A 115,343-nucleotide genomic window follows, 5' to 3' on the forward strand; every position below is an offset into this window, starting at 1 on the left:
CAGCTCCTGATGCCTTTTATTAAGATGACCGACCTCATTAAGCAGAGCAATTCGATCGAAAGTGTTGGAAATAATATCGAACAGATGCACGATTCGCATATATTCCGTGCTGCGCGTGATCGTCTTCTCATAGGAGGTGCCGAATGAAAGCAGGCTCCAATTGTTTTGAGTCAAGCGATATGGGATGACGTATATAACCTCGTTGTCTTCATTACTATTCTGTGATGAAAAAATAGGAGGATTATGCTGCAGCGCTTCGTAAAGCTTGGCATTCAACTCCTTAAGCTCATTTTGACCCGTTGTGAAGTTATAATACTCGCTAATGCTGAGCTTAGGCTCTTTAGCTGAATTATAGCCTTGCTGCACCATAATCGCTCCCCAATGAAAGTAGTTCTCCAGAAGCAGCGACAGGTCGCGAACATGTTTGAATTGATAGCTTAGTATGTAGCGATTGAATTCATAGTTTACATTATTTTCAGTACGCAATGCATTAATATGATTGGCGTACTCTATTATATCCGATTGCTCTCGCGGCAGCTCGTCTTCGTTGTAGCCGCAGCCGCATGATTGGCGCATAATCATATGGCATGGCAGCACATCCATTTCGAATTTGGAATCCGTTTTCATTCTTGCTGTCAACCGCTCGACAGCCCTTCGCAGCAGCTGCTCCAGATTTTGCTCGATGCTCGTTATCGGAACTATGGAATGACGCGCTGTGCTGGAATTGTCAAAGCCAATCAACGCCAAGTGCTGCGGCACGCTGTAGCCGTTCTCCAGCAGCTTGTCAACGATGCCGAACGCGCACATATCCGTGCTGACCAGCGCGGCAGTGATCGGAAAACCATCTGCAATTAGTTGACTTGCAACCTGCTTGCCGCCAAATACAGTCATATCTCCATTATCGTAAATGAAGTTTGGCTGCACCGTCAGGTCCAGGTCCCGCATAGCAGACAGATAGCCTTTATAGCGATAATACATATCCTCCATTGTAATGCTGCCGACATAACCAATATTGCGATGCCCGTGCTGATAAAGATGCATAACTGCCTCGTAGGCAGCCCGTTCATTGTCAACGACAACCATCCCGCCATTCATGTTAAGCTTGCGAATATCTTTGGCAACGGTAACGACCGGTTTTTTGTAGCGGTCCTCAAGCTGCTTTAGAAAATGATCTTCTACGGCATGATTAATAATGAGCCAGCCATCTACTTGATTCATAGCGATTGGCACATCATAGTATTTGCCGCCTGTGCGAATAATAATGAGGTTAACTTTAAGCTGTCTGGCTACCTTGTGAATACTTTGTATTACATCTGTATAGTAATTCCCGCCTAGAAAAGGAGTTAAGACGCCGATTGTACGTTGACGATGCATACAAATTCCTCCTCTTTCCCCCCATAATATTCTAATTAATTGTAAAAATTATAGCATAATCTATTGCGGTATTATACAAAGAATGTGAAATTACTCATAAGACAACAAAAACCTATCGCAACTGTATCGCGATAGGTTTTTAGTCATAAATTTCTGCTAGTGAGGATCATTTATGCTCAAGTTTTGATTAGAGCATAGATAGCTGCAAATTATTATTTGCAATATTTATCAAACGCATTGGTCAAATCTGCGGCGATTTCAACTGCAGAACGGTTCTCAATGCTATGACGCTCGATAAAGTGAACAAGCTCTCCATCCTTCATTAACGCAATTGAAGGCGAAGATGGCGGATACGGAGCGAAATACTCACGCGCTTTCGCAGTCGCTTCTTTATCTTGACCGGCAAATACGGTAAATAGATGATCTGGCACAACCTCATGCTGCAAAGCTTGGGCAACGCCTGGACGGCACTGGCCAGCAGCACAGCCGCAAACCGAGTTAATAACAACTAGTGCTGTACCCTTTGCATTTGGAAGATTTTCCTCCACTTCCTCAGGTGTACGCAATTCTGTAATGCCAAGGCTGGTCAATTCATCGCGCATTGGCTGAATCATATCCAGCATATATCTTTCAAATGACATGGACATCCATAACACTCCCTTTATTGTTGATTGTACCTATTATAACGTTCCTATAGGAAACAGTGCAACAGAGGAGATTGGCTAAGAGCTAAGCAATTGCTGTTCAAGCGGAAAGACGATCTGGAATACTGTTCCCTTTCCGCGATTGTCCAGCACATTAATTTTCCCGTTATGGCGCTGTACAATGTTTGCGCATAAAGGCAGCCCCAAGCCTGTCCCCATGCTTTTCGAGGAATAGAACGGTTCGAAAATTTTATGCTTCAGCTCATCAGGTATGCCTGAGCCTGTATCGGATATCGATAATATAATGTGCGAATGTACATATGTAGTTGAGATCGACAGCTGTCCTCCCTGCTGCATAGCCTCCATCCCGTTGCGTGAAATGTTGAGCAGCAGCTGCTTCATTTCGCTCTCATTAATTTGGAAGGTAGGAAGGTCATTGCTCAGCTCCACCTCCAACGTTTGACCACGCAAATTGGCATCAGCCTGCAGCAGCGGCAGCAGCTTTTGAATAACTTGATTCAAGGAATACGAAAGCTGTTGCTCCTTTTTGTTTTGTGCCAACGCCAAAAAATCGGTAATAATTTTATTGGTGCGATCCAGCTCTTCGATTATAATTCTGAAATATTCAGCCTGCATCGTGTCCGAACGCTCCTGCAGCAGTTGGACATAGCCTCTTACAACAGCCATCGGATTGCGAATTTCATGGGTAATGCTGGCCGCCATTTCACCAACGATGCTTAGCCTGTCCATTCGGTCAAGCTCCCTGCGCAGTGTCTGCAGCTCCGTTACGTCCTGTACAAAAAGGGCGACTGCTTGCAAATTATGATCCAGCTCAGGCTCCGTATCAGCGTAAATCGGAATCGCGGAGTACATCAGGTCCTTATCGCCATTTTGCAAGGTTGTGTTTATCGACTGACTCGTCAAAAAGGCCTGCTCAATAAGCTTGGACACGACCGGATAGGAGGTGTCAGTCAAAATTTCCTCAAGCTTCTGCTTTTGCTTCTGCCTTTGCATCAAATGAGGCTTCAGACTTTCATATTTTAAATAAGCCTGTTGATTGGCATAAATAATTTGCTCCTTGCTGTTAATATTGAACACCGCGAATGGTGCGTAATGAATAACCTTCAGCCATGACTGCAATTCATCGCGCGACTGCTTCATGCTTTCATATTGCCGATTGATCTGCAGTGCTTGCTCATGCTTCAATAAATTCCCAAAGGACAGCAAGGAAAGCGCGAAGTATAGCATGATGTAGAAGCAGGTGCCCAGCAGTCCAATTTCCGCGAAAATAGCAGGAACGAGACTGGAAAATTGAAATGAATACAAAATAAGCAGCAGCGAGGATAGCGAAAGCATAACCATGACATAGCCGAGCCTGTAGCGAGCCTCCAGCTTATGATAGCGCTCATAGCTGATCAGAAAAACGATCACAATTAGCAGTAAATATGTAAAATACTGCACGTAGCCTTCCGATGTTGTAAATGTCAGCAGCTCTGAGCATAGCAGCACTACAGGAATGATGACGCCCCATACCCTGCCAGCATAATAAATCGCATAGGCGAACGGCAGCGTTGCGGCCATGTACTGCAAATAGGTCGCATCTGATATGTGCTGTGTCAGTATATAAATGATAAGCAGCGCTAGCATCCCCAACAGCGTTTTTCTAGCCTTAATGTTTCCGCTTACGGGCAAGTAAAAATGGAGATACACTCCCGGAAGCGCCGCAAGCAGCAAATAGAGCACGAATTTGTAATACACAGAAAGCCTCCTCGGCAAATGTAATTTGCGTGATTTCGATGTTCTGGCTGACTGTTTCATGCTGTTATATAATAGATGTGGCTGTGGCTGTGGCTGTCGTGTCATTCACTAAAAAATATGCTAATATCTAGTATACATAAATACAAGTTACTTCGGTTATATTATCGCTTTCCCTTAATTGTAAGTGCAAACTAAATTAATCGACATTTCGACAGCAATACATAAATCTATGTAAAGAGGTATGTGATGAATTACGACATTATTATTATCGGAGCTGGGTCTGCAGGACTGATGGCTGCCGTTTCCGCTGGTCAACATAGTTCTAATGTACTACTAATTGATAAAGGTGACAAGCTTGGACGCAAACTTGGCATCTCAGGTGGTGGTCGCTGCAATGTTACGAATGCTAAAGAGATCGACGAATTGATTAAAAATATACCGGGAAACGGAAAATTTCTCTATAGCTCTCTAGCAACCTTTAGCAATTACGATATTATGAATTTTTTTGAATCGCTTGGCATTGCACTAAAGGAAGAAGACAACGGCCGCATGTTCCCCGTCTCCAATAAAGCGAAATCGGTCGTTGATGCTTTGGTAGGGAAGGTCCGCGCATTAGGCGTTCATATTAAAGTAAACAGTCCGGTAGCGAAGGTGCTTTACGAAAATGGAAAAGTGGCGGGTGTGCAATTGAAAAGCGGAGAAGTATACCGCTGCCGCAAAGTAATCGTTGCCGTAGGCGGAAAATCTGTGCCGCACACAGGCTCTACTGGCGATGGTTATCCTTGGGCTGAGGAAGCGGGACATACGATTGTGGAGCTATTCCCGACGGAGGTGCCGCTTATTTCACGCGAGCATTTTATTGCTGACAAGGAATTGCAGGGCCTGTCGCTGCGGGACGTAGAGCTTAGTGTATGGAGCCTCAAGGGCAAAAAGCTGATAACACATCGCGGCGACATGCTCTTTACGCATTTCGGCATATCTGGTCCAATTGTGCTGCGCTGCAGTCAATTTGTCGTAAAGGAGCTAAAGAAAAGTACCGGTACGCCCATTACGCTAACCGCTGATTTGAAGCCGGATTTAACACAGCAGCAGGTGTATGATGAAACCTTCCTTCTATGCCAGCAGGAGCCAAAAAAGCAGGTACGCAACGTGTTAAAGGGCTATTTGCCGGAGCGTATGCTGCCGCTTCTGATGCGCAAAGCAAAGCTGCCCGAGGAGCTCACCTTCGATCATATCCCGAAGGACCTATGGCTGGAGCTGGCAAAGCTGATCAAAGCATTTCCGATACGAATTCATGCTTCGCAGTCGATTGAGGAAGCATTTGTAACAGGCGGGGGCGTTAATTTGAAGGAAATTGATCCGAAAACTATGGAATCCAAGCTGATGAGCGGGCTTTATTTCTGCGGAGAAATTTTGGATATCCATGGCTATACGGGCGGGTATAACATTACAGCAGCGTTTTCAACTGGCTATAATGCCGGAAAGGACGCTGCGGAGAGCCTGCAGTACGACTGGTAGGCTGCGCAGCTTTAGAGGATGTTCAAAAAAGCTCGACTTTGACGACGATGAGTTAGCGTCCAAGCTTCTCAGTCCTGAAGCCGAGCTTTTTTAGCTCTTACTATAATGCAATTGGTTATTGTCTATTCTCTCGCCGAAAAGGATGAAACCTCGCCGATGCCCGGCAACTCTTCCTCTTCTGCTACCCAGTCCTCATTGACAAGATGGGCGGGAATTCTTACATCATCAAGACCATAGGCTGTCGAAGCGAGCAGCTCATCCTTCATTGCCGCTTGCTCTACTAATGTTCCTCCATGCACCTGAACGATTTCCAGTGCCGAGGTCAGATCCTCACCCACCACATGTATGTGCAAACGAGTTGGCGTGTGCAATGCAGGATCATAGCCAAGCTCCTGCAATAGCGAAAAGGCTTGATTCGCGCTTTCTGCATTAACAAAATCAAATAAAATAGCCAAAGGCTCGGTCATAAAAACAGCTCCTTACTGTTCACGAAGTTGAGTTGCTGCTGTCAGCATTTCAACTTAGTATGTGAACAATAAGGAGCTTTATATACATCCGCTTAGCCGCGGAATGCCGTTAATTGATCGTTCATTGTTTTAGTTTGCGCATATACCTGCTGATAAACACGGAATAATGAAGCATACGTTTCAACAGCTTGTGGATTCGGCTCATAGCTGTCTGCATGCTTCACGAACTGATCGGCGCATGCTTCCAGGCTTTCAAACCAGCCGCAGCCGTATGCCGCCAGCATTGCTGCGCCCAGGCCCGGTCCTTGCTCATTTTCTAAGGATACAACCGTTGCGTTGAAAATATCTGCCTGCATTTGCAGCCACGCCGGGTTTTGCGCTCCGCCGCCAATCGATACAACCTTGTCTACCGTTTTGCCAGCTTGACGGAACATATCGACCGACTCGTTAAGACTGAACGTAATCCCTTCCATAACAGCGCGTGCAAAATGAATGCGCTCATGCGTGCCGTCTACCCCAATAAAGCTTGCGCGAATATTAGGATCAGCATGCGGCGTCCGCTCACCGACAAGATATGGAGTGAACAGCAAACCATTCGAGCCTGGCTTTACTTGCTCTACGCCAGCCAGCATTTCGTCGTAAGATTCATTGGGCGCGAATGTTTTCTTGAACCAGCTAAGCGAATAGCCGGCAGCAAGCGTAACGCCCATCGCATAAAACGCATTTTCCTTACCGTGGTTGAAGAAATGCACCTTGCCGCCAAAGTCCTTCTCTTTGTCATTTTCATACGATAGAATGACGCCTGAAGTTCCGATGCTGCTTAGTGTAAGTCCTTCTGACAAAATTCCGGCACCAATCGCGCCGCATGCATTATCTGCTCCGCCAGCAAATACCTTAGTGCCTGCTGACAAGCCTGTCGCCGCTGCAATTTCTGGCAATAATGTGCCAACAAGCCCATGCGACTCAACTAACGGCGGGCAGAAGCTGTCAGCCAGTTGGAATGCCTCAAGCACCTCTTTGCTCCACACCTTGCCTGCTACATCAAGCATTAATGTGCCTGCCGCATCAGAATAATCCATATGCAGCTGGCCAGTTAGACGATAGCGAACATAATCTTTAGGCAGCAGGAAAATCGCAGCCTGGTCGAAAAGCTCCTTCTCATGCTGGCGTACCCATAAAATTTTTGGCAGCGTAAAGCCTTCCAGTGCTGGATTGCGAGTTACCGAAAGCAGCTTGTCTCCCAGCACCTTTTCGATTTCGCGGCACTGCTCAGTCGTACGCGTATCATTCCAAAGAATGGCTGGACGTACAACCTCGCCTTTATCGTTCAACAGTACCAGGCCATGCATTTGGCCTGAAAAGCTTATCCCTTCAATCGCGGCTGCGTCGATGCCTGCAGCCGAAGCAACCTCCTTCATCGCCTCAAGCGTTGCAGTTACCCAATCCTCTGGACGCTGCTCGCTCCAGCTTGGACGATCATGAAACAACGGATAGCTGCGCGTCGCTTCAGCTGCAATTACACCGCTACGGTCCATCAGCAATGTTTTGACTGCGCTCGTTCCGAGGTCGACACCGATAACATAGCTCATTTAACTGATTCCTCCTCCAAATTTGCCAGCAGCTAATGATTTTGCAATCATCGTAGCCAGCATGCGATCTTGCTCTGTACGTTCAAATACAGCTCGCCACAAGGACGAGCTGTATTTGCATTGCATGTTAAGCTGTATTCAACTATTTTTTCGTTGATTAAACGCTGAAAATAACTTCGCTTAGACGTAGACGTAGGTTCTCGATACGACCGGATTTGTTGCGTGCTACCGGGTTAGTTAGCGCGTAAGCTTCAAGATCTTTCAATGTTGCTTTACCAGCAACAACGTCAGCACCAAGACCTTCTTTGAAGGTTGCATATTTTTCTTCGATCACGCTGTCGAATACTTTCTCTTCGATCAATTTCGCAGCGGCTTTAAGACCCCATGCAAAGCTGTCCATACCAGCGATATGGCCTAGAGCAAGATCGCTCATTTCGAAGGAAGTACGACGTACTTTCGCGTCAAAGTTAACGCCGCCACGGCCAAGGCCGCCAGCTTTAAGCACTTCATACATCGTAAGTGTTGTAGCGTAAAGGTCAGTTGGGAATTCATCAGTATCCCAGCCAAGCAGCATGTTGCCTTGGTTAGCATCAAGAGAACCAAGCATGCCGTTAATTGCAGCAACGCGAATTTCATGCTCGAATGTATGACCAGCAAGAGTTGCATGGTTTGCTTCAAGATTCAATTTGAAGTGATTTTCCAAGCCGTATGTTTTCAAGAAAGAAATTGTAGTTGCAGCATCAAAGTCATACTGATGGCTTGTTGGCTCTTTTGGTTTTGGCTCGATCAGGAATTGCGCATCGAAGCCGATTTCTTTCGCATAATCTACTGCCATATGATAGAAGCGAGCAAGGTTGTCTTGTTCAAGCTTCATATCTGTGTTGATTAGAGACTCGTAGCCCTCGCGGCCGCCCCAGAATACATAGTTTTCGCCGCCAAGCTCCTTACCGATTTCCAAGCCTTTTTTAACTTGAGCCGCTGCATAAGCATAAGCGTCGATGTTTGCAGCAGTCGCTGCGCCATGTACATAGCGAGGGTTAGTAAAGTTGTTCGCAGTGTTCCATAGCAGTTTTTTGCCTGTAGATTTTTGATAATCTTTTAGCATTGCCACGATAACATCAAGGTTTTTGTAGAATTCTTGCAGTGTCGCACCTTCTGGCGCAATATCAACATCATGGAAGCAATAGTATGGGATATTCATTTTTTCCATGAATTCAAAGTTAGCTTCAACGCGAGCTTTGGAGCGATCCAAGCCGTCGTATTTGTCCCAAGAACGAACCATAGTGCCAGCACCAAACGGATCCGTACCGTTAGCGTTAAATGTATGCCAGTAAGCTACTGCAAAGCGAAGATGCTCCTCCATCGTTTTGCCAAACACGACTTCAGAAGGGTTGTAATGCTTAAATGCATAAGGGTTTTTCGATGCTTTGCCTTCAAATTGAATTTTTTCAAAATCAGTAAAATACGTCATGAGAATGAATCCTCCTCAAAATTATCATTTATAATGCCCAACAGGATAATTGAATTTCATTGCAAGCTTGAAATCGCTTTATCCTTTGATCTTGATACAAGAATACCACACTTCCACTTAGTTTGTCTATTAAACAAAGTAAGATTTTTTTGAAATACAATTTACCTCTTTCGCCAAAACTTAATTTGCTTATTAAACAAAGTTGAATTTATGCTATAATGGTCTCATTATCTATGACGTGGACGGAGGAAAATCATTGAAAGCTAAATCAACAGGAGATCTTGCTTTAGTCAAAAAAATGAATTCCTATATTGTGTTGAACAGCATACGGAAGCATTCCCCTGTTTCTCGCGCACAAATTTCCGAGCTTACAGGGTTAAATAAAGCGACTGTCTCAAGCTTGGTCAATGAGCTGATCGAGAGCAATCTGGTGCTTGAAATAGGTCCTGGGGCATCAAGCGGCGGTCGCAAGCCTGTACTTCTGCTCTTTAATGAAAAAGCAGGGTATGCGGTTGGTATTGATTTGGGGGTCAATTATATACGCGGCGTGCTTGTCGACTTGAACGGCAATATTGTAAGCGAACGGTATGAAAGACTAAAGCAGCAGCGGCGTGAGCTGGCTTTCGATACGTTAACTGCCAATATTGATCAGTTAATCGCACAAGCTCCTGAAAGCACGTACGGCATCGTTGGCATAGGTGTTGGCGCACCAGGTATAGTTGACCAATCCGGTACCATTTTGTTCGCCCCCAATATGAAATGGCGTGAAGTCCCGCTGCAGCAAATGCTGCATGAACGTTATCAGCTGCCAATCATTATCGATAATGAAGCGAACGCCGGTGCCCAAGGCGAGCAAAAATACGGCGCTGGAAAAGGGATACGCAACCTTATTTATTTGAGTGTTGGCTACGGAATTGGCTCGGGTATGATTTTGGATAAGGAGCTTTACAAAGGTACCTCCGGCTTTTCAGGAGAGCTCGGGCATCTATCAATCGCATTTGATGGCAAGGAATGTACTTGCGGCAATTTGGGATGCTGGGAGCTGTATGCGTCAGAAAAAGCATTGCTGGAGGAAGCAGAAACGCTTGGCTTTGACGGGCTGGATGAGCTAATTGCCGCTGCTGAGCAAGGAAATGACGAGGTTCATAAACTGTTTCAAAAAATCGGGCATTTTCTAGGAATCGGTATTGCCAATATTATTAACACCTTGAATCCTGATTGTGTTATGATCGGCAATCGCATGAGCCGTGCAGCGAAATGGATTTTACCATCGCTTGAGCAAACCGCGCGCAAACGCGCACTTTCCTTCCATAGTGAGGATTTGCAAATTCGATTTGCCGAGCTGCAAGAGCATTCAGCTGTGCGTGGTGCCGCTTACTACGCGATCGACCGCTTCTTTGAGCAGTTCAAAGCAATCTAAAGAGCTCCGTTTCATAACGGGATTAAAGCCCGAAGAATAGGCTGCATGGGCAGTATTCTTTCGGGCTTTTGCTTTCTAAACGAAGGTTTTACTGTCCTACCGAGCGCTATTTCCAGCGCTGTACATTGGAGAAATGAGCGGCTTTGCCGATGATTTCAATTTCAACAACCTCCTGCTTGCTAACCCCGTTGGAATATGTGACCGCAAACGTAATCGTGTGCTTGCCCTTTGCAAGTTCGCTAAAGCTTTCCTGCCACATGCTGCCAGTCCAGCGCTTGTTGCGTTCATATTGTAATTTGACGCTTGTCTTTGTCGTATGAAGAGTTGCTGTCACACTTAACGCGTAGGTCTCATTGGTGCTCTCTGTTGCTGTTAATGTAGTATCGGCAGTCAAAACAAACCGTTCTCCGCTATAAAATTGATGAGCATGCCAATACTTGTCGCTGTTTGGCAGCAAGTCGGCGTTAAACGCTTGACGATAGCTTTCCCAAAGCTCAGTGTGACTAACTTGACCGGCAATTCCAAGAGGGGCAACCGTCAGTGTCTGGGCGAATTGAACAGGTGCTGCTTTTCCATCATCAACCGTTTGCTTAATAGTATATGCTCCTGGCTGTAGTGCCTGGATCGTAAACGCGGCACTGCTGTATTCGCTGCGCCCCAGCTTATAGCTGGAGCTGGCGCTTGGGTAGCTGATCTTCTGCCCATTTGGCGCAGTTACTTCATAGCGTACAGTTAAACTATCAAAGTCTGGATCATCTACTTTATGATGGACTCGAAGCGTATCGCCTTCGTACAGTGCAGCTGGCAAATAGGTGAAGCCGGGCAGCGGCGGCCGGTTGAGCTGCACATAGAAGTATTTGTCCGCAGCGTAATCACTCCAGTCATAGCCATCAAACACACGAACACTTACGCGATACTTTGGCCCTTCGGCAAGCCAGCCGCTTGGTATCGTAAAGGCTTGATTAGCACTTGTCGTAATCGCCGTTGTCCGCAGCACGCTTCCATTCTCCGCTTTCAGCTGCAGCTGAAACTGCACCTGCTGATCTCCGTCTGCATCTGTCATTCTCCAGCGAATGGTAGGTGTTAAGCTGTTATACTCGGTAGCTGTCGCTGCAGTAGTTCCGCTTGGATCAAGCACTTCTGCTTTTGGTGCACGATTTACAATATAGATTTTCTTCGTGATCGAGTCCGAAGCTCCATCATTGTCAGTTACCGTATGTTGAATATCGTACGTACCGATCGAGCTGAATGAACGCGTAAATTCTGCATCGGTGCTTAGCGTTAACGGCGTGCTTCCCTCGCGCATAAGCTCAAAACGATAGCCTTCTATCCAACCATCATAATCCGTTCCCAAGCTTTTAAATGCGATATCACTGCCACGATAGGTTGTAATCGGGGTTCGGGTAAAGTCAGCCACTGGACGTTTATTTAAAACGTTGAAGCTTACGGAGACGGATTCACTTACTGCCCCAAGCTGATCCTCAGCCCAATGCTCCATCAAGTGCGGTCCTTTCTCATCAAAGGTAATGTTGGTTAAGCTTTTCTGGTAGAACATCCGTATCTTGCCGCTTGGAGCTGTTAACCGCCAATACGATTTTAAGCTGCTCTTGTCCTCGCTATCCCGATCATCATCGTTGGACGTAAAGCTATACGTCTCATCGATGTAAGCAAATGGCGGCGAGCTCGTAATTTCGGCGGTTGGCGCATGGTTAATGACATTGAACGCTTTTGAAAGCTTGCTTGATGCTCCGAGTGAATCGCTGGCCTGCAAAGTAACATACCACTCCCCTATTGCCGCCTTGCCTAGCCCGTAATTTTTAATCGTAAACTGAGGATGTTTACTTGTACCTAAATTGTAGGTCTTATCTTTATACTGCAGTGACCATTTGTAGCTAACGGCATCGCCGTCCGGATCTGGCTCGACTGTTGTGTTCACCAGCTTATTTAAACTGTCTCGATCCGTCTCGACCAGATCATCAAAATTCGCAAGTGGCGGATAGTTTACAACCTCCAGCCATTCGGTGTGCCATTCAGATACTTCCCCATGCGCATCTGTTACCCGCAAACTAATTTCATAGCTGCCGAGCGGCTTGCTGGCCGCTGCCTGAAGCTGGGCTTTGGTCGGCTGCTGCTCCTTGCTCCAAATGACTTGTCCATCCTTTTTAGCAATCCATTCTCGCTTCACGATAGCATCCCCATCCGGATCATAGGAGAGGTCGGTTATCGTAGCATTCGCGCGATGGGACACCGTTGTCGGCTCGATTTTGAATAAAGCGACTGGAGGTTGATTCAATGGATTAGTGGTTACAAACTGGATATGTTCATTACTCCAGGCCCCATCCATATCTTTTACACGCAGGGCAATGAAATAGTCGGTATTGTTCGCTAATTGCGTGAGCTGACCTGCTGTCCAGTCAGAATCATCAAGCTTCTTCCATTTCCATTCCCATTCAACAATGCCGCGGTTAATGCGAGAGTATCGATCAAGGTCATAGGAATAGTCGGTTATTGCAACTGTTCTATTTGGTCGAACAACTGCACTAAACTTAGCGACTGGCGCTCGATGCACATATAGCTGCAATAGCGAAAGCGAGTCTTGGCTCCATTTCCAATACTCACTAAAGGCAGGATTAGAAATAGGTTCATCCTGTGCTTGCATCGTCATTTCATACAAGCCAACCTTCGTGAATCGAGTAGTAGGCGCTTCTAAATATTGGCCGATTCCATCCATCAAACCGTTATGATTTTCGTATATGGTAGGATCCTGTGTCGTTTTAAACCGCTCATTCCGCTTCCGATCGGTTTCATAATCGTCATAGTATAAGTTGACATTGATCTCTGCGCTGTATTCATTCGTTGCAGGATCATGCTGAAGCACTAGAACATCTTTCACTCGTTTCGGATTTTTCAAAGCAGTGTCAATCATGTATTGCTTTATATCAGCATAGTAGGAGCTGTAGCTGGTTCCAGAATAGAACTTTCCTCTATTTTCATTAAGCTTAATAATGGATTCCGCTATGCTGCGATTTGAGCTGCTGCCGATTTGCATGTAGTGTGCGTAATTTGAGGATAAGGTTGCAACTGCACCTTCGAGAAAGGCTTGATCTGTTAACTCATTCATCGTGGCTGTATGGAGGAATAAGACGTACTGATTCTTATTTGGATTCCAGGTAATACTGTTGTACAATTCCTGCAGCTTACTGCTCGATGTACCATAAATATAATGCGGTTTAACGATAATATTTTCTGTTCTAAGCTGCTGAATCAGGCTCGTGACAGATGCTTCGATTGCTGTCTTAGCTTGTCCGCTTTGCGCAGCTAAAACATGGAGATCTATCTCTTTGCGGTCCGTAATATACGCGCCGATTTGATTCAATGACTGACCAAGCTGCGAAATATTATAATGCATTGAATTCTGGCTTAACGCGGATTGAATTTTTGAAGTAATAGTTGTATTGTGCTGGTTGCCAATTGAGATGTAATTGACTTGTTGTCTAGACAGCACGTTTACTGTCTTGGCAAGATTTTTGCTTGATCTTAAATGAAGGATATCCGTTTCATCAAGACGTATATAATACTTTTCAGCATCGGAACGGTACGGAACTTCGTCGATAATATTTGTAATATATCTCGTTTTTGAAATATACCAGGACGGATATCGGGCTGCTGCAAATGCACTGCCGATTTGCAGCTTGTTTTTTACTTTACTGTTTAGATCTACAATATAATGAGTGATGCTTCCGCTCTCATATACACTATATACAAGATTTTCTCCTAGATGAGTTACAGGCTGATTAATTTCGACACCAATTAAATCAATTAGCGGCGCTGCTGTAGTTTTGTCTGTGTAATCTTCGTAATACATCCAGCCATTTGTTGTCGTATCTTTATACATGAATTGTTTTCCGTCCAGAAAATAACCGAAGGCATATCCTGCATAGTTATCTCTGTTATTATCGGAAAATACTCTTGTTTTTGCGGTTTTTGGATTATAAATGACGGATTCGTAATGAGCAACACTGCTATCTGAATATACTCTCGTTGATCTTGGTACAAATATTTCCCCTGTTTCTTTTGAATAGGATGCGCCGGTAAAATTCGATCCAAGATTTCCTCCTGCTCCCCCGAATGGATAGTAGGAGGGATTAGCATCTTTCATGTAGGTATCGTATGGATTTTTGAAAAGGATCATATCAACCGTGTTAAATCTTGTTTTTAAGATTGATCCGTCCAAATACACTTGCGAGAATTGATCTCTACTATATAAGGATGACCAAATATAGCTTTTTCCCCATTGAATGCTGTTTGGTTTTTGCTGCAAAATGTTAGTAATAATTTCATTGGGGTCCACATATGCCGTAACATAACTGTCATTAGCTGAGCGATAGCCTTGCAGGATAAGCTTACCATCTATATTGATTAACGGTTGGCTGACGTTATATTGATTCGTAATTTCCCAGCCATGCTGGTTTATCAAAGCGGTTGGAATTGGACTTTGATCGGTAGCATATACGCGGTTTCCTGAAATGACCAGTCCTGAGTGAGGGTCGTAAATCGTATGTAATGTGAAGTGATGGAAGGGGGTTTCATACAGCTTTTTACTGGTATTTGTTGCAAGATCGTAGGCGTACAGGGTTCGTGCATATGGATCACTATGATCATTTCCTGCAAAATAGTATAGTTGTGTTGCTCCTTCGTTCGATTTCTCGACATGCAGCTTAAAATCATAGCCCGCTTCCTGAAGCTTAGGCCGCAGTTGGGCATTCACTAAGCTGTTCACTTCAGCGATAGAAAGCTTGGTTGTACCTACATCAACGATCACATCTACCTTCTTCTTTTCCTTTAGTTCAAAATTAACAGTAGGTGCGAAATTTAATACTTCTCCTGCATAATCTGTTTTATAAGCTGTCATTGTAAGAGGATCAAGCGTTATTAAGTAAAAAATGATGAAGAGCACTAACAATGACTTTAATTTTTGCTTCATCGTAAGCTCCTTTCCTATATGACTACCATGTCCGTCCTTTCCTGCGGTCATCAGCCGTAACAAATGCTTCTATCGTCGGTTGTCCAAATTCCTCCTGCACTTCTAAATAGAATGCATATTTGCCCACTTTATTGGTCTGATACTGAACGGTCGTATTGTTGCCCGTATTGATCACAACCTTCGCTTCATTGAACACGCCATCATTGTTGGCATCATAGACGACATACCAGGTCCGTTTTACTATCGGGTCCCCATCTATCGAGTAGGAATGATCATGCAGCTCGAACGTAGCCAGATTGTTATTGTTAGGATCACGATATACTTTTTGCTGAAATGTAAAGTCTACTACAGGCGGTTCGTCAGGCTTAATCGTAATGGTACGCTGCACCGTGCTTTTATAGCCTGCCGTATTTTCTACCGATAACGTAATGAGGTAATCACCAGCCTGCTTAAACAGCACATCAAATTGTTTTTTACCTTTCAAGCTTCCGCTATATTTAATAGCGGTTGTCGGAATATTGGCACTTACTGGCTCAATCGTCCAGGTTGTTTTCTCTGCTACGACCGGATACTTCGCTGGTGAATTAGACGCTTCCTTAAACGTCACCTTGCGATTTTCTTTCAGCGTGCCACTTTGCTCGATTGCAGCCTCGATAGTCGGCTCTACTACAACCAGTGAATGGTATGTGCCATGCTGCAGCCCATCATTATCTTTTACATAGAGCAAAACTTGCTGCAGACCGAGCTTGTCATACCAGGCCGTAACCGCTGAATAAGTCGGATCAAATTTGTTTTGCTGGATGTCTGGATCTTTGGCATTTGGCAAGCTCCACTTATACTCAGCGATTGTTCCGTCTGGATCATAGGAATCGTAACCGTCAAAGGTCGTATAATCACCTAGCTTGACCTCAGATAAACCGTTAATAACTGCGACTGGCGGCTGCTTTGCTGGCCCCTGCGTTGGAGCTGGCGTTGGTATGGGGGCTTCTTTGTACACGTAGGTCGAAGCTTGCAGCAAGCCACTGTTTAACTCGCATTTGTAATAGGAGCTGGCTTTACATTCTGCTTTGATGCGGCCGGCGAACTGCTGAGTCAGGTCCTTGATGCTGGAGCTGCTTAAACGTGATTTGCTAATCGTGTATTTGTACGTTTTCTTCACCGTTGCTTTACCGTTAGCAACGATTTTATCGCCTTTCCCATCGGAAATCATCGTACCATCCTCTAATCTTAAATAAAGTAAATAATGAGAAAGTACGTTCGGATTTTCGATATTGACAACCTTACCTTCAAGAATTAGATTTACAACAATATCATTACCCTTGAATTGTACACTCGTCGGATCTGCGGTTAACGTACCAACAAGCGAAGGCTGACCGAATGGAACATAGTCATACGAAACATTACCCCAATATTTATATGCCGTTATAGGAATAGTATCTGCTGTAATGGTGTACTCATAGAAAGCTGGGTACATCCAGCAAGCTGCATGTCCTGTAAGGAACTTTGGATCATTCGGCTTAATTGGGGAATCAGTCATTCGCTTAATAAAATTACTTTGAAAGTTGTACATTACACCAATGGTCGGCTTTTTAGGATCGTATTGTTTTGGAAAAACAGCTTTACCATTTGCTGAGGTATCAACTGGTTTTACAGAGTGTTTTTCTATTCTCAATGAATTTGGTTTAATTAAGCTACGATCTATCTGTTCTTTTCCTAGAACATTTTGAGTCTCTTTATCAAGCGCAAAGAAATACGTATTGTTAAGATTTAGCGTCGGGCTAGTATAGGTCATCACACTACGAATAATATCAGTAGGCAGCTCAGTTGGGATTTTGGATCGATTTGGATTTACGTAATCGATCAAGTCTACACCGAAATCTGGAACTGTTCGCGTATTTACTTGCCACTTGATACCGTCACTGTATCTACAAACTGCATTACCTGGATTGGACTGAAATGGCTCACTATAACCATTTGAAAACCCCTCAACTGTATAAGACTTTTGTGCTTCCTTTTTACCTTCTATTTCAAGCATAAGCTGACGTTTACCGTTACGCTCAACTACTTCTTTTTTCAAAACCTTCATACCTTCTTCTACTTTCACCGATGCAAGATCAACCTCAGATGCATCTTGTGCGAGATCAATATAAAATGTCGCTTTCGGCTTAGTAATATGCTGATCAGTTACTTGTAGTGCTTTAGAGTCCTGCTTCTTTCCTGAACTTGAAATTACTGTATTAGGAAATAAACTGATTAGCAATACAATAATTAGAATATAGTGAACGGTTCTTCTCATTAATTCACCTTTTCAGCAATTAAAACTGGATTATTGATTGTCCCATGTTTTGAACTTATAACGATAAAATCTATCGGAGAATCATCTTTTTTCAAAAGAGCAACATAACCTGTAACTGATTCGCTTGGTTCTAATGACCATGTGTAAAGATAATCGTCATTATTTGAAAATCCATATGATAAGGTTTTTCCCATAGCGGTTAACGCTCCAATCTTGAGTTGTAGATCAGAATAATCTCTAGCAATAGATTTATTGGTCTTATTTGTAATCGTGACCTTCATAAAAAGAATGTGATTGGCCAAATCATACTCATCAAATTTATATTTTTGTTGCAAAGCCTTCCCCTCAACAGAATTCGCCTTATATAAAAACGCATCATGATAAGTAAATTCTAATCCACCAGCTGCGATTGAAATAGGCAGTGCTTTAACTTCTTTCAACCCATAATCTGCAAAGTTATGATTCACGACTTCTTTGTCACCTGTAATGAAATTCACTGTATTACTTGCACTATCAAAGCTAATTTTCACGCCCAGCCCCTGCCCAATAAAGCGAGCTGGAATGAACACACGCCCCTGCTTCATTTCCGCTACAGTATCCATAGTGACCGATTTTCCATTAACCGTGATTACTTTTTTGCCAACCGTAACAGATACCGTGTTGCTCCCTCTTGAAAGTGTAGCTGTTTGCTTAGCGTTATCCCACTTGATGTTTTTACTTTCTACGCCAAGTGCGTTTGCAATTAAGCGCAATGAGCCCATTGTGCGGTTGTCCTTGTTAATATAAGGCTGTGGCTCGCCTGCTGGCGTTACAAACAGCCTGCCGTCCACCTTAAACGTCGGAACCTTGCTGGCTGCCGTTACACTGCCCGCCAAACTAATAACCATCATCATACTCAGAATCATTGCTATCATTTTTTTCATTGTTATTCACTCTCCATTACTTTTTATGTATTGGTGCTTCAAATGCGTAAGCATAAACTGCTCACCCGACAACAAAAAAAGCACCTCCTCGTCGGGAAGTGCTTCTTCGTTATGTATACTATAGCATACTGACCCAATTATTTCTATATCTTTATTTTACTTCTTATTTTAATGCTCATCTGTCAAAAAAAGCTCGACTCACTCAAACTTGCCATCTAAAGCTATAGCAATCAACAGTGTAAAATGCAATAGCCCTTTATAGTCATTTGGCCTGCCATCAGACATGCTATAATGGTCATAATGCTTTCATTTGAAAGGAGTACCCAATGTCTAACGCAAGCTGTCGTATTTTAATTATAGATGATCATGAGCATGCGCGCGAAGGAATTCGCACCATTATTGGACAGGATCCTCATTTTATTATTGTAGCGGAAGGGGCTTCTGGCGAGGAGGCGATTTCGCTAACCGAACTGTATATGCCGGATCTTATTTTAATGGACATCCAAATGCCTGGAATGGGCGGACTCGAAGCAACCAAGCAGCTTAAAAACAGCTTTCCATATATTAAAATTATTATGGTGACCGTATCCGACGATATTACACATCTGTTCGAGGCGATCAAGCATGGCGCACAGGGCTATTTGCTTAAAAATTTGCAGCCGAGCGCATGGCATGATTATTTGCATGCAGTAGCACTGGATGAAGCGCCAGTTACAAAGGAGCTCGCATTTCGCATGCTCAAGGAATTTGCTGCCAATCGCGCTTCAGAAGCAAACAAGCATCCGCTTACAGCACGTGAGCAGGATATTTTGCGCCTTGTCGCCAAAGGCTATGTCAACCGTGAAATTGCAGCGCAGCTCGATATTTCAGAGCACACTGTGAAAAACCATCTAAAAAACATTTTGCAAAAGCTGCATTTAAGCAATCGTGTCCAGTTAACCCGCTACGCCTACGAACAAGGCTGGGTACATGACAAGTAGGAGGAAACGATGTCTTACAAACTAAACAAATGGCTCATTTTAATTATTCCTACCGTTACAATTGGCTTATGGGAATACATTCGTCATGAATTTTTGCTTTCCTACATTTCGATGGAGCTGGGAAATTTACTGTCGCCGATCATCGTATTTATCGTGACCATCGTTTTTCTTACCAAGCTTTTTTCCAATATGGAACGCAATCAGCAGGAGTTGACGGAAGCAAAAGCGATGCAGGACGTGCTGCTGGAACGCGAGCATATCGCAGCTGAATTGCATGATGGCATTGCTCAATCGTTATTTTTGCTAAATGTTCAGCTGGAGCAAGCGTATCGCGAGCAATCCGAAGAGCACTATACAAAACTAAAAGCACAAATTCATCATACCAATGCCTACGTCCGCGAAGCGATTACGAGCCTGCGCTCGCCAATTAAAGTGCAAAGCCTGCAGCTAAAGGAGCAGCTTGCCCAATTTCTAAATGAGCTGGAAATGAGAATGGACGTTACCATTCAGCTGAATTGGAAGCTTAACGACGAGCTGCTTACGTTAAAGGAACGAATCGACCTGCTGCTGTCAATTCGCGAAGGCTTGTACAACATCAAGAAGCATGCCAAGGCAGACCACATCTGGATTGATGCCTTTCCGACTGAAAAAGGCTGGTATTGCTGCGTTCGCGATAACGGTGTTGGTTTTCTGGAAGAAGACCTTTCACGCAGCGAGCAATTCGGCTTGTCGATGGTGCATGAACGTGCAGAGCGCTGGGATTGGAGCTTTGAAATTGAACGAAGAAACGAGCAAACGTATTTCCGCATCACGAAAAACAAGGCATAAGCGAATTAACCATCGCCTATGCCTTGCTTGTTGCTTTAACATCGTTGCTGCCGCTATGACATTCCTAGCAGCTAATTCCCTGCTCCCGGGGCAACAATTGCCGTATGCTGCAAAATTTCCTCAATCGACGTATATGCGCCGTAATGAATATGCTGGATAGTGCCTTCGCCATCTACTAGCACCGTTGCCGGGTAGCCTTTAATGCCCAGAGCCTGCTTCCAGGCAAGCTGCTCGTCGCGCAAGATGTGCATCGTCAGGTCATAGCGCTCAATCATCGGCTCAATCCGTTCAAGACCTTCCTTCATATTGATCGCAACAAAGTCGACATCCGGCGCAAAGGCTTGGGCTTCATTAAGCAGCGGCAGCTCATTAATACAAGGCTTGCACCAGCTTGCCCATAAATTAATAAGCATAGGCGAGCCGTCAGCAGGCTGTAGCACCGTGCTTTCGCCTGTCAGCTCAAGCAGCTCGATGGCCGGCATAGCATCTCCTGCTCGCACTATATCAAGCTGTTTTCCGGTTGAAGCATTCTCAACGTAAATGAATGTGGCTGCGAGTATAATTGCAGCAGCGAACAGCAGCTGCGTCCAGTGCCGCCTATTGAAAAATGATTTACGCTCGTACACGCTCCATCGCTCCCTCCTCGCCCCAAAAGATTGCCTCATAAGCTCTTTGCAGACCTTGCTCACCGTATTGCAGCCGAATTTGCTCGTAGCTGGAAGATAGCTTAACCTCCCCTTGGTCCAGCATAACGATGTAGTCGGCTGCAGCCTCGGCAACCTGAAGCTGATGCGTAGAAAACAGCACAATTGCTCCTCCCCTCGCCGCTTCATCAATAATTGCAACAAACCGTTTCATCCAGTACGGATCTAGTCCATTAGTCGGCTCATCGAGCAGCAGCAGCGACGGCTTGCTTAGCAGCGCTTGAGCCAGCAGCAGCCTTTGACGCATCCCCTTGGAAAATTGATGAACCTTTTTCTTGCCTGTTTCGTGCAAGCCGACCAGCTCTAATAGCTCTCGTACTCGATTAACAGGCTGCTGCTTAAGCTCAGCCCAAAATTTTAATGACTCATAGGCTGTAAAGCTGCCTGTAAATTGATAATCGTCAGGCATGTAGCCCAGCTCTGCCAAATATTGATCGCGCTGTTCATGCAATGCTGTGCCGTGCAAAACGATGCTGCCGCTGGACGGCCTGCTTAAGTCGGCAATCATGCGAATAATGCTGCTTTTGCCTGCACCATTACCGCCGCAAAGCGCCACAATTTGCCCGGCAGCTATGCTTAAAGATAGCGGAGCAACCAGCTGCTTGTTGCCAATCACTTTGGATATATGGTCCAGCTCCAGCGTTAAACTGCTCATTGCTAGCGCCGCATCATTGTGCATATTATCCACGCTGACTCCCCCTTTTCCATCTCCAGCCAGCCAACGACAAAAAGCCAAGCGTATAGCCTAATATCAACAGAACGAAAGCGAAATGGCCAGATGGATGCCTGATCCAGGTTATCCACTGATAGTATTCGGGTCCGACGATCGTTCCTCCGCCAAGCGTCGTAATGATATACACTCTAATCCACTCGGCCGGATTAACAAACGTCAGCACAGTCAGCAGCGGCTTGATCCATAAATAAGGAAGCTGTCCAAGCAGAGCGATCATAATTGGCGACCAGCCGATAATGAAGAAAAACCAAATGCCAATTACATAAGTAAGCGCCTGCCAGCGCGTTGCGGCCAGTGAGCCGACAAGCATCGCAATCGCTAAAAACGTCATAATCAGAAGCAGCGCGAACAGAAACAACAGGCTGTACGTTGAGGCTGCAAAACCGCCTGTGCTTAAGCTGCTAATGATCCCGGTTACCCCGTAGCCGATTGTTACAATTATACAGAGCACAATAAGCAAGCCTGCATATTTGCCGCCCAGCCAGCTCGATACGGGCAAGCGATACGTATAAAGCAAAGCCGCACTGCCATCCTCTTTTTCCCCGGTCAGTGAAAATGAACCCAGCATAAGCGTAATTAAAGGCAGCAAATAAAGCGTTAAATTCATAAGCAAGCCTGTTATGCCGGAATACCCCGAGGCATAGCCCTGCTGATTAATAAGCAGCAGACTGAGCATGAATACGATAAATAATGTCAGAAAAGAGTAGGACCAAGGATTTCGAAAGCCCAGCTTAAGCTCTCGCTTCATGATCGTCGTAAAATGATTCATTGTATTCTCCTTTAAGCGCGTGAACATCCTCTATAAATGCGTGTTCAACAAGCTCTCGCTTTCAACCACTCTTACGCAGCATGCCCTTCCGCACCTGACTCGCCTGCTCCATGCCCGTCTGCGCCGTGCTCATCTGTACCGTGTTCGTCTGTTCCATGCGCATCTGTTCCATGCTCATTATTACTATGTCCGCCCATGCCGTGCTCATCTGCACCATGCCCTTCTGTGCCGTGCTCATCTGCACCATGCCCTTCTGTGCCATGTTCATCTGCACCATGTGCTTCTTCGCCAGCAGCATCATGGCTGTGCGAGTGACCCTCGCCATGCTCATGCGAGCCCATCATTTCCATATTCACTGCCCAGCTGTGCGAAGCTAGTCCCTCGGATGTCAATATCGAGCCGACTCCATGCTCCGCAATATAGCTTTCCGCATCTTCTTCCTTCTCAAAGGAAAGTATGCCATAGGCCATAGGTGTTTGAATCGAAGCATCATACACATAGTAGGCTTTGTCGTATTTGATCCACTCCAGGCTGTTGTAGTCGCGCACATAGGTGGCAGCTATTTGCTCACTGCCATTTTCCTCGCGCCATTGATTGAGACAGCCCAAATCATCGAACTTTAACGAGCGGCCTTCCTTCGTAATAATTTGCGTCGCATAAGCATCATCTTTAATCGCCATATTGCATATTTCGCAGCGATCGACTTCTTCATTAATCGCGACCGGCGGATATTGCTCCTTTCCGCAGCCTGCGATAATCAGCATCACCGCAATCATTGCAGCGCCAATCCATTTCCATTGCTTCATTGCTCATATCTCCTCACTTTTACGATAATGTAAATCCCAGCCGCGCCAAGCACAGACCAGACCAGCAGCATTCCCCATTGAATCCCCTGCCCAGACGCACCTGCAGCGCTGGATTGCTGATGCATGCTCGGCATTCGATCAGCGATCCACTGCTCGCGATCCGCAGCATAAAGCTGCTCAATAAAGGCTATGCCCGGCGTCCCAAACAAAAGCTGAAAGCTCGGCCTGCGCTCGATAAGCGATAAAAAAAACGGAGCGCTCTCGTATACCAGCTCGCTATAGCCATCCCCGTTCGTATCAAGCCCCTGCAGCGTATCCCAATAGTTTTTTTGAATGACAGGCTCGGTGCTGCCATCATCCCAAATATTTGTAACGTTGCCGACAAAATCATTATGCTCGAGCTTAAGTCCATCCGCTCTTTGCATTTGCAGCGCTACAAAGTTGTGCAGCAGCTCATTATGATGCACGGAAACAGCTTCACTGCGCTCCACACTAATTCCGATTCGATTTTGCCAAATTTGATTGCTGTACACCTCGGCTTCGACCACATCATAAATGAGAATAGCAGCAGCATTCGCATTCGCTTGATGCTGCTCCAAAACATTGTGATGCAGCTTCACCTGATCTGATGTCATAATCATTAGCCCCGTCACATTGCCCGTACTGCGGTTTTCCGCAATTTCAACCTGCGCGGCATACATCATATGATAGGCATAGCGTGAATCGCTCACCTGATTGCCTTGCAGCGTTAGCCGCTCACTATTTTCTGCATAAACGCCATCGTACATGGCTGCGATTTCATTTTGCTCGACAACAATATCGCTGCTGTTGTACAAATAAATGCCGTTGCCTCTGCTGCTCTGCTTCAAATATGACTCGCCATTCCACGCCAACACGTTGGAGAGCAGCTTGCTTTGCTTCATATCGCGCCATTCAATCGCGGTCGCCTTTGTTTGAATATGCAGGCTTTCAAGCACCACGCCACTGCGCCCTTCACCCGTTATAACTGCAGCCGCAGGCTCCTCGCGATCATCAGCTATCGTGATGCTGCTCAGCCTGATGTCGTCGCTTTGCAGGACAATAGCTTGCTCCTCCTCGACAATATGAACAATGCTTTCTCCAGCCTTACCAGTAATCGTGATCGGCTTGTCAATCTGCAGCGGCCCGGAATATTGACCTACCTCCAGCACCAGCTCGCCATTTGGCGGCGTAGTATCTATTAACGGCTGTATAGGCGTATAGCTGACAGATTTTTTAAACAGCTTCGATTCCGGCGGTGTCGCATAGCCTCTGCTCTTTTTTGCTGCCGCCTCCACTGCTTGACTGCTGACAAACAGCAAGCAAAGAACGAGCACAAGCTGCAGCAGCCAGGGCATTGCAGCATTTTTTGTCCGCAAATTATTTCACCTCTACTGTAAAGCTGCTCATAATATGGTAGTTGTCTGCATTAAAGTGATACGTAACGAGATTTTCACCACTAGTTTCAAAAATCGCTTCGATCTCGTAGGCAAGGCTGCCATCAATCATCTTTTCCTTCGCATCATATAGCCTTGTAGCTCTGTCATTGTTGCGCAGCTCAATCCGCATCCCGTCCTTTGGCTCTATCTCATCCAGCAAAAGCACTCTCACTACCGCGCTTTCTCCCGCTACCGGCTCATTAGGAATCGTTTCTAGCTTTGCATTCACCTCAGGCGGAATATCCAGCTCAAAAGGCTGGCTGGCAGCCTCCTTGCCGCAGCCGCTGATGAGCACCAGTACAAAAAGCATTGCTGACAACATGCTAATTGCCTTTTTAACCACAGCTTCACCACTTTCTATTTGCTAGCTTTCAGTATAGTGGCGAATTTATAAGCTGCCATGACTACAACGGGCTATATTGGCGAGGAAGTTGTGGAAGAAATTTGACAAAATTAACGCCATGCAATCAAAAAAAGACCGGGCCTCGAGCCGCCCGTTTAAGGCAACTCACCCAGTCTGTATGCTTTATATGGAGCGACAAACGATCAATTTATCGCTCACGATCTTTAGGAAGGATAAAGGATAGCAATCCAATTAACGGCAGCAGGCTCGTTGCTACCATAACAAATTCCATAGACTTATAATCTGCAATGCTGCCTAGCACGACAGCGCCAACTGCTCCCATGCCAAATGCGAAGCCAGTCACCAGTCCAGAAGCTGTACCGACCTTTCCCGGCATAATTTCCTGCGCATATACAACACTGACCGAAAAGCCGGATTGCAAAATCAAGCCAAGCAAGGACATAACAGGATAAACCCAAAACAATGATAAATGCGGCAAAAGCAAGGCAAGTGGGATCGAGCCGACCAATGATAAAATCATCATCGTTCTTCTGCCAATGCGATCAGCCAGCATTCCGCCAAAAAATGTTCCTACGACGCCAAACACCATGAACAAATAAAGCGGAATTTGCGCCTGCTGAATCGTCAAGCCATAGGCTTCTCTTGCGTAAAACTGATAATAGTTTCCGATAGCCGCGCTATACCAGGAGCGTGCAAACACAATCGTCAACAAAATACCGATCCCGATATAAACCACTTTAGTTGGAATGCTCGGTGCTTTCGTGGAAATCGCCTTTTTCTTGAGAGGCACTGCTCCCTGCAGCGCTAGCTGCTTCGTATACCACGGCACAACATACAGCAAAATACCGATGGCTGCAGCTGCGAGCAGCGTTCCCCATATCGCTCCGCGCTGTCCAAGCGGTACAAAAATAAAAATCGTCATAAGCGGCGCCAATGACGAGCCAAAGTTTCCGCCTACCTGATAAATAGACTGTGCCAAGCCACGTTTATTGCCAGCCGCCAAGTAAACGACTCTCGAGCCCTCGGGATGAAATACAGCTGAACCGAGCCCAATTCCGATTACACATAGCAGAACAATCCAAAAATGAGGGGCAAATGCAAGCCCCGCAATACCGAGCATGCTGCATGTCATGCCGACAATTAGCAACCATGGCATCGGCTTGCGATCCGACCATGATCCGACAACCGGCTGCATAACGGATGAGGTCATATTTAATGTAAAGGCAATCCAGCCAATTTGCGCATAGCTTAAGCCTAATGATGACTGGAAGATTGGAAACAGAGCAGAAACAACAACCTGCATCGAATCATTCAGCATATGTACGGCACTAACTGCAAACAAAATCGAATAAACGGTTAAGCTTTTTATTGTAGAATTAGCCGTTGTTTTTACGGCTGCATGTCCTTCCTTCATTAACATCGGTCCCGCTCTCCAATATATTTTAGCACTAAAGGAAATATACGAAATGATCATATCACACTCCAAGTTGGACGTAAAATGATTTTTTTAGAACTCTTCTCAAGCAATCGCGTTTATGTTATAATGTAAACGCTAACATTTCACTTGTTCATATATCTAAAAGGGGGTATTCGAATGTTGAGTGTTGCACTAAATGAACGTACGATGTACGAGGATTTCGATCTTGAGAAGGAAATTCTATATTTCAAAGTTGGTGCAGAAGGTCTGGTTAGTCTGCATGCGCATCACTTCAGCAGAAAAGTTCAGTTATCTCCCACAGATCTCAAAGCATTAATGAAAAGAAAGGGCTACTACGCAATCAGTTCTTCTTGCTATATTAACCTTTCTCGCATTAGAGCTATTATCTCTGGCGTTGTTTACTTCGATAGTGATCGCAACAGTTCAAAAATGCTTACCGTAAGCAAGCGTACAGAGCAAAAGCTGAAGCAGTTGCTGGCGCTTTAACAGCGTATAAGATACTGAAACCGCTAGTCTTAGGGATTAGCGGTTGTTTGTTTTTTCTAATGCTGATATTCTAGAGGAAGTTCAAAATGCCGACTTTGATGACGATGTAACTTCTTTGTAGCTTAGTCGACGGCGAATCTCGAACGTTAGCGAAAATTCCGGTGCTCACGTAGTCATTACCTACGCTGCGCTCCTCATTTTCTACTAGCGTCCAAGCTTCTTGGTCCTGAAAGCCGACTTTTTGAACTCGTATTGAATGGGAAGTTCAAAATGCCGACTTTGATGACGATGTAACTTCTTTGTAACTTAGTCGGCGTCCAGCAGTAAAGATGATATGTTTGAGGAGGAAGATGAATGACAACGCAAGGCAAAGCATATGAAGCACAATTTCATGATGAAGCAGCGGTTTGGCTGCAATGGGGAAGCTATGAGGCTGCCATTCTTCCAGGAGTCGGCGCTAATCTGATCGCATTCCGCGACCTTGAGCGCAAGCTTACTATTTTAAGAGAGCCGGCAGCAGAGGATATGAACAGCTTCCGTGCTAATCCAGGGGTTCACGGCATCCCGGTATTATTCCCGCCTAACCGCTACGAGGACGGCAAATTCACCTTTAATGGCGTAAGCTATCAATTTCCTGTCAACGAAGCGAAAACTGGCAACCATTTGCACGGCTTTTTTCATACCGCTCGCTGGAATGTTGATGAATATAGCGTAACCGCTTCCGAAAGCTATGCGGTACTGAGCATTTCCATTACACCGAATCACGAAATCTATCAGTATTTGCCTCATCAATTTACAATCAGACTTCGTTATTCCTTAAGCGACCAAGGCTTGCTGCAGCATGTAACCGTACATAATAACGGCGAAACTGCTATGCCATGCATGATTGCTTTTCATACTGCAATCAACGCTCCATTTGCTGAAGGCAGTACGGCTGACGACTATACGTACACGTTAACGATTAAAGAGCGCTGGGAGCTTAACGAGCGCATGCTGCCAACAGGCAACTATCAGCCGCTTACAGAAGAAGAGCAAAAAATGAACACAACGGGCTTGAATCCGTTCTGGAGCTCGATGGATAATCATTATACAAGCAGCACGAAAAATGGCCGCAACATGATGGAGCTGACCGATCACCGTCTTGGCCTAAAGCTTGTCTATGATGTAGGCACACAGTACAAGCAGTGGATGATCTGGAACAATGGCGGACAACCAGGCTTTTTCTGTCCTGAGCCGCAATTAAACCTCGTCAATGCGCCCAACAGCAAGCTGCCAGCTGAGCAGATCGGCCTCGTTACACTTGAGCCAGGCCATATTTGGGAAGAAACAAGCCGCCTTTACCTTGTAAAGGGCTAGGACGTGGCTGAAAACCCGCTTAGATATATTTGATCAAAAAAACGAGCAGGACTTTGCCGCCACCTTCCGGTATGGAAGAGCGCGACAAGCCTGCTCGTTTTTAGCTTCGTTTGTGGTACAGCCGCAGCTGCTGCTGGCACGACCAGCTGCTATCTGCTTAACGATGCATTTCCTTATATTCCTTCGGCGTGTAGCCTGTTTCTTTCTTGAATAGCTTTTGAAAATATACTGGATCACTATAGCCCACTGAGGCAGCAATTTCATAGTTTTTCATATGCGGACAATCGCTTAAAAACTGCTTCGCTTTTTGAATCCGTATATTAATGAGATAGTCGGTAATCGTTTGTCCAGTCATTTGCTTGAACAAGCGGCTTACATAGTGGGCGCTCATGCCAACCTGCTGGGCAATTTGCTCCAGCTCCAGCTGCCGATCGTACTGCTCCTGCAGCATGGCTTTAATCGTATCGACTGCATGATGGCCGCAGCCTTCCAGTTCCGTCTCTTCCAGCTCGGTACTAGCCAGCGTATTGTGCTTAGCCTGTTTTTGTACGCGTTGCAGCACCTCGGCCAATTGCTGCTTGTCGATTGGCTTGAGCAGGTAGTCGCTCGCACCGCAACGCAATGCTTTGCGCGCATATTCAAATTCACTGAAGCCGCTAAATATAATTTTGGCAAATGCCCGTTCCTTTGCCGCCTCAATCAGCATCAAGCCATCCATAATCGGCATTTTAATATCGGTAATCACCAGATCAAGCTCGGCATCATTAAGCTTATGAATATGGTTTAGTGCATCCAAGCCGTTGCTGTAAGAGCCGATGACCTCAATATTCATGTCCATTTTGCCTAATATTTTCTCAAGCCCAGCGCGAATCATCACTTCATCGTCTGCAATGATCACCTTCATCGTTAAAGCCCCTTTAGCTTTAGGACGTTTCTGAGAACTTCTCAGCCACGCTCTAGTTTATTTAACTGCCCCGCTTGTCACTCCTGCAAAAATATAGCGCTGTAAAAAGATATACATAATGGCTGTCGGGATCATAATGATCAATATCGCAGCGGATACTAGCTGCCAATCTCCGCTGTTGTTGCCAAAGAAGCGCATCAGCGAGGTTGAGACCACGACATGCTGCGCTCGCGGCAAATACAAATACGGCACGAAGAAATCGTTGTAAATGTTGATCGTTTTCAAAATAACGATTGTAAAGGTCGCCGGTGTCAGCAGTGGGAAAATAATCGAGCGGAAAATACGAATTAATGACGCTCCCTCAATCATCGCGCTTTCATCCAGCTCGTACGGGATGTTTTTAATAAACTGCAAATAAATATAAATTTGAATAATGTCCGCCCCAATGTACAGCAGCACAGGCCCCATCAAGTTATTCGTTAAGCCAAGAGACATAATCGTCTTATAGTTAACAACCTGAGTTGTAATTTGCGGAATAATGGTGGCGAACATAAACAGGCCCACCAAAAAGCTTTGAAAACGAAACTGAAAACGAGAAATCGCATAGCAAAAGGCAGAGCCTAGCAAAATATTAAAAAACAAGGTAACTACGATTATCGTTATTGTATTACTAAATGCAAGCGGAATACTAGCTTGTTTAAATGCTTTGACGAAGTTTTCAAAGTAAAACCAGCTGTCAGGCAGCGAAATCGCTGAAGATGCATGAAATTTCTCCTTCGTTTTAAATGCGTTGACCACAATAATATAAGGCGGAAACAAGATGACTAGGCACGAAAATAAAAGAATCGCATATTTTATCCCCATCTGAAGTTTGGCAGCTGCCTTCATGCTAATCATCTCCTTTCGTCAAAATGTAGCGCTGAATCGACAATACGATGACAACAATTAATAGCAGCACAACGCTCATCGCTGAAGCGAGACCATAGTTGTTGAACTGGAAGGCTGTTTCGATAATTTTCATAACAAATGTTTCACTTGCCCCTGCAGGGCCGCCTTTCGTAAGCACAAACGGCAGATCGAATACTTCCAATGCCCCTGTAACCGTCAAAAACAGGTTGAGCTCAATAATTTTATAAATATTAGGCAGTGTAATCCGTGTAAACTGCTGCCAGCTGCTCGCTCCATCAATCGAGGCCGCTTCATATAAATCGCTAGGAATCGATTGTAGCGCTCCTAAATAAATGACCATATTAAAGCCCATAAATCGCCATAGCCCTACAGAAGCCAGTGTATAGTTGACATAATCCTTATTGCCTAGCCAGCTCGTTTGAGCAAGCTGATCAAAGCCAAGCGAGCCTAGCAAATAATTCAGTGAACCGTTCGTCGTATCATATACATATCCAAATAAGTACGCTACCGCGACGCCGTTCAAAATATATGGTAAAAACAGCAGCAGGCGAAAACCGTTTCTCCCTCTTAGCTTCGTATTAAGCAGCACTGCAAAAAACAAGGCCACAATATTTTGAACGATCCCGATTGCGAAATAAGCAAAATTATGCCTGAAGACGCCAAACAATTCAGGATTAGAAAACACTTCTGCATAATTGGCAAAGCCAACCCATTCCTTATGAGCGCTTACCCCATTCCATTTCATAAAACTTAGCCGAAACAGCTCCAATGCTGGATAATAGGCGAAGGTAAATAAAAGCAGCAAAGGTATTGCAATGAAGCTGACGAGTATAACTTTTTTTTGGGTGGGGAAGGGTAGTTTACTAAACACCTATCATCACTCCTTTAGAGAGGTAGTTTAAAAAGCACGACTTTGATGACGTTGTGACTTCTCTGTAGCTTATTCGACGGCGAATATGTCACGCTACCGAAGGCTCCGGTGCTCACGTAGCTTGTGCCTACGCTGCGCTCCTCGCCTTCTAGTATCGTGCCATCTTCTTGGTCCTGAAAGCCGAGCTTTTTAAACTTTTATTTGATGTATGGTTTAAAAAGCTTAACTTTGATGACGATGGAACTTCTCTGTAGCGTATTCGACGGCGAAGCTTGATCGCTTTTTTTAGATGTAAATGTGCTTGCGATGAACTGTTGTTCACCTGCAAGCACATGTGATGCTTCACTTAGTCTTAGGCCGTTATTGTGCTGCGCCTAGTTCTTTTCTTGCTTTAGCCCAGTCGCTGTTTACTTTATCCAGCACTGACGCTGGGTCGTCTGATAGTACAAATTGCTGGACCGTTGCGGCTTGATCTAGCCGGGCCTGATTTTGAATGTCTGTAGCTATGTCCGAAGGCTGCGCTGGCTCAAAAAACTCGACATTAAAGCTGTTGAATTCAGCAAGTTGCGCCAGCTTCGGCTCGCGATCCTTTAATGTTGGAATAAAGCCAGCGAATTCATCGTATCCCGACTCCTCGATAATCCATTTAATAAACGCTTTGGCAGCAGGAACATTGCCGTTTTTGTTAACCGCATAGAAGAAATCCGGGTTCAACGGAGCTTTTGCTTGACCGCTGTTGTCTGCCGGGAATGGGAAAAATCCGACGTTGTCTGGGTCTGCTCCATTTTCAATAACCTGGTTAATGACCCAGTTGCCTAGCAAGTACATGCCGAAATTTCCGTTAGCGATATCTTTTTTCGATTGCTCCCAGTTCGTTGAATTTACATCCGGCTCCAAGTAGCCTTTCTGGTACAGCTCGCGGATAATGCCCCATGATTTGCCGTATTCGTTGTCCATTGTGTACGGTGTATCAGTATCGGCGCGCTTGTTTTGATGGTCGCTTGCCGCGGCTATAATTGTTGGAATATCGTACACCCATACATCCAACGGCCATTTATCCTTAAAGTTTGAGGCTAACGGTACGATGCCGCTTTGCTTCAGCTTTTCGCAGGCCGCTAAAAACTCATCATACGTTTTAGGCACTTCGGTAATGCCAGCCTTGGCAAATGCTTCTTTGTTGTATACGATTCCAACTGTCGAACCGCCAGAAGAAATTCCGTAAATTTGCCCTTCATGTGCTCGCATTTCTTCAAAGTAAATATCCCCTGAAAATTCAATGTCGTTTAGCGGTGCAAAGTATTCTGGAAATTCTGCATTCGACAGTGTTGGCAAAAACACAACATCCGGGAAATCTCCTGAGCTCATGCGAACCTTGAGCGTTGCATCATAATCCTGAATCGCTTCAAATTCAATATTGACCCCAGGATATTTTTCTTCAAAGCGCTGCTTGTACTCATCATAGACGTTGCCAATCATATCTGTCCGGTTTGTTAGAAAAACAAGATCGCCCGTTACTTCCCCCGTTTCATTCGAGCTCTCATTGGAGCCTTGTGAGTTTCCACTGCAAGCTGAAAAAACTGTTAGCATAATAATCAAACTAAACAATAACAAAATATTCTTTTTCATCGAAATCCCCCATTTCATTTTTGTAATCGCTAACAATGTTAAGCTTACTGTAAAAGATCACAGCATGAAATGGTTTGAAATGCTTTTTATTGTCTTGTATTGACATGAGAAATTCCGATCACTTCCAATATAAATATACTCCTTCTCCATTTTTTCGCGAGTTGAATATGCTTTGGCAACAGCTCGCCTTGCGAATCAGGGGCATTTTGAAATATTCCCCTATTTCTTGTAGAAACCGATAATTTTTAAAGCAAATTGCGAAAAACTCTTGCCAAAACCGTGCAACTTAATGTTTACTTGTTATAGATTATATTCAATATTTTATCTAACAAAACTAACAAAATGGAGGGCGGATTATGAAGCAATCACTGCCATATATCGCAGGAATGACCTGGGGCTGGACTGGTGTACGCGGCACATGGCGCGATGAAAAAGCGAAGCAATCGATGCTGCTTATGAAGGAACGGCTAGCCGTCAACTGGACAGCTATAACCTTTGCTGCGCTGCAGGAGCATCCGCAAGCAACTGTCATTTCGTACAAGGATGAACCTACAGTAACGGATGAAGAAATTATTGACGCTGTACAGCATGCACAAAGCATGGGGCTAAACGTCATCCTGAAGCCTGTTGTGAACTGCGCAAACGGCACATGGCGTGCCCATATTAATTTTTTTGACATTGACGTTCCTTGTGAGCCTAAATGGAGCGAATGGTTTGCCAGCTATACCGAGTTTATCGTGCACTATGCAAAGCTTGCGCAAAAGCTGGAGGTCGATATGCTTTGCATTGGCTGTGAAATGGTGCAAGCCGATCGCCGCGAGCAGCAATGGCGTGCGTTAATTGAGGAAGTGCGAAAGCACTACCATGGACTCATTACATATAACTGCGATAAATACCAGGAGGGTCAAGTGAAGTGGTGGGATGCCGTAGACGTAATTTCCTCAAGCGGCTACTATCCGATTGATCAGTGGGAAGCCCAACTGGACCGCATTGAGGAGGTAGTCAAGCAGCATAGCAACAAGCCTTTCTTCTTTATGGAAGCTGGCTGTCCAAGCCGTGAAGGCTCGCCGCAGCTGCCGAATGACTGGGGGCTGCAGGGCGCGCCAAGCGAGCACAGCCAGCAGGCTTACTATGAAGCGATGTTTAACGCATGCGACAAACGCCCTTGGGTCGAAGGCTTTATGCTGTGGGATTGGCCGGCTCATTTGTATGATGAGCAAAATGCCAGCGCCAACGATGACTACTGCATGTTTGGCAAGGCGGCTGAGCGCACCGTCTTTGACTACTATAGCCGCAAAACAAAGGAGGCTGAACAATGAGCAAGCATTTGGACGCAACACAATGGATTGAAGAGCTGGAAGCCGAGCTCAGGGACAATATATTGGAGTTTTGGTTGAAGCACAGTTTGGATACACAGCAAGGCGGCTTTTATGGCGAAGTGACCCGTGATTTTGCTGTCGTTCCAGATGCAGCGAAAAGCCTCGTACTCAATACACGCTTGCTTTGGACCTTCTCTGCTGCCTATCGCACCTATCGCAAGGAAGCCTATCTTGCTGCCGCCGAGCGGGCGTATCATTATCTTAATGAACACTTTGTCGATCGCAATTACGGCGGCATGTACTGGATGCTGAACGCTGACGGCTCGCCGCTTGAGCGCAAAAAGCAAATTTACGGGCAAGCCTTTGCAATCTATGCCTACGCTGAATACTATCGTACAACAGGCCATGAGCAGGCACGGCAGAATGCTATCACCATCTTCCAGCATATTGAGCGCTATGGACATGACAAGCATTATGGCGGCTATATTGAAGCATTATCTGAGCAATGGCAGGAAACAGATGATCTCAGTCTTAGCGGCAAGGATTTGAATGAGAAAAAATCGATGAATACTCATTTGCATGTTATGGAGGCCTATACGAATCTGTATCGGATATGGAAGTCGGATGAGCTGGAAAAGCAGCTTGCAGAGCTGATTAATATAACAATCAGCCACATTATCGACCGCGATACCGGACATTTCAAGCTGTTTTTTGATGAAGCGTGGAACAGTCAATCCGATCATATTTCGTATGGTCATGATATCGAAGGAAGCTGGCTGCTCGTGGAGGCAGCTGAAGTGCTGGGCCATGAAGCGTTGCTGGCAGAAGCGAAGGCAGTTGCTATAAAAATGGCGGATGCCGTATTGGCGAACGGCTTTGATGCTGACGGCGGCTTGCTTAACGAAGCTCAAGGCTCCATCATCATAGATGATCATAAGGACTGGTGGCCGCAAGCAGAAGCAGTTGTCGGCTTTTATCATGCATACCAGCTGACGGGGCAGCAGCAATACCGAGAGGCTGCAGAGCGCTCCTGGCACTTTATCCAGCACTATATCGTTGACAAGCAATTTGGCGAATGGCATTGGAGCGTGCGTCGCGATGGCACACCTAGCGATCATGTTCAAAAGATCAGTGCTTGGAAATGCCCTTATCATAACGGTCGGGCATGTCTGGAAATGATTGAGCGTCTTAAGCATAATGAACTGAAGGGATGATTTGAATGACAATATTTGAACAGCGCAAAGCCTATCTTACCGAGCAATATGAACAGCTCATTCAGCGTCGCAACACTGTAATTGAGGGCGGAAACGGTATTTATGACCGCTATCAGCACCCGATTTTGACAGCCGACCATGCGCCGCTGCATTGGCGGTACGATTTTAATCCGCAAACCAATCCTTATTTTATGGAGCGGCTTGGCGTCCACTGTGTATTTAATCCCGGGGCAATATACTTGAACGGCAAGTACTACCTTGTCGCGCGTGTTGAAGGCAATGACCGCAAATCATTTTTCGCGATTGCCGAAAGCGACAACGGCATCGACGGCTTCCGGTTTTGGGATGCGCCTGTCGTCCTGCCTGAAACGAGCGATCCTGATACAAATGTATACGATATGCGCCTGGTACAGCATGAGGATGGCTGGATTTACGGCTTGTTTTGCACGGAACGCAAGGACCCTGACGCTGCTCCAGGCGATCTTTCCAGTGCAATTGCGCAGTGCGGCATAGCGCGGACTAAAGACATGAAAAGCTGGGAACGGCTTGCCGATTTGAAAACCCGCTCCAACCAGCAGCGCAATGTTGTGCTTCATCCTGAATTTGTCGATGGCAGGTACGCCTTCTATACGCGTCCACAGGATGGCTTTATCGACACAGGCTCAGGAGGCGGAATTGGCTGGGGCTTATCTCACTCCATCGAGCAAGCTTGCATTGAGGAAGAGATTATCATTGACGAGCGTCATTATCATACGATTAAGGAAGTTAAGAACGGTCAAGGACCTGCGCCGCTTAAAACAGACAAGGGCTGGCTCCATATCGCTCATGGCGTGCGCAACACCGCTGCCGGCTTGCGCTATGTCCTGTACGCATTCGTGACCAGTCTGGAAGATCCAAGCAAGGTCATCTATGCGCCGGGCGGACATCTGCTTGCTCCGCAAGGCGAGGAGCGTGTTGGTGATGTGTCCAATGTCGTGTTCTGCAACGGTGCAGTCGTCAATGAGCAAGGAAAGGTGTTTATCTATTATGCATCGTCCGACACTCGCTGCCATGTCGCTACCTCTACAGTCGAGCAGCTGCTAGATTACGCAATGCATACGCCGCCTGACGGCCTACGCTCCTATGCCAGTGTGCAGCAGCGCCTGACCTTGATCAATGCAAACTTAACATTTGCTGAGCGCTAAGTCGGCGCTCTGGAGCAAAGCATCCTCAAGTCGCTTTTTAAAGCCTAATGCTTCCTCTTTTTACTTTTGGGGTTGCATTAGGCTTTTAACGGCTACTCTCTTGCATTTATCGGATTGCTTTGCTCCTCCGCTGCTGCGTTTTGTTTTAGTGTGTTCTTCGTAGCTAGAACAGCCTAATGCTCTTTCAGCGCTGTTTGCTTGTGGCGGTGGCAGCCTGGAACGCTGTTGATTCGCGAAATAGTACTTCACTTTTAACGAGCAGCTTAACGATCGGCTCCTCGGGATGCTGCAAGCGGTTTAACAGCCGCTCCACAGCCTTTTTGCCCAGCATTTCTTTTGGCACATGGACGGTTGTGAGCGCCAGCTCGCCCATATAGGAGTCCTCAATGTTATCGAAGCCTGTGACCGACAGCTGCTGAGGAACGGCGATCCCCTGTTCCTTTAGCACATCCAGCAGGCTTAAGGCGATTGTGTCATTGCCGCATACCATTGCGTTCGGCAGCTGCGGCAGTCCTTGCAGCCATTTGCGGATTTGATCGTGAAAATGAAAGCGATCGTAGCCCTCCAGATTGAGCAGGCTGCGATAAAGCGATGCATTGCCAAAAGCAGCGCTCATTTCACTGCCAGCACGAAATTGATGCTCCTCCATCGCCGCACGGTAGCCAAGAAAGCGGTCATTAAAGCTGCGCGAGAAGTGAATATTACCAACAAACGCAATATCCCGCTGCCCGGAGCTAATCAACTGCTTTGTCAAGCGATAGGTTGCTTCATAATTATCGACAAATATGCTGTCAAGCGGAATTAAATCATCCTCATGGTCAACCAGTACCATTGTAATGCCAAGACGATGAATATCGAGCAGCATTGACGACGAAATTTCGCCTACACCAATCATGCCCAATATCCCCTCTGGATTGATGAACCCGGTTAAATGGTCCGCATTCTGCTCGGAAAGAATAATCATCCCGATCCCGCGTTTTTCCAGCTCAGCTGAAATTCCGTCAATAATTCTTCCCCAATACAGCGATTCCTTCGTTTGGAAGCGCACATTCGGCATAAGCACTAAAATAGACTGCTTGGCTGCTGAGCCACGCTGAAGCTTACGCGCTGCCTTTAATGGCTTATTGGCGGGGCGCTGTGTAAAATAGCCAAGCTGAGCGGCCGCTTCTATAACTCGTTCCTTCGTCGACTCGCTCACCCCTCCTTTGCCAGACAATGCCTTTGATACAACAAATTTGGATACGCCCAAATAATTGGCGATTTGCTGCATCGTTACTTTCTTTGCCATATCCTTTTCTCCACCTCAGTACTGTAATATGTTTCTCGCTTTCGCCCAACGCTCATTATATTCGTCAAATGCGTCCTGCAAATCCGGTGCCGCTATCCATTCCTGCAAATATAAGCCTGACCACAGCGTAATTTGTGCGGTATCAGCAATTTCCAGCAGCGCGTCGCTAGGAATTTGACGCTCGACCGGAATGCTGCCGTAAGAGAGGAACTGCTTATATTGCGGTAGCGTCGGCTGCTTCGTCGTATCAATCGGCAAAAAGCCCGAATCGTCCACAAAACCGGAATCATGCACAAAATAGCGAATCCATTCCAGCGCAAGCTCCTTATGCTCGCTATATTTGCTGATCGCAATAAACCAATCCGGATTAAGCGGCGAATAGATTGGCTGCTCGTTGCGATATGGAAACGGAAAAAAGCCTATCGTATCGGGATCAGCTCCCAGTGAAGTGAGCTGATTAATGATCCAGTTGCCGAGAAAGAGCATTCCCGCACGCCCTTCTACAAATTCAATTTTGGATGCTTCCCATTGGTTGGAAATAAGCGCACGCTCCACATAGCTTTGCTCAATGAGCGTTTTCACAATCGTTATCGCATGTCCCCACTCATTATCCACCTGCCAGGGATCGTCCTGCTCGACCAGGCTGTTCAAATAGCCCGGATCACCATTCATTACACTAACAAGCTCCTCTCCCCAATTCATAAGCGGCCATTGCGCGCCGTAATTCAAATAAATCGGAGTTATGCCTGCCTGCTTCAGCTTGCGGCAAGCCTCGTAAAATTCATCAAGCGTTGTCGGTATGCTTTCGATGCCCGCCTGCTCAAACGCCTTTTTATTATAAATGATCCCTGTAGCAGAAGAGCCGGTCGTAATGCCGTACCGCTTGCCATTGTAGGATTTGTAATCTGCAAAGCGGATATTTTCAAACAAGCTGTCCGGCAAAGGCTCAAAGTAATCTGCCAAATCCTCATTTTTCATATGATTGGGAATTAAAAGCACATCTCCATAATCCTGTGTTGCCAAGCGGGCAGATATGTCAGATACATAATTGGTTAAGCCTTCAAAGCTTAATTCTACTCCTGGATGCATTTGCTCAAAGGCTGAAGCGTATTTTTCAAAGCCGCCGTTTTCAATGAGATCAACACGATTGCTTAAAATATGAAGCTGGATCGGCTTTGCTGCCTCCTGCTGCTGCTCTTCATTGACTGGAGCCTGCTGCTCCTGCCGCTGCTGTATGCAAGAGCTTAAAATCGCAGCTGAGCATACTAAAATCATTAGCATCGATATGAGCCTAGCCACTTCGCATCGCTCTCCTTTCGACAGGAAGCAAAATTTCAACCTCTGTTCCTTCCTCTGGAACACTGCTTACAGACAGACCATACTGCGGACCATATTGCAGCTTAATGCGTTCATTGACGTTTTTCAGACCAATTCCACCCGATTTCGCCCCTTCACCTTCAGGACCCGGTGCAACGCCAAATCGCCGCGGATTGCCAAGTCCTTCATTAAGCTGTGCCAGTCTATCCGGCTCAATGCCAATGCCGTTGTCCGCTATACGGATAGCAACGACATGCTGAGAGACAACAGTGCGAATCGAAATGAACATGCGGCTTTTGCGCTCGTCGAGCCCGTGGTATATTGCATTTTCTACAACCGGCTGCAGCATCAGCTTAATGACAGGCCTGTTCAGCAGCTCCTGCTCCACCTCGCACTGCAGCACAAAACGATCCGGATAGCGATAATTCAACAGCTCCACATAATGCTGCACATGCTGCAGCTCGTCCCTTAACACCGTGTACCCATCCAACTCGCTAATGCTGTAGCGCAGCAGCTTGCCGAGCGTCGCAATCATATCGGCTGTTGAGCTGTCATCGTTCACCTCGGCACTCATCCGAATGCTTTCCAGCGTATTATACATAAAATGCGGATTGATCTGATTTTGCAGCGCCTGCAGCTCGGCTTTGTTCTTTTTCGTCTCCATCTCATAAATATCCTGGATCAGCTGCTCCAGGCGCACCGTCATCCGATTGAACTGACTGCCAAGCAAGCCTACCTCATCACGATACTTGACAGGAAATTTCACTTGGAAATTCCCCTCCTGCACCCGCTTCATCAAGCTTGCCATCCGCCGCAGCGGCTTCGTAATCGCATAGGACAGCACGATCGCAACCGCCACTGAAAGGATTACCGCAATGATTGTCGTAATCCAGATAACGCTGCGGACCGCAACCGTTTCACTTGTCAGCTCGCTCACGGGAATTGAAGTAATAACCTTCCAGCCTGTACGCTCGGAGGTGGAATAGATGTTCAGCCACTGCTCACCAGCCTCAGTGTGAAAAAAGCTGCCCCGCCACTGTTTGGCCTGCTTTACAGTCTCATCTGTAATCAAATTGCTGGCAACCAGCTGCTTGCGGCTGTCATAGATGACATTGCCAGCCTGGTCGACGATGAGCGATTTACCCTTAGTTACTTGATCAAGCTCGGCAATCTGATCGTCAATAACACTAATATTTGCATCTATCGCAATTAAGCCAATCGGCTGCAAGCTGCGATCCATAATTTTTCGCACAACTGTAAATGCGTATTTTTCCGATTGCAAATTGCTAATATATTTCTCAGTAGGCAGCAGCGCTGCTTCTCCCTTTGAATGCTCAAGCTTATCCAGCCAATACGCATAGCTTGCATCCAGATGGCTTCTAATGCCGCCAGATGCGATCGAGTAGTAGCTGTTGCCGTATTTATCGAATAAATATACAGCATTGGCGCCGCGCTTAATTGAATTAATAAAGCCAAGCTCGCCTTCAATGCCGCGCTGAATCGACAGCAGCTGCGGAAAATGATCAGGCATAACCGGCTCTAAGCTGTCATGCTGCCGCTCCGCATAATATTCGTTAGAGCGAATCAAATTTTGCTTCAAGTCGTCGATATAAGCAGGAATTGAGGATATGCTCATCATATCCTCAATATAATCATCGACGCGAACCATCATACTATCCTGCATTTTCATCGAATAGGCAATCGTTTTTTGCTCAATCGACTGCGTGTATTTGACAGAGGAGTAATACCCCATCAGCACTAGCGGAATCGACACAAGCATGATAAAGGACAACAGCAGCTTGCGATTCATTTTCATGTCCCCGAAGCGCCATTTGACGATCATACCTGCTCCTCCTTCTGCGGTTTTCCCGGCTGGGCATTTTCAGACGTGCCCTAGGGCGTGTATGCAAACCCGCTTAGGGGCATCTTACACCGCCTTTTCGCTCCCTGCTGCGTTGCCTTTCCTTGACGTACACCCGGTACGCCTTCGAAAAAGCGCCTTGCATGGAACGAAAATTCGGCATAATCTGCTCCCTTCTGAGTTTGCATACACGCCCTAGATAGCAGGCATAACATTGCCGCCGTTAACCGGGATATAGGCGCCAGTTATAAAGCTTGACAGATCGGAAGCAAGGAAGGCAACGACATTGGCGATTTCCTGGTCCGTTCCTCTACGCTTTAGCGGCACAGACGCGCTGTAGCCTTCATTAACCTCTGATCCCGCTTCACGATCGCGATCGCTAATCGTCCAGCCTGGCGCTACCTGGTTAACTGTAATCCCGAATTCTCCTACTTCCTTTGCCAGCACGCGATATACACCATCCATCCCGCGCTTGCCTGCAACATAGGCAGACTGGGTTGGCGCATTCTGCATAGAGCACTCCGTATTAATTCCGATAAATCTTCCTTCGCCTCGTGCTTTCATCGCAGGAATAAATGATTTTGCCAAATATACGCTCTGCATTACACATGAATCAAACTGACCCTGAAAATCAGCTGGCGCCTGCTCCAGCACCGAGGTCCATTGATATTGAATCACGGCGTTGGCAACCACAATATGTACTTCGCCAAGCTGCTGCCCAATGCGCTCTTGCATCTGTTCAATTTGCTCCTGCTTCGTAATATCAGCTTGCACCGTCATCGCCTTTACTTGATACTGCTCCTCAAGCTCTTGCTTAAGCTGAGCCGCTTTTGCTTCATTGGCATTATAATGAATGACAATATTCGCTCCGCATTGTGCCAGCGTTCTTGCCATTACTCTGCCCAAATCACCTGTCGCCCCTGTAATAAGTGCTGTTTTTCCTGTTAATTTAAGTTCCATTATTGTACCTCTTTTATTAGATTTGTTAGTAATAATGCTACCACATTCACTAACATTTAGCATGCTATTTTTTAATCCCTTTATATAAAAAGCTGTCTCATCAGCAGGCACTTATTCCTACGTGACAAGACAGCTTGATGTCGTGCTATACTTCAATATTTAACATAAAAATAACTGCAGTAACCGTTATAATGCTAATCAGTGTTGAAACAAATACAGATTGCGAGGCAAACTCCTTCTCATTGTCAAATTCGACAGCCAGCAGCACACTGCTTAATGAGGTTGGAACGGCTGATGATACGATCAGAGCCGCCGCGGTCAATCCTTCAATGCCCATTAGCTTGACAATTACCCATGCCAGCAATGGACCAGCTACCAGCCGCAGCAGGCCTGAAATGCTAACGTCTATCGCAAGCGAGCGTGAAACCTTCCATTCCATCTGGCCGAGCTGCACCCCCAACGTCAGCAGCGCCATGCCAATAAAGGCATCGGACACGTAATCGAGCGGCGTTTGGATCGGTCCGGGAATAGGCACCTCAAAGCCTCTTAACAAAAAGGCGAGCGGTATGACATAAATGACAGGCATGCCGATAATCGTCTTCCACACCTGCTTCATATTGGCTTTATGCGAATTTACGCTGTAAATTCCATATGTGTTAGGAACTAGTGATTGCATCATCATAATCAAAATTTGAATGCCTAGCGTTTCCTTATTGCCTGCAAATGCAAGCTGATTAAGCGGGATGCCGTAGTTGGCGCTGTTGTAGAACAGCACGCTGTTGCGCATCGCGCTTTTCATCGTAGGAGAATAGCCTCTCAAGCGGACTACAATTTCAACTACGATATATTGCAAAACCATAAACAAAACAAAAAACAGCAGCACCTTGCCAATCATTTCGGGGGCGATTGCCGTTTCATAAAGCAGCGCAAAAATAACAGCCGGTGAGAGCAAATAAAAATTCAGCTTGGATAATGTCTTGATATCAAGGTGAAATACTTTCTCCAATATAATGCCGATGGCAATCATAATTGACATCGGCATTACATTAGTCAGCAAAATATGCAGAAATATACTCATTTTAGCATAGCCTACTTCACTTCATAGGACATAATCAGCTGATCGAGCGGCTTGCGCGGTGTTGGCTTGTTCGTGCTATGGAACGATTCGTCAAGCTGGTCAAGACTGCCCGGCTTGCCGATTGCAATAACAATTTGCGGCTGGAACTGCTGTGGCATGCTCAGCTTTTCCTTAGCCGCTGCGCCGTCAAAGCCTCCCATTGCACGGGTTGCCAAGCCCATCAAATGAGCTTGAAGCGCCATAGCCTGCCATGCAGCGCCTGTGTCAAAGGCATGCTTGCCATGTTCCTTACCCTCCGCATTCAGCGTATCCGAAGCCAGTAGAATGTAGGCAGAAGCATTTTTGCTCCAAACTTGATTGCGCGGCACAATAAAGGAAAGAAACAGCTCCTTCTGCTCTGCTGTTGAAGCAAGATAAAAACGCCAAGGCTGAACGTTATTAGCGGATGGAGCATACTGCCCTGCCTCCAAAATGCGATACAGCTCTTCCTCGGATAATGTATACGGCTCAAAAGCTCGTGTAGACCAACGATTAACAAACATAGGATCAACGCCATACTGAGGCTTACGAGCCTCCAGCACATCAGCGTTATAATTAGCAGCTTGGTTCATACTCATAGTAGTAGTTTCCTCCCTTTTTTATCTGTAAAAAATTAGCGCTACGGAGCAAAGCATCCTCAGCGCTCCGGTGCAATGCATCCTCCAGTCGCTTTTTAAATCGTAATGCCCTTATTTAAATTTTTAAAGGTTGCATTACGATGTTAAAGGCAACACACTTCGTTTTTCGGATGCTTTGCTCCTCCGCTGTAGCTTTTTTTAGTACTTTCAAGATTCGACGTCGAATAATCTCCAACGCAATCACATCGTCATCAAAGTCGGCTTTTTGAAGCTTCCTCTTCCAATAGAGGTTCAAAAAGTCGGCTTTCAGGACCAAGAAGATGGCACGATACTAGAAGGCGAGGAGCGCAGCGTAGGCACTTGCTACGTGAGCACCGCAGCCTTCGGTAGCGTGACATATTCGACGTCGAATACGCTACAACGCACTACCTCGTCATCAAAGTCATGCTTTTGAACTTTCCTCTTCCAATAAGGGGTTCAAAAGCTTGGCTTTCAGGACCAAGAAGCTTGGACGATAGTAGAAAACGAGGAGCGCAGCGTAGAGCAATTGCTACGTGAGCACCGCAGTTTTCGCTAGCGTTCAAGATTCGCCGTCGAATCCGCTACAACGCAACTACATCGTCATCAAAGTCATGCTTTTGAACTTTCCTCTAAATATATCACTTAAATAAGTGTATCATCAATACACCCACAAACGCCAACCCCATTCCTGCAAGCTCCGTTTTCGCAAACGGAACTTTGACGACGAAGCGGGTATAAAGCAGGATGACTACGACATTCATTGCGATAATAGCGGAAACAAGACCAGTTACGCCCATGCCGAAAGCCTGTACGCTTAATATCATGCCAATCGCATTGCTTGTGCCGACGGCAAGGCCGATGCCCCAGGTGCGGCGTTTGCCAATTTTGCTCTGCGTCCCTTTGTTTCTGCGGCTGTCAATCATCCAAAGCAGTGTAAAGCAAAGCGCGCCAGTGACAAACATGGTGGTCAAGGTCGGAAACATGCTCGCGCCTTCCATCGTCGACCATTTCGTTGTTAAATCATTGCCGGCAAAAAACAGCATTGTCAGCAAGCCCCATTGCGCACCCTGCAAATTTTTCCACGATAAATCATTGGAATAACGAATCACTAAAATGCCGCATACGAGAACGATAAATGCAATAAACTGCATAAAGTGAAGCTTTTCACCCCATATCAAGTAGGCAACCAGTACGACGACAACCGGCGGCAGCGCAGTCAAAATCGCGATAATCGACGCTTTCCCTACCGCAAAGCCTTGATACATGCAGGCGCTCGCTGCAAAGGAAAACAAGCCCATTTGAATCCCTATAAGCGAGGCTGTGTTCCATTCCGCCCCGCTCCATAGCGCCGCGATCCCGTTAATGATCGCGCCAGAGGCAAATACACCACACAGCATCAGGTTGCGATTTAGACCAAGCGTGCTTGTCCAATGATAAAGACTGCCTCTAATCCCAAATGCGAGTGCAGCAAATAATGCAAAAAGTAACCACATGTCGTATTCCTTTCCAAGTCTTAACCTTTTCTAGCACATCTTGATCTATTCTAGCGCTAGCTTCACAATCTTTCAATGAAAGATTGTATTTCCTTCTAGTGACCGATACAATCAAACTATGTTATTGAGGATGTGAAACGTACTTGTGGCATGAAAGGAGCATTACAAATGAAAAAGTTTAACTTGAATGAGCAGCTGATGCTCGGGGTTTGCTACTACCCGGAGCAGTGGCCAGAGGAAATGTGGGAAGATGATATGATCCGAATGAGAGAGACGGGCATCTCGCTTATTCGTGTAGGAGAATTTGCCTGGTCGATATTCGAGCCGTCTGAAGGAAACTATCAATTTAAAGATTTTGATTATATGCTTCGACTTGCCCACAAGCATGGCCTAAAGGTTATTATCGGCACACCAACTGCAACGCCTCCAGCTTGGCTGACTGAGAAGTACCCTGAGGTGCTGAATGCAACCATTGAAGGCCACAGCCTGCATCACGGCTTGCGCCGCCATACGAACTATACGAGCACTACCTATCATCGCCTTAGCGCGGCGATTACCGAGCAATTGGTGATGCATTACAAGGACAATCCTGCTGTTGTCGGCTGGCAGCTGGATAATGAATTCAACTGCGAAATTAGCGAGTTTTACAGTGAAGCCGATCACAAAGCATTTCGCCGATGGGTACAGCAGCGCTACGGCACGCTTGAGAAGCTTAATGACGCTTGGGGAACAACATTCTGGAGCCAAACCTATTCAAGCTGGGAGCAAATTTATTTGCCGCGATTAGTGCCTGGCGGCCGGCAGCCAAATCCGCATTTGGCACTGGATGAGAAGCGGTTCATTTCCGACAGCGTTATTGCCTTTGCCAAAATTCAAGCCGATATCATTGCTGAGCATGCGCCGCATCATTTTATTACAACGAACGGGCTGTTCGGACATCTTGACAGCCATCGTCTGACGAAGGAGCTGCTGGACTTTTTCAGCTATGATTCTTATCCACAGTTTTCTACGATTTTCTCAGATCCAGCCGAGGAGCGTCCGCTTGCCGATCGTTCCTGGAGCCAAACACTTAGCACGGTGCGCTCGATTTCCCGGCAATTTTGCATTATGGAGCAGCAAGCAGGGGCTGGCGGCTGGGTGAACAAAATGGATATGCCATCACCTCGCCCGGGCCAGATGCGCTTATGGAGCTATCAATCGATTGCGCATGGCGCTAATTTGGTTGTCTATTTTCGCTGGCGTACAGCAACGTTTGGACAAGAAATTTATTGGCATGGCCTGAACGATTACAGCAATTTGCCGAATCGCAGACTTGCTGAAGCAGCCAAGGTCGGTGAAGAAATTCAGCAAATTAGCGAGGCGCTATGCTCTACCACCTATCAAGCGGAGGTCGCCATCTTGCGCGATTATCACAATGAATGGGACGGCGAATACGATGTATCACATGGGCCATTCGGCTGGAAAAGCGGCAAGGAGTGGTACAAGGCGCTGACCCGCAGCCATATTCCAAGCGATATTGTATATATCAATGAGGAGACGACGCTTGCCGAGCTGCAGCGCTATAAGCTGCTAGTTTATCCGCATCCCGCAATTATGAGCAAATCAACTGCACAGCTGCTTGAAGCCTATGTTGTTAGCGGCGGGCATATCGTATTTGGCTGCCGCTCAGGCTATAAGGATCAGCGCGGGCATTGCTATATGCTGCCTTTTCCAGGTATGCTGAGCACGCTTACCGGCGTTACGCTGGAGGAATATACCGTTATTAAGGGCACTAGAGCGGCAACAACGGCAACAACGATTGACCAGCAAACAACCTTGCAAACCGTCAGCTTTAATGAAATTATTGCGCCTTTCTCATCAACGGTTGATGTTATTGCTACCTATGATCAGGAATATTACGAAGGCAAGCATGCCTTGACGCGCAACCGCTTCGGCAAAGGCAGCGCCTGGTATTACGGCTCCGTATTTACGGAACAGGTGGCTCAATTTATTTTGCAGCAGTTTGAGGAAATTAGCTCGCCTGCACCATGGCTGGAGCTGCCTGAGGAGATAGAGCTTGCTGTGCGCGGCAATGAAGCGCAGCAGTATTATTTCATATTGAATTACAGCGATGCACCAGCAACGATCAACGTGCTGGAGCCTGCCTGCGATTTGCTGACAAGTGCCAAGCTGCACGGTCAACATCAGCTGGCAGCTTATGATGTTCTCATTTTATACAAGCAATAAAGCTGGAGGTGCGCGATCATGTTTACACTTGCAGAAAAACAGCATTTGTTAAAGCTGCTTAAGCAGAAGAAGCGCTGGGGCTGGCTGAACAAGCAAAAAGCTGAAGAGATGGACGCGATCCTGATTGAAAAACTCGAGCAAATGATTCGCAATGAGCTCGTAAATCAAAAGCATCTTTAGCAGCAAATCGAAACACTGGAGGAGTTATGAACGGTAAAACACATTTAGCAATCGGAGCGGTAATCGGCGGCGTCTATGGCCTCGTACATGCTGCAGATAGCGGGCTTGACACCTTGCTAAGCTTTGTTGCTGTCGGCAGCTTCTCAGCTTTGGCAGCGGATCTGGACGGACCGAGCCTGTTAACCCGCAAACTATCAAAGCTTAGCCGAATGCTGCATTCCGGCTGCATCATCGTCGGACTGGCCGCTTTGCTCATTATCGGCGGCCTATGGCTTACACAGGAGCAATTTCGACCACCATGGCTGCTGGCAGCTGTTGCAGGGTCACTTCTTATTACGCTGCTCGGCCTGTTAGTATCACGCGGCTCTTGGCGCAATGCGATGGTCAGTGTTACAGGAGGACTGCTGGCAGCCTACGGCTACATAGAAAGCTGGCACTGGCTAATCGGGCTTGGCGTGTTTACGATTATCGCGCCATGGCTAAGCCATCGTGGACTGACACATACAATATGGGTTGTTCCTTTATGGGGCTGGATCGGCTTCAGCCTGGAGGCACAGCTGGGAATTGCCGGCATTGGCATAGCGGCGATGCTTACTTATTTGTCTCATATTATCGCTGATATGTTCACACCTGCAGGAGTAAAGCTGCTTTATCCGCTTAGCAAAAAGAAATTTCGCTTAAAGCTGTAATCTTGACATCGTTCCGCTCTTAAATTGGTAATAAAAGAGGGTGCCTCAAAGTTATCTATTACAACTTTGAGGCACCCTCTTGCTCTATTTGAAATGATATAGCATTATGTTTTGCTTTGCTTACATTGTGCTCAATGTTTCAGTCAGCACTGGAACAATTTGAGACTTGCGGGATACTACCCCTTTAAGCAACGCTGTATTGTTGTCCAGCTTCACGTTGTAAGCTTTCTCAACAGCTTCAGCTTTGCTGCCCAATGCTAGCGCGATTGAATCATTGTTCAAAATGTCCGTTGTAACAAGCACGAACAAATCAAGACCTTTAGCTGCAATAATGTTATTTAACGCAGCTTCAAGCTCTGTTTGGCGAGAAAGCACATCATTCGTATCAACCGCGTTTACTTGGGCGATTTCAACTTTGTAATTGCCCATAGAAAATTCTTTAGAGTCAAGAGAAATCAATTGCTCAATCGTTTTGTCGCTCAGGTCTGCTCCAGCTTTTAGCATTTCAAGACCGTACACCTGTGGATCAACGCCAGCAATTGCCGCAAGCTCATTAGCTGCAGCTACATCCTGCTCAGTGCAGGTTGGCGATTTGAACAGCAAGGAATCCGAAATGATTGCAGAAAGCATCAAGCCTGCGATTTGCTTCGTAACTTCAACGCCGTTTTCCTTGTACAGCTTGTTAAGAATCGTCGCCGTACAGCCAACAGGCTCAGCACGGAAATAAAGCGGAGCGCTTGTTTCAAAGTTAGCAATGCGATGGTGGTCAATGACTTCAACAACACGCACTTGCTCAATATCATCAGCGCTTTGCTGGCGCTCATTATGGTCAACAAGAATAACTTCGCTAGCTTCATTTGCAACTGTAGTCACAAGGCGTGGAGCTTGTGCGCCGAAATATTCCAAAGCATATGCTGTTTCGCCGTTCACTTCGCCAAGTCGCACTGCTTCTACATCTGCACCAAGCTTCGTTTTTAGATCAGCATAAACGATTGCAGACGTAATCGTATCCGTATCAGGATTTTTGTGTCCGAAAATCAAAGTTTTTGCCATTGTTTCTTAACTCCTATTCATTTTAATAATGGTATGTTCTGACTTAAAAATCATTCCTCACTTATTATACTGCTTTAGCCTGATAATTCCTAGTCCTATACTATGATTAATTCCTAGAAATTTGATGCAGGCCCAGCCATCAGTCCATTAACCACGATAAAATGCTTCGATTGCACTAGCGATCGCTTGCTTGTCGCCTGCAATCCGTGTTTGACGCTGCTCCTTGTTGAACAATGCCTGAATAGGCTCCGGATATTGCTGCTCAATGCCGCACAGCTCGATCGCTTCATTAAACTTCGCTGGATGAGCGGTAGCGAGTGAAATTGTAATTTCACCTTTTTCTGCACATTGCTGAGCTGCTGCAACACCGCAAGCGCTATGAGGATCAAGCAAATAGTTCGTCTCCGTTTTCACTCTGGAAATGGTGGACAAGCACTCTGCACCAAGCACGCCATGAGCGGCAAACTCGGACTGAACAGCTGCCAATGCTTCACTGGAAATCGAGATTTCGCCTTCAACCTTGAATTGCTCCATCAGCTTGGCAATCAGCTCAGGATCCTCGCCAAGCACATAATAGAGGTAGCGTTCAAAGTTGCTCGCAACCTGAATATCCATCGAAGGAGAATAGGTCATGCGGAAATCGCCAGGCATATAGACGCCTTCCTTAATGAATCGCTCCAAAATATTGTTTTCATTTGTCGCCAAAATCAGCTTGCCAATCGGCAGCCCCATACGCTTGGCCATATAACCAGCGAAAATGTCGCCAAAATTGCCTGTCGGCACGCTAAAGTTGACCTTATCTGCTCCAATATTGCCCGCAACCTGGAAATAAGCGTAGAAGTAATAAACAATTTGCGCCATAATCCGAATAAAGTTAATCGAATTGATCGCTGCCAAATCATTGGCCGATTTAAAATCAAGATTCGCAAACAGCTCTTTAATAATGCGCTGGCAGTCATCAAAGTTTCCGTCCACCGACAAATTGAGCACATTGTCATCCTGTACCGTTGTCATTTGCAGCTCCTGCACCTTGCTGACCTTGCCATGTGGATGAAGAATGCAAATTTTAATGCCATCCTTGCCGCGCACGCCTTCAATAGCCGAAGCGCCTGTGTCGCCTGAGGTTGCGCCTAAAATGTTAATGCGCACGCCCTTTTTCTTGGCAACATAAGAATACAGCTGCCCCATAAACTGCAAAGCGACATCTTTAAAAGCAAATGTAGGCCCGTGGAACAGCTCCAGCAAATAAAGCTCATCCGACAGCTTTGTTATTGGCGTTACCTCAGGATGGCGGAATGTGCTGTAGCTGTCTGCAATGAGCTGCTTCAGATCCTCCTGCGGAATTTCATCATTCGTAAAGTAAGTAAAGATTTCATATACAAGCTCTGTATAGCCAAGCTTGCTCCATGTCTGCAATGTTTCTATTGGAATTTGTGGAATTTGTTTCGGGATCAGCAATCCACCATCATTTGCAAGTCCCATCATAAAAGCATCAATAAAGCCAATGCTGCCAACCTTGCCTCTTGTACTAATGTACTCCATTATTTTTCCTCCTGCTTTCACTGCACTTTCGTACACGTCTAATACTAGCATTTTACCATCGTTTGCTTGAAAAATGAATGTTCATTTTCATTGTTCACAAATGCTGGTCTGCAACTATATACTAACTGCTTGCGTTTGAAGCTACATAGCTATCATTATTTTAACACAACAGGTGAACCGAAATGGTATTTAGCAGCTTAATCTTTCTTATCATATTTCTGCCAGTCCTGCTGCTGCTTTATTATAGCTGCCCGACGCGCTGGCGCAACGTTGTTTTGCTTTGCGGCTCGCTTGTTTTTTACGCCTGGGGCGAGCCTGTATATATCGCACTGCTGCTGCTATCGACTACAGCTGATTATTTTTTCGGGCGAGCGCTGGGCAAGCGACAAAGCAATGAGCGGCATCGCAAATGGCTGGTAGCCGGCTCAGTGTTGATTAATTTAGCCGTACTCGGCTTTTTCAAATACGCTGATTTTATAATCGAGAACCTGAACGCCTTGCTCGGCAGTTCAATCGAAGCGTTGGAGCTGCCTCTGCCGATCGGGATCTCCTTCTATACCTTTCAGTCGATTTCTTATATCGTCGACGTATATCGCAAAAAGGTCGAGCCGCAGCAAAGCTGGCTTAGCTTTGCTGTATACATTTCGCTGTTTCCTCAGCTAGTAGCCGGGCCGATTGTCCAGTATGGAACAATTGCAGCTCAGCTTGGCAAACGGATGTTCAGCGAAGTGCAATTTGCCGAAGGAATTGCTCGCTTTATTCGCGGCTTGGCGAAAAAAGTGCTGCTCGCCAACAATATCGGCCTGCTATGGGAGCAAATCAGTAGTCAGCAAACGGATCAGCTGGCAATCGCAATGGCATGGCTGGGCATTATCGCCTTTGCGTTTCAAATTTATTTTGACTTTAGCGGCTATTCCGATATGGCCATCGGCCTCGGCCTTATGTTCGGCTTTCGCTTCAACGAAAACTTCAACCTGCCGTATCGAGCAGCCAGCATTACTGAATTTTGGCGGCGCTGGCATATTTCGCTCGGCAGCTGGTTTAAAGAATATGTCTATATCCCGCTTGGCGGAAATCGCCAGGGGCTATTGAAACAGCTGCGCAATATTTTGATCGTTTGGACGCTAACCGGAATTTGGCATGGAGCGAGCTGGAATTTTGTGCTATGGGGCTTGTACTTTGCTTTAATTTTAACGCTGGAAAAGCTGTTTATGCTCAAGCTTTTAGCGCGCTGTCCGCGCATCCTGCAGCACAGCTATGCGATTTTGCTCATTTTATTGGGCTGGGTCATTTTTGTGTTCGAGGATTTGCAGCAGATGAGCGGCTATTTCACAGCAATGCTCGGCTTGCAACACCATGCTGTCTGGCTGGATGAAGCAACACTTTATCAGCTGTCCAATTATATCGTGCTGCTGGCAATCTTGGTCGTATGTGCTGTCGCACCTCGCTTCTCCGTGCTTGAGCGGTTCAAGATCAGCATGACTGGAGCATTAGTAAGCTGGGGCGTTCATATGGCGCTGCTGCTGCTTTGCATCGCATATTTGGTTGACGCAAGCTTCAATCCGTTTCTATATTTCCGTTTCTAATGAAGGTAAGGTGAACGTACAGCATGATCAACAAAAAAACAGCCAAGCTTTATAAGTTCGGCTTTACAGGCATAATTGGGCTGCTGCTAGTGCTGCTGCTGGCCATGCCGAAAGCCAGCTTTTCTTATTTTGAAAATCGGCAGCTGCAAAGCAAGCTCGAGCTAAGCTGGCAAAGCTTGCTTGACAAAAGCTTTGCAGAGAACGCCGAGAACTATGTAGCTGACCAGTTCCCGTGGCGCGAGCATTGGTTTGGACTTAAAGCATTTGCCGAGCAGGCTCGCTTCATGACTGTGAATAACGGAATATATTTGGGGAAGGAGCATTTTCTGTTTGAAGCAATGAAGGAGCCGAGCTGGGGAGAAGTCGAGCAATATGTGGACAGCATCAATCAACTTATTGGCAAATTTCCGGCTGTGCACAGTACGCTGCTGCTGGCCCCGACCTCAGTTGAGCTCTATCCTCAGCTGCTGCCTAAATATGCCGACTCCTATTCACAGCGTGAAGCGGCTGAACGCATTGCCGCTCAGCTTGCAGCCCAGATCGCATTTGTTAACGGCATCGATGCGCTGCAGCCATACACAAGCGAGCATAAGCTGCTCTATTATCGCAATGATCATCATTGGAGCAGCTACGGCGCCTATCTCGCTTATGCAGCTTATATGGAGAAGCTCGGAATAGCGCCGCTGTCGCTTGATGAATTTGAAATAAGCGTTGTATCTTCGAGCTATCGCGGCAGCTACCATACAAAAGGTCAATTTATTGGAACAGAGGCTGATGTCATTGAGCGCTACGACAGCGGCTATGTGCAATCGCATGTATACATCGCAGATCATAATTCAACGATGGACAGCTTGTACGATGATTCGCGGTTAACGCAAAAGGATCAGTACAACTATTTTCTTGGCGGTGTCCATGCGCTAATGACAATAACGAATGAGCTTACTGACAAAGGAAAAGAGGCCGGACATCAGTTTGAAATTGATTCGATGCTCGTAGTGAAGGATTCCTATGCGCATGCATTCATTCCATTTTTAAGCCAACATGTACGGGAAATTCACGTAGTTGATCCACGTTATTATAACGGCTCGCTGGAGCAATATATGAAGGAGCATCCTGTGCAGGAGCTCCTGCTGCTGTACAATATTCCTACATTTGTTGAAGAGCGCAGCCTGCTTGGATTGAAACGATAAGCTTTGTCATGCATGAGCTAAACGCTTAAGCATTCCTGCGGAATGAGGGCGCTTTTAGCTCATGTATGAGCTCCGCTGGAGGATTTGGTAACGAAGTCGCAAGGCAAACGCACTTCAAACTGTGTTCGGATCAAATCACTCCGCACTGCTATCGAGCCTTTATGCTGCTCTACTATGTTTTTTGCTATAAACAATCCGAGACCTGAGCTTTCGCTTCGCTGAGTGCGTGCTCTATCGCCAGTAAAGAACATATCGAAGATAAGGGATTGAATTTCCTTCGGGATTGGGTCGCCGTAGTTAATAATTTCAATCACGACTTCTCCAGCCTCACGATATCCGTTTATATCAACAAATTTCCCATCGCTTCCATAACGGCAGGCATTAATTAAAATGTTAGTAAATACGCGTGCCAGCAGATCTCCATCTCCACGAATAACCAGTTGCGGAGCCATATTCATCCTTACCGCAAGATTGCTTTTTTCAAAAGCAGGATACATTTCTTCGTTCAACTGGACAAGCAGTTCGCTTACATCAATCATTTTTTCGTCTATCGTGATCTTGCCGTAGTTCATTCGAGTAATTTCGAACAGCTCATCGACCAGCTTTTCTAAATGCTGTGACTTGGTAAAGGCTATTGCCGCATAATGTTTGATCTGTTCGGTAGTTAACTGCTCATCCTGCAAAATAAAATCGAGATATCCCAGCACAGATGTTAACGGTGTGCGCAAATCATGTGCCAGATTAAGCACCAGCTGATCCTTGCTGCTTTCCGCAAAGTCTCCTCTTTCCAAAGCTTGCCGCAGTTGCTCACTAGCCAGATTGATGTTACTTGCGATGTTTCCGAACTCATCAGTGGAGGGAATATAAACCTTACTATTAAAATTACCGTTGGCCAATTGATTAATGCCATTCGAAATTTCATGAAAATATAGCGAATATCTTCTCGTAACAATAAAGAAAAATAAAATCGAGAGCGGAATAAAAATAATCAGAAAGAAGTTAATATCCCCAACCTCTCTCATAAAATAACGGATTTTCGTTGTTGGATCTTCAAACTTGGTCGTATAATAATAAAATTGCAGCATTTTAAAGATTGCGAAAGTAATAGCCCCGGCAAAAATCATGCTTACTCCGAACAACAAAACCATTTTGGAACGGAAGCTGTGAATGGCTTTAACCATTGAACGAATACCCAACACCCCAAACCGTTTTAATCAGTTTGTTTTTCGCTTTCTCTTCTCCAAGCTTTTTTCTTAAGGTGCGAATATGCACCATAACCGTATTGCTGCCATCATAATAGGCTTCGCCCCATACCTGCTGAAAAATATTTTCAGCACTGAACACCTTTTTCGGGTAGCTGGCTAACAGGTATAAAATATCAAATTCCTTCGGCGTAAGCTCGATCGTTTGCCCATACAAGCTAACCGTGCGCTGATCGGGATCAATAAGAAGCCCTCCCGCTTCAATCACCTTTTTCCCTTCTTTAGCGGAGTGATTCAGATGCTTGTAGCGCCGCAACTGTGCATTAACACGCGCAATTAATTCCATTGGATTGAATGGCTTGGTCATATAATCATCTGCTCCCATGACAAGTCCGGAAATTTTATCCAAATCAGAGGTTTTCGCACTTAAGAAGATGATTGGCATATTATGCTTTTCCCGAATCAAGCGAGTCACGTCATAGCCGTTCAGCTCAGGCATCATAATATCGAGAATCGCCAAATCAATCTGATGCATCTGGACAGCCTGAAGCGCTGCTTTTCCATCTCCTGCAATAATATAATCATAGCCTTCTTTTTGAAGATGCAAGGCAATCAGCTCAGCGATCTCCTTCTCATCCTCCGCTATTAATACCGTTATGCGCCTCATCATTTCCTCCCTCACTTATATATCTTTGTTACCCGCTCTCCCAAACGACTCAGCAATTCATTCGTTATCGTATTGCATTGACCTGCCAACTCCTCAGCTGATATGGATTCATCCTGATCCACTCCTATCAATGTTGCGATATCTCCTTGAGCTACATCATCCATGTCTGAAATATCTACAATTAGCTGGTCCATGCAAACTGATCCTATTATCGCCCTTCGTTTTCCTTTAATAAGGCAGCTTGCCTTCGCCTCGGACAATAAGCGCGGCATTCCATCTGCGTATCCAATGGCGATAATTGCGATTTTTCCGTCTTTATCCGCGGTGTACGTACCGCGATAACCAACTGAAACTCCTTTTTTCACCTGCTTCACTTGCACCACTCTTGCTTTCAGCGAAAGCACAGGACGAAGTGATATACTTGTCTTGACTTTATCTTCTTCTCGACTGAGCACTCCATATAAAGCGATGCCGATTCGGGCATAATCATAATTACATTCGTTATAGTTGAGCACGCCGTAGCTGCTTTGTACATGCAGCTTTTGCGGGTCGATACCTTTGCTCCGCAATTGTGCGATTACGTGATCAAAACGTGAAATTTGATTTTTAGTATGAGCAATATCCGGCTCCTCCAAACTGTCAGCCGCATTTAAATGCGTAAATGTGCCTTTCACATTCAAATTACTAAACCGATACATCGAAGCGATTTCTTCTATATGTTCATAAGACTCGCCCAATCTGCCCATTCCGGTATCAATTTTAATGTGGACATTGATTTTAACGCTGCAAGCACTCAGCTTTTTCGCGTAATCTACATCAACTACAGTTTGTGTCAATCTATAGGCGGCAAGCTGATGAATCGCGCTCTCGTGAGTATACCCCAAAATGAGAACTTCTCCTTTTATTCCTTTTTTGCGCAGCTCTATTCCTTCTCCTAGCGTTGCAACAGCAAAATGGTTAATCCCCAATCTGTTCAAATGCTCGGCGATTTGCCACCCACCATGACCATATGCCTGCGCTTTTACTACCGCCATCATATTACAGCCATTAGGCAACACCCGTTGAATCTCCTTAACATTATGCTGCAAATGAGCGAGATTAATTTCTGCCCATGCTCGCCCTCTGTCATCAGATTCACTGCTGCTTGTTTTTCTACTTATCCCTTTTGCTGCACTCATTACAAAAGCAGAAGCTGCAAATGACAGCATCGTCACCAACATAAAATGAATAAGGCTATTTCCGACGACAACAGAGGTTAGTCCTGTTACTTTTCCTGCTCCTCGAACGATAATAATGCACATCGGATGCAAAACGTAAACAAGTATGCCCAAATTTCTCAAATATTTATTGCTTTTAATTGTAAAGCTAAGCAAAAGTTGAAACAGAAAATACATGCACGGAATCGACAACAGATACATGCTATTATGGCGAGATAAATGAAATTCCTTTACCAGCAAGCCTTCCGTAACCATCAAGCCGAAAAAGAAAATAAATCCGCATGCGTACCATTTCGTCTTTCTCTGAGCCCGTTTTGTCTGAACACGATTTCTCTGAACAGGTTTTCCTTGAACATGTTGCCCGTATGCGGCAATCAGTCCTCCCAGCATAATAAATACAGGAGCAAAAAAGATTCCATTTCTTGTAGAATCAAACAAGAAAAAGATCGCTTGAAAAATACGTTCAAGATATAGATTGCTTTGAGCAAAAGCATAGTAGCTGTCACCTAATAATCCGATTATATACAGAAGCAGCGCGATCAAGAAAGCTGCCCTGATCGAAAGCTTCGTGCATAAAAAATAGCAAATACATACGCCCAGCATAACACCGGGAAAATACCATAGATGATACAGTGTGCCATTAAACAAAATATCCTGTACTAAAGTGTAAATGGAAAACTGTTCGGTAAAATAGCCAGCGTAAATGTTTACCGGAATATAGATAAGGATTGAAAGCATATAAAGCTTGGCTAATTTAATTAAAAACTGCTTTAGCATTTCAATATTTTTGTTTTTATCCGTACCAAGCTTTTGCAAAAAGAAATAGCCTGTGCACATAAAGAAAAAAGGAACCGTGACCCTTGAAACAATTCGAGTAAGCATGAAATCTGCAAACGCATCGTAGGACAGAAGCGGCGAGGTATGATTTGCAATAACAAGAATTGCAGCTATTACTCTAAAGCTATCCAAACCGCCATACTTCTGCTCATTACCAGCACGCATGATCATTCTCCTGAGAGCCATAATAGATATAATCGTTGAGAGATAAAGTAGAAATTGGACGATGATCAGCTTGTCCCATTATTAATTCTCCTCCATCGCCAGCAAAATAAGTGTATCCAGTAATTCCTTATAAGAAATTCCGGCCGATCGCAGCATGCTTGGGTATCTGCTTTTTGTAGTAAAGCCGGGAATCGTATTAATTTCATTAAATACAAGTTCATTTGCTGGTGTTAGAAACATATCGACGCGCGCGAAACCACGGCAGCCAAAAGCTTGGTAAAGCTGAATTGCTGTTGCTTTAATTTTTTCAGCTATCTCCTGTTCAACTCGTGCTGGAACATGAATAAGAGAGCTTTTAAGCGAGTATTTTTCACGATAATCGAAAAACGCTTCAAACAACTCGATTTCATCCACTTCACCCACGATTACATCTTTATTTCCAAGCACGGCACAGCCTACCTCAAAGCCTTCAATATTTTCCACGATAACGACCTTGTCATCGTAATTAAAAGCATTTTCCAATCCGCTTACTAATTCTGCAGCGTTGTACGCTTTTGTAATGCCAATGGACGATCCGGCTTTTGCTGGTTTGACATATAGCGGAAAGCCTATTGCTTGGGCAGCAGCTATTACTTTGTCAGCATCTGTATTTTTATATACCGTAACCGATTGTGGCGTCTTCACGCCGGAGCTGGCCGCTAAAATATTCGCAATATCCTTATCCATACAAATTGCAGAGGACAAACTATGGCAGCCAACAAACGGTATGCCAGCCAGCTCAAGCAAGCCTTGAACCGTTCCATCCTCTCCATTTTTTCCATGCAAAATCGGAAAAACGACATCCACTTTAGTTGTTTTCATCACATCATTGTAAAGTGCAACCACTCCTTGTATTTGTCTGCATGGAGCAATAAAGGCAGGCAAACATTCTTTTCTTTGATGCCAGGTATCATCCTGTATATGGTCAATGCTGCCGCTATATTGCAGCCATTGTCCTTCTCTTGTGATTCCTAGCAATAAAACGTCGTATTTTTCAAAGTTAAGGTTTTCCAATACCGCTGTTGCTGATTTTAGAGACACCTCATACTCGGAGGAACAGCCTCCAAACAAAATTGCCACTGTAATTTTCCTCATACTCTTCACTCCTCCAGCTTATCGGAGGAGCTCGTCACAATAACTCCGCCGACGTTGTCGCCTGAAATCTGATAATATTTATTGGTTGGCACCTCAATAGAAGTCTCTTCAGAAATCGGGTAATAATGGATTTCGTAGGTTTTACCCTCGATCGTAACTTCAACCTGCTGCTGCTCTCTCAGATAAGCCAAATATTCTTCCAGCGAAAAATTATTCTGCTTCATCACGGCACTATGTGGCAGTCCTACATAACGATAATGCCAAGGCTCGTACATCGTGCCTGTAATTTCTGTCTTGTCCTCTGGATAGCGTAAAATAAACCCGAACTTCCAACTATTATTTTTCAACCACTTCCCTTCAGGAGCACGCTCCATTTTCATTAAGGTAGACCCAATATCGAGAGCCAAACCGAGATTATGCTCACTAAATCCCGGCGGCATAGCAAGTCCTGGTTCCATTTCATTATGAAGCTGCTGCTGTTCTTCAAAGCTTCGAAACCCGCTATTAATAATAAAGCTTGTCACATTATCCTTTTGCGCAGCTTGAACCATCTCAACAAACTTCTGAATAATGCTTTCCGACACCTTAATCGTGTCATCCTGCAAGCGATATCCTTGCAGCAGCTCCTCATATTGAGAAAGCTGAATAATATCAGATTTGATAGCTTCCTTTCGAACAGGGTATTCCTTGTTAACAAGCAGCAAATTGCCGTAATACACCTGAGCTTTTTCGACTTTAATGCTTTCATACTCCACTTGCGGAGCCTTTTCTTGTACTGGATCCTTTTCATTATTATGATTTGGCTTCTTCGGCATCCAATGTTCTAGCTGCAGAACAGCGAAATAACCGACTAGTAAAAGGACAACAATCAAAAAAAGCCTCTTTCCCATAAATAATTTCCTCCTTTATGCGTCACACACTAAGGATAGAAAAAACTATTTAAATAAAAAGTAGGGTAAAAATAAAACTTTTCTAAAGTCACAAGTTATCTGCTTCAGAGCAATTAGCAAACAACTTACGAACAGACTGGCATCTATCTTCTTTGCAACAAAAAAACTCCGCCCACGGAACAGGGCACAAGCCCTGCAACCGCACAGCGGAGTATTTATTAATCTATATAACTCTAAATAAATCACCGTCATCAAAGGACCAAGAAGATAGCACGATACTAGAACGCGAGGAGCACAGCGTAGGCAAAATGCTACGTGAGCACCGCAGTTTTCGCTAGCGTGACATATTCGACGTCGACTATGCTACAACGCAATCGCATCGTCATCAACTTCGGACTTTTTAAACAACCTCTTCCAATAAGAGTTGTTTAAAAAGTTCGGAGTTCAGGACCAAGAAGATGGCACGATACTAGAACGCGAGGAGCGCAGCGTAGGCCAATAGCTACGTGAGCACCGCAGCGTTCGGTAGCGTGACATATTCGACGTCGACTATGCTCCAACGCAATCGCATCGTCATCAACTTCGGACTTTTTAAACTACCTCTTAAAATGAAAGTTTAAAATGCTGGGCTTTCAGGACCAAGAAGCTTGGACGCTAGTAGAAAACGAGGAGCGCAGCGTAGGCAATAAGCTACGTGAGCACCGCAGCTTTCGCTAGCGTTCAAGATTCGCCGTCGACTACGCTACAGAGCAGTTACATCGTCATCAAAGTCCAGCATTTTAAACAACCTCTCAAAAGAGTTCTAATTGTTCTGGTTGCTCTGGCATTACCCCCATCGGCTCCTTGCCTTCTGGGGTTTGTTGTCCTAGCAGCACCATCATCTGCTTGGCGTTCAAGGCGGCGTGACCACCTGAGTTATTGTTGAAAATAACATGCACATGCTCGCTTTGCTGCTGCAGCTTCTCTAGACGCGGCAGCCATTCCAGCAGCTCGTCCTCGCGATACTCGTACAAGTAGCGAACCTCGCGCCATTTCTCATCTCCTGTGTCATTCCAGCCCGCTTCATTGCGACCATGCAGCCTGACCATTGTCAGCTGTTCGCTGGTGGCTTCAACAATTGTCGGCACGCTGCCTTCTCCCGCTTGCGGCTCGTCACAGACACAATGAATCCAGCCTTCCTTGCACATAAATTGCAGCGTTTTTTCTCGCATCGCATCCGTCCACCAGCTTTGATGGCGGAACTCAAGTGCACAAGGAATATCTCCCATTTTTTGCTTTGTCGCTCGCAGCACCATAACATGCTTGGTCATGCAATCAAACCAAGGTGGATATTGAAACAGCACCGCAGCCAGGCGGTCATGTTCAATTAACGGCTCAAGCATTGCCAGAAAAGCTGCATACATTTCCTCACGCTTATTGCCGATTCCGATACTGCCGCGCTGATGTCCTGTCATCCCCTGATAAGCTTTTACTATAAATTTGAAGCCAGGAGGCGTCTCATCAATCCATTTTTGTATCCGCTCAGCTGATTGAATCGCATAAAAGGTACTGTCGATCTCAACAATATGAAAATGCTTGCTATAATGAGCAAGTCTCTCATTGCTCTTTACACTTTTGGGATAAATCGAATCATGATCCCCCCAGCCGCCAAGTCCAATTGCTATACTCATCTCGTTCCCTCACTTATGCTTCAATTCTGCGAATGCTTTGAAATGCCGCTGCTTGACCACAGTATTGCCCCGCTTCATCGATTACATTCCATACAACCGCATCCTCAATATAAAAGCGGCGCCCTGTTGCCGAAATACGAATGCCCGTATAGTTACTGACGTAGCCGTTCGCTGTTACCTCTCTTAAAAATGCTTGGCGCTGCTCACGCTCCATCGGTTCTGCAGTAAGCCGGGAAGGTGTGGAGACAAACTGCTGGTCATCCATTTCCCATAGTGCTTTGGCACGTTTATTTCCATAATTCAGTATCGGATCAAGCTCAGTTCCGTGTGATAAAATAACAAGCTCTGCTTCATCCAATTGCTTCAGCAATGGACGACTCAGATCTACATCAAGCAAATCCTGATCCGTCCAATGCCTGTAGCTATCAAGCAGCCTCTTTGCATGTACTTCATTCATCCTTCGCCCTACTCCCTTACACCGTTATAGCTTAATTTAACTTTAACAAGTGTACAGCGGATTGGCAATGCTTGCTTCTGCTATGCAGAAAGCTTTTCTCTATCTTCACTGACCTGTTTTTTGCCTGACAAAAACCAGCCGCCAACGGCAATCGCAATTAACACTGCATAGAATGTTATCTTCCAGCCAAATGATTCTGCAAAATCATGCGAAATAACTCCAAGCGATTCATGTGCCAGCGTATGAACGGCAAGCTTGACGCCAACCCATCCAACAATAACAAATGCTGCGATTTCCAATCCAGGACGGCTTTCAAGCAGCTTGACAAACATTGTTGCAGCAAAACGCATAATGACTACACCGATTAACCCTCCAAGGAAAACGACGATAAAATGTCCGCCGTCCATGCCGCCAATCGTTGGCATCGATGTTTTAGGCAAGGATACTGCCAGCGCAAGCGCAGCTAAAATAGAATCGATGGCAAAGGCGATGTCTGCCAATTCAACCTTCAGTACAGTTACCCAGAAGCTGCTGCCTTTTTTCTCTTTCTTCGCTTTATCTAGCTCTTTGCCTTTAAACCAAACCTTGCGCACAATATGATTGATTGCAATGAACAGCAGATACAATGCGCCAATCGCTTGAACTTGCCAAATATTAACGAGAAATGAAATGGCAAACAGTGAAAGAAAACGGAAAACCATGGCGCCAACCAAACCATAAAACAACGCTTTTTTACGCTCTGATTCCGGCAAATGCTTTACCATAATAGCCAGCACCAGCGCATTGTCGGCAGCTAGCAAGCCTTCAAGCGCTACAAGAATAAGCAGTACAGATCCAAACTCAAAAAACATCGTCCAATCCATAGAACATCCTCCTCAAATTTTCAAGATGCCTTTCTAGGCTTTGCCCCCTAGCATCAATCGAGTACTAGCTGCTTTTTTCACACAAAAAAAGACCTCTGCCTATCACAAATAGGCAAAGGTCTTGCTAACAACGATCGCTTCGTTGCCAATAAAGCCGGAGCTTTCACTCGTCATGACGACTTTATTGCTGGAGCTACTCCCCTTTGGAGTTTTTCGTATGAAATTGTGCAACTTACAACTACCTATACGAGCTCGCCCAAACTTAGGTTTCATTTTCTTCAAAAAAAGTTTATGCTAAATTGTATGAAAGGAAGAAGCGATTATATGAATACCAAGCAAAGCAAAATTACAGAGCTCAACGAAAAGCAGCTGCATGCTCTGGCAAATATCGATATCGGCAAAGCAGCCGTACTGTTTACCACTCCATTTTGCGGCACCTGCAAGGTCGCTTTGAAAATGCTGGAGATCGTTGCCGAGACAAACGTGCCTTATCATCTATATCAAGCTAACATAAATTTCACACCATTTTTTCGTGAGCATTGGCAAATTAAAAGCATACCAGCGCTAGTCATCATTGAAAATGGCAGCATCGCCAAAACGATCTACGCCATGCGCTCAGTCGCCGATCTATACGAGCAGCTGACGTAAAGCTGGAATGAATCGCTGCAAAAAAGATCCATGTACACCAAAAAGCTCGCACTGGGTGGGAATATGATTTCCCTGCCCTAGCGCGAGCCTCTACGTCAATTACACTTAAAGCTTAATACCGAACGACACGAAGTGCTTATTATTGTGCGATCTTTAAGACGATCCTTTTAGCAGTTTCTTTCTCTACAAAAACGGAACTACTTCCTGTCAGCTCTATTGTTCCAGAATCTTCACTCGTAAACCAAAACCTGCTTATATCAAAAATATAGTCGAAGACAAATTTGCCTTCATTCACAAAAATAATTCTTCGTTTCATATCCGTTTCCAAGCGATCCAAATTACATTTAACCCCAACAATCTTATCGATAGCTTCTCCATTAAGAAAAGGATCCTCTAGTATGTAAGCTCTATCCCAGACAAAAGGAGTAAGATCTGCAAATTGGACAGTACGATTCGTATCCTTCAATTTTACAATATTCTGCTCAATAGTTTCAGAGAAATCACCTGTCTTCCCGTTAGTTGAGAGTGAGAATACCAAATACCCTATAGCAATAAGTCCAATAACTCCAACTAATAGCAGTGCAACTCTTCTCATATGTTTCTCCAAAGTTTAAAAATTCGGCTTTCAGGACCAAGAAGATGACACGCTACTAGAAGGCGAGGAGCGCAGCGTAGATAGACCTACGTGAGCACTGGAGCCTTCGGTAGCGTGCCATATTCGACGTCGACTAAGCTACGAAGCACCGCACCGTCATCAAAGTTCGGCTTTTTGAACATCCTCTTTCAATAGAGTTCAAAAAGCCGGGCTTTCAGGACCAAGAAGCTTGGGCGCTAGTAGAAAATGAGGAGCGCAGCGTAGATACCTACTACGTGAGCACCGGAATTTTCGCTAGCGCCCAAGATTCGCCGTCGACTAAGCTACAACGCAACTCATCGTCATCAAAGTTCGGCTTTTTGAACAACCTCTTTCAATGAAAGTTTAAAAATTCGGCTTTCAGGACCAAGAAGATGGCACGCTACTAGAAGGCGAGGAGCGCAGCGTAGATAGACCTACGTGAGCACCGGAGCCTTCGGTAGCGTGCCATATTCGACGTCGACTATACTACAACGCAATCGCATCGTCATCAAAGTCGGATTTTTGAACAACCTATTTTAAAGGCGTTCTACTTTGTATCCTCTCTTCTCTAGCATCGCAACAATACTATCTTCTCCAGCAAAGTGCAACGCTCCCGCGATAACAAAGTACGTTTTATATTGAGTATCGTTCAAATACTGCTCAATTTTATCAGTCATGCCAGCATTGCGCTTGGTTAGCAAGGCATTGTAATATTCAGGTGAAGCAATTTTCATAGATTGAGCGATCTCCGTTAAGCCTTCCAAATCGCCTGTAGTCCAAATATCGATAAGCGTATCTGTTCCCGCTCCGACTTCATAGCCTTCAAATGCATACTCATATTGCATCACTGTCTCTAGCAAAAGCTGCTCTTGCAGCTCAGGAGAAAAGCCTGCCAGCATTTCGTATTGCTGCAAAAAGCTTTCCAATTCACCAATTGGCAGCTCATCCTCATCAGCCTGCAGCAAGAAATGCATGTCTACACCGTATACGGAGTCTGCATCTCCTTCATCAAAGCCGGAAGACAGCATTGTATTGATGAACCAGACTTGATAGGTTTGGAATTCTTCCAAATCCTCGCCTTCAATTTCCAGCTTTTTCGCAAGCTCCATAAGTGCTTTATAGGCTTCGGCAGACAGATGATCCTTTATAGTTGTGCCGTCCTGGTATGTGAACAGCTTCTCTAGTTCCTTCATCTCTTCTTCCGTTGGATCTTTTGTTATGTCTACCTCAGTTACGACGATATCGGAAGCTTCATAAGCCTTATTAATTTCATCACGCAGCGGATACATTTTATATGTACCTACATGAATCGAGCCTAGCATATATACGGTTTGCTCGCCCTTTGTTACTTTCCACAGGAAGCCTTCTGGCGGAGTATGCTCCTCTTCAGGCTCCAGCATGCTGTAGTCATCCTCCATATATATGGAAGAAGTAGCTGCATCCCATCTTGTTGTCGTGACGGTAACTGGCTCCAACTCTCTTATTGGCGCATAATAAGTATTATTGCGATAGATTAAGTCCAGCTTTTCTATTACAACTTCATCAAATTCTATTACTTTCAGCGTATCAACTTCGATGATAGATTCATAGCCATACCAATCTAAAATTATTTGTTTTTTGGTGCTTTTGTAACGTACCTCATATTCCAGCTCCTCGAAGAAGCTACGCAAAGGCACGTACGTTTTGCCTTTTTCCACAAAAGCAGGCTCAGTCATATCGAGCTTTTCTCCGTTATAATAGACGGAAATGCCGCTTGACTGCGCTTGAACAGGGATCGCAATGGCAAATACGAGCAAGATTGCTACTAAACTAGTTAACCATTTCTTCATTAATTGTTTCCCCTCCTGAAACATTTCATGGTGCTTTTTCGCTTCTACTTTACTGTACTTAAACTTGGTACTATCTAGCAGCAGCCAAAAAGATAATAACTCTCATAGTATAGCATCTTGCTCCATATATTACCATACAGTCATTGCTTAATTTTTCAAGTTCATCACTTCAGCTAGCATTTGGAAAGACCTTAAGCGTGCTTGATGCTCGTAAATATATGCGGTCGCCATCACCTCATCAACATCCGTTGCCTTGATCAATGCTTGCAGCTTCTCTTTTACAGTTTGCGGGCTGCCAATAATTGATGATCCAACCTGCTGCTCCACCATAATTTTTTCTTGCGGCGTCCAGACCAGATCCATGTTTTCCACCGGCGGCTTCAATGGTGTACGCTGATTGCGAATAAAGCTAAGAAACATTTGATACATTGAAGTTGCAAGCAAACGAGCTTCTTCATCGCTATCCGCCACAATGACATTGACCGCGACCATGCTGTAAGGCTCGGCATATTGCTCCGAAGGTCGGAAGCTTTGCTTATACAGCTTCAAGGCTGGCACGATATAGGTAGGCGAGAAATGGCCTGCGAAGGCAAACGGCAGTCCTTTCTCCGCTGCTAGCGCAGCACTGAAATCACTGGAGCCAAGCAGCCAGATCGGCACATCTGCACCTTCTCCAGGGATAGCGCGAATCGAATGCTGAACATGAGCCGTAGGCTTCATAAACGCTTGCAGCTCCTCCAGCTGCTCAGGAAAATTAGCACCATTCGTATGTCGCTCACCGCGCAAAGCACGAGCGGTTATAGGATCTGTACCAGGAGCGCGGCCTAAGCCAAGATCGATTCTTCCCGGAAACAATGCATCCAGAGTGCCAAATTGCTCAGCAATCGCAAGCGGCGCATGGTTAGGCAGCATCACTCCACCTGATCCGACACGGATCGTTTTCGTATGTGAAGCAATGTGACCAATGACGACCGCAGTAGCCGAACTGGCAATATTAGGCGCGTTATGATGCTCCGCCAGCCAGAAGCGCGTGTAACCGGCCTGCTCAGCCACCTGAGCCAGCTCAGCCGAGCGCTGCAAGGCATCAGCAACTCCTCCTCCTTCAACGATTGGCGCTACGTCTAAAATCGAAAACGGTATATGTTTGTCCAACTTAATCATCTCCTTTACAGTTACTATAGTAACAATTGCTGATACAATAAGCAAAATTTTATGGAACAAGGTATACTGATGAAAGGACCTCATTCCAATCATAAGGAGGACTTGCATTTGAATGAAGAAATCAAAGCGCTGCAATTACTTAGCATTTTTGAGCGCCAGCAGGCGCGCGGACAGCAGCGAATTCCAATAGAGCTCATATTCCTTTGCTTATTGCAGCCCAAGCATGACGGCTCATACGTGATGGCCTTGGAGCTGACGGCAGCATTGGAGCAAAGAAAGCAATACATCATTACCCAGCCATATCGCTGGCTGGAAGCAGTCATTCAGCGCAAGCCGTACAAGCTGTCGCGCAGTGCCAACTATGATCCTGAGCTTCATACGCTAAATGCGCCCACGCTTGAGCTTTGCAAGCTGCTTTGGCAGTCTGTGCAGGATTTGCCCGTCCATGAAGCAAGCAAGCTAAAACTGCTGCCGATTCCAGGCAGTCTATGGCATAAGCTGGAGCCCTTGCTGCTTCAAGAACGAAATGTTCAGCTGCAATATTATATGGAAGCTTTGCCGCTCGACCAGCAGCTGCAGGCTTTTGAAAAAATCAGCTTTTCCGAGCACAAGCTGCCGCTTACTATTACGATTTCCCGTCTGGAGCAGCACTATTGTCTTAATGGAGAGCAGCTGCAGTGGCTGCTCATTTTGCCTGCCCATGAGCTTGTCTGCTATGACGGAGTTTTCTATCGATTAACTTGGGAGCAAGCCAATCAAATGCTGGCGCTGACAGATCTGCTGCAGCAAAGCGATTGGCAGCTTCTGCTGGAGCAGGAAGCGCTCAGCCAGTTTCTTGATCAAGCGCTGCCGCAGCTGCAGTCCATGCTGCACTTGCAAATAGCCGATGAAATTGCTGAGAAGCTGTCCTCGACACCCTTGCTCGCCAATATTTATCTTGACCGTATACGCGAGAGATTGCTAATCGGTGTGGAGTTTCAATATGGAAGTCTGGCTATTCAGCCTTTTCAACCGCAGCAATCGTCAGCTCTTGACGACCGCATTCTGCTGCGCGAACGGGAAAAGGAAGCGCGCATTCTTGAAATTTTAATGGGGGTAAACGGGATTCAAACGGAAGGCGGCATTATCGTTGAAGGCGATGATGATGAATATGTTTTTTTCCGCACGATACTGCCAGAGCTGAAGCAGCTTGCACAAATTCATGCGACGACTGCCGTCAAGCTGCGCTATGTAACCGAGGACGTCTTCCCGCAGCTCAAGCTGGCATGGGAAGAAAAGAGCAATTGGCTGCAATACAGCTTTTCAATGGCCGGAATTAGTAATCAAGAGCTAAAGCAGCTGCTGCAAGCACTTGTAGAGAAGCGCAAATATTATCGTCTTTCGCAAGGCGCTCTATTGTCGCTGGAGCATCCGCAGTACGGAGCGCTGCTGCGCGTCATGTCACAGCTAGGCCTGCTGCATCCTACAAATTTTGATGATCGCATCCCGCTAGCCAAAGCGATTCCAACAATGCTTACGCTACAAAAGCAGGAAAGCAGCATTGTGCTGTCCCGTTCGCTGAAGCGGTTTATTGAAGGCTTAAGCCAGCCGCAGCAGCACGAAGCAGCGCTGCCGTCTACTATAACGGCTGAGCCAAGAGACTATCAGCTTGACGGCTTTCAATGGATGCACAGGCTGGCCCAGCATCATTTGGGAGGGATTTTAGCTGATGAAATGGGTCTTGGCAAAACGCTGCAGGCGATCATGCTCCTCGCCAGCTTGCATGAAGAGTATCAAGAAGCTGCAGGAAAGCAGCTAGTCATCGCACCCGCTTCGTTAATCTGGAACTGGAAGCATGAGCTGGAGCGCTTTGCTCCTGAGCTTCGTGCACAGGTATTGGAGGGAGCCCAGCTTCATAGCAAGGAGCAGCAGCTATGGCAGCAAGCTGACATATGGATTGCTTCCTACACCTTCGTGCGCTCACAGCAGCAGTTTTTTCAAAGCTGCAGCTTTCTGACCGTTATTTGCGACGAGGCCCAGGCGTTTAAAAATGATTACACAAAAACATCTCAAGCTTTACGCCAATTAACTGCGACTCATAAATTCGCTCTAACAGGCACACCAATTGAAAATCGTCTGGACGAGCTGTGGTCGATTATGAGCTTTGTCAATCCAGCGCTGTTTCCAGATAAAAATCATTGGCTGCAATTGCCGCGAGAAACGCTCAAGCAGATCATCGCTCCGTTCATGCTGAGACGAACAAAGCAGGAGGTCATGCAGGAGCTGCCGCCAAAATACGAATCGACCTTGTACGCGCCGCTGACGATGGAGCAGAAAAAGCTGTATCTATCATATTTGGCGAAGCTGCAGGAGGATACATTGAAGCATCTTGACCGCAAAAGAAAAGGAGAACGCAGAATCAGGCTGCTGGCGGGCATTACCAGACTTCGGCAAATTTGCTGCCATCCCGAGCTGTTCGTGGAAGGCTATCAAGGAGCTTCTGCCAAGCTGGAGCAGTTTTTACAGCTTGTTGAGGAGAAAATTGCGGCAGGCAATCGTATTCTCGTGTTCTCTCAGTTCACGTCGATGCTGCACATTATCGCAAGAGAGCTGCAGTGGCGCGGCTATAGCCATTTTTACCTGGATGGCAGCACTCCGCCAAAGCAAAGAATAGAATCAGTCGATGCCTTTAATCAAGGAGCGCGTCAGCTGTTTTTAATGTCTTTGAAGGCCGGCGGCACCGGCTTGAACGTAACGGGGGCCGACACAGTCATTTTATACGATTTATGGTGGAATCCTGCAGTCGAGCAGCAAGCAGCTGATCGGGTGCACCGAATTGGACAGCAGCTGCCCGTCCATATAATAAGGCTGGTTGCCGAGGGAACGCTTGAGGACAAAATGATTCAGCTGCAGCAGCGCAAGCAGCAGCTGATTAGCGACATATTGGATCATGACGAGCTGGCGGAAGCTTCGTTGTCTGAGGAGGATTTACTAATGCTGCTGCAGCATCAGTTAAACAACGAATCCGCAGAGTCAGGAGAAGCTTGAAGTCGATTGAATTGGGTGAAATTTGTTAACGACTTCAGAACAGTTGCATTTTCGCAATTATACTTGGCAGGAGGCCAGTATTGTCAATCGAGCAAGCCATCCTCATACAAGCTGACAAACGCATCGACAAGATCAGGATCAAATTGCTTGCCCTTTTGTTCAAGCAGCCATTCAATTGCAGCTTTTGGCGTCCACTTTTCTTTATAAGGCCGCTTGGTCGTGAGCGCATCATATACATCAACAACGGTTACAATTCTTGCCTCCAGCGGAATGTCCAGCTGCTTCAGCCGCAGCGGATAACCAGTGCCGTCCCAGCGCTCATGATGATGGAGAATAATATTTTTGGCAACAGAAATTTCGTGCTCGAACAGCTCGTCGTCAAGCTCTCCATTAATTTTATCGAGAATATCGACGCCTATATGCGGATGCATCTCGATGATCGTTCGCTCATAGGGAGCAAGTGAGCCCGGCTTGTAAAGAATGCCCTCAGGAATCGCGGACTTTCCGATATCATGCAGGATGCTGCCGTTTATAATTTGCAAAATATAGGCCGCGGGCAAGGCAAGACGAAATTGCTCCACATATCGATGAACGAGCAGCTCCGTCAAGCTTTGCACGCGGATCAAATGATTTTCAATCCCCGGATCGCGAATTTCGCAGGAAATGGCCAGCACCTTTAATAGAGAGCCTTGCAAATTACCTACGCGCTGCTCATCCAAATAATAGCCTCGCTGCAGCTCCTCCAAATTGCGAAAAACCCCGACATAATAGATTTGCTGCCCGATTTCATACGGGGTGATCGTTATTGAGGAATGCCAAAGCTCTCCGCTGCGCTTGCGATTGGTGAAAATACCAGACCAGGGCAAGCCGGATGATAGCGACTCATGCATCAGCTTATACGTCTCCAGCGGTGTATGCTTGGTGCGCAATATGCCTGCTTTCCTGCCAACCACTTCTTCATTCGTATAGCCTGTAATTCGTTCATAGGCGCGATTGACACAGCAAATGATATGCTGCTCATCTGTAATGATAACTGCATCTGCAAGCTGCAAAATTTGCGCAAAGTGCGGCATTAGCTTTTCATATCGTTCGTTCATCATATGTCCCTCTTCATTATGTATCATTCTTGTTGTACGTTGATAGATTGGTCATCTTAAACTGCGCGTGTTCAAAAAGCTTCCTCAGCGCTACGGAGCAAAGCATCCTTCAGTCGCTTTTTAAAGCGTAATGCTATCTTATTTGAATTTTAAGGTTGCATTACGATGTTAAAGGCGACCCTCTCCGTTTTTCAGAGCTGCGGAGCAAAGCATCCTCCAGTCGCTTTTTAAATCGTATTGCTTATAATTGAATTTTTTAAGGTTGCATTACGATGTTAAAGGCGACCCTCTCCGTTTTTCAGCGCTGCGGAGCAAAGCATCCTCCAGTCGCTTTTTAAATCGTAATGCTTTTATTTGAATTTTTATGGTTGCATTACGATGTTAAAGGCGACCCTCTCCGTTTTTCGGATGCTTTGCTCCTTCGCTGGTGCTCTCTTGCAGCCAGGACCAAGAAGCTGGGCTTTCAGGACCAAGAAGATAGCATGAAGCTAGGGAATGAGGAGCGCAGCGTACGATTTTGGTACGTGAGCACCGCAGGCTCCCGATGAATGCTATATTCGACGTCGACTACGCTACAACGCCAATCATCGTCATCAAAGTCGTGCTTTTGAACTACCCTTCCAATAAAGGTTCAAAAGCTCGGCTTTCAGGACCAAGAAGATGGCACGCTAGTAGAAAATGAGGAGCGCAGCGTAGATAGACCTACGTGAGCACCGGAATTTTCGCTAGCGTGACATATTCGACGTCGAGTGATCTCCAACGCAATCACATCGTCATCAAAGTCGTGCTTTTGAACCCTCCACTAAAAATTGATAGAGTTCTGCTAGGTTTGTTGCCTCACCAGTCAGCTCGATCGCTTCTGGGCGCTGCTGCTGGCGATGATTGAACCAAACCACGCTCCACCCTGCTCTGTGCGCTCCTACTACATCATTACGCCAGGAATCGCCGACATATGTACAATGTGCAGGATTTGTCCCTGTCTGTTTATTAATAAGCTGAAAGATTCGCGGATCAGGCTTGTCGATTCCATAAGCGCCTGATATGAAGATATGCTCGTTGGCAATCAGCTTGTCCAGTCCTAGCGCTTTGATTTTACGCCGTTGATGCGCCTCAGCCCCGTTAGTTAGCAGACCAACCAGCACTCCCCTTGCCTGAAGCTGTTGAATAAGCTCCTTCATTCCAGCAAAGCATTCAATCTCAAATTGACAGCTCAAATAGGCCTGCTGAATCTCCTCAGCCTCCTGTTCAGTCAGCGCCAGGGAAAATTCCTGAAGCGCCAGCTGAAAGCGGCGTCTGCGCATTAGCTCGGTGGACGCGCCTTGCTCCATCTGCCCTGCGCCGCCCAGCTCATGCGAGAGCAGGTCGCTATAATAACGCATTCGGTGGTAGGCTGCCTCATAAGGAAACTGTTCAATATGCGCTGCCCATGGCTGTACCGCTTTGCGGAATGGAATTAAATGATCATACACTGTATCGTCTACATCAAAAAATATCGCTTGTTTCATAACGCTCTCCTCAATGAAGTCAATGATTCTATTGTAGCAGAAAGAATGAAGGAGTGGGCACGGCAAATAAAAAAGGGTGTTCAAGGCCAGTGAATACTGACAGCTTGAACACACCTTATTGTTTGTGAACCATTCAGCACTTCAGAGCAATGCGTTGCTCCAAAGCTGTTGTCTTTAACAGCTGCTAATGTTATTCAGCAATCGTTGACGAAGCATGCACAATATGATCGTACATCGATTGTACGACAAGCTTGCCTGAGCTAGCAGGCTGGTAGGTGCTGCCTCCCGTGAACCGCTTAAAGGTTACGGTATGAGGCTTGCCTGGCATAAGGTCGAAGTAATTATCAGACCATACACCATCATGCTCGGCTACTAGCACAACCTGTTTCGCTACAACATCGCTAATCAGCGTTACTGTCGTCGCTTGCTCATGATGCTGCTCCTGAACTGAAATCTCAGGCTTCAACAGCTGCAATTGCTGGTTTTTCACGAAGTAATGCTCGTAGCTGGTTCGCTCTCCCGCTTCACTGAGCCAGGAAGCAGCCAGCACAATCTCTTCCTTCGACTGCCCGGCAAGCCAATCCGCGAGCGGCAAGCTTTCTATAAGCTGAGCGGTATTGCATGGAGAAGCAATCTCCTTGCTTGCTGAACGCAGCAGCTTGCCTGAGGTGCTAAACAGCTCCAGTGTAAGCACACCGTTTTCCGATTGCAGACGGTCAGACACTAGATAGATATTAAGTGCATCAGCTTGCTCCTGCGCTGTCAGCATCACTGGTGCAAAGCTGCGCTTCGCATAATAATGCAGCGCCTTCCAGCGTCCGTAATAGTCAATGCCCGCCCATGAAGCGACTGGCCAGCAATCATTCATTTGCCAGTATAGCGAGCCCATGCAGTATGGCATGTTGCGACGATGTGCCTCAATCGCCATTTTCATCGCATCGGCCTGCAGCACCTGGCTTAAGTAAAGGAAGCTTTTGAAATCAACAGGCTGCTGCATATAGATATCCATATATTCCTTAATTAAACGGTTGCCATCTCCGTTTTTCTGATGAGCCTTCATTACGTTGGAATCGATGGCCAGCTCATCCTCCTCAGCAAAGCTGCGAATCGTGCGATATTCCGGGAATGATTGAAAGCCGTACTCGCTCATAAATCGGCCAAGCTTAATATGATAGTTTTCAAATGGCTCGACATTATGCCATACGCCCCAATAATGAACATCGCCTTCATTCGTTCCCGGATTCGCATGCTGAGCCTTGCTTGCAGACAAGGACACGAGCGGAGAGGACGGCCAGTAATCGACTGAAGCATGCAGCTCGCTTATTACATCAGGCAGCAGCTCATGGAAAATTTTCTCATAATCGCTCCACAGCTTTTCTCGCTGCTCGGCAGTAAACTGCTTTTTCCAGCCCCAGCCTGCATCCTCATCATAATGCGCCCATGCCGAATCGATCTCATTGTTGCCGCACCATAGCACAATTGAAGGATGGTTGCGCAATCTGATTACATTATCGATCGCTTCCTGTCTAACACTTTCCAGAAACTGCTCATCACCTGGATACATGCTGCAAGCGAACATAAAGTCCTGCCACACCATGATCCCGTACTCATCGCACAAATCATAAAAAACATCAGCCTCGTACACGCCGCCGCCCCATACGCGCAGCATATTCATATTAGCCTCGGCTGCTGCAAGCACCTCTGCATGATAGCGCTCCTCTGTCACCTCGGTAATAAAGCTGTCGTTCGGTATATGATTGGCCCCTTTAGCAAATACAGGCACATCATTCAGCTCAAAGTAGAAGGAAACGCCCGAGCCCTGCTCATCGCGCTTGCGCACCAGCTTAACGCTGCGCAGTCCTGTCTTGACGGTTTGAGCTGCAGTGTAACTCCTATCCGGCTGTTCAGAGCTCACCTCGGCAGTAAATGTATAGCGATGTGGCTCTCCCAGGCCGCGGCTCCACCAAAGCTTAGGCTGAGCAATCATAATCGGCAGTGTCAGCTCCTGAACGCCCGAAGTGTGCTGGAGCTGCAGTTCCCACGCTCCAGTTCCAGTTCCAGTTCCAGCTTCAACTTCTGCTTCAGCTGCAACCTTCAGCTTAAGATTGCCGCTTTGCTTCGCTTCCACCTTGACCCGTGCCAGCAGGCTTGCCTGCTGCTCGTTAACAGATAGCTGATCAATATACAGATCTCGTATAATAACGCCTGACCAGCCAACAAGCTCAACAGGCTTCCAAATGCCGCTCGTCACAAAGCGCGGCCCCCAGTCCCAGCCATAATGGTAAGGGGCTTTGCGGGCAAATATACTAACTCTTTCCTCGCCCAGTCCTCCTAGCTCGGACTGGTCATTCGCAGCAGGCAGCTGATAGCCAAGCGCTCTTAGCTTTGGCAAATCCTCCTTGATCGGTGAGCGAAACACGATTCTCAACTCATTGCTTCCTGCAGCAAGCTTTCCTGTAACATCTACATTCCAGCGGCGAAACATATTGTCGGCCGCCAAGATCAGCTCATCATTCAAATAAACATTCGCATACGTATCCAAACCGTGGAAGTGCAGCTCCTGCACCTGCTCCTCCAGCAGCTCAGCTGATGGAACAAAGCTGGTCTTGTACTCCCAGTCCAGCTTGTCGATCCATTGCAAATCATGCTCATTTGTGCCGTAGAAAGGATCGGCAATTCGTTTCTGACGAAGCAAGTCAGTGTGGACACAGCCAGGCACCTGCGCAGGCAGCCATTCTGTATTGTCTGTTGATTTAAATATCCATGAATCGATCTTCGTTGTTTGGCTCATAATCTTCCTCCACCATTCCAATATTATGTTTGTGAACTTCCTGTCTATTCTTCTTGATTAGCTTTATTGAAGGGTAAATCCTCCAAGGTTATTACACGAGGATGATTATAAACCTTGTGTAAAAACGATGGGCTATTATGCTTGCCATCCATCGTAAAATCTCCATTCCATGTGATGAACAAGCCCCAATTGGCTCCGTACGCCTCCATAGCATCCGGATCAGGTATCGAGCCGTTTTCCATCATGGCGATATATTTAGTGCCGCCAGTCAGCTCAACGAGCGCATCGTAATAATTTACAATAGGGCTATGGTCTCCTGCAACAGGATAGCTGTCATAGCTGACAATATCGACAACATCATCGCCCGGATACCAATCAGGATCTACGGAGTTCCATACCCAAATCAAATTGTTGAGCTTATGCTCATTTACAAATCGATCATACATGATGCGATACAGCTCCTTGGCCGCTTCAGGTCCGCTCGCTCCCCACCAGAACCAGCCGCCTTCCGCTTCATGCAGTGGTCTGAACAGTACGGGCACATCATTCAGCTGCAAAATTTTAATTTGCTGGGCAATGACATCCATATCGGAAAGCAGCAGCTTATACTCTTCGCTTTCCTTGTCTGCCACCGCCTCAGCGAGATTAAATGTAACAGCATCAGTATAAAAGCCTCTCCACCATTCCTTGCCCGGCTCGTCAATCAAGCCTGTCGGCGCATTCCAATGCCAAAGAAAGGTAACGATCCCGCCTTGCTTATGCCAGGACAGAGCTGCTTCAACCTCGGATGAACGCGAGCCGTTTGCTGCTCTTGTAGGTGAATACTCAATAAAATCAAAGCCTACAATAGCCGGCCGTTTACCCGTCATATTTTCGATATCGATAATGTGCGAATAAAGCTGCTGACCGCTAATAATGTACTTGCCAGCCTGCTCATTCAAATAATTCATCAGCGCGACAGCTTCTGGCGTAGCGTTAGGATTGCTCAGCTTTGCCGTAGTTGGCGCTGCGCTCAATTGACTGTCATCATAGCGCTGCAGCTCGACATAGTCGATATCGAAATAACCCCAGCCGCGCCGCAGCTCAATGTTGCTTTGTCCTTGCTCGAGTAATACGCGGGTCGCTTTCTTTACCGTAAACGTGCTGCTTTCTTCAAAGCTCACCTTGCCAAATGGTTGATCATTCAAATACAGCTCCGATTCCTTGTAGCCACCTGCTGCGCGATAGCCAATATAGAGCGTGTACAGACCCGCTTCTTCGACGGTTACCGGTATTATCGCATAGTCGGTTTCATCGGTAAAATCGGTAATATAGCCGTTGCCTGAATAGCCTGTCGCATCTGAAGCTATTCGCGTGCCATGCAGCTCGCCAAGCTCCGCTTCGAATCTTATACGAGGAGCTTCCTTTCGCTCCCCGCTTTCTCCATCAGTTCCCTGCAATGCCTTAGTCACTGCAACTAAAGCAATCGTAACGATAATAAGGACGCACATTGCAATCATTACACGCAGCTCGCGCTGCTGATTTGTCACTGAATAACGCCCACCTTTCCAAGACGAAAGAACAGCTGCTCACCGTCAAGCTCTCGCTGCGGCTCTGCTACGACAAGCTCAAAGGTATGTCTTCCTTGCGCAAGCTCATCGCCGCAATCAAACAAGCGCAGCCAGCCGGATTCCCCGACCCAGTCCGGCAGATCGCGGTCAGAATACTGCCATTCGCCTTCGTCGATCCTATAGAAAAATTCAGCAGAGCGAGCACCATAATCGAACACAAGCATTAAGCCGCGTCCTTCAAAGACAAAGCTTAGCCCGGCGCCCAGCTGCTTCGTTTCCAGCATCAGCTCCACCCATTCGCAGCCGTGCCAGCGCAACTCAAGCCATTCTCCGGTCGTAGCAAGCTGGCTCAACGGCAGCTCGCCAACTCGCTCCCAGCACAGTGGATCAAGCGGCTCTGGCAGCTCAGCTTGCGTTGTAGCTGGTAGTGCAGCTGGCGCCTCAGTCGGTGTTGCTGCTTCAGCCTGCCGTAAAGCATGGTCGTCGGCTGCCTCGGCAGCAAGCAGAAGCTGCTCAGGCTGCAGCAGCTCCCGCTGCAAGCAAGCGATGACACACTCAGCATAAATGCGGCTTCCCTGTTCCTTTGGATGCAGGCCGTCAGGCAGCCATTGCTCCATCGACAGCCTGCCGCTTGCTACCTGCTCCAGACCGTACTTGCCGAGCCAAATCGAAGAGATTTGATAATATTGAGCGAGCCGTTCCAGCTCTGCAATTGTCGCTGGGTATTGTCCGCGCTCCATGTCCTCCTTCATCGATTCTGAAAACGTATAGACAAATATAATATCGTTAACCCCAGCCTTACGCAGCTGACGAATTAGTCCTTCTCTCGTTCGCTGCCTTCTAATGGAGCTGGCCTGTTCATCATTGACCGCATACTCAACAAATACTGCATCGCAGCGACGGCCAATAATGTCCCGCTGCACTCTCAGCACTGCCAAATCACTGCCCGTTGCGCCAATTGCCGCATTTTCCACACGAAATCGCACAGTCGGGTAATGGCCGCTCAGCCATTCCATCACGTATTCTGGCCAATTATGCCGCGGTCTGGCATCGGTTATGGATCCTCCCAAAAAACCGATCGTAGCCATCCCCCTGCGCATTGCTTGATTCCACTGCTGCAGCGGTCTACGAACGTTTATAGTAGGATGCTTCATGATAACTCTCCTTCATAAATCTCCTTCTTCTAATTAGAAGCTTCTATTTAGAGAGTGTTCAGAAAGCAAAGCTTTTGAACACGTCCTGCTAAGCTCTTAAATTTGGCAGCTGGTCTCTCGTTATTGAACGTTCATCATGATAGAAATCGATCATTGCCTGACGCTCCGTATAGGCATCACAATACGTATAGCGCTTATTGCGGTGCATAATAGCGGGCGCCTCGTTCTCGTTCCGATTGCCAGCAGGCTCGGTCTGTCCAGATCCGCTTTTTTCGGCATTTGCCCCTGTCTGCTCGCATACAAAGCCGCCGTACCAGGTGCATTGCCAAAGCCACATTGCGCCATCCTGCTGCATTTGATCAAGTGAAGGCAGAACGCCATTTTCCGATAAAGCGATCAGCTTAGGCGTTTCCGTATAGCTTGCTGCCTGCTGGAAGCGTCCAAGCTGCGAGCTGTAATCATGCTGTGGAGCGTAGATGTCCTCGCCGATGATGTCAACATATTCGTCGCCTGGATACCAATCCTTATGCTGACCGTTCCAAACCCAAATTAAATGATCCAGCTTATGAACCTCAGTCAAGCGATGGTACATGTAACGCCAAAGCTTGATGCACGGCTCGGGACCATGCGCTCCCCACCAAAACCAGCCGCCGCTCGCTTCATGCAGCGGTCGCCACAGCACGGGAACCTTCTCATCCTGCAGCCGCTTTAGTTGAGCTGCAATCGCGTCAATATCGCGTACGAGCAGCTTGAACAGCTCATTGTCCTCATCTGCCATCGCCTCGGCAATATTGAAGCTCGTCGCCTCGGTATAAAAGCCGCGGTCCCAGCTTCGTTCAGGCGGCAGGTCGAGCAGTCCCAAAGGCGCGTTCCAATGCCAGCAGAAGGTAACAATGCCACCGTCCTGCCACCACCCAATCGCTTCTTCAACATCGCGGCACGTCGAGCCTCGCTCGACGCGCGAAGGCGAATAGTTCATCATATCATAGCCGTAGACAGCCGGATACTTGCCTGTTGTAGCAACAATGACGTCCAGCTCTGGCTGGGCGACTACGCCAATTTGCTGCCCCGTCAGCACCTTCTTGCCATAGATGCTGCACAGATAGGCCATCAATTGATTTGCTTCCTTTGATGCTTGCTTATTAATGAGCGTAGGCTCTACTGAGTAAATTTGTTGCAGCAGCATATGTTTTCCCCACTTTCCCCATCGTTGTCAGATGTTGCTTGTTAATTAGCCTACAATTCCTGTGCGCTCGATGCTTTCTACGAAGTAGCGCTGCACGACCAGATACATTAGAATAAGCGGAGCAATCGCCAGCAGGATGCCTGTATCTACAACCATCGCAACATGGTTTGGATCTGCCTTAAAGCCGGAGCCATGCGCATAGCCCATTAGTGTCGGAATAAACTGATTGGCCTGCGAGGACAGTGTAGATACCTTTAACGACATCAGCTCCATCCCATTCATAAACAGCGTCGTATAAAAGGTGTCGTTATACTGCCATACAAAGCAAAACAATACGACTGTAATAATGGGCGGAATCGCGTTCGGCAGCATAATGCGAAAAAACGTCTGAATACCACCCGCTCCATCAATTAGTGATGCTTCTTCAATTTCCTTCGGCAGCCCTTTGAAAAATTGACGGAATATATAAATGAACAAGCCCGCCTTCAAGCCGATTGCTGTTGCAGAGGTAATAATCGAGGGCCAATACGTGTTAATGAGATTAACGCCCGATTTTCCTGTAAACAACGAAATAATGCCGAGAAAATCAAAATTTTTGAAGTGCAGGTAATAAGGCAGCATTAACGTTGTTGATGGCACTAAAATCGTCATAATAACGAACGTAAACAGCAGTTGATTTCCTGGGAAATTAAATCTGGCAAAGCCATAGCCTGTTAAGGCGCAGCTTGCAGCCGTCAACAACGTCGTAATTACGACAAAGAGCAGCGTTTTTCCCAGCATCGGAAAGTAATCAAGTATGCCCATCGCCAACTGCACATTTTCCCATGTAAAATGAACGGGAATCATATAAATGGTAGGGTTGTAAATATCCGTTTTATCCTTGAATGCAACTGCAATTTTTTGCAGGATCGGATAAATAATAATAAATGAAATGCCGATGACCAGCAGCGCGCGAAAGATCGAATACACGACATCAAAAAAGCGCTGCATCGCTTTTTGCTTGCGATAATAGCTGTCATCCATTAATGATTTGCTCATTGCTTCCTCACCTCTTTCATTGCTGTCCTCGGAGTTCTCAGACACTCCCTAGTTATAGTGAATTTTTCTTGAAAGCACCAGCCCTATTATAATTAGCACAAGCGCCACTACGATCGTATAAATCCATGACATCGCTGCACTTAACCCGAAGTTTTGCGTCTCAAAGGCAACAGAATAGATTAGCGTTGTCACTGGACTGCTTGTAAAGGAGTCAATAATCGTATAAATAATGTTCGTCAAAATTAACGGGCTGACCATTGGAAATGTAATTTTCCAAAAGCACTCGTAAGCGGTCGCTCCTTCCATTTTGGCAACCTCATACATCGAGCTAGGCACAGCTTGCAGCGCTGCCAGGAAAATTAAAATTTGCACGCCCGAGCTCGTAATGATGTCATAGATTCCGAGAATCGCCGACACGATATAATCGACAAACGATCTCGGCAAGCCTACATCAAGCAGCATGTAGACAATTGACGTAACATTATAGCTGGAAAGCTCTGCTTCCATCTCATTCAAATAAGCCCCGCTGCCAATCAAATTGATCAAGCCTGCTTGCTCTGCCGACGAAATTGCATTGGAGGCTAGAATAACTGGCAAGAAAAATATGGCGCGAGCGAGCGTACGACCGCGAAACTTTTGGTTGAGCAGCGTAGCCGAAAACAAGCTGAAAAATAAAATCATCGGCACACTAATTAGCATTTGCCCAACCGAATCAGTAATGACGCGATTAAAATTGGCATCCACTAAAATCGCATTGCGAAAATTTTCAAAGCCTACCGGTTCCAGCGAATAGCCGTCAGGCTGGATGACAAGATCGGTAAAGCTGAACATAAGCGATTGAATAAGCGGCGTCAAATATAAAAACAGAAAACCGACCAGCCATGGCGCAATAAAAACGAAGCCGAGCATAGAGCGCTTGCGCTGCAATGACATAGATTTTAATCTCATCGTTGATCACCGCCTATTGCATAGTTTCTTGCAGCAATGCTCATGCCGTTTACAGTGACCGCATTTTCCGTATAATTGACTACAATCGATTTGCCGTTATCGTATCGCATTTCAACAACACCAGGCTGATGCACGATCCGCTCGACAATGAGCGCACCGCTTACTTGCGACAGCACTTCATTTGCTTCACGGTACATACGAGACGCTTCCTCCAGCCAAATTTCATATTTCGTGGAAAAATATTGATCATATGCTGTAAATTTCAAGTCAGATGAATGGTTATAGCTCCATGTAAAATGCGGATACGCTCCTTGCTCGATTGCCTGCAGCAGCTGCTCCTCAATATCCTGCTCATCTGACAGGTTGACAGCCTGGCTCGCATATGGAATATAGCCGTGCAGCACCATTTGATAGAATGGCACGCTTTCATCCGTAATGCTAAAGCTGCTCGACGATGACGGTACATCAATCAGATGATCGGCATAGGCCCAGGCATAGGCATGACCGCCAACGATAAGCGTTTCCTGCTGCTCGGCCAGCTTGGCCAGCGATTGCTGGGTAATTTGCTTGGCCGTATCGCGATGAATGACTCGTTTCACTCTGTAATCAGAGCCGACCACATTGCCCAGATCGCGCAAGGCGACTCCTGTCAGATCATATTTTTGCTGATAGATGTCTGCAAATTTATTTACGTAATAAGGAAGCTTGGCTGCTGACAGTAAATAGTAGCTGCCCTTTAAGCTGTCCATTCGATTGATCGCCCGATTGTAAGGATACAGCTCTACGACCTCGCGCGTGACAAAGCGTGCCGCATCTGAAGCCGGGGTAAAGCTGAGATCATCCTTATACACGTATTGGAAGGCTACATCAGGAAACAGCATCCCTCCCTGCTGCTCCAGCTGGCTGGCAAGCTGCTGCAGCTCTTTCTTGTCGCCAAGCACAGAATCAAGGCGCAGCTTGACAGGTGTTTTATGCTGGATGCCGCGATCAAACCAGCCCAGATAGCGCATATTGACCGCCTGCACACCGCGCTCGGCCAGCTGCTCAACAATTTCGCCCGCCTGCTCAAAGGTCGTCAAAGCATGCGTCTTTTGATACGGAACGCCTAAAAATGACGTTCGCTTATCGTAGGAGCCGATAATATCGAGATAGAACGGAATTTGCTCGGCTGCTGCCAGTCTAGTCAACACGCCATCCTGCTCAAGATGCTCGCGGTACAATGCGGCCATTCCGCTATAGCTTGCCTGCTCGTTGCTGAGGAAGCTGTAGCGAAGCTGCAAATCTCCCTGATAGCGCTGCTCATTCAAAATTTGAATTTCCTGATATTTGTTGCCTGTATACAGCTCTAAATAATCCTCGCCGCGCAAGCTGAAGGAAGCGTACACGGTGTTATAGGAATTGCGCATGCCATTAATCGAGCTAGTGATGCTGCTGTTTCCTTCCCCTTGAATAATTTCCGCAAACCAGGCTGCATTGCCGTTTTTCAAGCCGTAGACTGGCATGCGCGCCTGCTCGCTTACCATTCCCCGCGCCCAGCGTGTATTGTTCGGATCATCACCGTAGACGCGCTGCACATACTGCTCTTCCTTCGTTTTGCCATTGTTCAAATAGATTAGACTGCCTGAGCCGTCAGGCACAAGCATATAGCCCTCTGCGCTCGCATTAGCCGCCCCGAAGTAAGGCAGCACATCAATGCTGCGCACAAGATAAGTGGTTGGCTCCACGATTTGCGAGGCGGGAATCGTGACAACAAGCTCATCATCAACGAGACGATACTCCATTACGACAGTAAAATTAGGCTTTTCGGCAGCATTGCCCGCGCCACTGCCATGCTCGGCTTCGTCCAAGGCAAGATCCTCCTCGGTATAGCCTGCCTCCTCAAAGGCTGCGACCATTTTATTAAGCACAAGCTTTTTTTCTACCTGGGCGTCAAGCCGTTCCATTACACCCGGATTCGTTTTTGACTCCATATATCTCGCTTTGACATAATTGGCGGTTGCTTCAGGCAAATTGGCCAAAATCAATGTCTCAAAGCGCTCCTTGCTTATAAATTTCGGCAGCGCATCTATTCCTTTGGAAGCATCGCCTAGCTGATAGGTGACTCGCAAGCCGTCAGGAATAGCCTCCGCTTGAAACTGCTCGTTCATAATGCTCTTCTCATGATTGGAATACGTATATAAGTTCCCTTCCAAATCGCGATACTGCAGCACAAGCTGCGAGGCCAATATGCTTTGCTCGTAGCCTGAAGCCAGCGTATCCGCTTCACGATCAACAGGATTGCTGTACCAGGTTACGCCACTGGCAAGATCGGTTACAGCGATCTCTGTCGTTTCCTCATTGTAATGCAGCACCAGCTTGTCGTTTTTCGCAACGGCCTTCATTCCTGCAACTTCAGGCTGGGCAACGCTTTTCAGCTCTGTGCCTGCTTCAGGCTCCGCAATCGCTGTAAATGCCGCGACATCTGCCGCAGGCACGCCGCGATTCAATATTGCAATCAAACCGGCGATCAGCCCGACAGTCAGGAGAGCACCGAGAATGATATATCGTTTCTTGTTCATTGTTATGGCTGCCTCCCCCTTCTACGTTCTGAACAGCAATTCTCGGTAAATGTTATATAAAAAGTCATAGATTTGATACAGCATGCTTAGCACCAGCGCACCGAGAAAAACGATAATGCCCATTACAATGACCGTTAATAGCATCGTAACAATCGTTTTCAGCACGGTGTACTGATGAACCGTCATAATACCGACAAACAGCAGCCAGACAAACCATAATGATGCGATAGACAGCATCAAATAATAGAAGGCAGTCTCCTCCTGCGCCATATAACGGCTAATAAACGTCAATGGTACATAGACAATTACGAGCGGCGTAAGCGAGTACGCTGTTACTTTCACAATTTCAGTAAATTTCCCCTCGCCATCCATCAAGGTTGTAATCGACCAATTGGCGACAACCCACAATAAAAATGGCACAACAACCGTAACAATATCCTGCAAGCTGTTAATGAGGCGCGGATCGGTGTAATTTACTAGAAAGCCGGCAAACTGCTTCTGCAAAATAAGCGCAATAATCGTCAGTGCGATAATAATGATAGAAGCTCTTATGCTTCCTTTATTGTCATACTTCAAATCCCAGAAGCTGCTGAATGGCTTAAACATGACGCGCAGCGGGAAATCAATTAGCTCCTGCTTCATAATGCCTGATCCCTCCCAACGGAATGACTCACTGCAGCTTTGCGCCGATTGCGGCGAAGCTTGCGCCAAATCATTAAACCAGCCGTCACGATCACCAGTATGACAATGGTCGTCATAATCGTGCTAAATTGCTCCTTCATTTCCTCACGCCGATAGCGCTTGTAAGCTACAGAATATTGATCGCGCTCCATCCCTTGCTTGAAATAAAATATCGCTTCTTCATTTTGCTTGGCTAACACGAGCGAGCGACCAATCCCGATATAGGCAATATCGTAGTTGCTGTTAAGATCAAGCACCTGCTGCCATATCGGCACCGCTTCCTCACTGTAGCCGTTGTAGTGCAAGCGAGAAGCCTGCAGCACCAGCTTGCCGAATTTGGTCGGCTTGAACACATTAATGTTGCCTTTGGCGCGGTCCAGCACTAGCTGGTTTTCACCGTCATACTCAATCGCGACCGGCGTCTTGAATGTGCCTGCCTGATTAGCGAGCATCCCGTAAATAAACAGCAAATTGCCCTCCGCGTCATACGTGAACACCTTGCCCTGATTGCTGTCCAGAGCACTGTAAAGCCCGTCTCCCAAATATTTAATATCGACAAAGATTGAAGGTCCTACGGAGGTGCGATAGCGAATATCGCCTCTTACTTCAAAATAGCCGTAGCGCTTTAACACATCCTCGCCTGACGGATTGAGCCGTTTGATTGGCGTAAGCGAGTTCAAATCAATGTTGGTCGCATATACAAAGCCTTTGTGGTCAATATCCAAATTTGAAAATTCAGTAGGTATAAACAGCACCATTTGACTGCGCTGCTCCTTGGTTGAGAACAAGCGCCAGAAAATTTCATAATAATCGCGCTTTACTTCATTCGTTCCGATATAGCCAAGAAAGCTGCCGTCCGCATCGAACTGCATAATTCCTTCAAACACGCCGTTCGCTACGACATACATCCGCTTGGCCTCGTCAACGGCAACCTTTGTCGGCGTGAATTTGAAGCCGGCCGCGATAATGTCTGACTGCGGCTTGTCAATGACAAGCCTCACCTCTCCTGTCTTGCTTAACACAATCAGCTTGCTCAGTCCGCTGTCTGCAATATACAGGTCTCCGTCCGCGTCGACGAAAATGCCGCTGATCGTGCCAAACTCGCCAATTCCCGGAGCGGAATCGATTATGCGCTCAACCTCCCATTGCGCATTAATCACGACAATACGCTTATTGCCGGTATCTGCAACATAGATGCTGCCATCATGGCCGATTACCATATCGTTAGGCTCTACGAAAGGTCCGATGCCAAGATCCTGGCCGCTTACGGCACGACTCGGCACAAAGGCGGCGGGCGAAGCGACCGCTTCCTCCCAATAATTGTAGTTGTAGGCCTCGTATGGCGTGCCAGCATGTACAGCTTCCAGCAAAGCGGTTGAAAAGAGAACGGAGGCGAGTACAATTGCGGTAACAAATTTTTTAATCCTCATGAAATCCCTCCTACTCCTTCATTCCCGAGGATGCCATCGTCTCAATTATTTTGCTTTGGGAAAATACAAAAAGCGTAATCGGCACACTCATCAATATGAGTGCAACAGCCGCTGCAGCTCCTGCACGCGCAATTCCTCCGTATATAATTTGGTTGGCGGCAAAATGCAAGCTTTTCAGCTGCTCGCTATAGATGAAGCCATTGCCGTCAGTGCCCCACAAAATTTGAAACTGCAAAATAACGAGCGTCAGCCAGGCCGGCTTGACATTAGGCATAACAATCGTCCAAAAAATGCGGTATTCGCTTGCGCCATCGATTTTAGCCGCCTCCAGCAGCGCATCCGGCATTTGCTCCATAAACTGCTTCATCAGGTAAAGCCCCAAGGAATAGGAGAATGCAGGCACGATGACAGCCCAATACGAATCAATCAAGCCGAGCCAGCTCATTACCATATAGTTCGGAATCGCTGTAACCGCTGGCGTGAACATTAGCGACAATACGACTACTTGGAACAATGCCTTTTTGCCTGGAAAGCGATGCTTCGCTAATGGGAAAGCTGCCGCCGATGCGAAAATGACATGGCCGATAACGCCAGTCAGTGTAATAAACAACGTATTGAATATATAGCGGCTAAATGGAACCCATGATTCGCCAAGCAAATTCATCAAATCGATGAAGTTGTTAAAGGTTGGATTTCTTACAAACAGGGTCGGCGGAAACAGAAATATTTCATCCAACGGCTTGAATGCATTGTTGATCGCATAGACCAAAGGCAAAATCATAAAAGCTCCAAAGAAAGCCAATACCGTAAATAAGCCAAAGCTTCCCCAGAACGAGCGATTTACCCTTTTTGAACGCAGCTTTGAGCGCAGTTTGAAGGAAAAGGGCATGCTCATTCACCTACCTTACGTAATAGTTTTTGTACAATGAGATTTGTGCCTAGCATAATAATGAACAAAATCGTTGCAATCGATGAAGCATAGCCCATTTCAAAGCGTGTCGTACCATAGTCTATCAAATGCGTTACAATCGTCTCGGCAGCATAGTTGACGCTTGGGAAGCCTGCCAGCGCAATCGACACATCGGCGACCGCCAGAGACGTAGTAATCTGGATGACCGCACCGAACATTAGCTGTGGTCGCATCGAAGGCAGCGTAATGTACCATAGCTCCTGCCAGCGGTTGCGAATGCCGTCAACAGCTCCAGCTTCATATAAGCTGCGATCCACGGTTTGCAGCCCGGCGATAAAGGCAAGAAAGCCTGTGCCAAGCGAAAGCCATAGCTGGACGAGAATAATAATCGCCAAAATATATTTTTCTTCCTTGAGCCATTGAATCGGCTCCATTAAAATACCTAGCTTTAATAGAAAGCCGTTCGCGATGCCGTAGCGGTCGCCAGAGAAAATCATCAGCCATATGAAGAACACATTGCCTGAAATTGACGGCGCGTAAAACACCAGCGTCATAAAGGCGCGCAGCTTCGGCGTCAGCTCATTAATGATCCAGGCGAACACAAAGCAGGCAATGTAGCTGACCGGCCCAGTTATAACGGCGAATAAAATCGTATTTTTGATGGCAATGAGAAAGATGTCATCCTCAAGAAACAGTCTGGAATAGTTGTGCCAGCCAATAAATTTCGGAAATTCAAGCATATTAAAATACGTAAAGCTCAAAATCATCGACATAATGACCGGCAGTACAGTAAATACAGCAAATAAAATCATATAAGGAGCGAGAAGCACGTAGGAATGCTTGTTCTTCTTCATCTCGTTCCATTTTAAGCTCCACCAGTTAGACACGCGGCCTTCTCCCTCCTTATTGCGGCAAGCCGAATTCTTGTCGCTTGTTTTCGATTTCATCCTGAATATATTCCACATAATCCATCAGTGCTTGTCGTGCTTCCACTTCGCCTATGACGGTTTTGTAGAAGGCGTTAAACAGGTGACGACCTGTAAAGTAACCGCCCGGGACCTCAGGAATGCCCACAACCTGATCAAACTGCTGCTTTAGCTGTTCGTAGTCGGCTACTGGCCAGGGCAAGCTGTCGAGCGCATTAATGTTGGCGGTCGGATAGCGGGCTGCCGCTCCCATTAGCCCTTCCATTTCGCGGCCAAATTTTGCTTGAGTCTCGTCACTCGTCCACCATTTCATAAATTGCCAGGCCGCTTCCTTATCCTCGGCGCTTTCGAGCATCATTACGGCAGAGCCGCCGCTTGGCACTTGATTATTGATCGTGCCGTCCTCCTGCACAGTGCCAGGGATAGGCGCAAAGCCCCACAGTCCGCGAATTTCCGGAGCGAAAACCGTCAATTGGTTGTAAATCGTATAGTCGGCAATTCCAATCGGCATTTCACCGGTACGGAAGCGATTGGCAAAATCATATTCCCGCTCCAGCTTGTAATCGGTGTAATACTCCGTCCATTGCTTGAACGTCTCAATTGCAACGCGCGAATCAAGATCGCTTTCCTTGCCGTCATTGCGATAAAATTGACCGCCATTCTGGAACAGCAGCGCTGCATATAGTGAATTTGGCGGAATATTTTGTCCTTGAATTGCAGCCTGCTGAACAGGCGGCAAACCAAACTGCATATGATTTTTGCTTAAAACTGCGAGCATTGCCGACACATCATCCCATGTTTTTGGCACCTCGAGCTCAAGCTCATCCAGTACATCCTTGCGGTAAAACAGCATATTGAACGTTTGCTGCTCCGGCAATGCGTACACGCCATCCGTATAACGGTACGGTACAACAGCACTGTCGCGGAAGCGCTGCTCAACCTCGCCATAATCTGCAAATTGCGTCAAGTCTGCGGCGGCATTGCGCATCGCGAAGTTAACGGGGATATCATTATCAATTTGCATCGCTACATCCGGCCCTTGACCCGCCAGCGTTGCAGGCAGCAGCGTATGCATTTGCACCAGCTTCAGATTGACGTTTATCCCGGTTTGCGAGGTGAAGGTTTCATCGATCATCGCTTTCATCGTATTCGCCTGGTCGCGTCCGCTGCCGATCCAAACGGTAATCGTGCGCTGATTTTTTTGCTCGGTAACATTGCCGATGCTGTTGTAGTCAATAAAGAAGGAATTGACAAAGGTGAGCAGCTCATGCTTAAGCTTCGAGCCGATGCCCAAGCCTTCTATATCTAATTTTTGACCGGGCGAGCTTAAAATGATTGCGTCAATTTCAAGCGGATGCTCTCTTGCCTGCTGCACCCATGTGCCCAGTCCGCCTGTGTTCGTCTTATAATCGGTTAGCTTGCGATGAATATTATCCGGCTTGGCGATCATTTCATCGAGCAGCACCGTCATTGATTTGAGCAGCGCCTCCTGATCGCTGGAGCCGCCCGCAAGCTGCTTCAAATGCGCAGCAACGTCCGTCAGGCGATAGCGCTCAGCGGTCATCCGTTCCAGCAAATTCGGAATTTTCTCCGTTAGCTGATAGTCGCGATACTCATCAGGCTTCGTGCCGGTAATCATCAAAATGTTGCGGTACAGCGAATTAAGCTCGTACAGGGAGTTCTCTACCTCTGCAATCAGCTCGGCAAATGGACCAAGCGTATTTTCCAGACGCAGCGTATGCTTGCCCGCGGTTAAATAATACAAATAAGGTTGATCGTCCTGCCCTAACGTTTCGAGGCGATAGCCGCTTTTGTATTTAAAGCCGACCGCGTTCATTTCCTGGAACGGAACAACGCCATCAATGTACAGCTTGCGCGTAGAATAAATGCCGCGCACCCAGTTTTGCTGCGCAACGAAGGAAAGCTCGTATAATCCGTCCTCCGGCACGTCGATTTCCCATTCGATCCATTGGCCGGGCAAGCGCCAGTTAAAGCCGCCTATCGTATTTATTTTGATTAGTGAAGCGCTGTACGGAGCTACTGCCGCACTGGTGCGTTCGCTAACAGGATACAAGGTTGGTGAAGATTTTCTTACTGCTGCTTCCCCTTCAATCCGCAGCTCATGACCTGATGTTGCCTTTGCGCCAGTCTGCTCGTATTGCGCGGCAAGCTCGGCATAGGTCGGGATGCTCGATTTCTGCTTCAGCCGTATTTCTTTAATGATCATAGGCTCGCGCGAAGCCTCGAAGCTCAGCGTATGCTCGCCTTCTGTTAAATAAAATTGAAATGGCTCTGTAATGTATCCATTTGAATCCTGAACCATTTTGCTCATCCATTGCGGATATTCAACCTGTCTAGGTCGCAGCTCATTGCCTTGGTTATCAACCTTGATTTCGTCCAGCTCGTTGTTCCATATTCGATCAAATTGCACAAATTGCGCTTCTTCAAACGGCACCTTTCCGTCAATTGCGATAATGCGCTCGATTGCCGAGCTTTTCCCTTCTATTGGATAGTAAAGCAGCTCTATTTGATATAAGCCGCTTTGCGGAACGTGAAAGCTCCACTCTACTTTTCCCGTTTCACCAGTGTATAAAGCCTGACCATCCATCCCTGCAAACTGCTCCAAAATTTCGAAATCATTACCGGTCAGCGCGTTATATTGTGCTGCTTCAATGACAATTTCCTGCTGCGGCGAGGCCGCATTTTCATATTGCGCAATGTAAGCAGCATAGCTATCCTCGCTATGGCGCAGCTTTCCTTCGTATGGAGTTGTTGCAGCCGCATCAATACCATTTCTGTCTGTTCGAGCATTGATGATGAACAGCACTGCACAAAGCACGATGCATACAGCTATTGCAATGGTTGTTGTTGCCTTAAATGGCTTGCGATGCTGACGGTTCACTACATTCCCTCCTAAAACGTTGATGAACGGTAATAGAAAAGGGAAGGCAAAAACTGACTCCCCTTTTCGCATTACGCATCATTCAATTATTGCCCTAGCTTGGTGAGCGATTCTGCTGCCTGACCCTTATACGTTTCTGCAGCTGCTGATGGTGATACTTGATTGACGATAACATCATTCACATAAGCCCAGGTTGGGAAATCAGGGAATGATTCATCCAACGTAATAAGACCTGTTCCAGCAATATGATCGCGCAGCATTGCTACGTCATCCTCATGCGTATAAATGCTTTCCAAATAATCCTGGCCCGGGTATTCCTCAAGCATCGGAATATCGAAGGTTTCCTCGAAAATTTGGTATACAAGCTCTGGATCCTTTACGCCTTTACCGATAAATTTGGCAGAAGCAGCCGTATTGGCGTATGTGTAATCTGTCGTTTGTTCCGGTCCTTTTGGAATTGGCACGATGCCGAATTCGAAGTTCAAGCCGCTCAAATTCCATTCAGCAACAGTGAACATCGCAACATCGCCTTCTTTAAATGTGTTGGACTCCTCCCAGTTCATTGGATCGCCCGTACTTACTTTTACGACCTTGTCGACATTGTAAAGCTGATTCAGGAATTCAGCTGTTTTGATTGAGCCAGGGCTGGTCAAGCCTTCAACAAGGTTTTCTTCATCTACGATGCGAACGCCATTCGATACCGCGAAGTGCTTGTAGGCATCGATTGACCATGCTGAAAAGCCCCATACATCGTTTTTACCATCATTGTTAGTGTCCTTCGTTGCAGCCTTGGCAAGCTCTAAAAACTTATCCCAAGTCCATTCGCCGCGCTCATAAATGTCTTTTGGATCTTCAAGATTCAGCTCTTTGAACAGGTCGCGGTTATAGTGCAGACCAGCACCGATGTAGACCGGATTATCAAAGCCGTAGTGATCTCCAGCAATCGGTGAATATTTCATCAGCAAATTACCTTCATTGTTAATATTGCTGTTTTCATTCGTAAACTCGCTAATCGGTAAAATAAGTCCTTTTTTAATTAATGGCAGCGCCGCCTTGTATTCAAGCTGAACAATATCAGCAAAAGGCTCGCCAGCCAGCACGCTATTCGTAAAATTTGGAACCATTTCTTCAAATGGAACGGTTACAAACTCAATCGTTACGTTATATTTCTTTTCAACCTCTTTAATCTTTTCCAAGCGGTTAATATCAGATTGCGTTGCCCCAGCCGGTGTTAAATCCCACCATGCCGCAATTTTAATTACCCGACCATCGAGATCATATGTTTGTTCTACTTCCTCAGTTGGTTCAGGCGTAGCTGGTTCACTGTTTGTCGCAGCAGGCGACGGCGTAGGCTCCGTATTCCCGCCATTCCCATTTCCTCCGCTGCATGCAGACAGGATGAGCATGAAGCAGATCAGCAAAAATGAAAACCCTTTCAATTTACGCATTGTTTAACCTCCCAATTTTATTGTTGTTCCAGGCAGACAATAACAAAATAGATCAAAGCTGACATTTGCTGTTGCTGATAACTCTTCATAACAAAATTAACTGTAGTTATGTTTGTTATTTTGTTAGCGCTTCCTTACATAACAAAGAATACCATGAACATAACAAATTGGTCAATATCTAATCAAAAAAATGTACAATACAAAGTTTTTTTCGTATTCTTGTCCTAATTTGAGAATAACATTGCCAAAAAATTAATAAAGTGTTATGTTGAAGATAACAAAAATAACAAATTAAAGAGATGTGGTTGCTTATGCGTAAAAAGGTTACGATTCAGGAAATTGCAGATGCAGTCGGAATGTCCAAATATGCCGTTTCTCGTGCCCTGGCAGGAAAATCAGGGGTAAGCGCGGAAACTCGTCAGCTTATTGTAGATACTGCCCAGAAGCTGGGGTACTTTGCCAAGCGGGAAGCAGCTTCACCATTCCTGCTGCAAAACCGTTTTGCTGATCAGAAATCAATAGAAACGATAGAGACAATATTAATTTTGTTTCCTAATGTACGCTATCAAAATACGGAATCACTCTATTGGGGACCGGTTTTTAACGGAATATCGTCAGCGTTGAATCAGCGGGGGATTAATATTTTGACCTTAACGGAACCAAGCGGCGATTCGATCTTTACATTGCTTAACCCGGATGGAATTCAAGGCATTATAGCTGTTGGCTCTATTTCGACGCCTATATTGCTGGAATTGCAGCAAAGCGGCATTCCTATTGTAATCGTCGATCATCATGACGAACAATTTCATGCTGACTCTATCTTTACCGACAATACAAACAGCATGGTTGAGCTGATGAAGGAGCTAATTAAAGCGGGCTTCACTAATTTTCAATTTATCGGAAATATTCGAGAAGCAGCGAGCTTTAAAGATCGCTGGCTCGGCTTCCGTCTTGCATTAGAAGAGCATAATATCCCGAACCAGCAAAACCCGAGACTGATCGGTCCGGAAGCAGACACCATTTACACAGTCCTCCCTAATATGGCGAGAGATCGCCAGCTGCCTGAGGTATTTGTCTGTGCAAATGATACGTATGCATTTTTTGCAATTGAAACATTGAAAAATGAAGGGTTGAGCGTGCCAGAAGTTTGTCAGTTCACAGGCTTCGACTACACCTATCCTGATCTTGCTTTATATGCAACGGTTGATGTGCACAAGGAGGTCATTGGCATGCGCGCGGTTGATCAGCTCCTCTGGCGCATCGCTAATCCGAAGCTGCCCTATGAGCGCAGGCTGATCGGTGCGAGTATTGTACGGCGCTCCGCTCATCCATCCGCTAAAGCTTGAACATTCAGCGCTTCGCCTCTCCATGCGCTAACGCTTGAACATTCAACGCTCAGCCTCTCCATGCGCTAACGCTTGAACATTCAGCGCTCCGCCTCTCCATGCGCTAACGCTTGAACATTCCTGCGGAATGGCGGCGCTTTTAGCGCAATGGAGAGGCTCCGCTGGAGCGATTTGTAGGCTTGTTCTAAGGAGTCTTTGTGGGAGCTTGCTTCGAACCTTGCATGTTGATTCAGCGCAGCACCGTCCTCGCCTATTGACTCGAACATTCCTGCGGAATGGGGGTCGTTATAGGCTGCGGTGGTGCTGCTGATGTTTTTGTGGGGGAGCTTCATTGAGTTTTTGTGGGCGTGTTCTTAGGAGTTTTGTGGGAGATACTTCGAGCTTGCTTGTTTAGTACAGAACTCTTCTCACCTATTAGCTTACGTATTCCTGCTTATTGGCCCAGGTTTGCACTGCTGACGGGGCTGCCGGAAAAGTGAAAGGCGGCGTGGCTGGATAAGGGCTGGTTAGTCGCTAAGGAAGCTGGATATCGTTATGTATAACAAATGAAGCATTTCTTCGTTCTAATGAATGCACAGCGTTCTATTGGGCGGTATTCTCTGGGTAAATGAGGCAGCTTTCCCCCTTAACGTGCTACATATTCCTTAGATTTCTATCGACTCCAGCCTGATCACTTAACGTTATCCAGATTCTTTAAACCTAATTTTAACCTTGCAAAAAGGTTTTCAGAACAACCCTTTTCACTAGCCCATCTCTAATTTATTTAATCACAATGCTAATCTGTATCCCCGACCTCTTTTCTTTTCGAGCTCAAACCGTCAAGTTGGTAGAAAGTAAGACTTGTCTCCGCAATAGCTTATTTCCACTTATATATGCTGTTCTTTCATCCACTTTCATGTAAAGAATCATTTACATATTGCAATTGATCATTTACATTTTGCAATAGATCAATTACAATTTTTTTATCTAATAGCTAGAAAGGACCTCTTGTATGCTTGTTAATAATGTTCGTGAATTAAGGGCGCGGTTTAGATGGTCGCAGCAGGATTTGGCGGATGCTATTGGGGCTACTCGCCAGACGGTAGGGTTGATCGAGAAAGGAGATTATTCCCCTTCGATTACGCTCGCTCTCAAAATTGCCGCAGCATTTAATGTGCCCGTTGAGGATGTTTTTTCTTTGAAGGAGGATCAATAAAATGGTATCACGGATTTTACGTTCACCTCTTACTTCCGCTACTATGTTTCTTATGGCTTTAATCAGTATTTATTTGCTTAAGAAAAACTGGGATTCAGGTCAGTTTATTAAAGCCGTGGAAACAGGTGAGCCTTTGACGGGATTAAATATTTTTGCTTTGTTCTGTGCTGCCATAATCATACTGTGGGTGTTGCTTGTTATCATTCATAATCGAAAACATCCAAAGGAGCGCATTAATATTTGGTTAGGGCTGTCTGAAATCCGGGAGGTGGATGAGGGGCAGCAATGGATTACGTTCAAGGCTTGCCGTAACGTCTATATTTACTACAGCATGGGTTTACCTACAGCTGCAATAGTTCTCATATTTCTCCCAGCCGATTATGCTTATTCTTTAATTCTTTTCGGGTTGTTAGGATTGGGGCAATATGTTGTCTATGGTTTGACCAGATGGAAGTATAGCCGTATCTGATTCTATTACAATTAGTAGAGGGGAGTTCGAATCCGATGAATATAGCTGTCAGGTTAATGCAAAAAATGAAAGACCGCGATATCCGACTTAGGCTAAAAATCTATCGGGACAAGGTGGAGCTTATTAGAAAACGGAATTTGCAAGCATGGGATGAACAGCAGCTGCATACGGAATCTCTCCGCCTGAAACAGGAAGCAAAATCGGGCACGCCTTTGGACGAGCTGCTTGTCGATGCCTATGCGCTCGTTTGCGAGGCAGCTAAGAGAACGCTTGGCCTGCAGCCGTATGATGTCCAAATTATGGCCGCCATCGCTTTGCATGAGCGATTTCTGGTCGAGCAGCAAACCGGCGAAGGAAAAACACTGTCCGCTGTTATGCCTGCTTATCTAAATGCGCTAACCGGCAAAGGCGTTCATGCGCTGACCTTTAACGATTATTTGGCAAAGCGGGATGCGGAGTGGATGGGACCGATTTATCGTTTCCTCGGAGTAACAGTAAAATCGGTTCAAGCGGGCATGAACTTGTCCGAGAAACGGGAAGCGTACGCAGCGGATATCACTTATGTTACGGCTAAAGAGGCCGGGTTCGATTATTTGCGCGACTCGATTGCTTTAGAAGAAATCGATACCGTGCATCGCCCTTTCCATTATGTCATCGTGGACGAAGCCGATTCACTGCTTCTCGATGAAGCACGGGTACCGCTAGTCATCGCGGGCGAACCAGGCACTTCTGGTGACGACGGCAGTCGATTTGCAGCAGTCGCCAGGCAGCTTGAGGAAGAAAAGCATTACGACTTTGACGAGTTCAAGCGGAACGTTTACTTAAATGAAGCTGGCTCAGCCAAAGTGGAAGAGCTGCTGGGATGCGGCAATTTGTACGAAAGCCAAAACAGTCATTTGCTGTCGACGTTGAACTGCGCACTGCATGCGGAATGGTTATTGAAAAAAGACGTTGATTACATCATCCGCGATGGCAAAATCGAGCTTGTCGACGAATATACTGGCCGCGTGGCAGAAAACAGGCATTTGCCGGACGGACTGCAGGCTGCGCTTGCGGCGAAAGAAGGGCTGCCATTTAAAAACGGCGGAAAAATTCTCGGGACAATAACGCTGCAACACTTCCTTAGCCTGTATCCGAAGATATGCGGAATGACGGCTACCGCCCTCGCTTCGGCAATAGAATTTGAAGAGATTTATGTGCTGCAGGTGATGCCAATCCCGCCAAACCGCCCTAACAGACGAATCGACCACCCGCATCGGATTTATACCCATAAAGAAGCCAAATTCAAGGCGCTTGTGCAAGAAATCTCATCCATCCATGCAACAGGACGTCCGATTCTTATAGGAACGTCAAGCGTCGGGGAGTCAGATATGCTAGCGGAGGCACTAGCGGCTGCTGGTGTACCTTGTAATGTTCTGAATGCAAAAAACGACGCAGAAGAAGCCGCAATTATTGCCAAAGCGGGCGAAATCGGTGCTGTAACGGTTTCTACAAACATGGCGGGACGCGGCGTCGACATCCGGCTCGGCGGCGGCGACCCTGAGCAGGCAGAAATTGTCGCTAAGCTGGGCGGCTTATACGTAATTGGTACACATGTGCACCAAAGCGTGCGGATTGACAACCAGCTGCGCGGTCGTTCCGGCCGTCAAGGCGACCCGGGAGCTTCCGTCTTTTTCGTAAGTCTGGAGGATGAGCTGATGCTCAGATTCGGCATCGATAAAGAGCTGCGCGATCTTAGGCAGGAAGAAGCTCTCAACGAGTCGGTGCTTCTTAGCAAAATAGAGCATATTCAGCGCGTTATTATGGGCCAAAACTTCCATATCCGTCAGGAGCTGAACAGCTATTCCGATATGGTCGAGGAACAAAGGCGTCTGCTGTACGAGGAGCGGCTAAAAATTTTAAAAGGCGAGATCCCGATGAGCCCTGCCGAGCGGCGTGTACGGCTATACTATATCGACAAATACTGGGCCGACCATCTGGCATACGCATCATACATTCGCGAAGGCATCCATTTAACAAGCCTTACCAACCGTAATCCAATCGACGAATACCATGCACAAATCATCCAGGCATTCGAGCAAATTCCAGAGCAAATAAATAAAGAAACAGAAAAAATGCTCAAAAAACTCGGAGGATCAAACGACCCAGCAAAGTGGGAAGAACTGGGACTAAAAAGCCCTCCTTCCACCTGGACCTATATAATGAGCGACCAATACACACAATACCTGCAAAATCCCGGCTCATGGGGCCCCGGGACACTCATCGCATACTGGCTCCGCAAAATGCTAAGACCGGTATTCGGATGGAAACAATTTTAACCAAACAACAAACAAACCAGCGCCCTGAATCAAGACAAAGCACAAACAAACTCCCATAAAAACTCCCTAGAACGTGCCCACAAAAAACAACAGCAGCACCACCGCAGCCTATAACGACCCCCATTCCGCAGGAATGTTCGAGTCAATAGGCGAGGACGGTGCTGCGCTGAATTACGAGCAAGGCTCGAACCAACCCCAACAAAAACTTCCTAGAACGTGCCCACGAAAAAAGCTCCAGCGGAGCCCATCCCTACGCTAAAAGCGCCGCCATTCCGCAGGAATGTTCAAGCGTTAGCGTAGGGATGGGCGGAGCGATGAATGTTCGAGTCAATAGGCGAGGACGGTGCTGCGCTGGATTACGAGCAAGGTTCGAAGCAACCCCAACAAAAACTTCCTAGAACGTGCCCACAAAAGCAACAGCAGCACCACCGCAGCCTATAACGACCCCCATTCCGCAGGAATGTTCGAGTCAATAGGCGAGGACGGTGCTGCGTTGGATTACGAGCAAGGCTCGAAGCAACCCCAACAAAAACTTCCTAGAACGTGCCCACAAAAACCGCTCCAGCGGAGCCCATCCATGCGCTATAAGCGCCGCCATTCCGCAGGAATGTTCAAGCGTTAGCGCATGGATGGGCAGAGCGCTGAATGTTCAAGCGTTAGCGCATGGATGGGCGCAGCGATGAGTCACAAGCTATTCTTATACTCCTGCGGCGTCATCCCATAATGAGCTTTAAACAACTTAATAAAATACTGCGGCTTCTGGTAGCCGACCTCAAGCGCAATCTGGCTTATTTTCAAATCCTTTCGCTGCAGCAATTGAACGGCTTTCTCCATACGCAGACGATGCACATAGTTGGAGAAGTTCTCTCCCGCCTCCTGCTTGAACAGGTTGGATACGTAAACCGGGTGCAGATTGACATAATCGGCAACGGTTTGCAGTGTTACGGTTTGTACGTTTTGCTGTATGAAATGGCGAATTCGTTCCATTAAGTCGGATCGGATATTGTCCGAACGGCTGTCGCTATACGCTTTAATTTGCACATAGCTGCTGAAGGCCCATTCTTTCAGCGGCTCTACGCTCCAGCTGGCATCCACCTTCAGCATTTTCTCGATGTCTCGTCCAAATACGTCAAAGATCCGTTTCCCTTTCTTATGCAAGTAATAGGAGAATGTCTGCAGCAAGGCAACATAGACTTCAAACCCGTATTCACGCGCTCCATTCCCCGCTTCTTCAAGCTCAGCGAATATTCGCGCCAGCTTATCCTCGAATGCCGCCCACTGCTCGATATCGATCAGTTCCATTAATGTCTGGGAGCGATAAAGCTCAGATAGCGGCTGGATCTCAGAGCTTTCTTTCTTTTGTGCGGCATGGAAAAAGCTTTCCGTCTGGTAGCCTATATAGTCGGTATATATCGATAAGGCAGAGTGGTACATCGCCAATGTATCATGCGGGAATTGTCCCCAGTTGCTCAGTACAATGGAAACCTTCGCTTTCAAATATAATTTGATTTGATGCTGGGAAAGCCGGGCCAAGTCCTCGATCGCCACTGTGCTGTTACTGTCCTGGTCCTCGATTTGTTGACTTTGAATCAAGAAAATCAAATAATCGTACGAATCCTTGCAGTGCATGACATGGTACTTGCCCGAATATATTTCTTCTACAATATTAAACATGGCGTACTCGATTAATGAGAGATTGTACAGATCTCTATCCGAATAATCCTCCTCTACTCTCATGCACAAAAGAATCGCATCCTTCTCTAGCTGAAAGGGCAGCTCATAAAGCTGAATTTTATCTCGTATAACAGCTTGCGGGTAATTTTTGCCGGAGATTAAGTCAAACAAAAACATTTCTCTTAAGTTAGGCAGGCTTTCCCGAAAACGGTATAAAAATTTTTGCTGATTAACCAGCTCATTTCCTTCTTCTATGATCTTATCCATAATATTGCGCAAAGTTTGTTCCAATTCCTCATTCGATACCGGCTTTAACAGATACGCGCTCACTTGCTGCTGAATGGCTGCCTTCGCATACTGAAATTCATCGTATCCGGTTATAATGACAGCCTTCGTATTTTTCCACTTCTCATTGATTTTGTTGATTAATTCGAGGCCGCTCATACCGTTCATCTGGATATCTGTTATGACAATATCTACAGAGCGATAATTTAGCAGCTCCAAGGCCTCCTCGCCGGAATAAGCCTTATAGACATTGCTGATCCCCATCTGCTCCCACGGAAGTGCAATCGCCAGGCTATCTACCAAATGCGTATGATCATCCACTATCAAAATCTCGTACATGCTGTCCCTCCCTAGGCCTCCTCTTCCTTGCTGCTCCAACATAATTCAGCGCAAAGTCCGCCTAATTTCGATTTGCTAAGCTGCAGGCCTGATTCATTGCCGTACATTAAACGCAGCCGTTGATGTACATTTTTCAGCCCGGATTCTATTTCTTCATTGCTCGAATGAACTTTCTTTCTAATAGATTCTATCATTGCATAATCGATTGCCGTACCATTATCCTCTACCGACACATGATTCATCCCGCCCGCGCGCCAGCAGCGGATGGTAATGATTCCATATTCAGAATGATTGTTGAACGAATGCAAAATAACATTTTCAACGAGCGGCTGCACGATTAAGCGCGGGATTTCCAATGCTTCCATCTGCGGCTCGATCTCAATTTGAAATTCAAAGTCATCTCTCAGCATGCAATGGATTTCCAGATAGAAGTGGATTAAATCCAGCTCTTCCTTCAGCTGTACCATCTTGCTTCCCGTCTTGGTCGTATAGCGATAGTACTTGCTCAAGTTCATCGTCATCGAAATCGCCGCTTTGTTTTCATTTAGCTCAATCATGCTTTTAATATAAGCGAGCGTATTGTACAGAAAATGAGGGTTGATCTGCGATTGCAGCTGTTTTAGCGTTGCATCCTTGGAACGAAGCTGTTCTTTATATACATCCTCAATCAGCTCCTCTATTTTGGAAGCCATAGAATTGAATCGCTCATACAGAAAACGATACTCGCCTTTAGGCTTGTCTGTCATCCTGATTGAATAAATTCCTTTTTCAATTAGATTCATATTTCGGATTAATTTGCGAAATGGAATCTGAATATTTCGGTACATAAGAAAGGCAAGATATGCTCCCATAAACAGCAGCAATCCGCTTATAACGTAAAACATCGTCTGGTTGCGACTAATCGGCGCCATAATTTGACTGATTGGCACGTAATCTACTAGATACCAGCCTAACGATTCCAGCTTCTTATAATGAATCTGAAAGCTCGTCTTGTCGGACCTAAGCATAATATGTCCACTTGCAAGTGTCGGATCAATCCCCTCAAGCGAGGGAAGCAATTCGTTTATTTGCTCACGATTAACGGAATAATTATAAACCGGATTTTCTCCCGGATGATATAGAAACGGATCGCCCGAACCATTTGCTTTAAATTCGGATAAAGCGCTGCGCAATGCAGCGACGCCGAGTTTCAGCACGACTCTCATATGCGCCTCGCCTGCTTGCTCCGGATTTTCAGGATAAGACAATATGTTCAGAAAATAATCCTCATCAGGTGCCGAATAATATTGCCAAAACGTATCCTGTGCGGGAAGCTTTGCTGGAAGCGCATTCAGATTGGAGTTGCTTTTAATAACGTTATTGGTGCGAGGATACACAACTGCAATGACTGCTTTCCAATCACCGTAACCGGCAAGCCGGTTAATTTCTTCAGAGACGGTTCGGTTAATTCGATATTTGTCCAAGACATCGTCCAGTAAATCTGGATAAGCCAAATTTCTTACATCTGTGCTTTCGTACAGCATCTTCTTATATGTGTCTAAGCGGAAAAACAATTCATCCAATTGGTTAGCGAATGTTTCAATCTGATATTGCTTTACCTTAATGATTTCGTCGGTTAGCACCTCTGTACTCGTTCGATTCGATAAAGCGAACAGAAGCAAAATCGGGATTAGCAATATGAACAAGGTAGCCATTAGCTTGGTGAATATGCTGAATCTGTTCATCATCAAACGCCCTCTCAAATTGGGATCAGCATGTTAATGTTGCAATTGGAATTGCTGGAACTGCCGTTGCACTTCGGCAAAAACGATGTCGAAGCCTGCCTTTTTTAGAGCCGCAAGAGCATCATCGTAATACTCCTCATAACTGGCCAGACCAAAGCTGATCGGCTCAAATTTTTCTTTATAAACCGCCATCACCTGCGCCACCTCGTGCTTGACCGATTCCTCGTTGAAATGAAAGCCAAACAGCTTGGAAATGCGCGAATTTTCGTCATTCTTCAGCATATCATCGATAATATCATCCTCTAATCCGGCGGGAGCGGTAAAATAGTCTTTGTTGCGCCACATCCATTCGTACATCAGCTGGTCATTGGTAAGCTGCTTTATTTTGCCGTCTTCCAGTTCGTAGTCCTTGCCCTCTACTCCGTATATAATCAGGTTGTAATTTTCTTTGCTGTGCAAAATCCAGTTCATAAACATCATCGCACGCTCGGGGTTTTCCGATGCCGCTGTAATCATAAAGGCTTCATTGCCCGGAGTCGTAATAAACTTGGGCTTATCCTTCGCCAAATAATATTCTCGCAGCCTCGCATTAGGATCGGCATTCCGTGCCGTTTGCAGGTTTTCCATTGCCCGCGACACCGCACCAACGCGAAACAAAAGCTTACCTGCATTCTCCTGATCGAACTTTGCCGCCGGATTGCCTACCAGATTGATGTCGATGATCCCCTGCTTCACCCAAGACTCTCGCAATTGGGCAACCTGCTTGTACAGCTCGGTCTCGACATAGCTCAACATTTCCCCGGCATCCTCATCCACAATAAATAACATCCGCTCATCCAAGGAGGAGTAGTTGCGATCTGTCAATTCCCGCCACAGCATTTCATGTCCGCGATCCGTTTCCAAATAGCCGTAGTAGCTTGGATCTATCGCTTGCATGCTTTTGAAAAACTGTTCCAAATCCGCGATCGTATTAATTTCTGACATGCCGACCTTCTCCAGCAAATCCTGACGAACCATAACAGAAGAAAATTTTCCTGCCGAGGTAAACGCCTGGGACGGAATCGCCCATAGCTTTCCGTCGATCTCGTACTGCTTGAAATTCCCTTCCGGTATATGTTTAACCAAATCCTCCCCATGCTGCTCCAAAAGCTCATCTAAAGGCTGGATATAACCTTTGGTGTAATAGTAGGAAACGAATGGTGCGCCATACCAGAACAAATCGTAATCCTCTCCAGTGGATAGCGCCAGCTCTAATTTTTGTGAGTAGTTGGACCACGGGATATAAGTCAGCTCAAGCTTCATATTTAAATCCTTTTTAAGCCGATCATTTAATTCATTCTCCAAAAAGTCGCCCATCCGAGCCGACATATCGCCTGGCATAATCATTTTTAATGTGACGAATGATTCCAGTTCATCCTTCACTTGCCCATCGACTGAATCAGCATCACCAAGCTCCTGCGTATTAGGGGCGTCAGAGTTGAAAAATTGGCCATATATGAAGTAAATCAAAGAGATGCCGAGCACTGCAACTATACTAATAACAGCGAGTTTCTTATGCACAGGCCGCCTCCTTCGCCATATCGTTTCATTAGTAGTGTCACAATAGTAGTTTACACGAAATCGTTTCTGGTGCTAATGTTTACGGATGATAAATTCATCGAACTCCTCCTTAGCAAAATTGAAAACGCTGTCATTTATAGGTTGCATTTATTCGATTCGCTTTGGTCATCGCTTATTATACAACAGACTAATCCGGACTCCTCGAAGTCCGGATATTATTTGTTCATTAGCCTTTGTGCGCGCTAAACGCAATCCCTTCAATAAATTGCTTCTGGAAAATAAAGAAGAGAATGATCATTGGAACGACTGCCATAAAAGCGCCCGCCATTAACACCGGGTAATCCGTCCCGAACATGGACACTAGCGTAGCAATGCCGGAAGATAACGTCATCTTCTCAGGCGAGCTATTAATAATGAGCGGCCATTGAAGCTCATTCCACGCCCATTGCAGTTGAATAATAACGATTGCAACCAAAGCCGATTTCACAAGAGGAAGCATAATATGCCAATAAATTTGGAACGGGTTGCAGCCGTCGAGAACTGCCGCTTCCTCCAGCTCCTTGGAGATTGTTAAGAAAAACTGCCGCAAAAGAAATGTAGCGAACGGGCTAATCAATGACGTAATCCAAAGGGCGGTAACTGTATTGATCAATCCGAGGTCACTCATCATCATATATTGCGGTGTGTAGAAAACTGGATTAGGCACCATCATAACTGACAGAATCAAGACAAATAGAATAGAGCTTCCCGGAAACCTGATCCGGGCAAAAGCATAGGCCGCCATCGAGCTGAAAATAACCGGAAACACGGTCTTCATCACGGCAGTTATAATTGTATTCAGGTAGTAATACGGAAAAGCCGATAATTTGATCGCCTCAATATATCCTCTTAAGCTGGGGGCAGCAGGAAAATATCTAATCGGAATTTGCGTGGCTTCCGTTGTTGTTTTCAGCGATGTCAGCACCATCCATACGAATGGAATGAGCATGGCAACGGAGCTGATAATAAGTATGATATGAACGATAGAGTTGACGTTCCTCGCCGATGAGAGCTGCATGTCTGCTCCCCCTTTCTTAGTCGTAGACGACCCATTTTTTCTGTAAAGCAAATTGGATTCCAGTTAATATCAAATTAATAACGAGCAGCACATTAATGATCGCTGCGCCATAATTCGGATTAAAATAGACGAAGCTGTTTTGGTAATAGGCATAAACGAGCGAGCGAACGGAAGGAAGCGCCACATTCGTTTTTCCGATAATGAGATAGATCGAGTCAAATATTTGCGTCGCTCCAATAAACAGGATAATGCTGGTGAAGAACAGCGTCGGAGTCAGCATCGGAATGGTAATATAGCGAAATTTGTGAAAGCGCTTGGCGCCATCAATGTCGGCCGCCTCATACAGCGATTTTGGTATCCCTTGCAAGCCAGCGAGAATAAGCAGCATGTTCAAGCCAATTGCTCCCCACACGCCAACGATAACGAGGACGAACATCGCATAATTGGGATTAGACAGCCAGGCTTCTCGTGTGCCAAGTATATGATTGACGAGACCAAAGTCCTGTGCGAACAAAACAACCCATACCATCGCTGCCGCTGCCGGCATCGTGACCTGCGGCAAGAAAAAAATAACCCGATAAATAGATAAGCCTTTAATTTTGGTATTCAGAAGCACCGCAAAAAAGGTAGAAAGCGCAAGCGTAATCGGCACAAACAGTACCACATAATATAAAGTGTTGCGCAGATTTTGCCAAAACTCTTCATCTCGGAACAGCTTCGCATAGTTGTCAAACCCAACCCAATGATTGACCAGCCCGAAATTTTCCGACTGTTGAAAGCTTAGCAAAATCGAATGGATAACCGGCCACCCCCAGAAAATCAATGTGCCCAGGAGAGTCGGTGCAATCATGAAATAGGCCCACACATATCTGCTTCTGGAATTCAAACTGACCACTCCCTACTCATCGCTTACGCCCCTGATCAGCAGGAGCGTACACGAATGACGTTATTTTGTTTTATTTCGTTGCGGCTATCGCTTCATTCATCATCTCGGCAACCTTGGTCGCGGCTTCCTCTACTGTGATCGCTCCGCCCCACGCTTGCGACATAATCTCAGGCTCCTTCGCGAACCATACCGGATATGCCATAGTGCCGCTTGGATATGGAACGGTATCGGCTACTTGATCGATGAATATTTGCAGGTTCAAATGCGGTTTCGATTTCACCCATGCATCCTGCGTGCCGCTGAATGCCGGAATTGCCGCTCCCATTTCTGCTGTAATTTCTGCCGCTCTTTGCGAGCCAAGGAATTTGAGGAATAACCATGCTTCCTCCTTGTTTTTTCCTGCAGCGGACATGACGTTAGCCAGTCCGTTAATGATATTGCCTCGCTTCACCTTGCCCTTAGGCAATACCGCCCAATCCCATTTACCCTTAATAATCTCGCTGCTATCAATATCGCTAATTCTCCAGGAGCCGTCGAAGATCATCGCTAATCTTCCAGATTTGAACATCTCGGTCGCTTCCGTATCGGTCATTTGCTGATGAGTCGGAGAAGCGCCGTCAAGAATCATTTGATAACGGGCCTTCAATGCTTCAATCGAGGCTGGATCATTATAGCCTGATTTACTCATATCGGCTGACAGAATGCTTCCGCCGTTCGCCAGCATGTCGTTCCAATATCCCGTCTGCGTATCCAGTTTTGCCCCGAAGCCATAGATGCCTTTATCAGGCTGGCTTAATTGCTTGGCCACCTCGGCAAGCTTCGCATAGTCCCAGGTTTCGTCCGGGTAAGGAATGCCCGCTTGATCGAACAATTCTTTGTTGTACGCCAGGCCAATCGTGTCAAAGTCCTTCGGCACGCCGTAGTTCTCACCGTTCAGCGTATAAATCGAGGCAAGATCTGCTTCGTAATTGCTCAAATCAATTTCTCCAGCCTGCACCTTGCTTGTGATTGGCTCCAGAAAATCTCCTGTTGCATATTTGATGAATTGACCTCCATGCATCCAGAACACATCAGGCAGCGTCCCTGCCGGAGCAGCAGCAGACATTTTCGTCCAATAATCTCCCCACGGGATCACTTCGACCTTGACCTTAATATGTGGATTTTGCTCCGTAAATTCCTTGGCTATCGCTTCCATCGCCGGCTGCTGAATTTTGTCCCAAATCGAATAAGTAAGCGTTACCTCTTTTTTGGAGTCAGTAGATGCGCCGCCGCTATTACTGCTTGTTCCGCTGTTCGAGCCATTGCTGCAAGCAGAAGCAAGCAATGCCATGACAAGAAATAATGTGGTCATGAACAAAAATTTGTTTCCTCTCTTCATTTTACATCCCCCTGTTAAATAGTTTAGGCAAATTTTTGCATAAAAGATATAACACTTCGCTTTGCCTCTTACATTCTCATTGTAAACGACAGCTTAACTCCTTATAAATGCCCCATATTTAAGATTAGAGGCCAAATTATTAAGGTGGAAAGCATGTCTGCATGAATATTTCTTAACTTAAAGTTAGGAAATTATTTGCGCAAATATCTTTTTTCTGATTGCTGGCAGGACCACAAAAGACCGGTTCCGCTGTCTACGGACCGGTCTTTTGTTTTAAGGGCTTATGGACAGCCCCTTTCATGCTGCATGGATGTCACCGCATTTCGATGCAGATACGCTTATTCAAAGCGCATCTCGTCTATCCAGATCGTGCCATTGCCGCCATGCCAGAACGTCATGGTCAATTGTCCAGGATTGCTGCGATCAACGCCGTTGGCTGCCAAATCAATCTCGATATTTTTGTAGTCAGTCGTTATCGTATCACCACTAAATGCTCCTAGTGTTTTGCTTACTCCACCGATAGTAAGCTGAAACTTATTTTGTTCGCCACCATTTGCCCCTTTGATGCGAATTACCATTTTCGAATACTCCTCAATGCTTTGGTCGATATTCGTGCCGAGCCAACCGTCGTTGTTATATTGCAGCTTCAAGGCGCCTGCTTCAATGACGCCTGCGTTATTTATGAATCCGTTAGCGCCCGCCCATTTGCCCAGATCGTTCGCTCCTGGCCAGCTTGGCGAGTTATCAAAGTTATCGAGTAATAAAATGTCCGTTTCGCCTCCGCCGTTATGGCTGCCAGCAGCGATTTGAATACGGTCAAGATCGGGGGCCCAGCCCGTAGGATTCGAGAAATGAATCGTATTATTGCCTGCATTCAGCTGGATCTCGGTTTGAAAGGTGCCAATTGTCGTCCAGCCTCCTGTGCTTGGCAGATTGAGCGTGTAAGGCGCTGCTCCATTTACACGCACTTGTATCGAGCGAGCCTCGCCACTTAGGTAAGAAATCGTCATCGTATATGTTCCTGCAGCAGATGCATTTATTCCGTTAAATTGCAAAGCCCCATCGTTGTTTCCGATATACCCTACCTTGGAGCCGCCCGAGCATAAGCCGCATTCGGAAATAATCGCCGCCCCGGTCCGCGTATTGTTGACAGCCTCCGCTTCATATACAGTGCCAGCATCGTTTCCTCTGCTATCCTGTGTCATTGCATTAACGACGTTGCTTGCGCTGGATACATTCCCTGCCGCATCCTTGGCTCTGACTGTATAGCTGTAATTCGTATTTGGACTTAGCCCGGTATCGGTAAAGCTGTTCGTGCTTGAAGAGCCTGCCCACGAGCTTCCACGGTAAATGTCGTAGCCAGTCACGCCCACGTTATCATTCGAAGCAGACCAGGTAAGGCTGACGCTGCTTGTCGTCGTTCCAGTCACCGTTAAATTAGCAGGCGGGCTTGGCGCCTCGCTATCCGTGCTTCCTCCATCACTATAGCCGCCATCATATGGCGTTTGGGTCAGACTGTACGAAAGGGTGTTATCCGACTTCAACGAATCAAATGGACCAATGTTTTGATTGGCAGGAGCCATGCCGATGCCCACATTGCCGAGCGGCGTTCTGCCGCCTGTATAATAATTGGTATTGGCGAATCTGGCGCTAGGCTTATATCCATAAGGATCAAGGATGGAAAGCGCCAACGTATACGTTCCTGCAGGCATATTGGCAGGAATTTCGAATGTACCGGAAACCTGATGAACGGCAGGAGCTTGATTATATTGACGGGTCGAGCTATTCCAATCATCTCCCGGCATCCAGCTTCGTATATCGACGTTATTGAATACCCCCTTCCACGCTACTGTACGGTCACTTCTCAATAAGCTGGCTTCTACAGGCCAATCGTAATAGAACGGAGCAGCTCCCTTATTAACGACCTGGAACGATACGTCCATTAACTCGCCAGGCTGCACACTGCCGGAAAATGTCGCTTGATTGATGACGAAGCGATAGCCGAATTCCTTCTGCATTAAAGCTGCCCCTTGCGAAACAGCAGAATTTCCAGCATCGTACAAGTCGATCCAGCCAAGGCTGGTTGTATGTGTTTTTTTAATCCAGTCAATAACAAAGTTGCGATGGTTCGGATCGCTCAGCGTATCATTAGGTGAATCGCCCGGTTGAATATGCTTTTGCCCCCAATCGTAGGCGACCTCGCCGCCGTTAATCTGTGTCCGCCACACATCCCTTGCAACAATGCCTTCTCCTCCCGGCAGATCGTCGATTAAAGCAAAGGAATCCCACAGGAATCCGAAATTATAATTTTGGAATGTTTCGGGATAGCGCACCTGTACTTTTTTGTTTTGAAATGCTTGCTCGGCTGCATCACCCAATGCCGTCTGAAAGCTGAGCGGAATCCGATCTGTTCCGTCAGCCAGCTTATCCGGCCATATATGATGCTCCCCCCAATTCCCCCACAGCCCCAGCTCAATGTAAGCAACTCTAGGATCGTTATCCCAGGCTTGACCAAGCTTCTGAATGAAAGCTGTCAGTCGGTTTTTCAACGTTTCAGATGTCCATTGCGTCGTTACATCCCCATGCGGTACGCCTTGCGGCCAATACTCTCCCACGTTTGGATATACAATAAACACACGCGGAATTACTTTTATATTCCGGGTTTCGATCCCCGCCCAAGCCGTATTGCTCCAATCCTTGATCTTCTGCACCGAGTCGGAAGCCGCATTCTCCAAATCTGTGTATTTGATATAATGCTTAAACACAGTGCCATACTCATGGTTGGAAAACCCGGCATCATTTACAAAACGGGTTGGCCTGAATCCTTTAAACGGGTTTTTGAACGCTTCTTGCGTCTCCGTCAAATTAACCGTAATCGATCCGGCAGCCGCTGAAGCCGAAGCCGTATCAAGCAGCGGCATAGCATGCGCACCTCCCACCAGCAAAACAAGCAAAACCGCAAACGCTTTCAAAAAGGAGTCGTTCAACCTTCGTTTCATCAATCATCCCTCCATTTGATTTTATTTGCGCAAATATTTGCGCAAATTTTCGTTTTTAGTATATGCCAACTAAGTATGCTCCGTCAATCAAAATAATTTGAGAGATTCCTAGCGCAACAAAAAATAGGAGTTGTCCAGAAAGTCAGTGAAAACTGACACTCTGAACAACTCCTATTGTGGTGCTACAGCTACAGCTCGTTGCCTCGTTATAGCTTTGCACATGATTCACGCTCGATCAACTCTGTTTTTAAACTGATATTTACCTCTGATATATTTTTGTTTGTAATTAATTCAGTCAAAACTTTTACGATGATCGAACTTATATCGTATTTAAACCTGCGCACGGTTGTTAATGGTGGAATCATATATTCAGACAGCTTCAAATCATCGAAGCCAATTAAGGAAACATCATAAGGAATACGAATGTTCATCTCCGCTAATCCTTTCATCGCCCCATAAGCGATGATATCATTAAACGTAAAAATCGCGGTAATGGACGACTCTTTGCTCATCAATTGCTTTACTGATTCATATCCATGCGATGGATCAAAAGCGCCCATCAGAACATTGCTATCCATCCAGGGCAATTTCAAATCTCGAAATGCGTCTTTGCATCCGTCCAGTCGGTTTACATTGACAAGATGATTTTTAGGACCTGCAATAATCCCGATTTTGCGATGCCCCAAGCCATGCAAATATGTAATCACCTCATAAGCGCCTTTCCGATTATCGTAATCGATATAATTATGGCCGTATTTATACGTTCTTCCGTTTGTAAGCAGGTACGGAATTTTAGCACTCTCCAGCTCATCAAACAGCTTATCATTCACAACAGGATCAAAAAAGATCGCTGCATCCACCTTTTCCTCATTCAACAGCTTATACGCCGGAGAAGACTGCAAGTCCGGATAATGCTTCACGATCTGAATCTGATGACCGTATGCTTCAAATTCTTCCTTCAAGTGATTCAAATCGGCAGAAGTAGATGGATCATTATCAAAAAAGTCATTATTGCCAGGAACAATTACGACTATATTATAGGAAATGCCTGCCAGCTTGGAGGGAGTAATACCCGGTTTTAAATATTCATGAGCAATATCCAACACCTTTCGCCGCGTTTCCTCGCTGAAATTGCCCTGATTATTTATAATCCTGGACACCGTACTTATCGAAACATTTGCCTTTTTTGCAATTTCCTTAAGCTTCACTTCCCCCACCCTCCAATCCTTGCGAAAATTTTTGCACAAAAAAAGTATATCGTTTATTAGCATAGCGAGTCAATAGACATGGAGGGCGGAGTACTGAAATGCAAGCCACAAAGCAAACTCCCATAAAAGAGATGACGCTGCGTTGAATTACGATCAAGCTACATAGAAACTCCCACTAAAACAACAGCAGCACCACCCGCAGCCTATAACGACCCCCATTCCGCAGGAATGTTCGAGTCAATAGGCGAGGATGGTGCTGCGCTGAATTACGAGCGAGCTACAGAGATACTCCCGCAAAAACTACCCAGCACATACCTACAAATATCCGCTCCAGCGGAGCCTCTCCATGCGCTATAAGCGCCGCCATTCCAAAAGAATGTTCAAGCGTTAGCGCACGGAGAGGCGGAGCGCTGAATGTTCAAGCGTTAGCGCATGGAGAGGCGGAGCGCTGAATTAAAAATTTTCTTATGCATAATGGCAAGAAGCGAAGTGACCTTTACTGACTTCAAGCAATTTCGGTTCATCAGTCTTGCATTTGTCCGTCGCTATCGGGCAACGGGTGTGAAATTGGCAGCCGCTTGGCGGATCGATCGGGCTGGGCATGTCTCCTTTCAGTACGATCCGTTCGCGCGTTGCTTCCACTTCCGGATCTGGTATCGGAATTGCGGACATCAACGCCTGCGTATACGGATGACGTGGGGTGTCATACAACTCACTGCTTTCTGCCAGCTCTACGATCTTGCCCAAGTACATCACCACAACGCGGTCGCTGATATGCTTGACCATGGACAAATCATGCGCGATAAACAGATAAGTTAGCCCCATCTTGCGCTGCAATTCTTGCATCAAATTCACAATTTGCGCTTGAATGGAAACGTCTAGCGCCGAAATTGGCTCGTCGGCGATAATAAACTTCGGATCGACCGCAAGCGCACGTGCAATTCCAATCCGCTGTCGCTGACCACCAGAGAATTCATGCGGATAACGCGTCGCATGCTCGGAATTCAGATTGACAAGGTCTAGTAACCCTTCCACCTTGCGCTTACGCTCGGCGCGACTGCTCACCAACCTGTGAATATCGAGCGCCTCGCCGATAATATCGGTCACCGTCATGCGCGGATTAAGCGATGCATATGGATCTTGGAAGATCATCTGCATATTGCGGCGCAGTTCCTTCATCCCGGAACCGCGAAGCTTGTAGATATCTTTGCCGTCGAATGTTACACTGCCGCTTGTTGGTTCGTAAAGACGCATAATGGTACGTCCTGCCGTTGACTTGCCGCAACCGGATTCTCCCACAACGCCAACCGTCTCGCCACGACCAATTGAGAAGCTGATTTCATTGACCGCTTTCAACGTTTTTCCGCCGCCTATGTTAAAAAACTTGCGCAGATCCCTCACTTCCACTAATGGAGAGCTCATACCGGCACCTCCCTGTTCGCACACGGATGCAACATCCAACAAGCAGCTCTGTGAGAGTCGCTTCCCTTGATCGCATACAGATTCGGATCGTTGTTCACGCATACTTTCATCGCTTCATCGCAGCGCGCGCAGAAGCTGCAGCCTTCTGGCGGCTTGATCAAATCCGGTGGCGTACCCAGAATAGGGATAAGAGCTTCATCCTTCTTCTGATCCAGACGCGGCAAAGAACGAAGCAGGCCACGCGTATATGGATGCTGTGGATTTTGAAATATTTCCCACTTCGTTCCTGTCTCGACAATACGCCCTGCATACATTACGATAATACGGTCGCATACATCCGCCACAACGCCCAAGTCATGAGTGATTAGAATAATCGACGTATTCATCTTCTGCTGCAGCTCTTTCATCACGCGCATAATTTGAGCTTGAATCGTTACATCCAACGCCGTTGTTGGTTCATCCGCAATTAATAATGAAGGATTGCATGCCAAAGCAATCGCAATCATCACCCGCTGGCGCATACCGCCGGAAAATTGATGCGGATATTGTTTAAGTCGTGTGCTCGAATTCGGAATACCGACCAAATCCAACATTTCGATCGCTCTGGCTTTCGCTTTATCCGAGCCCATGTTCTCATGTTTGATCAGACCTTCCATAATTTGCGAGCCCACTGTCAAAGTAGGGTTTAATGATGTCATAGGGTCCTGGAATATCATGCCGATTTTGTTGCCGCGCACCTTCTGCATTTCTTTTTCTGAAAGCGATAGCAACTCTTGTCCTTCAAACTTGATAGAGCCGCCTTTGAATCGACTGGGCGGAGACGGATTCAAGCGCATAATGGATTGGGCTGTCACACTTTTGCCGGAACCAGACTCGCCAACGATGGCAACAGCTTCTCCTTTGTTCACTTCAAAGCTGATATCACGAATGGCCTGCACTTCACCGCCATAAACGTCGAACGATACGCTTAAGTTTTTCACTTCCAGCAAAGACTCCATTGGTTATGACCTCCTTTCTGCTTGAGTACATCGTTATTTTCTGAGCTTCGGATCGAACGCGTCGCGAAGACCGTCCCCGAAAACGTTAAATGCAAATATTACTATACTCAAGAAAATCGCCGGGAAGAACAACCGCCATGGATAGTAGAAGAGACCTCCAACTCCATCGTTAATCATCGTTCCCCAAGAAGCGACGGGAGACTGCACACCAAGACCAAGGAAACTCAGGAAAGCTTCGGTAAATATCGCGTTCGGTATTGTCAACGTCAATGTAACCAAGATCGGTCCCATCGCATTTGGAATGAGATGGCGGAAAATAATACGCATCTCACCTGCGCCGAGTGCCTTGGAAGCAAGCGCATATTCCTGATTTTTGAGCTGCATAACCTGCCCCCGCACGATCCATGCCATATTGACCCAGCCCGTAATGGACATAGCAATAATAATGGTGGTCAGGCTTGGTTCCATCACTACAAGCAATAAGATAACAACAAGCAGGTAAGGAATCGAATATAAAATTTCGGCGAAACGATTCATTACTTCGTCAATCTTGCCGCCATAATATCCCATGATGCCGCCATAGATGATACCAATCACCAAGTCGATCAGTGCGGCTGCAACACCAACGAACAAGGAAATACGAGCCCCCATCCATACTCTCTCGAACATATCTCGACCCAAATCGTCCGTTCCAAACCAATGCTTGGCATCAGGTGGCTTATTGGTATTCGTCAGATTGTTGGTATAGTGGTCGAAAGGCCAAATAAATGGCATGAAGATAGCAAGCAGAACCATCACTATAATAAGAAAGAAGCCGAACATTGCCAGCTTGTTGCTTGTTAGCCTCATGCGTATATCCTGCCAGGCAGTCAAGCTGGCACGGCTAACAGTATCCACACGTACATCGTCCCGGTCAAGCTTCTCGAAAAGATCGGGCGTTAGCTCATCCGAGCGCATCTTACTAAGTTCATGTGTACTGGACATTGATTATTTCCCCACCTTTCCACCGGAGCGCATACGCGGATCCACTAGCACGTAAGCGACATCCGCCAGGAATCGGGTTAGCATCAGTATTGCGGCATAAAAAATGGTAATCCCCATGATCAATGGATAATCTCGATCTATGATACTGGTAACAAAGTGCTTCCCGATACCCGGAATCGCAAAAATGTTCTCAACAACAACAGATCCCGTAATAATGCCTGCGGTCAAATAACCCAAGTAGGTGACAACCGGCAGCATCGAGTTTCGAAAGGCGTGCTTTACCACAATTACATAACCAGAAAGTCCTTTGGATTTGGCAGTTTTAATAAAATCAGAGCCCAACACTTCGATCATTGTCGATCTTAGCAGCCTGGCGATAAAAGCGATAGGTCCGGAGGCTAGTGCAATAGTAGGCAATACATAGTCAAGCGGACCATCGAGGCCGGCAACATTGAACCAACCGAGCTTCGTGCCCAAAAAATATTGCATCGTTGGAGCGAGCACGATACTTGGTATAGCTAATCCGATTACAGCAATTGTCATTGCGAGGTTATCCAGTAATTTGCGATGATGCATGGCAGCAAGTATGCCGAGAATACATCCAACTACTACGGAAGTAATAAGTGCGGTAATTCCCAATCTTAGCGACGGTCCGAACGATTCTGCAATCATCTTGTCGACGGATCGAAACTTCATCTTCATAGAGATCCCCAAATCCCCATGCAACAAATTTTCCAAGTATTTACCATATTGCACGATTAAGGGCTTATCCAGACCGTAGTAGGCTTCAAGGTTTTTTTGAACGGCTTCGCTTGTTGCTTTCTCCCCTTGTAGCGGACTTCCAGGAATGGCATTCATAAGAAAAAACGTTGCCGTTATAAGCAGAAACATAGAAAGCAGCATGAAAAGAAATTTGCCTGAAATAAACCGAAGCACATGAACCCCCACTCTCTAACGATCTTTAGTCACATCCCAAAATTTCAGAAGGGCATATTTAGCGTAACTATATATGCCCTTCTGGAACTTGTTTCACCAAGTTGTTAGAAGCTCAGCGGTCCTGCTCTTATTGTTTGCTACCGTGCACCCAGTCCAGGTGTCCGGCATAGTCGGATACAACACCAGTGAACCCGTCTTTGAGCATCGTTACAGTTGTGTAGTAGAAAAGCGGCAATGCAGCCATGTCTTCTTCTATAGCAATTCTTTCGGCTTCCGCCATCATTTGTATACTTTTGTCAGAAGTTTCTGCAACCAGGGAGTTGTTCAGAAGCTCATCCACCTTCGGGTTATTGTATCTTCCGTCGTTATTGCCGGATTTCGAATGGATCAAGTCATACGTAAAGTTGATCGGGTGGTTGATATCCGCGCCCCAGCCGGAACGTGCGATATCGAATTGCCCCGCTTTTCTTGTCTCCAGGAACGTGCCCCACTCCTGATTAGCCAACTTCACTTCTACGCCAAGCGCCTTGCGCCACATATCGACAATCGCTTCGGCCAACTTCTT

At 46.3% G+C, this 115,343-nt stretch carries 88 protein-coding genes (2 of these 88 cut by a window edge); 20 read left to right on the forward strand and 68 right to left on the reverse strand.

Annotated features, from left to right (window positions below; translation table 11 throughout):
• The 3 genes from KJS52_RS07145 to KJS52_RS07155 all read right to left on the reverse strand — a co-directional run.
• Positions 1 to 1,374, reverse strand: partial view of an EAL domain-containing protein gene (locus tag KJS52_RS07145; protein ID WP_213514057.1) — the 5' end (the start) only. It extends 1,674 nt beyond the left edge of the window; 1,374 of the gene's 3,048 nt are visible here — the first part of the coding sequence; it begins with the start codon at positions 1,372 to 1,374; the stop codon falls past the left edge of the window.
• A gap of 212 nt (positions 1,375 to 1,586) precedes the next feature.
• Positions 1,587 to 2,021 (reverse strand): BrxA/BrxB family bacilliredoxin, encoded by a 435-nt coding sequence (locus KJS52_RS07150; protein ID WP_213514058.1) that lies wholly within the window; start codon positions 2,019 to 2,021, stop codon positions 1,587 to 1,589.
• A gap of 75 nt (positions 2,022 to 2,096) precedes the next feature.
• Positions 2,097 to 3,776: a two-component system sensor histidine kinase NtrB gene (locus KJS52_RS07155; RefSeq protein ID WP_213514059.1), complete on the reverse strand. Its 1,680-nt coding sequence runs from the start codon at positions 3,774 to 3,776 to the stop codon at positions 2,097 to 2,099.
• A gap of 246 nt (positions 3,777 to 4,022) precedes the next feature.
• Between KJS52_RS07155 and KJS52_RS07160 the strand changes: the two genes are divergently transcribed.
• The gene (locus KJS52_RS07160; RefSeq protein WP_213514060.1) at positions 4,023 to 5,294 is read left to right on the forward strand and encodes a BaiN/RdsA family NAD(P)/FAD-dependent oxidoreductase; all 1,272 of its coding nucleotides are present in this window, start codon (positions 4,023 to 4,025) and stop codon (positions 5,292 to 5,294) included.
• A gap of 122 nt (positions 5,295 to 5,416) precedes the next feature.
• Here KJS52_RS07160 and KJS52_RS07165 read toward each other — a convergent pair whose 3' ends face one another.
• From KJS52_RS07165 to xylA, 3 genes are all read right to left on the reverse strand, one after another.
• Positions 5,417 to 5,761, reverse strand: coding sequence for a hypothetical protein (locus KJS52_RS07165; protein ID WP_213514061.1), 345 nt, complete (start codon positions 5,759 to 5,761; stop codon positions 5,417 to 5,419).
• A 92-nt stretch (positions 5,762 to 5,853) separates the two neighbouring features.
• Positions 5,854 to 7,350: a xylulokinase gene (xylB, locus tag KJS52_RS07170; RefSeq protein ID WP_213514062.1), complete on the reverse strand. Its 1,497-nt coding sequence runs from the start codon at positions 7,348 to 7,350 to the stop codon at positions 5,854 to 5,856.
• A 157-nt stretch (positions 7,351 to 7,507) separates the two neighbouring features.
• Positions 7,508 to 8,821 carry a xylose isomerase gene (gene xylA, locus KJS52_RS07175; protein ID WP_213514063.1) on the reverse strand — a complete coding sequence of 438 codons (1,314 nt, stop codon included), beginning with the start codon at positions 8,819 to 8,821 and terminating at the stop codon, positions 7,508 to 7,510.
• Positions 8,822 to 9,077: 256 nt separating this feature from the next.
• Here xylA and KJS52_RS07180 point away from each other — a divergent pair, with 256 nt between their 5' ends.
• The gene (locus tag KJS52_RS07180; protein ID WP_246563275.1) at positions 9,078 to 10,241 is read left to right on the forward strand and encodes an ROK family transcriptional regulator; all 1,164 of its coding nucleotides are present in this window, start codon (positions 9,078 to 9,080) and stop codon (positions 10,239 to 10,241) included.
• A gap of 106 nt (positions 10,242 to 10,347) precedes the next feature.
• Here the strand turns inward: KJS52_RS07180 and KJS52_RS07185 are convergent, their stop codons facing one another.
• From KJS52_RS07185 to KJS52_RS07195, 3 genes are read right to left on the reverse strand one after another with little or no spacing between them, the layout of a single operon-like run.
• Positions 10,348 to 15,225 (reverse strand): hypothetical protein, encoded by a 4,878-nt coding sequence (locus KJS52_RS07185; protein ID WP_213514064.1) that lies wholly within the window; start codon positions 15,223 to 15,225, stop codon positions 10,348 to 10,350.
• 22 nt (positions 15,226 to 15,247) lie between these two features.
• The gene (locus KJS52_RS07190) at positions 15,248 to 17,521 is read right to left on the reverse strand and encodes a PKD domain-containing protein (protein ID WP_213514065.1); all 2,274 of its coding nucleotides are present in this window, start codon (positions 17,519 to 17,521) and stop codon (positions 15,248 to 15,250) included.
• Positions 17,521 to 18,444 carry a stalk domain-containing protein gene (locus tag KJS52_RS07195; RefSeq protein WP_213514066.1) on the reverse strand — a complete coding sequence of 308 codons (924 nt, stop codon included), beginning with the start codon at positions 18,442 to 18,444 and terminating at the stop codon, positions 17,521 to 17,523. The genes KJS52_RS07190 and KJS52_RS07195 overlap by 1 nt, the downstream gene beginning before the upstream one ends.
• Positions 18,445 to 18,770: 326 nt before the next feature.
• Between KJS52_RS07195 and KJS52_RS07200 the strand changes: the two genes are divergently transcribed.
• The gene (locus tag KJS52_RS07200; RefSeq protein WP_213514067.1) at positions 18,771 to 19,424 is read left to right on the forward strand and encodes a response regulator; all 654 of its coding nucleotides are present in this window, start codon (positions 18,771 to 18,773) and stop codon (positions 19,422 to 19,424) included.
• A 9-nt stretch (positions 19,425 to 19,433) separates the two neighbouring features.
• On the forward strand, positions 19,434 to 20,252 hold the full coding sequence (locus KJS52_RS07205) for a sensor histidine kinase (RefSeq protein WP_213514068.1): 819 nt from the start codon (positions 19,434 to 19,436) through the stop codon (positions 20,250 to 20,252).
• Between the two features lie 71 nt (positions 20,253 to 20,323).
• On the opposite strand, the gene KJS52_RS07210 is transcribed toward KJS52_RS07205, so the two are convergent.
• The 7 genes from KJS52_RS07210 to KJS52_RS07240 form a co-directional block, all read right to left on the reverse strand.
• Positions 20,324 to 20,878 (reverse strand): TlpA family protein disulfide reductase, encoded by a 555-nt coding sequence (locus KJS52_RS07210; protein ID WP_213514069.1) that lies wholly within the window; start codon positions 20,876 to 20,878, stop codon positions 20,324 to 20,326.
• Positions 20,865 to 21,635, reverse strand: coding sequence for a heme ABC exporter ATP-binding protein CcmA (ccmA, locus tag KJS52_RS07215; protein WP_246563346.1), 771 nt, complete (start codon positions 21,633 to 21,635; stop codon positions 20,865 to 20,867). Before ccmA ends, KJS52_RS07210 begins: the two co-directional genes overlap by 14 nt.
• A gap of 1 nt (position 21,636) precedes the next feature.
• Positions 21,637 to 22,458, reverse strand: a complete 822-nt coding sequence (locus KJS52_RS07220) for an ABC transporter permease (protein WP_213514070.1) — start codon at positions 22,456 to 22,458, stop codon at positions 21,637 to 21,639.
• 71 nt (positions 22,459 to 22,529) lie between these two features.
• Positions 22,530 to 23,264 (reverse strand): nitrous oxide reductase accessory protein NosL, encoded by a 735-nt coding sequence (locus tag KJS52_RS07225; protein ID WP_213514071.1) that lies wholly within the window; start codon positions 23,262 to 23,264, stop codon positions 22,530 to 22,532.
• Positions 23,261 to 24,661: a right-handed parallel beta-helix repeat-containing protein gene (locus KJS52_RS07230; protein ID WP_213514072.1), complete on the reverse strand. Its 1,401-nt coding sequence runs from the start codon at positions 24,659 to 24,661 to the stop codon at positions 23,261 to 23,263. Before KJS52_RS07230 ends, KJS52_RS07225 begins: the two co-directional genes overlap by 4 nt.
• Position 24,662: 1 nt before the next feature.
• Positions 24,663 to 25,043, reverse strand: a complete 381-nt coding sequence (locus tag KJS52_RS07235) for a hypothetical protein (protein WP_213514073.1) — start codon at positions 25,041 to 25,043, stop codon at positions 24,663 to 24,665.
• A 229-nt stretch (positions 25,044 to 25,272) separates the two neighbouring features.
• Positions 25,273 to 26,499: an MFS transporter gene (locus KJS52_RS07240; RefSeq protein ID WP_213514447.1), complete on the reverse strand. Its 1,227-nt coding sequence runs from the start codon at positions 26,497 to 26,499 to the stop codon at positions 25,273 to 25,275.
• A 180-nt stretch (positions 26,500 to 26,679) separates the two neighbouring features.
• On the opposite strand from KJS52_RS07240, the gene KJS52_RS07245 reads away from it, so the two are divergent.
• Both KJS52_RS07245 and KJS52_RS07250 read left to right on the forward strand, forming a co-directional pair.
• Positions 26,680 to 27,009 carry a LytTR family transcriptional regulator DNA-binding domain-containing protein gene (locus tag KJS52_RS07245; protein WP_213514074.1) on the forward strand — a complete coding sequence of 110 codons (330 nt, stop codon included), beginning with the start codon at positions 26,680 to 26,682 and terminating at the stop codon, positions 27,007 to 27,009.
• 354 nt (positions 27,010 to 27,363) lie between these two features.
• On the forward strand, positions 27,364 to 28,365 hold the full coding sequence (locus KJS52_RS07250) for an aldose 1-epimerase (protein ID WP_213514075.1): 1,002 nt from the start codon (positions 27,364 to 27,366) through the stop codon (positions 28,363 to 28,365).
• Positions 28,366 to 28,522: 157 nt separating this feature from the next.
• Here the strand turns inward: KJS52_RS07250 and KJS52_RS07255 are convergent, their stop codons facing one another.
• From KJS52_RS07255 to KJS52_RS07270, 4 genes are all read right to left on the reverse strand, one after another.
• Positions 28,523 to 29,269: a response regulator transcription factor gene (locus tag KJS52_RS07255; RefSeq protein ID WP_213514076.1), complete on the reverse strand. Its 747-nt coding sequence runs from the start codon at positions 29,267 to 29,269 to the stop codon at positions 28,523 to 28,525.
• Positions 29,270 to 29,326: 57 nt separating this feature from the next.
• A complete protein-coding gene (locus tag KJS52_RS07260; protein WP_246563276.1) occupies positions 29,327 to 30,157 on the reverse strand; it encodes a carbohydrate ABC transporter permease in 831 nt (276 codons plus the stop codon).
• A 1-nt stretch (position 30,158) separates the two neighbouring features.
• Positions 30,159 to 31,049: a carbohydrate ABC transporter permease gene (locus KJS52_RS07265; RefSeq protein WP_213514078.1), complete on the reverse strand. Its 891-nt coding sequence runs from the start codon at positions 31,047 to 31,049 to the stop codon at positions 30,159 to 30,161.
• A gap of 360 nt (positions 31,050 to 31,409) precedes the next feature.
• Positions 31,410 to 32,675: an ABC transporter substrate-binding protein gene (locus tag KJS52_RS07270; RefSeq protein WP_213514079.1), complete on the reverse strand. Its 1,266-nt coding sequence runs from the start codon at positions 32,673 to 32,675 to the stop codon at positions 31,410 to 31,412.
• Positions 32,676 to 33,031: 356 nt separating this feature from the next.
• Here KJS52_RS07270 and KJS52_RS07275 point away from each other — a divergent pair, with 356 nt between their 5' ends.
• Genes KJS52_RS07275 through KJS52_RS07285 form a run of 3 tightly spaced genes read left to right on the forward strand, consistent with a single transcriptional unit; the run spans position 33,032 to position 36,392 of the window.
• Positions 33,032 to 33,994, forward strand: a complete 963-nt coding sequence (locus KJS52_RS07275; RefSeq protein WP_213514080.1) for a glycoside hydrolase family 113 — start codon at positions 33,032 to 33,034, stop codon at positions 33,992 to 33,994.
• Positions 33,991 to 35,208 carry an AGE family epimerase/isomerase gene (locus KJS52_RS07280; RefSeq protein WP_213514081.1) on the forward strand — a complete coding sequence of 406 codons (1,218 nt, stop codon included), beginning with the start codon at positions 33,991 to 33,993 and terminating at the stop codon, positions 35,206 to 35,208. The genes KJS52_RS07275 and KJS52_RS07280 overlap by 4 nt, the downstream gene beginning before the upstream one ends.
• A 5-nt stretch (positions 35,209 to 35,213) precedes the next feature.
• On the forward strand, positions 35,214 to 36,392 hold the full coding sequence (locus tag KJS52_RS07285; protein ID WP_213514082.1) for a glycoside hydrolase family 130 protein: 1,179 nt from the start codon (positions 35,214 to 35,216) through the stop codon (positions 36,390 to 36,392).
• Positions 36,393 to 36,576: 184 nt separating this feature from the next.
• Here the strand turns inward: KJS52_RS07285 and KJS52_RS07290 are convergent, their stop codons facing one another.
• From KJS52_RS07290 to KJS52_RS07320, 7 genes are all read right to left on the reverse strand, one after another.
• Entirely contained in the window at positions 36,577 to 37,680 is a 1,104-nt protein-coding gene (locus KJS52_RS07290; RefSeq protein WP_213514083.1) for a substrate-binding domain-containing protein, read from the reverse strand.
• Positions 37,681 to 37,695: 15 nt separating this feature from the next.
• On the reverse strand, positions 37,696 to 38,979 hold the full coding sequence (locus KJS52_RS07295) for an ABC transporter substrate-binding protein (RefSeq protein ID WP_213514084.1): 1,284 nt from the start codon (positions 38,977 to 38,979) through the stop codon (positions 37,696 to 37,698).
• A complete protein-coding gene (locus tag KJS52_RS07300) occupies positions 38,972 to 40,840 on the reverse strand; it encodes a cache domain-containing sensor histidine kinase (protein WP_213514085.1) in 1,869 nt (622 codons plus the stop codon). Before KJS52_RS07300 ends, KJS52_RS07295 begins: the two co-directional genes overlap by 8 nt.
• 213 nt (positions 40,841 to 41,053) lie before the next feature.
• Positions 41,054 to 41,818 (reverse strand): SDR family NAD(P)-dependent oxidoreductase, encoded by a 765-nt coding sequence (locus KJS52_RS07305; protein ID WP_213514086.1) that lies wholly within the window; start codon positions 41,816 to 41,818, stop codon positions 41,054 to 41,056.
• A gap of 145 nt (positions 41,819 to 41,963) precedes the next feature.
• The gene (locus KJS52_RS07310; RefSeq protein ID WP_213514087.1) at positions 41,964 to 42,896 is read right to left on the reverse strand and encodes an AEC family transporter; all 933 of its coding nucleotides are present in this window, start codon (positions 42,894 to 42,896) and stop codon (positions 41,964 to 41,966) included.
• Positions 42,897 to 42,907: 11 nt separating this feature from the next.
• Positions 42,908 to 43,513 carry a nitroreductase family protein gene (locus KJS52_RS07315; protein ID WP_213514088.1) on the reverse strand — a complete coding sequence of 202 codons (606 nt, stop codon included), beginning with the start codon at positions 43,511 to 43,513 and terminating at the stop codon, positions 42,908 to 42,910.
• Positions 43,514 to 44,172: 659 nt separating this feature from the next.
• On the reverse strand, positions 44,173 to 45,027 hold the full coding sequence (locus KJS52_RS07320; RefSeq protein ID WP_213514089.1) for an EamA family transporter: 855 nt from the start codon (positions 45,025 to 45,027) through the stop codon (positions 44,173 to 44,175).
• A 168-nt stretch (positions 45,028 to 45,195) separates the two neighbouring features.
• On the opposite strand from KJS52_RS07320, the gene KJS52_RS07325 reads away from it, so the two are divergent.
• Genes KJS52_RS07325 through KJS52_RS07335 form a run of 3 tightly spaced genes read left to right on the forward strand, consistent with a single transcriptional unit; the run spans position 45,196 to position 48,122 of the window.
• Entirely contained in the window at positions 45,196 to 47,253 is a 2,058-nt protein-coding gene (locus KJS52_RS07325; protein ID WP_213514090.1) for a beta-galactosidase, read from the forward strand.
• An 18-nt stretch (positions 47,254 to 47,271) separates the two neighbouring features.
• Positions 47,272 to 47,433: a hypothetical protein gene (locus tag KJS52_RS07330; RefSeq protein WP_213514091.1), complete on the forward strand. Its 162-nt coding sequence runs from the start codon at positions 47,272 to 47,274 to the stop codon at positions 47,431 to 47,433.
• 26 nt (positions 47,434 to 47,459) lie between these two features.
• Complete coding sequence (locus KJS52_RS07335; RefSeq protein WP_213514092.1) at positions 47,460 to 48,122, forward strand: metal-dependent hydrolase; 663 nt, start codon at positions 47,460 to 47,462, stop codon at positions 48,120 to 48,122.
• A 120-nt stretch (positions 48,123 to 48,242) separates the two neighbouring features.
• Here the strand turns inward: KJS52_RS07335 and KJS52_RS07340 are convergent, their stop codons facing one another.
• Both KJS52_RS07340 and thrC read right to left on the reverse strand, forming a co-directional pair.
• Entirely contained in the window at positions 48,243 to 49,175 is a 933-nt protein-coding gene (locus tag KJS52_RS07340; RefSeq protein WP_213514093.1) for a manganese-dependent inorganic pyrophosphatase, read from the reverse strand.
• 147 nt (positions 49,176 to 49,322) lie between these two features.
• Positions 49,323 to 50,717: a threonine synthase gene (gene thrC / locus KJS52_RS07345; RefSeq protein WP_213514094.1), complete on the reverse strand. Its 1,395-nt coding sequence runs from the start codon at positions 50,715 to 50,717 to the stop codon at positions 49,323 to 49,325.
• A 182-nt stretch (positions 50,718 to 50,899) separates the two neighbouring features.
• On the opposite strand from thrC, the gene KJS52_RS07350 reads away from it, so the two are divergent.
• Both KJS52_RS07350 and KJS52_RS07355 read left to right on the forward strand, forming a co-directional pair.
• On the forward strand, positions 50,900 to 52,303 hold the full coding sequence (locus KJS52_RS07350) for an MBOAT family O-acyltransferase (RefSeq protein WP_213514095.1): 1,404 nt from the start codon (positions 50,900 to 50,902) through the stop codon (positions 52,301 to 52,303).
• Between the two features lie 23 nt (positions 52,304 to 52,326).
• Positions 52,327 to 53,493, forward strand: coding sequence for a DHHW family protein (locus KJS52_RS07355; RefSeq protein ID WP_213514096.1), 1,167 nt, complete (start codon positions 52,327 to 52,329; stop codon positions 53,491 to 53,493).
• 59 nt (positions 53,494 to 53,552) lie between these two features.
• Here KJS52_RS07355 and KJS52_RS07360 read toward each other — a convergent pair whose 3' ends face one another.
• From KJS52_RS07360 to KJS52_RS07395, 8 genes are all read right to left on the reverse strand, one after another.
• Positions 53,553 to 54,674, reverse strand: coding sequence for a HAMP domain-containing sensor histidine kinase (locus tag KJS52_RS07360; RefSeq protein ID WP_213514097.1), 1,122 nt, complete (start codon positions 54,672 to 54,674; stop codon positions 53,553 to 53,555).
• Positions 54,667 to 55,362: a response regulator transcription factor gene (locus KJS52_RS07365; RefSeq protein WP_213514098.1), complete on the reverse strand. Its 696-nt coding sequence runs from the start codon at positions 55,360 to 55,362 to the stop codon at positions 54,667 to 54,669. Before KJS52_RS07365 ends, KJS52_RS07360 begins: the two co-directional genes overlap by 8 nt.
• 11 nt (positions 55,363 to 55,373) lie before the next feature.
• On the reverse strand, positions 55,374 to 57,581 hold the full coding sequence (gene vanT, locus KJS52_RS07370; protein ID WP_213514099.1) for a serine racemase VanT catalytic subunit: 2,208 nt from the start codon (positions 57,579 to 57,581) through the stop codon (positions 55,374 to 55,376).
• A gap of 81 nt (positions 57,582 to 57,662) precedes the next feature.
• Complete coding sequence (gene vanG, locus KJS52_RS07375) at positions 57,663 to 58,715, reverse strand: D-alanine--D-serine ligase VanG (protein ID WP_213514100.1); 1,053 nt, start codon at positions 58,713 to 58,715, stop codon at positions 57,663 to 57,665.
• Between the two features lie 5 nt (positions 58,716 to 58,720).
• The gene (locus tag KJS52_RS07380) at positions 58,721 to 59,605 is read right to left on the reverse strand and encodes a M15 family metallopeptidase (RefSeq protein ID WP_213514101.1); all 885 of its coding nucleotides are present in this window, start codon (positions 59,603 to 59,605) and stop codon (positions 58,721 to 58,723) included.
• A 791-nt stretch (positions 59,606 to 60,396) separates the two neighbouring features.
• The gene (locus KJS52_RS07385; RefSeq protein WP_213514102.1) at positions 60,397 to 61,275 is read right to left on the reverse strand and encodes a DUF72 domain-containing protein; all 879 of its coding nucleotides are present in this window, start codon (positions 61,273 to 61,275) and stop codon (positions 60,397 to 60,399) included.
• Between the two features lie 13 nt (positions 61,276 to 61,288).
• A complete protein-coding gene (locus KJS52_RS07390; RefSeq protein ID WP_213514103.1) occupies positions 61,289 to 61,732 on the reverse strand; it encodes an MEKHLA domain-containing protein in 444 nt (147 codons plus the stop codon).
• Between the two features lie 80 nt (positions 61,733 to 61,812).
• Complete coding sequence (locus tag KJS52_RS07395; RefSeq protein WP_213514104.1) at positions 61,813 to 62,595, reverse strand: TerC family protein; 783 nt, start codon at positions 62,593 to 62,595, stop codon at positions 61,813 to 61,815.
• A gap of 324 nt (positions 62,596 to 62,919) precedes the next feature.
• On the opposite strand from KJS52_RS07395, the gene KJS52_RS07400 reads away from it, so the two are divergent.
• Positions 62,920 to 63,243, forward strand: coding sequence for a thioredoxin family protein (locus KJS52_RS07400; RefSeq protein ID WP_213514105.1), 324 nt, complete (start codon positions 62,920 to 62,922; stop codon positions 63,241 to 63,243).
• Between the two features lie 139 nt (positions 63,244 to 63,382).
• Here the strand turns inward: KJS52_RS07400 and KJS52_RS07405 are convergent, their stop codons facing one another.
• From KJS52_RS07405 to KJS52_RS07415, 3 genes are all read right to left on the reverse strand, one after another.
• Positions 63,383 to 63,838, reverse strand: a complete 456-nt coding sequence (locus KJS52_RS07405) for a hypothetical protein (protein WP_213514106.1) — start codon at positions 63,836 to 63,838, stop codon at positions 63,383 to 63,385.
• A 557-nt stretch (positions 63,839 to 64,395) separates the two neighbouring features.
• The gene (locus KJS52_RS07410) at positions 64,396 to 65,688 is read right to left on the reverse strand and encodes a TraB/GumN family protein (RefSeq protein ID WP_213514107.1); all 1,293 of its coding nucleotides are present in this window, start codon (positions 65,686 to 65,688) and stop codon (positions 64,396 to 64,398) included.
• Positions 65,689 to 65,835: 147 nt separating this feature from the next.
• The gene (locus KJS52_RS07415) at positions 65,836 to 66,849 is read right to left on the reverse strand and encodes an LLM class flavin-dependent oxidoreductase (protein ID WP_213514448.1); all 1,014 of its coding nucleotides are present in this window, start codon (positions 66,847 to 66,849) and stop codon (positions 65,836 to 65,838) included.
• Positions 66,850 to 66,957: 108 nt separating this feature from the next.
• Here KJS52_RS07415 and KJS52_RS07420 point away from each other — a divergent pair, with 108 nt between their 5' ends.
• A complete protein-coding gene (locus KJS52_RS07420; RefSeq protein WP_213514108.1) occupies positions 66,958 to 69,876 on the forward strand; it encodes a DEAD/DEAH box helicase in 2,919 nt (972 codons plus the stop codon).
• 83 nt (positions 69,877 to 69,959) lie between these two features.
• Here KJS52_RS07420 and KJS52_RS07425 read toward each other — a convergent pair whose 3' ends face one another.
• From KJS52_RS07425 to KJS52_RS07495, 15 genes are all read right to left on the reverse strand, one after another.
• The gene (locus KJS52_RS07425; protein WP_246563277.1) at positions 69,960 to 70,973 is read right to left on the reverse strand and encodes an HD domain-containing phosphohydrolase; all 1,014 of its coding nucleotides are present in this window, start codon (positions 70,971 to 70,973) and stop codon (positions 69,960 to 69,962) included.
• A 776-nt stretch (positions 70,974 to 71,749) separates the two neighbouring features.
• Entirely contained in the window at positions 71,750 to 72,478 is a 729-nt protein-coding gene (locus KJS52_RS07430; RefSeq protein ID WP_213514109.1) for an HAD family hydrolase, read from the reverse strand.
• Between the two features lie 190 nt (positions 72,479 to 72,668).
• Positions 72,669 to 75,269, reverse strand: coding sequence for a beta-mannosidase (locus KJS52_RS07435; protein WP_213514110.1), 2,601 nt, complete (start codon positions 75,267 to 75,269; stop codon positions 72,669 to 72,671).
• Between the two features lie 44 nt (positions 75,270 to 75,313).
• The gene (locus KJS52_RS07440; protein WP_213514111.1) at positions 75,314 to 76,798 is read right to left on the reverse strand and encodes a glycosyl hydrolase; all 1,485 of its coding nucleotides are present in this window, start codon (positions 76,796 to 76,798) and stop codon (positions 75,314 to 75,316) included.
• Positions 76,795 to 77,973, reverse strand: a complete 1,179-nt coding sequence (locus tag KJS52_RS07445; protein WP_213514112.1) for an SGNH/GDSL hydrolase family protein — start codon at positions 77,971 to 77,973, stop codon at positions 76,795 to 76,797. Before KJS52_RS07445 ends, KJS52_RS07440 begins: the two co-directional genes overlap by 4 nt.
• Positions 77,974 to 78,061: 88 nt before the next feature.
• The gene (locus tag KJS52_RS07450; RefSeq protein WP_213514113.1) at positions 78,062 to 79,159 is read right to left on the reverse strand and encodes a glycosyl hydrolase; all 1,098 of its coding nucleotides are present in this window, start codon (positions 79,157 to 79,159) and stop codon (positions 78,062 to 78,064) included.
• Positions 79,160 to 79,204: 45 nt separating this feature from the next.
• Entirely contained in the window at positions 79,205 to 80,182 is a 978-nt protein-coding gene (locus tag KJS52_RS07455; protein ID WP_373871350.1) for a carbohydrate ABC transporter permease, read from the reverse strand.
• Between the two features lie 63 nt (positions 80,183 to 80,245).
• Entirely contained in the window at positions 80,246 to 81,145 is a 900-nt protein-coding gene (locus tag KJS52_RS07460; protein WP_213514115.1) for a carbohydrate ABC transporter permease, read from the reverse strand.
• Positions 81,142 to 83,703 carry a DUF5696 domain-containing protein gene (locus KJS52_RS07465; RefSeq protein ID WP_213514116.1) on the reverse strand — a complete coding sequence of 854 codons (2,562 nt, stop codon included), beginning with the start codon at positions 83,701 to 83,703 and terminating at the stop codon, positions 81,142 to 81,144. Before KJS52_RS07465 ends, KJS52_RS07460 begins: the two co-directional genes overlap by 4 nt.
• Positions 83,704 to 83,724: 21 nt before the next feature.
• Positions 83,725 to 84,345, reverse strand: coding sequence for a Yip1 family protein (locus tag KJS52_RS07470; protein ID WP_213514117.1), 621 nt, complete (start codon positions 84,343 to 84,345; stop codon positions 83,725 to 83,727).
• Positions 84,342 to 85,814 (reverse strand): NHL repeat-containing protein, encoded by a 1,473-nt coding sequence (locus KJS52_RS07475; protein WP_213514118.1) that lies wholly within the window; start codon positions 85,812 to 85,814, stop codon positions 84,342 to 84,344. The genes KJS52_RS07470 and KJS52_RS07475 overlap by 4 nt, the downstream gene beginning before the upstream one ends.
• Before the next feature lie 10 nt (positions 85,815 to 85,824).
• Positions 85,825 to 86,703 (reverse strand): carbohydrate ABC transporter permease, encoded by an 879-nt coding sequence (locus KJS52_RS07480; RefSeq protein WP_213514119.1) that lies wholly within the window; start codon positions 86,701 to 86,703, stop codon positions 85,825 to 85,827.
• Between the two features lie 2 nt (positions 86,704 to 86,705).
• Positions 86,706 to 87,578 (reverse strand): carbohydrate ABC transporter permease, encoded by an 873-nt coding sequence (locus KJS52_RS07485; RefSeq protein WP_246563349.1) that lies wholly within the window; start codon positions 87,576 to 87,578, stop codon positions 86,706 to 86,708.
• Positions 87,579 to 87,627: 49 nt separating this feature from the next.
• Entirely contained in the window at positions 87,628 to 90,552 is a 2,925-nt protein-coding gene (locus KJS52_RS07490) for an extracellular solute-binding protein (RefSeq protein ID WP_246563278.1), read from the reverse strand.
• 86 nt (positions 90,553 to 90,638) lie between these two features.
• Entirely contained in the window at positions 90,639 to 92,000 is a 1,362-nt protein-coding gene (locus tag KJS52_RS07495) for an ABC transporter substrate-binding protein (RefSeq protein ID WP_213514122.1), read from the reverse strand.
• Positions 92,001 to 92,311: 311 nt separating this feature from the next.
• On the opposite strand from KJS52_RS07495, the gene KJS52_RS07500 reads away from it, so the two are divergent.
• The 4 genes from KJS52_RS07500 to KJS52_RS07515 all read left to right on the forward strand — a co-directional run bounded on the left by KJS52_RS07500 (position 92,312) and on the right by KJS52_RS07515 (position 97,328).
• Positions 92,312 to 93,346: a LacI family DNA-binding transcriptional regulator gene (locus KJS52_RS07500; RefSeq protein WP_213514123.1), complete on the forward strand. Its 1,035-nt coding sequence runs from the start codon at positions 92,312 to 92,314 to the stop codon at positions 93,344 to 93,346.
• A gap of 991 nt (positions 93,347 to 94,337) precedes the next feature.
• Complete coding sequence (locus KJS52_RS07505) at positions 94,338 to 94,541, forward strand: helix-turn-helix transcriptional regulator (RefSeq protein WP_213514124.1); 204 nt, start codon at positions 94,338 to 94,340, stop codon at positions 94,539 to 94,541.
• 1 nt (position 94,542) lies between these two features.
• Positions 94,543 to 95,010, forward strand: coding sequence for a hypothetical protein (locus KJS52_RS07510; protein ID WP_213514125.1), 468 nt, complete (start codon positions 94,543 to 94,545; stop codon positions 95,008 to 95,010).
• A gap of 35 nt (positions 95,011 to 95,045) precedes the next feature.
• Positions 95,046 to 97,328, forward strand: a complete 2,283-nt coding sequence (locus tag KJS52_RS07515; protein WP_213514126.1) for a preprotein translocase subunit SecA — start codon at positions 95,046 to 95,048, stop codon at positions 97,326 to 97,328.
• Positions 97,329 to 98,012: 684 nt separating this feature from the next.
• Here KJS52_RS07515 and KJS52_RS07520 read toward each other — a convergent pair.
• From KJS52_RS07520 to KJS52_RS07580, 13 genes are all read right to left on the reverse strand, one after another.
• Positions 98,013 to 99,626: a response regulator transcription factor gene (locus tag KJS52_RS07520; protein WP_213514127.1), complete on the reverse strand. Its 1,614-nt coding sequence runs from the start codon at positions 99,624 to 99,626 to the stop codon at positions 98,013 to 98,015.
• An 11-nt stretch (positions 99,627 to 99,637) separates the two neighbouring features.
• Positions 99,638 to 101,350: a sensor histidine kinase gene (locus tag KJS52_RS07525; protein ID WP_213514128.1), complete on the reverse strand. Its 1,713-nt coding sequence runs from the start codon at positions 101,348 to 101,350 to the stop codon at positions 99,638 to 99,640.
• A gap of 33 nt (positions 101,351 to 101,383) precedes the next feature.
• Positions 101,384 to 102,910, reverse strand: a complete 1,527-nt coding sequence (locus KJS52_RS07530; protein WP_213514129.1) for an extracellular solute-binding protein — start codon at positions 102,908 to 102,910, stop codon at positions 101,384 to 101,386.
• A gap of 226 nt (positions 102,911 to 103,136) precedes the next feature.
• On the reverse strand, positions 103,137 to 103,967 hold the full coding sequence (locus KJS52_RS07535; protein WP_213514130.1) for a carbohydrate ABC transporter permease: 831 nt from the start codon (positions 103,965 to 103,967) through the stop codon (positions 103,137 to 103,139).
• A gap of 16 nt (positions 103,968 to 103,983) precedes the next feature.
• Entirely contained in the window at positions 103,984 to 104,862 is an 879-nt protein-coding gene (locus KJS52_RS07540) for a carbohydrate ABC transporter permease (RefSeq protein ID WP_246563280.1), read from the reverse strand.
• A 61-nt stretch (positions 104,863 to 104,923) separates the two neighbouring features.
• Positions 104,924 to 106,231: an ABC transporter substrate-binding protein gene (locus tag KJS52_RS07545; RefSeq protein ID WP_246563281.1), complete on the reverse strand. Its 1,308-nt coding sequence runs from the start codon at positions 106,229 to 106,231 to the stop codon at positions 104,924 to 104,926.
• 338 nt (positions 106,232 to 106,569) lie between these two features.
• Positions 106,570 to 109,230, reverse strand: coding sequence for a DUF4832 domain-containing protein (locus tag KJS52_RS07550; protein WP_213514132.1), 2,661 nt, complete (start codon positions 109,228 to 109,230; stop codon positions 106,570 to 106,572).
• Positions 109,231 to 109,436: 206 nt separating this feature from the next.
• Complete coding sequence (locus tag KJS52_RS07555; RefSeq protein ID WP_213514133.1) at positions 109,437 to 110,438, reverse strand: LacI family DNA-binding transcriptional regulator; 1,002 nt, start codon at positions 110,436 to 110,438, stop codon at positions 109,437 to 109,439.
• A 465-nt stretch (positions 110,439 to 110,903) separates the two neighbouring features.
• The gene (locus tag KJS52_RS07560; protein ID WP_213514134.1) at positions 110,904 to 111,860 is read right to left on the reverse strand and encodes an ABC transporter ATP-binding protein; all 957 of its coding nucleotides are present in this window, start codon (positions 111,858 to 111,860) and stop codon (positions 110,904 to 110,906) included.
• Complete coding sequence (locus KJS52_RS07565; protein ID WP_213514135.1) at positions 111,857 to 112,858, reverse strand: ABC transporter ATP-binding protein; 1,002 nt, start codon at positions 112,856 to 112,858, stop codon at positions 111,857 to 111,859. Before KJS52_RS07565 ends, KJS52_RS07560 begins: the two co-directional genes overlap by 4 nt.
• A gap of 33 nt (positions 112,859 to 112,891) precedes the next feature.
• Entirely contained in the window at positions 112,892 to 113,842 is a 951-nt protein-coding gene (locus KJS52_RS07570; protein WP_213514136.1) for an ABC transporter permease, read from the reverse strand.
• A 3-nt stretch (positions 113,843 to 113,845) separates the two neighbouring features.
• Positions 113,846 to 114,778, reverse strand: a complete 933-nt coding sequence (locus KJS52_RS07575) for an ABC transporter permease (RefSeq protein ID WP_213514137.1) — start codon at positions 114,776 to 114,778, stop codon at positions 113,846 to 113,848.
• A 127-nt stretch (positions 114,779 to 114,905) separates the two neighbouring features.
• On the reverse strand, positions 114,906 to 115,343 hold the 3' portion of the coding sequence (locus KJS52_RS07580) for a peptide ABC transporter substrate-binding protein (RefSeq protein WP_213514138.1). 1,239 nt of this gene lie beyond the right edge of the window; only the last 438 of its 1,677 coding nucleotides appear in the window; its start codon lies beyond the right edge, outside the window; it ends in the stop codon at positions 114,906 to 114,908.

Origin of the sequence: Paenibacillus montaniterrae, assembly GCF_018403185.1 — a bacterium.
Classification (GTDB): Bacteria; Bacillota; Bacilli; order Paenibacillales; family Paenibacillaceae; genus Pristimantibacillus; species Pristimantibacillus montaniterrae.

Bases quoted from the DNA above. Each gene is read 5' to 3' on its own strand.
- KJS52_RS07285 (WP_213514082.1), top strand. From the start codon at position 35,214: ATGACAATATTTGAACAGCGCAAAGCCTATCTTACCGAGCAATATGAA.
- KJS52_RS07430 (WP_213514109.1), bottom strand. From the start codon at position 72,478: ATGAAACAAGCGATATTTTTTGATGTAGACGATACAGTGTATGATCAT.
- KJS52_RS07200 (WP_213514067.1), top strand. From the start codon at position 18,771: ATGTCTAACGCAAGCTGTCGTATTTTAATTATAGATGATCATGAGCAT.
- KJS52_RS07320 (WP_213514089.1), bottom strand. From the start codon at position 45,027: ATGTGGTTACTTTTTGCATTATTTGCTGCACTCGCATTTGGGATTAGA.
- KJS52_RS07560 (WP_213514134.1), bottom strand. From the start codon at position 111,860: ATGAGCTCTCCATTAGTGGAAGTGAGGGATCTGCGCAAGTTTTTTAAC.
- KJS52_RS07335 (WP_213514092.1), top strand. From the start codon at position 47,460: ATGAACGGTAAAACACATTTAGCAATCGGAGCGGTAATCGGCGGCGTC.
- KJS52_RS07545 (WP_246563281.1), bottom strand. From the start codon at position 106,231: ATGAAGAGAGGAAACAAATTTTTGTTCATGACCACATTATTTCTTGTC.
- ccmA (WP_246563346.1), bottom strand. From the start codon at position 21,635: ATGCACAATGATGCGGCGCTAGCAATGAGCAGTTTAACGCTGGAGCTG.
- KJS52_RS07350 (WP_213514095.1), top strand. From the start codon at position 50,900: ATGGTATTTAGCAGCTTAATCTTTCTTATCATATTTCTGCCAGTCCTG.
- KJS52_RS07190 (WP_213514065.1), bottom strand. From the start codon at position 17,521: ATGAGAAGAACCGTTCACTATATTCTAATTATTGTATTGCTAATCAGT.
- xylA (WP_213514063.1), bottom strand. From the start codon at position 8,821: ATGACGTATTTTACTGATTTTGAAAAAATTCAATTTGAAGGCAAAGCA.
- thrC (WP_213514094.1), bottom strand. From the start codon at position 50,717: ATGGAGTACATTAGTACAAGAGGCAAGGTTGGCAGCATTGGCTTTATT.
- KJS52_RS07570 (WP_213514136.1), bottom strand. From the start codon at position 113,842: ATGTCCAGTACACATGAACTTAGTAAGATGCGCTCGGATGAGCTAACG.
- KJS52_RS07515 (WP_213514126.1), top strand. From the start codon at position 95,046: ATGAATATAGCTGTCAGGTTAATGCAAAAAATGAAAGACCGCGATATC.
- KJS52_RS07255 (WP_213514076.1), bottom strand. From the start codon at position 29,269: ATGAAGGTGATCATTGCAGACGATGAAGTGATGATTCGCGCTGGGCTT.
- KJS52_RS07465 (WP_213514116.1), bottom strand. From the start codon at position 83,703: ATGAACAAGAAACGATATATCATTCTCGGTGCTCTCCTGACTGTCGGG.
- KJS52_RS07415 (WP_213514448.1), bottom strand. From the start codon at position 66,849: ATGATTAAGTTGGACAAACATATACCGTTTTCGATTTTAGACGTAGCG.
- KJS52_RS07340 (WP_213514093.1), bottom strand. From the start codon at position 49,175: ATGGCAAAAACTTTGATTTTCGGACACAAAAATCCTGATACGGATACG.
- KJS52_RS07435 (WP_213514110.1), bottom strand. From the start codon at position 75,269: ATGAGCCAAACAACGAAGATCGATTCATGGATATTTAAATCAACAGAC.
- vanG (WP_213514100.1), bottom strand. From the start codon at position 58,715: ATGAGGAAAATTACAGTGGCAATTTTGTTTGGAGGCTGTTCCTCCGAG.
- KJS52_RS07305 (WP_213514086.1), bottom strand. From the start codon at position 41,818: ATGGAACTTAAATTAACAGGAAAAACAGCACTTATTACAGGGGCGACA.
- KJS52_RS07520 (WP_213514127.1), bottom strand. From the start codon at position 99,626: ATGTACGAGATTTTGATAGTGGATGATCATACGCATTTGGTAGATAGC.
- KJS52_RS07235 (WP_213514073.1), bottom strand. From the start codon at position 25,043: ATGTTGTCAGCAATGCTTTTTGTACTGGTGCTCATCAGCGGCTGCGGC.
- KJS52_RS07325 (WP_213514090.1), top strand. From the start codon at position 45,196: ATGAAAAAGTTTAACTTGAATGAGCAGCTGATGCTCGGGGTTTGCTAC.
- KJS52_RS07290 (WP_213514083.1), bottom strand. From the start codon at position 37,680: ATGGCAAAGAAAGTAACGATGCAGCAAATCGCCAATTATTTGGGCGTA.
- KJS52_RS07185 (WP_213514064.1), bottom strand. From the start codon at position 15,225: ATGAAGCAAAAATTAAAGTCATTGTTAGTGCTCTTCATCATTTTTTAC.
- KJS52_RS07395 (WP_213514104.1), bottom strand. From the start codon at position 62,595: ATGGATTGGACGATGTTTTTTGAGTTTGGATCTGTACTGCTTATTCTT.
- KJS52_RS07535 (WP_213514130.1), bottom strand. From the start codon at position 103,967: ATGCAGCTCTCATCGGCGAGGAACGTCAACTCTATCGTTCATATCATA.
- KJS52_RS07405 (WP_213514106.1), bottom strand. From the start codon at position 63,838: ATGAGAAGAGTTGCACTGCTATTAGTTGGAGTTATTGGACTTATTGCT.
- KJS52_RS07400 (WP_213514105.1), top strand. From the start codon at position 62,920: ATGAATACCAAGCAAAGCAAAATTACAGAGCTCAACGAAAAGCAGCTG.
- KJS52_RS07470 (WP_213514117.1), bottom strand. From the start codon at position 84,345: ATGAAGCAGGAGCTAATTGATTTCCCGCTGCGCGTCATGTTTAAGCCA.
- KJS52_RS07315 (WP_213514088.1), bottom strand. From the start codon at position 43,513: ATGAGTATGAACCAAGCTGCTAATTATAACGCTGATGTGCTGGAGGCT.
- KJS52_RS07280 (WP_213514081.1), top strand. From the start codon at position 33,991: ATGAGCAAGCATTTGGACGCAACACAATGGATTGAAGAGCTGGAAGCC.
- vanT (WP_213514099.1), bottom strand. From the start codon at position 57,581: ATGCGTGCTGGTAATGAGCAGAAGTATGGCGGTTTGGATAGCTTTAGA.
- KJS52_RS07500 (WP_213514123.1), top strand. From the start codon at position 92,312: ATGCGTAAAAAGGTTACGATTCAGGAAATTGCAGATGCAGTCGGAATG.
- KJS52_RS07510 (WP_213514125.1), top strand. From the start codon at position 94,543: ATGGTATCACGGATTTTACGTTCACCTCTTACTTCCGCTACTATGTTT.
- KJS52_RS07410 (WP_213514107.1), bottom strand. From the start codon at position 65,688: ATGAAGAAATGGTTAACTAGTTTAGTAGCAATCTTGCTCGTATTTGCC.
- KJS52_RS07565 (WP_213514135.1), bottom strand. From the start codon at position 112,858: ATGGAGTCTTTGCTGGAAGTGAAAAACTTAAGCGTATCGTTCGACGTT.
- KJS52_RS07475 (WP_213514118.1), bottom strand. From the start codon at position 85,814: ATGAGGATTAAAAAATTTGTTACCGCAATTGTACTCGCCTCCGTTCTC.
- KJS52_RS07460 (WP_213514115.1), bottom strand. From the start codon at position 81,145: ATGAGATTAAAATCTATGTCATTGCAGCGCAAGCGCTCTATGCTCGGC.
- KJS52_RS07150 (WP_213514058.1), bottom strand. From the start codon at position 2,021: ATGTCCATGTCATTTGAAAGATATATGCTGGATATGATTCAGCCAATG.
- KJS52_RS07160 (WP_213514060.1), top strand. From the start codon at position 4,023: ATGAATTACGACATTATTATTATCGGAGCTGGGTCTGCAGGACTGATG.
- KJS52_RS07390 (WP_213514103.1), bottom strand. From the start codon at position 61,732: ATGAATGAAGTACATGCAAAGAGGCTGCTTGATAGCTACAGGCATTGG.
- KJS52_RS07485 (WP_246563349.1), bottom strand. From the start codon at position 87,578: ATGAAGAAGAACAAGCATTCCTACGTGCTTCTCGCTCCTTATATGATT.
- KJS52_RS07330 (WP_213514091.1), top strand. From the start codon at position 47,272: ATGTTTACACTTGCAGAAAAACAGCATTTGTTAAAGCTGCTTAAGCAG.
- KJS52_RS07240 (WP_213514447.1), bottom strand. From the start codon at position 26,499: ATGAAGGAAGGACATGCAGCCGTAAAAACAACGGCTAATTCTACAATA.
- KJS52_RS07165 (WP_213514061.1), bottom strand. From the start codon at position 5,761: ATGACCGAGCCTTTGGCTATTTTATTTGATTTTGTTAATGCAGAAAGC.
- KJS52_RS07245 (WP_213514074.1), top strand. From the start codon at position 26,680: ATGTTGAGTGTTGCACTAAATGAACGTACGATGTACGAGGATTTCGAT.
- KJS52_RS07250 (WP_213514075.1), top strand. From the start codon at position 27,364: ATGACAACGCAAGGCAAAGCATATGAAGCACAATTTCATGATGAAGCA.
- KJS52_RS07495 (WP_213514122.1), bottom strand. From the start codon at position 92,000: ATGCGTAAATTGAAAGGGTTTTCATTTTTGCTGATCTGCTTCATGCTC.
- KJS52_RS07385 (WP_213514102.1), bottom strand. From the start codon at position 61,275: ATGAGTATAGCAATTGGACTTGGCGGCTGGGGGGATCATGATTCGATT.
- KJS52_RS07525 (WP_213514128.1), bottom strand. From the start codon at position 101,350: ATGAACAGATTCAGCATATTCACCAAGCTAATGGCTACCTTGTTCATA.
- KJS52_RS07225 (WP_213514071.1), bottom strand. From the start codon at position 23,264: ATGAAGCAATGGAAATGGATTGGCGCTGCAATGATTGCGGTGATGCTG.
- KJS52_RS07310 (WP_213514087.1), bottom strand. From the start codon at position 42,896: ATGAGTATATTTCTGCATATTTTGCTGACTAATGTAATGCCGATGTCA.
- KJS52_RS07380 (WP_213514101.1), bottom strand. From the start codon at position 59,605: ATGGGAAAGAGGCTTTTTTTGATTGTTGTCCTTTTACTAGTCGGTTAT.
- KJS52_RS07275 (WP_213514080.1), top strand. From the start codon at position 33,032: ATGAAGCAATCACTGCCATATATCGCAGGAATGACCTGGGGCTGGACT.
- KJS52_RS07355 (WP_213514096.1), top strand. From the start codon at position 52,327: ATGATCAACAAAAAAACAGCCAAGCTTTATAAGTTCGGCTTTACAGGC.
- KJS52_RS07505 (WP_213514124.1), top strand. From the start codon at position 94,338: ATGCTTGTTAATAATGTTCGTGAATTAAGGGCGCGGTTTAGATGGTCG.
- KJS52_RS07455 (WP_373871350.1), bottom strand. From the start codon at position 80,182: ATGGATGACAGCTATTATCGCAAGCAAAAAGCGATGCAGCGCTTTTTT.
- KJS52_RS07450 (WP_213514113.1), bottom strand. From the start codon at position 79,159: ATGCTGCTGCAACAAATTTACTCAGTAGAGCCTACGCTCATTAATAAG.
- KJS52_RS07300 (WP_213514085.1), bottom strand. From the start codon at position 40,840: ATGATCGTCAAATGGCGCTTCGGGGACATGAAAATGAATCGCAAGCTG.
- KJS52_RS07220 (WP_213514070.1), bottom strand. From the start codon at position 22,458: ATGAATCATTTTACGACGATCATGAAGCGAGAGCTTAAGCTGGGCTTT.
- KJS52_RS07270 (WP_213514079.1), bottom strand. From the start codon at position 32,675: ATGAAAAAGAATATTTTGTTATTGTTTAGTTTGATTATTATGCTAACA.
- KJS52_RS07550 (WP_213514132.1), bottom strand. From the start codon at position 109,230: ATGAAACGAAGGTTGAACGACTCCTTTTTGAAAGCGTTTGCGGTTTTG.
- KJS52_RS07195 (WP_213514066.1), bottom strand. From the start codon at position 18,444: ATGAAAAAAATGATAGCAATGATTCTGAGTATGATGATGGTTATTAGT.
- KJS52_RS07445 (WP_213514112.1), bottom strand. From the start codon at position 77,973: ATGAAGCATCCTACTATAAACGTTCGTAGACCGCTGCAGCAGTGGAAT.
- KJS52_RS07480 (WP_213514119.1), bottom strand. From the start codon at position 86,703: ATGCCCTTTTCCTTCAAACTGCGCTCAAAGCTGCGTTCAAAAAGGGTA.
- xylB (WP_213514062.1), bottom strand. From the start codon at position 7,350: ATGAGCTATGTTATCGGTGTCGACCTCGGAACGAGCGCAGTCAAAACA.
- KJS52_RS07260 (WP_246563276.1), bottom strand. From the start codon at position 30,157: ATGAAGGCAGCTGCCAAACTTCAGATGGGGATAAAATATGCGATTCTT.
- KJS52_RS07425 (WP_246563277.1), bottom strand. From the start codon at position 70,973: ATGAACGAACGATATGAAAAGCTAATGCCGCACTTTGCGCAAATTTTG.
- KJS52_RS07360 (WP_213514097.1), bottom strand. From the start codon at position 54,674: ATGGTTAAAGCCATTCACAGCTTCCGTTCCAAAATGGTTTTGTTGTTC.
- KJS52_RS07365 (WP_213514098.1), bottom strand. From the start codon at position 55,362: ATGAGGCGCATAACGGTATTAATAGCGGAGGATGAGAAGGAGATCGCT.
- KJS52_RS07205 (WP_213514068.1), top strand. From the start codon at position 19,434: ATGTCTTACAAACTAAACAAATGGCTCATTTTAATTATTCCTACCGTT.